The organism is Streptomyces sp. NPDC036984 (assembly GCF_055607665.1).
The window spans coordinates 169,375-280,528 of record NZ_JBVJRL010000008.1 but is presented as its reverse complement, the minus strand read 5'-3'; the positions used below and the strand labels follow the sequence as shown (position 1 = coordinate 280,528).

The window sequence follows — 111,154 nt, the reverse complement described above, 5'->3', positions numbered from 1 at the left end:
GCGGCGGTGGTCAGGCGGTGGGCGACCACCAGGGTCGTACGCCGGCCCGCCAGGCGGTCGGTGGCCTGGTTGACCTGAGCCTCGGTGGCCAGGTCCAGCGCGGCCGTGGCCTCGTCCAGGAGCAGGATGTCCGGGTCGACCAGTTCGGCGCGGGCCAGGGCGATCAGCTGGCGCTGACCCGCCGAGAGGTTGCGGCCGCGCTCGGCGACCTCGTGCAGATAGCCGCCCTCCAGCGTGGCGATCATCTCGTGCGCGCCGACCGCGCGGGCCGCCGCCTCCACCTCGGCGTCGGTGGCGTCCGGCCGGCCGTAGGCGATGGCGTCACGGATGGTGCCCGGGAAGAGGTACGCCTCCTGCGGCACGACCCCGAGCCGGTGCCGGTACGAGGTGAGGTCCAGGGCGCGCAGGTCCGTGCCGTCGACCGTGACCCGGCCGGCGGTCGGGTCGTAGAACCGGGCGACCAGCTTGACGAGGGTCGACTTGCCGGCGCCCGTCTCGCCGACGAAGGCGACCGTCTGCCCGGCCGGGATCGTCAGGTCGATGCCCGTGAGGGCCTCCTCGGCCTCGTCGGCGGACCCGTAGGCGAAGTGCACGTCCTCGAAGGCGATGTCCCCGCGCAGGGACAGCACCTCCAGGGGTTCGTCGGCGGACTTCGTGGACGTCGGCTCGCGCAGCAGCTCCTGGATGCGGCCCAGCGAGACCGTGGCCTGCTGGTAGCCGTCGAAGACCTGGGAGAGCTGCTGGACGGGCGCGAAGAACAGGTCGATGTAGAGCAGGTAGGCCACCAGCGCGCCGGTGGTGAGGGTGGCCGCCTCCACCCGGCCCGCGCCCGCGATCAGCACGGCCGCCGCGGCGACCGAGGACAGCAGCTGCACGAACGGGAAGTAGACGGATATCAGCCACTGGCCGCGGATCCGGGCGCGCCGGTAGCTGTCGCTGCGCTCGGCGAACCGCCGCCCGCCGTCCCGCTCCCGCCGGAAGGCCTGCACGATCCGCAGCCCGGCCACGGTCTCCTGGAGGTCGGCGTTCACCGACGACACCCGCTCGCGGGCGAGCTCGTACGCCTTCACGCTCGCCCGGCGGAAGAAGAAGGTGGCCACGATCAGCGGGGGCAGGGTGGCGAAGACGACCAGGGCGAGCTGCACGTCGAGGACCAGCAGGGCGGCCATGATGCCGAAGAAGGTGACCACCGAGACGAACGCCGTGACCAGGCCGGTCTGGAGGAAGGTGGACAGGGCGTCGACGTCCGTGGTCATCCGGGTCATGATCCGGCCGGTCAGCTCGCGCTCGTAGTAGTCCAGGCCGAGCCGCTGGAGCTGGGCGAAGATCTTCAGCCGCAGCGCGTACAGCACCCGCTCGCCGGTACGGCCGGTCATCCGGGTCTCGCCGATCTGCGCGGCCCACTGGACGACGACGGTCAGCAGGCCGAGCAGGGCCGCCGCCCAGACCGCGCCGAGCGCCATCCTGGACACGCCGGAGTCGATGCCGTGCCGGATCAGCACCGGCAGCAGCAGGCCGGCGCCCGCGTCCACGGCGACCAGCAGCAGGCTGACCAGCAGCGGGAGCCCGAAGCCGCGCAGCAGCCGGCGCAGGCCGTAGGAGTCCTCGGGGCGGACCGCCCGGCCCTCGTCGACGTCCGGGGTGTCGGTGGCCGGGGGCAGCGCCTCCACCTGGGCGAGGAGTTCCGGGGTGACCGGGGTGCCGGTCAGGGCTGTGTCCTCGGCGTTCTTGCGTGCGCGGTCGCCGGTCCACAGCCGGGGGGTCACGCCCCGCTCGGCGTCGAACTCGGCGTCCAGCTCGTCCCGGACGGAGGTGTCCTCACACGGCTCGGCCGGGCGGGCGTGGCCCGGGGAGACCCCGCCCAGCTCGTCCGGGTCGGTGAGCAGACGGCGGTAGAGGGCCGAGCGCCGCTGGAGCTCCTCGTGAGTGCCGACGTCGGCGAGCCGGCCGCCGTCCAGGACGGCGATGCGGTCGGCGAGGTTGAGGGTGGAGCGGCGGTGCGCGATGAGCAGGGTCGTACGGCCCTGCATGACCTGCTTCAGCGCCTCGTGGATCTCGTGCTCCACACGGGCGTCCACGGCCGAGGTGGCGTCGTCCAGGACCAGCAGGCGCGGGTCGGTCAACAGGGCGCGGGCGAGCGCGATGCGCTGGCGCTGGCCGCCGGAGAGGGTGAGGCCGTGCTCGCCGACCTTGGTGTCGTAGCCCTCGGGCAGCTCGGCGATGAAACGATCCGCCTGGGCGGCGCGGGCGGCGGCCTCGATCTCCTCCTGCGTGGCGTCCGGGCGGCCGTAGGCGATGTTGCTGCGGACGGTGTCGGAGAAGAGGAACGAATCCTCGGGGACCAGTCCGATCGCGGCCCGCAGCGAGTCGAGGGTCAGCTCGCGCACGTCGTGGCCGCCGACCAGGACGGCGCCGTGCGTGACGTCGTAGAAGCGCGGCAGGAGCAGGGAGAGGGTGGACTTGCCGGAGCCGGAGGAGCCGACGACGGCGAGGGTCTCGCCGGGCCGGATCTCGAAGCTGAGCCCGTCGAGGACCTGGGAGCCGCTGTCGTACGCGAAGGACACGTCGTCGAACTCGACGGTCGCGGGCGCGTCGGCGGGCAGCTCCTTGGTGCCGTCCCTCAGGGTCGGCTCGGTGTCGATCAGCTCCAGGACGCGCTCGGTGCCGGCGCGGGCCTGCTGGCCGACCGTGAGGACCACCGCGAGCATCCGGACCGGGCCGACCAGCTGGGCGAGGTAGGTGGAGAAGGCCACGAAGGTGCCGAGCGTGATGTGCCCGCGCACGGCGAGCCAGCCACCGACGGCCAGCATGGCGACCTGGCCGAGCGCCGGGACGGCCTGGAGCGCCGGGGTGTACCTGCTGTTGAGGCGGATCGTGCGCAGACGGCCCGCGAAGAGGCGGCGGCCGACCTGGCGCAGCTTGTCCGTCTCCTGGTCCTCCTGCCCGAAGCCCTTCACCACGCGGACGCCGCTCACCGCGCCGTCGACCACGCCGGCCACGGCGGCGGCCTGCGCCTGGGCGTACCAGGTGGCGGGGTGCAGCCTGCTGCGGCTGCGCTTGGCGATCCAGCCGAGGGCGGGCGCGACGGCCAGGGCGACCAGGGTCAGCGGCGGCGACAGCCACGCCATGATCCCCAGGGAGATCAGGAAGAGCAGGACGTTCCCGATGGTCATCGGGAGCATGAAGAGCAGGCCCTGGATCAGCTGGAGGTCGCTGGTGGCCCGGCCGACGACCTGCCCCGTGGACAGCTCGTCCTGGCGGCGGCCGTCCAGCCGGGTGATCGTGCCGTACATCGCGGTCCGCAGGTCGTGCTGGACGTCCAGGGCGAGCCGGCCGCCGTAGAAGCGGCGGATGTAGGTGAGGGCGTAGACGAGGAGGGCCGCGGCCATGAGGGCGCCGGCCCAGGGGGCCATGGACCGGGTGTGGCCGCCGATCACGTCGTCGATGATCACCTTGGTGATCAGCGGGACGACGGCCATGACGGCCATGCCGGCCAGGGAAGAGCCGAGGGCCAGGACCACGTCCTTCGGATACCGCCAGGCGTAGCTCGCCAGGCGTCGTGCCCATCCCCGTTGCGCTGCCACGCCGGTGCCCTCCTGTTTTCCGCCCTGCTCTACCGGAAGGCACCAACGCGTTCAGGGTGCGATTTCATCCCGCCGTAACACTCGCCGGGTGCGGTGGTTCGGCGGCCGCGGTGAGTGGTGGCCGGTCGCGCCCGCGCGGCGCAGCCGCACGTCGATACAGCCCCGCACCCCTTGGCCGGCCGCCCACGCGGAGTCAGACCCGTACCCGGAGGTCATGGAACCGGGTCGTCTGGGCGGGCTTCTGGTGGTCGTCGCTCACCAGGAGAATCTTCAGGCGGCCGGTGTGTGGTCACGCCCGGTGACCGTCATCCCCTCGATGTTGGCCGGCAGGGGGTTCGGCTGGGGCTGCTTGGCCGTGGCGTCCAGGGACGGGAAGCGGTCGATCGACACGGTGGACGGACAGGCGTTGCGCGCGGCGGTGGTGCCGGCGGGCCCGGCGGCGGTCAGGCAGGTGGCCGCCGCCGGGCAGGCGGTGAGGGTGGTGAGTACGGTTCTCGGGCGCATGGGCGTCACCGAAGAACCGGTCGGTGACGCCCGGGAGACCGTCTCGTGAAGCGTCAGCCCTGCGGCGGCACGGCCACGAACGCCTCGCGCGGCCGGCTGGTCGGGGCGTAGCGGGTGATGCCGGTGGTGGTCGGCACCAGGTCCTTGTGGATCGCCTTGGCGACGTTCTGGATGGTGGTCACGCCGTAGCTCATGGTGCTGTTGTCCTGCGTCAGCACGGTGATCATGTAGTCGTGGCCGGCGCCGTTGAAGGTGCCCAGGCTGTGCACGCGCCAGCCGTGCGTGGAGCGCTGGAGCCAGCCGTTCTTGACGTGCACGGCGACGGAGGAGGGCGCGCCGGCCGGGGTGCCCCAGCGCTGCGAGGAGACGACCTGGCCCATCAGCTTCAGGATGTAGGCGCGGGCGTTGTCGCTCAGCACGCTGTTCTTGGCGGTGATGAGCTTGAGGAGCTTCTGCTCGTCGGTGACGTTCTCCTGGGTCAGGCCCCAGTAGCCGTTCGCGCCCGGCACGGTCTTGGTCATGCCGGCGGCGGCCAGGAAGCCCTTGATCTTCGTCATGCCCAGCTGCTTCCACAGCTTGCTGGTCGCGTCGTTGTCGGACTGGGTGATCATGGCCTTGGCGAGCGACTGCTCGGTGCTCGTCAGGTAGCGGTTGTGCTTCTTCGCGTCCCACAGCAGCGTGGCGAGCACGGTGACCTTGACGGTGCTGGCCGAGTCGTAGGCGCTGGTGGCGCGCAGCGTGCAGGTCGTCTTGGTGCTGCGGTCGTACAGGCCGACGGCGACGGTGCCCTTGCGGTTCGCCAGGGCGGCCGTGATGTCCTTCTTCAGCTTGTCGGCCAGGCCCGCCTGGGCGGACGTGCAGGTGACGGCGGGCGTGGTCGCGGCGGCCGGCGTGGCGGCGGTGACGGTCGGTATGAGCACCGCGGCGCTGACGGCGGCCGCGAGCGCACCGGCCCGACTGAATGTCCGGTAAGTCATGGAAAGTTCCCCTTGAACGTCGTACGGGCGTCCCCCTGAACGCCGTTGCGCGCACCCGTGCGCTGCCCGACTGGACTCGCCAGGGCGGTCGAAAGTTGTACGCATGTTCGCAGGGCGGGAGTTCGGAGTCCGCAACCGGGGTATGTCCTTACCCGACTCTCACCGACCCACAGGTTCCGCCCAGGTGGACCACAGCGCGCGCCCATCGCCGGTCGGCACGGTGCACAGGTGACAACCGCCACCGAACCCCTCACCCACCCGGCGCCCCGCTGGTCCCTGCCGGCACTGCTCGCGATCATGCTGCTGGCGGCGGTGCTCTACGCGTGGAACCTCTCCGGGACCGGCCTCAACGGCTTCTACAGCGCCGCCGTGCTGAGCGGCACCGAGAGCTGGAAGGCCTGGTTCTTCGGCTCGCTGGACACGGGTAACTTCCTCACCGTCGACAAACCGCCTCTCGCCCTCATGGTCATGGGCCTGTCCTGCCGCGTCTTCGGCTTCGGCACCTGGCAGATGATGGCACCGATGATCGCGGCCGCGCTGGCGACGATCCGGATCCTGCACTCTTCCGTGAAGCGGGTGTGGGGGCACGCGGCCGCGGCGCTGGCCGCCCTGGTGCTGGCACTCACCCCCGTCACGGTCGCCATCAACCGGGACAACAACCCCGACACGCTGCTGGCCCTGCTGATGACCGGCGGCGCGGCGCTGGCCCTGCGCGCGGTGACGAACGGCCGGCTGCTGCCGCTGCTCGGCTCGGCGGTCTGCTTCGGCCTCGCCTTCAACACGAAGATGCTGCAAGGCTGGATCGCCCTGCCCACCGTCTTCGCGGTGTATCTGTACGCGGCCCGGCTGCCGTTTTCGAAGCGGGTCGTCAACCTCGGCCTGTCCGCGGTGGCGTTGGCGGTGTCGAGCTTCTGGTGGGCGGCGGCCGTCTCCCTGGTGCCCGCCCCCGAACGGCCGTACATCGGCGGCTCGACGGACGGCACCGTGGGGCGGCTGGACGGCCCTGCACTACCTCACCTTCGCGATGGCCGAGGGCACCATGCACCCGTACTACACGACCGCTCTCGCGCCGGGCATCGCCGCGCTGTGCGGCGGCGGTGGCGTGATGCTGTGGCGGGCCTTCCGTACGGACAAGCGGTGGGCCTGGGTGCTGCCGCTGGCCCTCGCCGGCACCGCGCTGTGGGCGATCGTGCTGCTGCGCCGGGCGTCCGGCTGGGACCCGTGGCTGTGGCCGGCCGTCGGTCTGGCCATGGCGGCGGCGATCGCGGGACTCCTGCTCTTCCGCACGGGCAACCGGGTACGGCTGCTGGCCGCGTCGGTGGCGGCGGCCGTGGCGGCGGCGGTGGCGGGGCCGGCGGCCTACGCCTGGTCGGTGCCGTCCGGTTCCGGCGGCGGCATGGGCGGCGGCCCCGGCGGCGGCGGTGACGGCGTCAGCTCGGCGGTGACGACCTGGGTGCAGAAGCACGGGACGGCGGTGAAGGAGAGCGTGTACAGCAAGAGCGCCACGTCGAAGGCCACTTCGCCCTCCTCCACCACCCAGTCGTCGACGATCTACCGCCTGGACCCGTCGGACGCGAGGTAGCCGGGGACGCTACTAGTCCCACTTCTTCCCTCACACCGGCGAAGGCGGGCTGCCTCCCGGGCGTGTCCCACGGGCCGGCCCACACCCTGGCGATGCCCGGCGCACCGCTGCTGCCGGGCATCCCGACTCCCTCTCTGGAGAGCCCATGAAGCAGCTCCGCTCCTGGACGCCGGCCGCCGCCCTCGCCCTGACCGCCGTACTCCTGCCCGCCCAGACCGCGTCGGCGCGGGTCGCCCAACCCGCCTGCCCCGACGGCTCCGTCTGCTTCTGGAGCGGCGAGGGCTTCGGCGGCTCCTCCTGGGAGTGGACGGCCCGCAGCGGCTACCGCGACCTGCCGCCGAGCCTCCACGACCACGTGGGCTCCTTCGTCGCCTCGACCCGCGCCTGCTTCATCAACTGGGGCCCGGTGGAGAAGCGGAACGTCTTCGACGGCGACTGGCGCTCCCGCTACCTCGGCGACTTCGGCGGGCGGATGGACGGGGTGGGGCCGGGCGGCTGCTGAACCGCCGGGGCGTTCGCCTGGTTCCGAAAACCGCACAGTGCGGACGGCGTTGGCTAGAGTGGCTGTGACGTGCGCTGTACTCCTGCGCGCCGCAGGGACACGGGCGCGAATGCGTCAGCACACGTCAGCGCGGTGAGGTCTGGCCCCGGGTGCCACCGGAGCCAGACCGCAGTGCATGCGCCGGGTGGGTCCGGCCGATCTGAGGCCGGTCGGACTCGCCTCGCCATTCGGCGAAGTCGTCCCCTTCGGCCCGAACCACAACCGCGTCGTCGCCCTACTTGGCGAACGCCTGCACACACACCGCGACAAGGGGGGCCACTGGCGTCAGGATCGCGACCGTGACCCGTACCCACCGGGGAAGCGGTTCCAGCTCGCGCTCTGTGGTGCCACGCCTTCTCCTTGCCATGCCCGTGCTCCTCTCGCCGTAGCGTCCCGCGCTGCGGGATCCGGCCCTGGCGGACCGGAGCACTGGACGGCGATCGAAGCACCAGCGGCACAAAGCATACTGGCCGCCCCCTGGCCAGGTCGGCACCTTCCAGCCATCAACTCACATGAAAGCGGGGTCACTTCTCGCCTGGCAGGCCTCGAACTCGTACTCCAGCACGTACGCGGACGAGTCCAGCACCATCTCGTTCAGCTCGACGGCCCGCCGCTCCGCGTCGAAGGCAGTACGCGCGATCAGGACCACCGGCACGCCCGACGGCAGCGCCAGCCGCTCGGCTTCGTCCTGGGCGGGCATCCGAGAGCGGATCTCCTCGCGGAAGCGGACCGGCCCGTGCCCGAGGTCCGCAAGCCTCGCGTACGTCCCGCCGGGACCCGTGTCCGGCTGCGTGATCGGTGAACCCGTGACGAGTTCGGCCGGCAGAGAGGACGTGGACAGCAGCACCGGCTTGCCCTCAAGGACGAAACGGCGGTGGCGAACGCAGACGGTCGCACCCTCGTCCAGCCCCATGACCGCCGCTAGGGCACGCACGGAGCCCGGCAGGCCGGCAGATCGGTGTGCGCATCACCCGGCACGAGGGGCGGCTTCGCGTCGAGGTCGCCGATGCCGGCTGCGCCCGGCCGCTACCGAGATCGGCGGCGGCCGACGACGAGCAGGGCCGCGGCCTCGCCATCATCAGCGCCCTCTCCACGCATTGGGGCTGCTGTCCCCGCCGACACGGCATCGGCAAGGCGGTCTGGGCCGAGTTGTCGCTTCCGCCCTCGATCAGCCCAGATGCGTAGGCGCGAACATCCGCAGTACCGCCGGGAGTACGACCACCGACGGGCCGGGGGCGGACAGTGCCTTGCGCAAGTCCTCCTCCAAGGTTTCCGGAGTCGTACGCACGCCCGGCACTCCGAAGGACTCCGCCAGGGCCACATAGTCCGGGCGGGTGAGTTCCGTCGCCGTCGCCTGGCCGAAGGCGTCCGTCATGTACTCGCGGAGGATGCCGTAGCCGCCGTCGTCGACGATCAGCCAGGTGACCGGGAGGTCGTACTGGCGGGCTGTGGCCAGTTCGGCGATCGAGTACAGGGCTCCGCCGTCGCCCGACACCGCCAGGACCGGGCGCGTCGGGTCCGCCGCCGCCGCGCCCAGGGCCGCCGGGAAGCCGTAGCCGAGGCCGCCCGCGCCCTGGGCCGAGTGCATGGTGTTGGGGCCCTGCGCGTCGAAGGCGGACCAGGCCCAGTAGGCCAGGATCGTCATGTCCCAGAAGGACGGGGAGTCGGCGGGCAGGGCGCGGCGGACCGACGCCAGCACGTCCTGCTCCAGGGTGAGTTCCTGGGCGGCTATGCGCTCGGACACGCGGGCCAGGAGGTCCCGTACCCGCTCGGCCGCGGAGTCGTCCGTGCGCTCCTCCGCCGTCTCCAGCAGCGCCTGGAGGGCCGGCCGGGCGTCCGCGTGGATGCCGAGGGCCGGGTGGTTGGACTCCAGTTTGCCGAGGTCCGCCTCGATCTGGATCACGCGGCCCCGGGGCTTGAACGTGTGGTAGTTGGAGGACAGTTCGCCGAGGCCCGAGCCGACCACCAGAAGGACGTCCGCGTCCTCCAGGAAGTCCGTGGTGTGCCGGTCCTCCAGCCAGGACTGGAGCGACAAGGGGTGGTTCCAGGGGAACGCGCCCTTGCCGCCGAAGGTCGTCACCACCGGTGCCCGGAGCTTCTCGGCCAGTTGGAGGAGCTTGCCCGACGCGTCCGCGCGGACGACCCCGCCGCCCGCGATGATCGCAGGACGGGCGGCGCGGGAGAGCAGGTCGGCCGCCACTGCCGTCAGTTCGGGGCGCGGCACCAACTCCTCAGGGGTCGCGTCCATCGCCGTCACCACCGGCAGGGCGGTCTCGGCGAGGAGTACGTCCTGCGGGATCTCCACCCACACCGGTCCGTGCGGGGCTGTCAGCGCCGACTTCCAGGCCGCCGCGAGGGCGGAGGGGATCTGGGACTGGGTGCGGACGGTGTGGACCGACTTCACCACCCCCCGGAACGAGGCCGCCTGGTCGGGCAGTTCGTGGAGGTAGCCGTGCCGGCCGCCGCCCAGGCCGGCCGTCGGGATCTGGCTGCTGATCGCCAGGACGGGGGCGGAGGCGGCTGCCGCCTCCTGGAGAGCCGCGAGCGACGTCAGGGCACCGGGGCCCGTCGAGAGCAGCAGCGGGGCCGCCTCGCCGGTGATCCGGCCGTACGCGTCCGCCGCGAAGCCCGCGTTGTTCTCCACCCGCAGCCCGATGTAGCGGAGGGAGGAGCGGCGCAGCGCGTCGAACATGCCGAGGGCATGCTGGCCGGGCAGGCCGAAGACGGTCGTCGCGCCCAGCCCGGCCAGGGTCTCCACGACCAGGTCTCCGCCGTTGCGCCCCGGGGGCGGGTTCAGCGCGGTCGAGATCTGTGCCGCCGTCGGGCGGAGTACCAGGTCGTGGTCGTGTGTCACTGCTCTCGGTCCCCTAAGGAGCGTCAGACGTTGCGGGCCGCCGCGATCTGGCGGCTCATGATCGTGGTCAGTTCGTACGCGGTGTGGGAGGCCGCGACCGAGGTGATCTCCGCGTGGTCGTACGCGGGAGCGACCTCGACGACGTCCGCCGACACCAGGTTGCAGGAAGCCAGCCCGCGCAGGATCTCCAGCAGCTCGCGGGAGGTCATGCCGCCCGCCTCCGGCGTGCCGGTGCCGGGCGCGTGGGCCGGGTCGAGGCAGTCGATGTCGATGGAGATGTACAGCGGGCGGTCGCCGATGCGCTGGCGCAGCTGGTCAGCCACCTCGTCGGCGCCGCGGCGGTAGATGTCGGCGGAGGTGACGATGCCGAAGCCCATCTTCTCGTCGTCGGTCAGGTCCTGCTTGCCGTACAGCGGGCCGCGGGTACCGACGTGGGAGAGCGCCTCGGTGTCGAGGATGCCCTCCTCCACCGCGCGGCGGAACGGGGTGCCGTGCGTGTACTCGGCGCCGAAGTAGGTGTCCCAGGTGTCCAGGTGGGCGTCGAAGTGGAGCAGGGCGACCGGGCCGTGCTTCTTCGCGACCGAGCGCAGCAGCGGGAGGGCGATGGTGTGGTCGCCGCCCAGGGTCATCAGGCGGGCGCCGGTGCCGAGCAGTTCGTCCGCCGCCGCCTCGATGGTGTCGACCGCCTCGTTGATGTTGAACGGGTTGACGGCGATGTCGCCGCCGTCCGCGACCTGGGCGAGGGCGAAGGGGGAGGCGTCCTGCGCCGGGTTGTACGGGCGCAGCAGCCGGGACGCCTCGCGGATGGCGTTGCCGCCGAAGCGGGCGCCCGGCCGGTACGAGACGCCGGAGTCGAACGGCACGCCCACGACGGCGACGTCGGCGGTGCCGACCTCGTCGAGGCGGGGCAGCCGGGCGAAGGTCGCGGGACCGGCGTACCGCGGGATGCGGGAGGAGTCGACGGGGCCGCGGGGCGTCTCGTTGCTGCTCATGATGAAATGCCTTCTTTCCTGCGCTTCATCGCGCATGTACTGCTTTCCATACGACTCTACTGGTGAGCCGGGACCGGTTCGGACGCGAGTTCGGGGGACTGTCCGGCGAGGCGCTCGCGCCAGGTGGCGAGGACGGTCTCGTCGGTGGGCCTGGTCGCCAGGGAGACGGCGACGTAGGCCACGAGGGAGGCCAGCAGGCCGTAGTAGACGGGCTCGTTGGCGAGGATGCCGTAGCCGGCCATCAAGCCGATCACGGCGAGGCCGCCGACGATCACGGAGGCGAGGGCGCCCTGCACGGTGCCGCGCTTCCACAGCAGCCCGCCGAGGATGGGCACGAGCAGGCCGCCGACGAGGAGGTTGTAGGCCACGGTCAGCGCCTCGACCACGTTGTTGAGCGCGATCGCGGTGCCGATCACCGCCAGGCCCATGACCAGGATGAAGGCGCGGTTGCCCTTGACCTCGTCGTGCTCCTCGCCGTCGCGTCGTACGACCCCGCGCAGCCGGGACCAGATGTCGTTGTTGGCGACCGTGGCGCAGGCGATCAGGGCGCCCGAGGAGGTGGACATCACGGCGGCCAGGGCGGCGGCCAGCACCAGTCCGCGCACGCCGACGGGGAGTTCCTCCTTGACGATGGTGGCGAAGGCGTCGTCGGGGCTGCCCAGCTTCGGGTAGATGACCTTGGCGGCCGTGCCGATCACCGCGCCGGCGAGGGCGTAGGCCAGGCAGTAGGTTCCGGCCACGGTGCCGCCCCACTTGGCGGTCCTGTCGCTGCGGGCGGTGAACACGCGCTGCCAGATGTCCTGGCCGATCAGCATGCCGAACGTGTAGATCAGGACGTAGGTGAAGATCGTCTCGCCACCGATGCCCAGCGGGTCGAAGTACTCGGTCGGCAGCTTCGCCTTCATCTCGGAGAAGCCGCCCGCCTTGACCACGGCGATGGGCAGGAGCAGGAGCAGCACGCCGATCGTCTTGACGACGAACTGGACCATGTCGGTCAGTGTGATGGACCACATGCCGCCGAGGGTCGAGTACGCGACGACGATCGAGCCGCCGAGGATGATCGCGGCCGTGCGGTTCATGTCGAACAGGACGTCGAAGATCGTGGCGTAGGCGATGGTGGACGTCACCGCGAGCATGAGGGTGTAGGCCCACATGACCACGCCGGAGATCACGCCCGCCCGGCCGCCGTAGCGCAGGTCGAGCATCTCGGAGACGGTGTAGACCTTCAGGCGGGCGATGCGGGCGGAGAAGAAGACCGAGAGGGCCAGCAGGCCGAGGCCGATGGTGAAGACCATCCAGGCGCCAGAGAGGCCGTACTGGTAGCCGAGGCCCACGCCGCCGATGGTGGAGGCGCCGCCGAGGACGATCGCCGCCATGGTGCCGGAGTACATGGCCGGGCCGAGGCGGCGGCCGGCGACCAGGAACTCGCTCTTGGACTTGGCCCGGCGCATGCCCCACCAGCCCATGGCCAGCATGCCGGCGAGATAGACGACGATCACTGTGTAGTCGACGGCCATGGGGGCCCTCCTTCGCGCACTGTCGGTGGCGTGTCGTGCAGAGACGTGGGGGTTCCTCCGGAGAGGGGTGACGGCAGCGGAATCGCGGGGACATCCGCCCGTACCCGCGGCTGCCGTTCCGTGTTGACACTAGGTGGCCGGAAAGCGACTGCGAAGAGTACGTTTCATCCATATGAAGTGGGCGGGATGGAGGAAACGCACACCATGCCGGAGACGATCACCCCAGCCGTCCCACCGACCCCACCGGTCCCGCTCTTGGCCCTGCTGGCCCGAGAGGACCTGGGGCTGCGGCAGATCGCGGGCCCCGCGGACTCGGGCGTCGTGATCCACTGGGCGCACACCTCGGAGATGGCCGACCCCTACCCGTACCTGCTGGGCGGGGAACTGCTGCTGACGGCCGGGGTGCACATCCCGGAGGCGGCCGGCTCGGGCACCTACTTCGACGACTACGTGTCGCGGATCGTGGCGGCGGGCGGAGCGGCCCTCGGCTTCGGCCTGGCGCCGGTGCACGACACGGTCCCGCGCGCCCTGGTCGCCGCCTGCGACAGCTACGGCCTGCCCCTGCTGGAGGTTCCGCCGCAGACCACGTTCTCCGGTGTGGCGCGCGCGGTGTGGCAGCTGATGGCGCAGGCCCGCCTGGCGGAGCTGCGCCGCGTCACGGAGGCCCAGCAGAGCCTCGCCGCCGCGGCCTCCCGGCCGGACCCGGTGCCGTCGGTCCTGCGCCAGCTGGCCCAGCGCCTGGGCGGGCACGCGGTCCTGCACGGCCCCGACGGCACCGAGATCGCGGCGGCGGGCCGCGAGCCGGCGGAGGGGGTGCGCGCGGCGCTGGCAGAGCTGACCGGGGTGGTCAGGCCGACGGCCCGGGCGGCGACGGACCCCGCACCGGTCGGCGGCGCCGGCGCACCGCCTCCCACCGCCCGGCCGCTGCCCACCTCCGCCACCGACACCCTCGGCCCCACCCACCTCGCCGTCTACGCCCTCGGCGCCGGCGCGGGCTTCGTGCTCGGCGTGGCCACGCCCCGCCGCGACCCCGGCGACCACACCATCGCCTCCGTCGCCGCCGTACTGCTGTCCCTGCTGACCGGTGAGCACCACAGCGGCACCGGCGCCGCCCGGTCCTCCGCCCTGGTCCGGCTGCTGCTGGGCGCCCCGCCCGAGGAGGTGGCCCCGCTGCTCGGCACCGGGCAGTGGCTCGTCGTGCACGCGCGGCCGGAGACCCAGGGTCCCGCCGGCTCCCGGCTCCGCTCGGGCGAAGGGGACCCCCATGACGCGGTCGCCGGCTCCGCCCTCGGCGCCGCCCTGGGCTCACCGCTGGTCGACGTCGCCCGTGACGTCGTACGGGTGCTGGTGCCGGCGGACCGGGACCCGGAGCCGCAGCCCGGCTGGACGCTCGGGGTGAGTGCCGCGGCCGGGCCCCGGGAGTGGCCGGCCGCCGACACCCAGGCGGCCCGCGCCCTCGCCCGGGCCCGCGCCACCCGCACCCCGCTGGTCCGCCACGCGGCCCGGCCGGCGCTGGCGGACCTGGTGCCGCGGGCGGACGCCGAAACCCACGCCCGTACGCTGCTCACCCCCCTCGCAGGGCAGGCCGCGCTCGCCGACACCCTGCGCACCTGGCTGTCCCTGCACGGCAGTTGGGACCGTACGGCGGTGGCGCTGGGCGTGCACCGCAACACCGTGCGGCAGCGGATCGCCCGCTGCGCCGCCCTGTTGGACGCCGACCTGGACGATCCGGACGTCCGCATGGAGCTGTGGTTCGCGCTGCGGCAGCACTGACGGCACGCGCGAGTGACCCCCGTCCCAGGAGGCGATATGCCGAAGACGCCCGCGGCACGCTGCCCCACAATGGGAGGCATGCCGATATCCGGGACACCCAGCCGCGCCCAGCTCCTCGACCACCTGGTGCGCACCCGTATCGCGGGGGACGTCGCCACACCCCGCGAGAACAACCTCTCCCACTACCGTCAGCTCGCCAACGGTGTCCGCAACTTCTGGTTCGGCTTGGAGCTGGGCGACCGCTGGACGGACGAACAGGACGTGCTGGCGGTCATGGCCGAGCGCGTGGGTGTCAACGACGACCCCGAGTACCGGTACGGGCAGGACACCATCGATCCCGAACTGACCGTGGACGCGCTGGACCGGATGGCGGCGCGGCTGCGCAAGGCGGCCGAGGGACGGCAGCGGGTGCTGTTCGCGACCGGCCATCCGGGCGGTCTGCTGGACGTGCACCGGGCCACCGCCGCCGCGCTGCGCGCCGCCGGCTGCGAGATCGTCGTCATCCCGGACGGTTTGCAGACGGACGAGGGCTATGTCATGCAGTTCGCGGACGTGGCCGTGCTGGAGCACGGGGCGACACTGTGGCACACCCACTCCGGGGAGCCGATGCGGGCCATTCTCACCGGACTTGAGCGGGCGGGGCGCCCGCTGCCGGACCTGGTGGTCGCCGACCACGGCTGGGCGGGATACGCCGGGCAGCACGGCATCGACTCCGTCGGATACGCCGACTCCAACGACCCGGCACTGTTCCTCGCCGAGGCCGAGGGCACCGTCCAGGTGGTCGTACCGCTCGACGACCATGTGGTCAGCCCGCGCTATTACGACCCCATGACGGCGTATCTGCTCGCCGAGGCGGGCCTGGCCTGACACCCCGCCAAAGACGAGGTGCGGCCCCGTGGACGGAGCCGCACGTCGTCACTTCGCGGTCGGCTCAGTGACCGCCGCCTCCACCGCCGTGGCCGCCTCCACCGCCGCCGTGGTCTCCGCCGTAACCGCCGTTGCCGTGGTCTCCGCCGTAACCGCCGTTGTCGTGGTCTCCGCCGTAACCGCCGTTGTCGTGGTCTCCGCCGTAACCGCCGTTGTCGTGGTCGCCGTAGCCGTAGTCGTCGTCATCGTCGTCCCACGAGTTGTGGTCGCCGTGACGCCCGTTGTCGTCATTTCCCCAGCTGCTGCTGTAGGAGCTGTGGTCGGTGTGGTCCGATGCCGAGGCGGTTCCGGCTGCGCCGATCGCGGCTCCGCCGGCCAGCAGCAGGCCGCTGGCGGACATCGCGACGAGACGCCTCGTGCGCTGTGATCGCATGGGAATACCTTCTATCTCCATCGTCTCCCACGACTCCCTACGGGGAGGCGCGAGGTGATGGCCATCGCCGCTCCGAATGAAAAAGAGAGAACGCGGCGCGGTCTTCAGATGACGCCGCAGCCAGTTGCAACCAAAACGGGGCCGGGCACCTCTCTCCGGGTCTGCCGGGCTACCGTCCACTGCGGCCTTCACTGATAGAGCCTAGTCCCACATGTGTCACACGTCACGTCGGCACCGGCGCCGCCTCGGCCGGTGACACGCACGCCGTCCGGGGCGGGGCCGTCACCGCGGGACGCGGACCACGCCCTCCTGGATGACCGTGATGGCGAGCTGCCCGTCCTGGGTGTAGATGCGGGCCTGGCCGAGGCCGCGGCCGCCGTGCGCGGTCGGCGACTCCTGGTCGTACAGCAGCCATTCGTCGGCCCGGAACGGCCGGTGGAACCACATCGCGTGGTCCAGCGAGGCGCCCACGACGTCCCCGACGGCCCAGCCGCCGCGACCGTGCGCGAGCAGCACGGAGTCGAGCAGGGTCATGTCGGAGACATAGGTGGCGAGGACGACGTGCAGCAGGGGTTCGTCAGAGGCGCAGTCCAGCTTGCCGTTGGTGCGGAACCACACCTGGGAGTGCGGTTCGCGCGGCTCGCCGTACTGCCCGTAGGGCGGCTCGTCCACGTACCTGAGGTCGATCGCCTCGCGCGCCTCCAGGAACCGCTCGACGACCTCGGGCGCGAGGTGGCCGTAGCCGCGCAGCCGCTCCTGGGAGGTGGGCAGGGTCGCCGGGTCGGGCGAGGCGGGCATGGGCGCCTGGTGCTCCAGGCCGTCCTCGTACGTCTGGAAGGACGCCGACAGGTGGAAGATCGGCTTGCCGTGCTGGACGGCGACCACCCGGCGCGTGGTGAAGGACCGGCCGTCGCGGATGCGGTCGACGGTGTAGACGATCGGCGCGCCCGGGTCCCCGGGGCGCAGGAAGTACGCGTGCAGGGAGTGGGCGGGCCGGTCCGCCGGGACCGTCCGCCCCGCGGCGACCAGCGCCTGCGCCGCCACCTGCCCGCCGAAGACGCGGGGGACGACGGCGGAGCGGGACTGGCCGCGGAAGATGTTCTCCTCGATCTGCTCGAGGTCGAGCAGATCGAGGAGATCCTGGAGTGCCTGGCTCATGGGTTGTAGTTGTACCGGCCAGTGATTGCGTCCGGTTACAAGGCCCTTACAGGCCCATGTCCTTGGCGATGATCGACTTCATGATCTCGCTGGTGCCGCCGTAGATGCGGTTGACCCGGTTGTCCGCGTACAGGCGGGCGATCGGGTACTCGTTCATGTAGCCGTAGCCGCCGTGCAACTGGAGGCAGCGGTCGATCACGCGGTGGGCGACCTCGGTGCAGAACAGCTTGGCGCTCGCGGCCTCGGCCGGGGTCAGCTCACCGGCGTCCAGGGCCTCCGTGGCGCGGTCGGCGACCGCCTCGGCGGCGTCCACCTCGGCCTGGCAGGCGGCCAGCTCGAACTTGGTGTTCTGGAAGTGCGCGACCGGCTTGCCGAAGACGTGCCGCTCCTGCACGTACTGCTTGGCGAACCGGACGGCGGCCTTGGCCTGGGCGTAGGCGCCGAAGGCGATGCCCCAGCGCTCGGAGGCCAGGTTGTGGCCGAGGTAGGAGAAGCCCTTGTTCTCCTCGCCGAGCAGGTCCTCGACCGGGACCTTGACGTCGACGAACGCCAGCTCGGCGGTGTCGGACGTCTTCAGGCCCAGCTTGTCCAGCTTGCGGCCGACGGAGTAGCCCTCGGACTTGGTGTCCACGGCGAACAGGGAGATGCCGTGCCGGCGGTCCTCGGCGGTGGGCGCGGCCGTACGGGCGCAGACGATCACCTTGTCGGCGTGCACACCGCCGGTGATGAAGGTCTTGGCGCCGTTGAGGACGTAGTGCGTGCCGTCCTCGGAGAGCTTGGCGGTGGTCTTCATGCCCGCGAGGTCGGAGCCGGTGCCCGGCTCGGTCATCGCGATGGCCCACATCTCCTCGCCGCTGACGAACTTCGGCAGGTAGCGCTTCTTCTGCTCGTCGGTGGCGAGCATCTTGAGGTAGGGCAGGGCGAGCAGGACGTGCACGCCGGAGCCGCCGAAGGTCACGCCGGCGCGGGCGGTCTCCTCGTAGATGACGGCCTCGAACTTGTGGGTGTCCAGACCGGCGCCGCCGAACTCCTCGGGCACGCTGATGCCGAAGACGCCCAGCTCGCCGAGCTTGTAGTAGAAGTCGCGCGGCGCCTGGCCGGCGGCGAACCACTCGTCGTACACCGGTACGACCTCGGCCTCGATGAAGGCGCGGAGGGTCTCCCGGAACGCCTCGTGATCCTCGTTGAACACCGTACGGCGCACGCCGCCACCTCCACGTACCTCGGCGCATGACTTCGGCATGTCTAAGCGCTTGCTCACTCAACCGTACCGGTGAGTACGGAATCCCGTCCAGGGGTGATCCGCCGTAACGCTCGTCACGCCGGGCCCTGCGCGCCGAGGCTCGCCGACCGCACGGGCGGCATCGCCGGCAGCGGCTAGTGCCCGCCGGCCGCCGCGAACGCCCCCCGCGCCATCCGGTGCAGCAGGGCCGCCGTCGTGCCGCGGCCGGGCAGCGTGCCGGCGCGGCCCAGGTGGGGGGTGGAGTTGAGCAGGCCGAAGACCGAGTGGACGGCCGAGCGGGCGGCCGGCTCGGTCAGGCCCGGATAGACCTCGCGGACCACCTCCACCCACAGCTCCAGGTACTGCCGCTGAAGCTGGCGCACCAGCTTGCGGTCGCTGTCGCGCAGGCGGTCCAGCTCGCGGTCGTGCAGGGTGATCAGGGGGCGGTCGTCCAGCGCGAAGTCGATGTGGCCCTCGATCAGCGAGTCCAGGACCTCCGAGGCGCCGGTCTGCCCGTCGGCCTCCGCCAGGCGGCGCTTGGCACCGGTCAGCAGCTGGCCGCTGATGCCGACCAGCAGCTCGGCGAGCATCGCGTCCTTGCCCGCGAAATGCCGGTACAGACCGGGACCGCTGATGCCGACCGCGGCACCTATCTCATCGACGCCGACACCGTGGAAACCCCGCTCGGCGAAGAGCCGGGCGGCCTCCTTCAGGATCTGCTCGCGCCGGGTGGGGGCGTCGGTTCTGGTGGCCATGCAGCCAATTCTAGACAGCGAGGTTAGCGGTCGTTAACCTGATGGAAATGGTTAACGCTCATTAACAGGTTCGATCACCGTGTGAGGGGACCGCAGGATGCACGAGGCACCGGAGCTTCAGAGCGCGGCCGATCCCGCGTCGGAGGGCTGGCGGGCCAATGACCAGGCCCATCGCGCGCTCGTGGCCGAGCTGCGCGCCAAGCTGGCCGCGGCGGCTCTCGGCGGCGGCGAGAAGGCACGCGCCCGGCACACCGCGCGCGGCAAGCTGCTGCCGAGGGACAGGGTGGACACCCTGCTCGACCCGGGCTCGCCCTTCCTGGAGCTGGCCCCGCTCGCGGCCGACGGGATGTACGAGGGACAGGCCCCGGCCGCCGGCGTGATCGCCGGGATCGGCCGGGTCGGCGGGCGCACATGCGTCATCGTCGCGAACGACGCCACGGTCAAGGGCGGCACGTACTACCCGATGACGGTGAAGAAGCACCTGCGCGCCCAGGAGGTGGCCCTGGACAACCGGCTGCCGTGCGTCTACCTGGTCGACTCCGGCGGGGCCTTCCTGCCGATGCAGGACGAGGTCTTCCCGGACCGGGACCACTTCGGGCGCATCTTCTACAACCAGGCGCGGATGTCCGGTGCCGGGATCCCGCAGATCGCGGCCGTCCTCGGCTCCTGCACGGCGGGCGGGGCGTACGTGCCCGCCATGAGCGACGAGGCGGTGATCGTGCGCAACCAGGGCACGATCTTCCTCGGCGGCCCGCCGCTGGTGAAGGCGGCCACCGGCGAGGTCGTCACCGCGGAGGAGCTGGGCGGCGGCGAGGTCCACTCCCGGATCTCCGGCGTCACCGACCACCTCGCCGAGGACGACGCGCACGCCCTGCGGATCGTCCGGAACATCGTGGCCACGCTGCCGCCCGGCCAGTCGCCGCCCTGGGAGGTGCAGCCGGCCGTCGAGCCGAAGGTGGACCCGTACGGGCTCTACGGAGCGGTCCCCGTCGATTCCCGTACCCCCTACGACGTACGCGAGGTCATCGCGCGCGTGGTCGACGGCTCCCGGTTCGCCGAGTTCAAGGCCGAGTTCGGGCAGACCCTGGTCACCGGCTTCGCCCGGATCCACGGCCACCCGGTCGGGATCGTCGCCAACAACGGCATCCTGTTCGCCGAGTCCGCCCAGAAGGGCGCCCACTTCATCGAGCTGTGCGACCAGCGCGGGATCCCGCTGGTGTTCCTCCAGAACATCTCCGGGTTCATGGTCGGCAAGGACTACGAGGCGGGCGGTATCGCCAAGCACGGCGCCAAGATGGTGACGGCGGTGGCCTGCACGCGCGTGCCGAAGCTGACCGTCGTCGTCGGCGGCTCGTACGGCGCCGGCAACTACTCGATGTGCGGCCGGGCCTACTCCCCCCGCTTTCTGTGGATGTGGCCCAACGCCAAGATCTCCGTCATGGGCGGCGAGCAGGCCGCCAGCGTCCTCGCCACGGTCAAGCGCGACCAGCTGGAGACGCGCGGGGAGCCCTGGTCCGCCGAGGACGAGGAGGCGTTCAAGACGCCGATCCGCGCCCAGTACGAGCGCCAGGGCAACGCCTACTACGCCACCGCCCGCCTCTGGGACGACGGCGTGATCGACCCGCTGGACACCCGTCAGGTACTCGCACTCGCCCTGACGGCCTGCGCCAACGCGCCTCTGGGAGAGCCCCAGTTCGGCGTCTTCCGGATGTGAGGAGGGGAACCGTGTTCGACACAGTGCTGGTGGCCAACCGGGGCGAGATCGCCGTACGCGTCATCCGTACGCTCCGCTCGCTGGGCGTGCGCTCGGTGGCGGTCTTCTCCGACGCCGACGCCGACGCGCGGCACGTCCGGGAGGCCGACACGGCGGTCCGGATCGGCCCGGCGCCGGCCGCCGAGAGCTATCTGTCGGTGGAGCGGCTGCTGGAAGCCGCCGCCCGCACCGGCGCGCAGGCCGTCCACCCCGGGTACGGCTTCCTCGCCGAGAACGCCGGCTTCGCGCGCGCGTGCGCGGAGGCGGGACTGGTCTTCATCGGCCCGTCGGCGGACGCGATCGCGCTCATGGGCGACAAGATCCGGGCCAAGGAGACCGTGCAGGCGGCCGGGGTTCCGGTGGTGCCGGGAGGCCGGGATCCCGACCTCGCCGAGGCGGCCCGCGCACTGGGCGCGCCCGTGCTGCTCAAGCCGTCCGCCGGCGGTGGCGGCAAGGGCATGCGGCTGGTGCGGGACATGACCGTGCTGGAGGAGGAGATCGCGGCCGCCCGCCGCGAGGCCCGCGCCTCCTTCGGTGACGACACCCTGCTGGTGGAGCGGTGGATCGACCGGCCCCGGCACATCGAGATCCAGGTGCTGGCCGACGGCCACGGGAACGTGGTCCACCTCGGCGAGCGCGAGTGCTCGCTCCAGCGGCGCCACCAGAAGATCATCGAGGAGGCGCCGAGCGTGCTCCTCGACGACAAGACCCGCGCGGCGATGGGCGAGGCGGCCGTCCAGGCGGCCCGCTCGTGCGGCTACCGGGGCGCGGGCACGGTGGAGTTCATCGTGCCGGGCGGGGATCCCTCCCAGTACTACTTCATGGAGATGAACACCCGTCTCCAGGTGGAGCACCCGGTCACCGAACTCGTCACCGGGCTCGACCTGGTGGAGTGGCAGCTGCGGGTGGCGGCCGGGGAACGGCTGGGCTTCACACAGGAGGACGTGACGCTCACCGGGCACGCGGTCGAGGCCCGGATCTGCGCCGAGGACCCCGCCCGCGGGTTCCTGCCCTCCGGCGGCACGGTCGTGCTGCTGAACGAACCGCAGGGCGACGGAGTCCGCACCGACTCGGGGCTCAGCGAGAGCACCGAGGTGGGCAGCCTGTACGACCCGATGCTGTCCAAGGTGATCGCCTACGGCCCCGACCGGCCGACCGCGCTGCGCAGGCTCCGGGCGGCGCTCGCGGAGACGGTCACGCTGGGCGTGCAGACCAACGCGGGCTTTCTGCGGCGGCTGCTGGCGCATCCGTCGGTCGTCCAGGGGGACCTGGACACCGGCCTGGTCGAGCGCGAGGTGGACGGGCTCCTGCCGGACGGAGTGCCGGCGGAGGTCTACGCGGCCGCGGCGCTGCTGCGGCAGGCCTCGCTCGCGCCCGCCGGCGGCGCCGGCTGGGCGAACCCGTTCGCCGCCGCCGACGGCTGGCGCCTGGGCGGTGCGCGGGCCTGGACGCCCCACCACCTGCGGGTGCCGGGGCACGAGCCGGTGACGGTGCGCGTGCGCAGCACGCCGGACGGCGCCACGGAGCTGCTGCTCCCCGGGGCGGAGCAGCCGCTTCGGGGGTCCGCGGGCGTACTGCCGCGGCCCGGCACCCCGGACCGGTTCACCTTCCTGCTGGACGGCGTCTGCCACACCTTCGCGGCCGGGCCGGACGGCACCTGGCTCGGCCGTGGCGGCGACGCCTGGCAGGTGCGCGACCACGACCCGGTGGCCGCGTCGCTGAACCGCGCGGCCCACGCGGGCGCCGACTCGCTGACCGCCCCGATGCCGGGCACGGTGACCGTCGTGAAGGTCGCCGTGGGCGACGAGGTGACCGCGGGACAGAGCCTGCTCGTGGTCGAGGCGATGAAGATGGAGCACGTCATCTCCGCCCCGCACGCCGGCACGGTCGCCGAGCTGGACGTGGCCCCGGGCACGACGGTCGCGATGGACCAGGTGCTCGCCGTGATCGCACCGCACGAGGAGGTGGCGCAGTGACCGTGAACGGTCTGCCCATGGTCGTACCGGCTTCCGGCCTGCCCGAGCGGGTGCGGATCCACGAGGTCGGCGCGCGCGACGGACTGCAGAACGAGAAGAGGACCGTACCGGCCGAGATCAAGGCGGAGTTCATCCGCCGGCTCGCCGACGCGGGCCTGACGACCATCGAGGCGACGAGCTTCGTGCACCCCAAGTGGGTGCCCCAACTGGCCGACGCCGAGCAGCTGTTCCCGATGGTCAGCGGCCTGCCGGGTGTCGCCCTCCCGGTGCTGGTGCCCAACCGGCGCGGCCTGGACCGGGCACTGGCCCTCGGCGCCGACCGGGTCGCCGTGTTCGCCAGCGCCACCGAGTCGTTCGCGAAGGCCAACCTCAACCGCACGCTGGACGAGTCGCTGGCCGTGTTCGAGCCGGTGGTGCGGCGCGCGAAGGACGACGGCGTGCACGTGCGCGGCTATGTGTCGATGTGCTTCGGCGACCCGTGGGAGGGCGCGGTGCCCCCGCACCAGGTGGCCCGCGTGTGCACGGCCCTGCGCGACATGGGCTGCGACGAGCTGAGCCTCGGCGACACGATCGGGGTGGCCACCCCCGGCCAGGTGCGCGAACTGCTCGGCCTGCTGAACGCGCAGGGCGTGCCGACGCACATGCTCGGCGTGCACTTCCACGACACCTACGGCCAGGCGCTCGCCAACACCCTGGCCGCCCTCCAGCACGGCGTCACCACCGTGGACGCCTCCGCGGGCGGCCTCGGCGGCTGCCCGTACGCCAAGTCCGCCACCGGCAACCTCGCCACCGAGGACCTCGTCTGGATGCTGCACGGCCTCGGCATCGAGACCGGGGTCGACCTCGGCCGTCTGACCGCCACCAGCGTGTGGATGGCCGCCCATCTGGACCGGCCCAGCCCGTCCCGTACCGTCCGCGCTCTCTCCCACAAGGACCAGTGATCAGCATGGACCACCGTCTCAGCCCCGAGCTGGAGGAACTCCGCCGTACGGTGGAGGAGTTCGCGCACGATGTCGTGGCGCCGAAGATCGGTGACTTCTACGAGCGGCACGAGTTCCCGTACGAGATCGTCCGCGAGATGGGCCGCATGGGCCTGTTCGGGCTGCCGTTCCCGGAGGAGTACGGCGGTATGGGCGGCGACTACCTGGCCCTCGGCATCGCCCTGGAGGAGCTGGCCCGGGTGGACTCCTCTGTGGCCATCACCCTGGAGGCGGGCGTCTCGCTGGGCGCCATGCCCCTGCACCTGTTCGGCACCGAGGAGCAGAAGCGCGAGTGGCTGCCCCGGCTGTGCTCCGGGGAGATGCTGGGTGCCTTCGGCCTGACCGAGCCGGACGGCGGCAGCGACGCCGGGGCGACCCGGACGACGGCCCGGCTGGACCCGGACACCGACGAGTGGGTGATCAACGGCACCAAGTGCTTCATCACCAACTCGGGCACGGACATCACGGGGTTGGTGACGGTCACCGCCGTCACCGGCCGCAAGCCGGACGGCAAGCCGCGGATCTCGGCGATCATCGTCCCGTCCGGCACCCCCGGCTTCACGGTGGCCGCGCCCTACTCGAAGGTCGGCTGGAACGCCTCGGACACCCGTGAGCTGTCCTTCGCCGACGTCCGCGTGCCGGCCGCCAATCTGCTCGGCGAGGAGGGCCGGGGCTACGCGCAGTTCCTGCGGATCCTGGACGAGGGCCGCATCGCCATCGCGGCGCTGGCGACGGGTCTGGCCCAGGGCTGTGTGGACGAATCGGTGAAGTACGCCAAGGAACGTCACGCCTTCGGCCGCCCGATCGGCGCCAACCAGGCCATCCAGTTCAAGATCGCCGACATGGAGATGAAGGCCCACACGGCCCGCCTGGCCTGGCGCGACGCCGCCTCGCGGCTCGTGGCCGGCGAACCGTTCAAGAAGGAGGCGGCCCTGGCCAAGCTCTACTCCTCCACGGTCGCCGTCGACAACGCCCGTGACGCCACGCAGATCCACGGCGGCTACGGTTTCATGAACGAGTACCCGGTGGCCCGCATGTGGCGCGACTCCAAGATCCTGGAGATCGGCGAGGGCACGAGCGAGGTCCAGCGCATGCTGATCGCGCGGGAGTTGGGCCTGGTGAGCTGAGGGTCACTTCCGCCGGGTGAAGCGGACGTCGGGGGTGTGTCGTCCACGACGGCGCACCCGATGGCCGGCAGTAGGGCCTGTTCTGAGTTGGGATCACGGGAGGGCTGGCAGGCTGCGCAACCAGAGATGGATCCGCGCAGGTGGAGCCCGGCGGCGTAGCTCTCGGGTGTCTTGTCGTAGCGGGTGGCCAGCCCCCGCCGCTCCTTGAACTTGTTGATGCCTCGCTCGACGGTGTTGCGATCTTTGTAGAGCGTGGCGTCGTGGCTGACCGGGCGGCCGCCGGAGTGTCCCTTCTTCTTGCGGTTGGCGGCCTGGTCGGCCTTCTCCGGGATCACCGCCTTGATGTTGCGTCTGCGCAGGTGGGCACGGTTGGCGCGGGAGGAGTAAGCCTTGTCGTCGGCCACTGCGTCCGGCCTGGTCCTGGGACGGCCGACCCGGCCGCGGACCTCGATCTTCTTGAGGACGGGGATGAAGCGCGGGCTGTCCGCGGCCTGACCGGGGGTGAGGATGATGGACGGCGGACGGCAGCGCCGCTCAACGGCGAGGTGGACCTTGCTGGTCAGCCCGCCCCGGGAGCGGCCCAGTTCGGCGGCCCGCAGCCGGGCCCTGCGGCGTCGGCGCACGGCCCGGCGCTGGTCCCGCTCGGGATCCTCCATGTCCGCGGACCCCTCTCCTACGGGGTCGTTTTGCCCCTTTGCAGCAGCCCCTTTTCCTCCGCCACGGCCTTCTCCAGATCCTCGAGGAGTTCCGGGTCGACCACCATGCCCGCCGCATGGTGATGCGCGCGGACAACCGTCGAGTCCACACCGGCCAGGTTGAGATCGACATCGTCGCGGGCCGCTGCCTCGGCGTTCATCGCGTCCATGAGGGTCTGGAAGACCGCGTCACGCGCCCACATCCGGAACCGGTCGTAGATCGTCGACCAGGAGCCGTAGCTGCCGGCACGTCCCGCCAGGGGCTGCCGGTACGGAACCGCCACATCACCGCGTTGAAATAGCTACGCAGGTCAGGGATCGGTCCGAACGCCCCCAGCGGCAGGTGCGGCTCGATCAACTCCCACTCGGCATCGGTCAGTTCACCACGAGTCACGCGACCGGTCTACCGCAGCCAGCACCCTCCTGGAGCGGGAATGTGCGGGGAACCGCGCGAGCGGCCACGGCGCGGGCGCACTCGTACGAACAAGGCGAACCCAGGCAGCTGGGCGGGAGGCCGGGCCTACTGGAGCATGCCCCAGATGAGTTCGGTGTCGGCGTCGGTCACACCGGTCGTGGTGACGCCGGACGACGTGCCGGGGAAGCGCAGCGAGCCGTTGATGGCGCCGACGTAGAGGTCGGCCTTGCCGTCGCGGTTGGTGTCGCGGAGGCGGACCGGCTCGCCGAAGCAGTCGTTCCATGCGACGTCGCCGGGGACGCCGGCGGTGTTGCGGGCGAGCCACTGGGAGTTGGTGCCGGTGATCCCGCTCGCGCTGCCGCGCAGGACGTGGACGCCGCCCTCGGTCGTCTCCTGGCTGATCTTCTCTCCGTAGACGCCGATCGCGAGGTCCTTGTAGCCGTCGCCGTTGATGTCGGCGGCCGAGACGGAGGAGCCGAACAGGTCGCCGGACTCTGGGGTGCCGGCGACGTCGGTGGTGGCCTGCGTGATACGGACGGCGGTGGCGGGGCCGGTGGAGGAGCCGTACCAGATGGACACCCGGCCCTGGTAGTTGTTGTACATCTGGCTGCCCGCCGCGAGGTCCCCGTAGCCGTCCTTGTTGAAGTCGGCGATCACCGCCTCGCTGGGGTCGCCGTAGTTCGTGACGAGGCGCAGGGTCTTGCCCGCGCTGAGCGGGGAGCCGCCCTTGATGAACCACGCGTCCGTGCCGAAGTTGTCGGGCTCGTCGGTGATTCCGATGATCACCAGATCGGTCTTGGAGTCCCCGTTCATGTTGCCCGAGACCAGGGACGTGGGCGCGAATCTCGTCGTCTTGTCGTGGCTGGTGACCGAGCCTGCCACACCGGTGCGCGTGATGCTGCGGTAGACGTAGGCCTTGCTCCCGCTGATCGCGGCCAGGTCCTTCTTGCCGTCCCCGTTGAAATCCCCGGCGGCGAGGTCGCGGCCGAAGCGGGCGTTCGACACCTTGGCGCCGGCGTTGGGGATCGCGGTGCCACCCGAGAGGCCGGTCGCGCTTCCCCACAGGATGACGACGCCGCCCTCGTCCGTGCGTCCGTCGACGTCCTCGCGCGACACCGACACGGCGAGGTCCCCGTATCCGTCGGCGTTGAAGTCGGCGGGCACCCGGACGTCGCCGAACTGGTCCTCCGTCTCGTCGGCGCCGGGGACACCGGGGCTGTCCTGGGTGATCAACTGGGTCTCGGTGCCGGGTCCGGAGGCGGTACCGAAGGTGATCCGGACGCCGCCGCCCTTGCTGTACTGCTCGTAGGTGTAGCTGGCGTAGTCGCGGTAGCCGTCGCCGTTGAAGTCGTCCGCGTACCTGGCCGCCGCCGCGCTGGCGGGAGGTGCCGTGAGGACGGGCGCGAGGGACGCCACGAGGAGTGCCGCGCAGGCTGCGGGGCGAATGCGCATGAAGTGTCTCCTGATGATTCTGTGCGACCACTCCTGTGCCGGTTGATTTCTCAGGGACCACAGAGACAGGAGCGGTTGATGATCAGGAGACAGTCGGACGGGGGAAAAGGTTGCAGGCGGATAGCTACGCAGGTCAGGGATCGGTCCGAACGCCCCCAGCGGCAGGTGCGGCTCGATCAACTCCACTAGGCATCGGTCGGATCACCACGAGTCACGCGACCGGTCTACCGCAGCCGGCACCCTCCTGGAGCGGGAATGACCGATCCCGTGATCTCAACTCAGAACACTCCCTGGCGGAGCGACGAGGGCTGCCGCTCAACGGGCGGTGCGCGGCGCGGTTTCGAACGTTCTCACAGGCGGGCCGTACCGCCCCGCCCTCTGGACATCAGCTGAGGTTAGGCTAACCTACCTTCGAACTTGTCCGGCGGGCGCTTCGCCCCGGTCGAAAGCAGTCGTACCCATGTCGCATGCCCGTGCCACCCACCTCACTCGCCGCGGACTGCTCGCCGTCGGCGGCGCCCTCGGACTCGGTGCCGCACTCGCCGCCTGCGGGGACGACAAGGGCAAAGACAGCACCGACCAGGCCGCGAAGAACGGCGCGTCCGGCCCCTGGTCCTTCAAGGACGACCGCGGCACGACCGTGAAGCTGGACAAGGTCCCCGCGAACATCGTCGCGTTCACCGGTGTCGGCGCCGCGCTCCACGACTACGGCATCCAGGTGAAGGGCGTCTTCGGCCCGACGAAGACCAGCGCCGGCAAGCCCGACGTCCAGGCCGGCGACATGGACATCAGCAAGGTGACGGTCCTCGGCAACGCCTGGGGCCAGTTCAACATCGAGAAGTACGCGAGTCTGGCCCCGGACGTGCTCATCACGACGCTGTTCGACGGCGCCGGCACCCTCTGGTACGTCCCCGAGGAGTCGAAGAAGAAGATCGCCCAGCTGGCCCCCAGCGTCGGCATCTCCGTCTACGACCGCCAGCTCACCCAGCCGCTCCAGCGCATGTGGGACCTCGCCGAGTCGCTCGGCGCGGACATGAAGGCCGCCAAGGTCACCGACGCCAAGAAGCGGTTCGAGGACGCCGCCGCCCGGCTGCGCGCCGCCGCGAAGGCCAAGCCCGACATCAAGGTGATGGCCGCCAGCGCGAGCGACCAGATCTTCTACGTCTCCGGCACCAACCTCTCCATCGACCTGGAGTACTTCAAGGCCCTCGGCGTGAACTTCGTGGAGCCGCCGGAGAGCGCCAAGGCCAAGAACGGCGGCGGCGGCTGGTACGAGTCGCTGAGCTGGGAGAACGTCGACAAGTACCAGGCCGACATCATCATGATGGACGACCGCAGCTCGACGATTCAGCCCGCCGACATCACCAAGGCGACCTGGAAGAAGCTGCCCGCGGTCAAGGCCGGCCAGGTCATCTCCCGCTCCCCCGAGCCGATCCTGTCGTACGACAAGTGCGTGCCGCTGCTCACGAACCTGGCCGAGGCTCTGGAGAAGGCCAAGAAGGTCGGCTGACCCCCGACGAAGCCCTCCGACAAAGCCCTGACCCCCCTCTCAGGAGCCACAGATGACGACGGCCGTAGCCGCCCCGTTCCGTTTCTTCTCTCTTCAGGTCGTACGGACGAGGCGGCTCGGCCCGTCTCTGGTCCGGGTCACCTTCGCCGGCCCCGATCTGCACGCCTTCCACTCGCACGGGCGTGACCAGTCCCTCTCGCTCTTCCTGCCGCAGCCGGGGCAGACGGAGCCCGTCGTACCGCTGGAGCTGGGCGACGGCTGGTGGCAGGGCTGGCGGGAACTCCCGGACGACGTACGGGCCGTGATGCGCTCGTACACCCTGCGTGCGCTGCGCCGCGATCCCGACGAGATCGACATCGACTTCGCCCTGCACGGCATCGACACCGGCGCGGCCACCCCCGCCGGTCCGGCCTCCCGCTGGGCCGCGCGGGCCGCCGCCGGCGACCGGGTCCTGCTGCTCGGTCCGGCCATCGCGGACAACCGCGCGATCCGCTTCCGTCCGCCCGAGAGCACCGGCCTCGTGGTCCTGTGCGGCGACGAGACCGCCGTACCGGCCGCGACCGCGATCCTCGAGTCCCTCCCGGCCGGCACCCGCGCCCGCGCCTGGCTGGAGGTGCCGCACGCCGGTGACATCCAGGACGTGCGCACCGAGGCGGACGCGGAGATCACGTGGCTCGTGCGGCACGCCGGGTCCCCCATGGCCGTCGACGCCGTACGGGCCGCCGAACTGCCGGAGGCCGAGCGGGCGTACGTGTGGCTCGCGGGCGAGTCCGGCCTGGTGAAGGCGTTGCGGCGGCACTTCGTCGGCGAGCGCGGGGTGGACCGGCGGCGCGTCACCTTCGTCGGCTACTGGCGGCAGGGCATGACGGAGGAACAGCTCCGGGCCGCGGAGTAACCCCTCGTCAGTGACCCCGGTCATGGGAGAGGCATGCCCCGCCTCCTCAAACTTAGGTTAGGCTAACCTAAGTTGATCCGATCCGATCCCGCACGGACCGTCCCCTCGGAGGACCCCCACATGCGCTCGCACCTGCTCAATGGCCTCACCGCGGAGCACTACCGCCGCTCCGTGACCGAAGGAGTCGAGCGGGTGGCGGCCAAACTCGCCACCACCGACCGTCCGTTCACCGGCGTCACCGTGGACGCCCTCTCCCCCCGTATCGACGCGATCGACCTCGACCGGCCGCTGGGCGACACCACCGCCGTCCTCGACGAACTGGAGGACGTCTACCTCCGGGACGCGGTCTACTTCCACCACCCCCGCTACCTCGCCCACCTCAACTGCCCGGTCGTCATCCCGGCGGTGCTCGGCGAGGCCGTGCTCTCGGCGGTCAACTCCTCGCTGGACACCTGGGACCAGTCGGCCGGCGGCACCCTCATCGAGCGCAAGCTCATCGACTGGACGACCGCCCGCATCGGCCTCGGCCCGGCCGCCGACGGCGTGTTCACCTCCGGCGGCACCCAGTCCAACCTCCAGGCGCTGCTGCTGGCCCGGGAGGAGGCGAAGACCGACTCCCTGGCGAAACTGCGCATCTTCGCCTCCGAGGTGAGCCACTTCAGCGTGAAGAAGTCCGCGAAACTGCTCGGCCTCGGCCCGGACGCCGTCGTCACCGTCCCCGTCGACCACGACAAGCGGATGCAGACGGTCGCGCTCGCCCACGAGCTGGAGCGCTGCACGGCGGACGGCCTGGTCCCCATGGCGGTCGTCGCCACCGCCGGCACCACCGACTTCGGCTCCATCGACCCGCTGCCGGAGATCGCCGGGCTGTGCGCCCAGTACGGCGTCTGGATGCACGTCGACGCGGCCTACGGCTGCGGGCTGCTCGCCTCCCTCAAGTACCGGGACCGCATCGACGGCATCGAGCGTGCCGACTCGGTCACCGTCGACTACCACAAGTCCTTCTTCCAGCCGGTCAGTTCCTCCGCCGTGCTGGTCCGGGACGCGGCCACCCTGCGGCACGCCACCTACCACGCGGAGTACCTCAACCCGCGCCGCATGGTGCAGGAACGCATTCCCAACCAGGTCGACAAGTCCCTCCAGACCACCCGCCGCTTCGATGCGCTCAAGCTGTGGCTGACCCTGCGCACGATGGGTGCCGACGGCATCGGGCAGCTCTTCGACGAGGTCTGCGACCTGGCCCAGGAGGGCTGGAAACTGCTCGCCGCCGACCCGCGCTACGACGTCGTCGTCGAACCCACCCTGTCCACCCTCGTCTTCCGCTACATCCCGGCGGCCGTCACCGACGGGGCCGAGATCGACCGCGCCAACCTGTACGCCCGCAAGGCCCTGTTCGCCTCCGGCGACGCCGTGGTCGCGGGCACCAAGGTCGGCGGCCGCCACTACCTGAAGTTCACCCTGCTCAACCCCGAGACACAGACGGCCGACATCGCCGCCGTCCTCGATCTGATCGCCGGCCACGCCGAGCAGTACCTGGGAGAGTCCCTTGACCGCGCGTCCTGAAGCCCGCCCCGCGACCTACGACTTCGTGGGGATCGGGCTCGGCCCCTTCAACCTCGGCCTCGCCTGCCTCACCGAGCCGATCGCCGAACTCGACGGCGTCTTCCTGGAGTCCAAGCCGGACTTCCAGTGGCACGCCGGGATGTTCCTGGACGGCGCCCACCTCCAGACCCCGTTCATGTCGGACCTGGTCACCCTGGCCGACCCCACCTCGCCGTACTCCTTCCTCAACTATCTGAAGGAGAAGGGCAGACTGTACTCGTTCTACATCCGCGAGAACTTCTACCCGCTGCGCGTGGAGTACGACGACTACTGCCGCTGGGCCGCGGGCAAGCTGAGCAGCGTCCGCTTCGGCACGACGGTCACCGAGGTGACGTACGAGGACGAGCTGTACGTCGTCCGCACCGAGGCCGGCGACACCTACCGGGCCCGGCACCTGGTCCTCGGCACCGGCACGGTCCCCTTCGTGCCGCAGGCGTGCCGGGGACTGGGCGGGGACTTCCTGCACAACTCCCAGTACATGCACCGCAAGGCGGAGCTCCAGAGGAAGAAGTCCCTCACGATCGTCGGCAGCGGACAGAGCGCGGCCGAGATCTACCACGAGCTGCTCGCTGAGATCGACGTCCACGGCTACCAGCTCAACTGGGTCACGCGGTCCCCGCGGTTCTTCCCGCTGGAGTACACCAAGCTGACCCTGGAGATGACCTCCCCGGACTACGTCGACTACTTCCGGGCGCTGCCCGAGGAGACCCGCTACCGGCTGGAGAAGCAGCAGAAGGGCCTGTTCAAGGGCATCAACTCGGACCTCATCGACTCGATCTTCGACCTGCTCTACCAGAAGAACGTCGTCAGCGGCGACCGTCCGGTGCCCACCCGGCTGCTCACCAACTCCACACTGCGCACGGCGGCGTACGAGGACGGCACGTACACCCTCGGCTTCCACCAGGACGAGCAGGACAAGGACTTCGAGATCCACACCGAGGGCCTGGTCCTGGCCACCGGCTACCACTACACGCCGCCGGCCTTCCTCGGCCCGATCCGCGGCCGCCTCCGCTTCGACGGCCACGGCCGCTTCGACGTCGCCCGCAACTACGCCATCGACATCACCGGCCGCGGCGTCTTCCTCCAGAACGCCGGCGTCCACACGCACAGCATCACCAGCCCCGACCTGGGCATGGGCGCGTACCGGAACGCGTACATCATCCGTGAGCTGCTCGGCACCGAGTACTACCCGGTCGAGAAGAGCATCGCCTTCCAGGAGTTCGCCGTATGACCTTCACCTTCCGTACCGTCGACCCGCTGACGGACGCCGAGCTGCTGCACTCCTGGGTCACCCACCCCAAGGCCGCCTTCTGGATGATGCAGGACGCGAAACTGGAGGACGTCGAGCGCGCCTACATGGAGATCACGGCCGACGAGCACCACCACGCGCTGCTCGGGCTGCGCGCCGGCCGGCCCGTCTTCCTCATGGAGAAGTACGACCCCGCGCACCGGGAGCTGGCCGGCATGTACGAGCCGCGGCCCGGGGACGTCGGCATGCACTTCCTGACCCCGGCCACGGACACCCCCGAACACGGGTTCACCAAGGCCGTCATCACCGCCGTCGTGGCCCACCTCTTCGAGGACCCGGCCGTGGAGCGCGTCGTCGTCGAACCGGACGTCCGCAACAAGGCCGTGCACGCCCTGAACGAGGCTGTTGGATTCGTGCCCGAACGAGAGATCGAGAAGCCGGAGAAGCGGGCCCTGCTGAGCTTCTGCACCCGCGAGCAGTTCGAGAAGGCGGTGGCCGCATGACCCTCACCGACTCCGTGGCCCATCTGTCCCCCGAGCGCTGGGCGACCGCCAACCGGCTGCTGCTGCGCAAAGCCCTCGCCGAGTTCGCGCACGAGCGCCTCATCACGCCCGAGGAGGACGGCGGCCGGTACGTCGTCCGCAGTGACGACGGGCTCACCTCCTACCGGTTCAGCGCCGTACGACGGGCCCTGGACCACTGGCAGATCGACCCCGACTCCATCACCCGGCACCGCGAGGGCGGCGAACTCCCACTGGCGGCCATGGACTTCTTCATCGAGCTGAAGGAGTCCCTGGGGCTGAGCGACGAGATCCTGCCGGTCTACCTGGAGGAGATCTCCTCCACCCTCTCGGGCACCTGCTACAAGCTCACCAAGCCCCGCGTCACCTCCGCGGAGCTGGCGGCGAGCGGCTTCCAGGCCATCGAGACCGGAATGACCGAGGGCCACCCCTGCTTCGTCGCGAACAACGGGCGGCTCGGCTTCGGCATCCACGAGTACCTGTCGTACGCACCGGAGACCGCGAGCCCCGTCCGGCTGGTGTGGCTGGCCGCGCACCGCTCGCGGGCCGCGTTCACGGCGGGCGTCGGGATCGAGTACGAGTCCTTCCTGCGCCAGGAGCTGGGCGAGCAGACGGTGGCACGGTTCCGCGCCGCCCTCACCGAGCAGGGCCTCGACCCGGCCGACTACCTCTTCATCCCGGTCCACCCCTGGCAGTGGCGGAACAAGCTCAGCGTCACCTTCGCCGCCGAGGTCGCGCGCAGACACCTGGTGTGCCTGGGCGAGGGCGACGACGAGTACCTGGCCCAGCAGTCGATCCGCACCTTCTTCAACACCAGCGACCCGCACAAGCACTATGTGAAGACCGCGCTGTCCGTCATCAACATGGGCTTCATGCGCGGTCTGTCGGCCGCCTACATGGAGGCGACCCCGGCCATCAACGACTGGCTTGCCCAGCTGATCGAGAGCGACCCGGTGCTGAAGTCGACCGGCCTCACGATCATCCGGGAGCGGGCCGCCGTCGGCTACCGGCACCTGGAGTACGAGCGGGCCACCGACCGCTACTCGCCGTACCGCAAGATGCTGGCCGCGCTGTGGCGGGAGAGCCCGGTGCCCTCGCTCCAGGGCGGCGAGACCCTCGCGACCATGGCCTCCCTGCTGCACGTGGACCACGAGGGCGCCTCCTTCGCCGGCGCGCTGATAGCCCGCTCGGGCCTGACGCCCACCGAGTGGCTGCGCGGCTATCTGCGGGCCTACTACACCCCGTTGCTGCACAGCTTCTACGCCTACGACCTGGTGTTCATGCCGCACGGCGAGAACGTGATCCTGGTGCTGGAGGACGGGGTGGTGCGGCGGGCGGTCTACAAGGACATCGCCGAGGAGATCGCCGTCATGGACCCGGACGCGGCCCTGCCGCCGGAGGTGCGGCGGATCCGGGTCGAGGTACCGGAGGACCAGAAGCTGCTGTCGATCTTCACGGACGTCTTCGACTGCTTCTTCCGCTTCCTCGCCGCCCACCTCGCCACCGAGGGCATCCTGGCGGAGGACGACTTCTGGCGTACGGTCGCCGAGGTCACCCGCGAGTACCAGGAGGCGGCCCCCGAACTGGCCGACAGGTTCCGCCAGTACGACATGTTCGCCCCCGAGTTCGCGCTGTCCTGCCTCAACCGGCTCCAGCTGCGCGACAACCGGCAGATGGTGGACCTCGCCGATCCGTCCGGCGCGCTCCAGCTGGTCGGGACCCTCAGGAACCCCATCGCCGGGTTCTGAACGGAAGACGGACGGGCACCCCGGAGTACGGTCCTCCGGGGTGCCCGTCGGCTTCGGGGGCGCCTCAGCGCGCCGGCCAGGGCACCTGCGGCGACCGGTAGTAGCGGATGCCGAGGGCGTCCCAGCGCGGGCCCTGCGCGGCCAGCCGGACCCGGTAGGCGGTCCAGCTGTGCGTGGCCGCCGGCGACCAGCCCAGCTCGGCCGCACCGGCGAGCCGCGGGAAGGCCAGGTAGTCGATGTCGGCGGACGTCTTCACGGTCTCCGTCCACAGGGGCGCCTCCACGCCCCTGACCGCCGAGGCGGGGACCCCGGCGAGATAGGTGCCCGGATTCCAGTCGTACGACCGCCTCACCTCCACCAGGCCCGCCCAGTCGGTGCCGAGCTTGGTGGCCCTCGTGTACTTCATGTCGAGGTAGACCCGGTCGGCCGGGGACAGGATCAGGCCCGTGCCGTTCCGGGCGGCCTGCGCGACCTGCGCCTTCTCGGCCGCGCTGGTGCCGTCCAGGCCCCAGTACTGGGCGAGGGCGCCCTTGGCCGGGTGCGCGCCGGTGAGCTGGTGCCAGCCGATGACCGTCTTGCCGTACTTCGCGACGACCGGCTGCACGCGGTCCATGAACCGCACATAGTCGGTGTGGCCGGTGGAGTGCGCCTCGTCGCCGCCGATGTGCAGATAGCGGCCCGGGGTGAGCGCGGCCAGCTCCCGGACGACGTCGTCCACGAAGTCGTAGGTGACCTGCTTGGGTACGCACAGCGAGCTGAAGCCGACCCGGGTGCCGGTGTACAGCGGGGGCGCCACGCCGTCGCAGTTGAGCGCGGCGTAGGAGGCGAGGGCGGCGTTGGTGTGGCCGGGCATGTCGATCTCGGGCACGACCTCCAGATAGCGGGAGGCCGCGTACCGGACGATCTCCCGGTAGTCCGCCTTGGTGTAGTGACCGCCCCGGCCGCCGCCGACCTGGGTGGAGCCGCCGTAGGAGGCCAGGCGCGGCCAGGAGTCGACCGCGATCCGCCAGCCCTGGTCGTCGCTGAGGTGCAGATGCAGCTCGTTGATCTTGTAGAGGGCCAACCGGTCGATGTGACGCTTCACCTGGGCGACCGTGAAGAAGTGCCGGGAGACGTCCAGCATGGCGCCCCGGTAGGCGTACCGGGGGCGGTCCTGCACGGTGCCGCCGGCGATCCGCCAGGGGCCGGGCTGGACGGTCGTCTTCTCGACGGCCGCCGGGAGCAGCTGACGCAGGGTCTGGACACCGCGGAAGAGCCCGGCCGGGGTGCTCGCGGTGAGGGTCACCCCGCCGGCGCCGCTGTGCAGCCGGTAACCCTCCGCTCCGAAGTCACCGCCGGCCAGACGCAGTTGGATGCCACCGGCACCCTGCTCGCCGACGGGCAGCGGGTAACCGGTGGCGGGGCGCAGCCGGCCGGCGAGGTAGGCGCCGATGCGGCGGACCTCGGCGGACCCGTCGACGCGGATGCCGGTGGCGCGGGTGATGCGGTACGGCGTCCCGCCCGGCGAGACCGAGGCCGGTGCCGGGATCACCCGGTCCAGCGGGGTCGGGGCGGCGGCGCGCGCCTCGGGGGCCGCGCCCAAGGTGACGACACCGGCCGCCGCGAGCAGCAGCAGTGAACCGAGGATGCGGGGGGTGCGGGGAGTCGTGCTGTGGTTCCGTCTCACATGCGCTCCCTTCGGATGTGGTCGACCGTCAGAGATGGTCGAGACCACTGTCCCGCAGATCGGGTGGAACAACCCCCGCCGCGGGAGGGCACGCCCCGCCTTCCGGGCGCGCCCGGGCCCGCCTACTTCGCCCTGCGGGACACCGTGAAGTGGTCGATGCGCTCACCGGTCTCGGCGATGCCCGACACCGTCAGCGTGGCCTGCCGTCCCTTCGGCGCGGGCGTGACGTCCACGCGCAGGAAGGAGTAGTCGAGGTAGCGCACCCGGGACCAGGCGACGGTCTCGTCGACCTTGCCGTCCTTGGTGTTGACGAACGAGGCCACGGAGTCGGTCTCGTGCTCGTGCCCCTCGTAGGAGTCCGGTGCGGAGAAGGCGTACAGGCCACGGCCGGCCGCGCCCGCGGTGACGTACACCACACCCTCGGTCTCCGGGTAGGCCGTGCCGCCGATCGGCAGCTTCTTGGCGACCTCGCCGCCCTTGATGACGTCGGTGCGCTCGTACTGGTGGTTGTGGCCGTTGATGACCAGGTCCACCGTGTACTTCTCGAACAGCGGCACCCACTCCCGGCGCACGCCCCCCTCCGAGGCGTGGGCGGTGGAGGTGCAGTAGGCGCAGTGGTGGAAGAAGACGACGATGAAGTCGACGTCCTTGGCGGCGCGGAACTTCTTCAGCCGGCCTTCCAGCCACTTGGTCTGGGTTCCACCGGATATGCCCAGGTTCGCCGGAATCTCGAAGGAGACATCGTTGGCGTCGAGCGAGATGACCGCCGTGTTGCCGTAGACGAAGGAGTAGACGCCCGGCAGGTTCTTCTTGTCCGGCCCGTTGTCGGGGAGGGTCCAGCGGGCTTCCTCGCCGCCGTAGCCGTTGGGTGAGTACCAGGCCTCCATGTCGTGGTTGCCGTAGGCCGGCATCCACGGGACCTGCTTGGCGACCGACTCGGTCTGGTGCAGGAACTGGTCCCAGGTGCGCGAGTCGAACCCGGTGTCGGTGGTCCTGCCCGCGCCGGACGGGTCGCCGTAGGCGATGTCCCCTGCGTGCAGGTGGAAGGCCGGGTTCTGGCCGAGGATCAGGGCGTTGTTGGCCAGGCCGTGGTAGCTGACGCCTTCGTCGCCGAAGGCGGTGAAGGTGAACGGCGCCTTGTGGGCCGGGGCGGTGGTGAAGGTGCCCAGGGTGCCCAGCAGGTGCGGCTGGGCCGGGTCGAAGCCCTGGTGGCCGACGCCGTAGTAGTAGGTCTTTCCGGGGCGCAGGTGGGTGAGCTCGGCGTGCAGGTAGTACTGGGTGCGGTCGCCGCTCGCGCCGACGCCGGCCGGGGTGTAGAGGGTGCGGACCTCGGCGTCGATCTTCCGGGAGAGGTCCCACGGGTGGGCGCCGATGCGGATGAACGGCTTCTTCACGGCGACCGGGACCTGCCAGGAGACGGTGATCTCGGTGCGCGGGTCGTTGCCCCAGGCCAGGTGGCGGCCGAAGGGGGCGACGAGGGAGCCGTCGACCTTCTCGACGGCGGGGGCCGTGCTCTGCGTCGGTACGGCGGCCTGGGCGGTGGCGCCGGGCACGAACACGCCGCCCGCGAGGGCGCCCAGCGTGACGGCGCCGCCCCTGATCATGGTGCGCCGCGAGAATCTGGCGCGCAGGTACTCGTGCTGCTCGGCCATGCTCATGCGCTGGGCCAGCTTCTCGGGTACGCCCATACGAGGAATGTCCATGGCGTCTGAAACTCGTCGGCCCGGGCAACGACGCGCAAGACGCAGGATGGACAGCTTGCGAACAGAGCGCCATAAGAACTTCAACGGCCGCTTGCCCGGAATCGGGCACGATTCTTGCGAAAGAGGCGCCGGTACTCCAGGATCTACCGGGTGCACGACGAACTTGTTGATCATCTGACGCGGTCCACGCCCCTCGGCCGGGGCGAGGCGCTGCGCGTGGTCCAGGACGTGCTCGCCTACTTCGACGAGACGACCCAGGAGTTCGTCCGTCGCCGCCACCGCGAACTCCAGACCCAGGGCCTGGTGAACGCGGAGATCTTCGAACGGATCGAGGCGGACCTGAAATACCGGGCGGTGGCGCCGCCGGAGCTGACGCTCAGGCAGCTGCGCCGCATGGTCTACGGCTGAGAACCAGCCGGACCGGACCAGCGACAGCCAAGGGATACCTCTATATATGTGCGGAATTGTCGGATACATCGGGAAGCGTGACGTCGCCCCCCTCCTCCTGGAGGGCCTCCAGCGCCTGGAGTACCGCGGCTACGACTCCGCGGGCATCGTCGTCACCTCCCCGAAGACGCCCGGCCTGAAGATGGTCAAGGCCAAGGGCCGGGTGCGCGACCTGGAGGCCAAGGTCCCGGCGCGCTTCAAGGGCACCACCGGTATCGCCCACACCCGCTGGGCCACCCACGGCGCCCCCTCCGACCTGAACGCCCACCCGCACATGTCGGCCGACCACAAGGTCGCCGTCGTCCACAACGGCATCATCGACAACGCCTCCGACCTGCGCCGCAAGCTGGAGGCGGACGGTGTCGAGTTCCTCTCCGAGACCGACACCGAGGTCCTCGTCCACCTGATCGCCCGTTCGCAGGCCGAGAAGCTGGAGGACAAGGTCCGCGAGACCCTGCGGGTGGTCGAGGGCACCTACGGCATCGCCGTGATGCACGCCGACTTCTCCGACCGCATCGTGGTGGCCCGCAACGGCTCCCCGGTCGTCCTCGGCATCGGCGAGAAGGAGATGTTCGTCGCCTCCGACATCGCCGCCCTGGTCGCCCACACCCGGCAGATAGTGACGCTGGACGACGGCGAGATGGCCACCCTCAAGGCCGACGACTTCCGGACGTACACCACCGAGGGCACCCGCACCTCGGCCGAGCCGACCACCGTGGAGTGGGAGGCGGCGTCGTACGACATGGGCGGCCACGACACCTACATGCACAAGGAGATCCACGAGCAGGCCGACGCCGTGGACCGCGTGCTGCGCGGCCGCATCGACGACCGGTTCTCCACCGTGCACCTCGGCGGCCTCAACCTGGACGCCCGCGAGGCCCGGCAGATCCGCCGCGTGAAGATCCTCGGCTGCGGCACCTCGTACCACGCGGGCATGATCGGCGCCCAGATGATCGAGGAGCTGGCCCGCATCCCCGCCGACGCCGAGCCGGCCTCCGAGTTCCGCTACCGCAACCCGGTGGTCGATCCCGACACCCTCTACATCGCGGTCTCCCAGTCCGGTGAGACGTACGACGTCCTGGCCGCCGTCCAGGAGCTGAAGCGCAAGGGCGCCCGGGTCCTCGGCGTGGTCAACGTGGTGGGCTCGGCTATCGCCCGCGAGGCGGACGGCGGCATCTACGTGCACGCCGGCCCCGAGGTGTGCGTGGTCTCCACCAAGTGCTTCACCAACACCACGGTCGCCTTCGCGCTCCTGGCCCTGCACCTGGGCCGCACCCGTGACCTCTCGGTCCGCGACGGCAAGCGGATCATCGAGGGCCTGCGCAAGCTGCCGGAGCAGATCACCGAGATCCTCAAGCAGGAGGAGGAGATCAAGCAGCTGGCCGAGAGCTACGCCGACGCCCGCTCGATGCTCTTCATCGGCCGCGTCCGGGGCTACCCCGTGGCCCGCGAGGCCTCCCTGAAGCTCAAGGAGGTCTCCTACATCCACGCCGAGGCCTACCCCGCCTCCGAGCTGAAGCACGGCCCGCTGGCCCTCATCGAGCCGGCCCTGCCGACGGTCGCGATCGTCCCCGACGACGACCTGCTGGAGAAGAACCGCGCGGCCCTGGAGGAGATCAAGGCCCGCGAGGGCAAGATCCTCGCCGTGGCCCACCAGCACCAGGAGAAGGCGGACCAGACGGTCATCGTCCCCAAGAACGAGGACGAACTGGACCCGATCCTGATGGGCATCCCGCTCCAGCTCCTGGCGTACCACACGGCGAAGGCCCTGGGCCGGGACATCGACAAGCCGAGGAACCTCGCGAAGTCCGTGACGGTGGAATAGGTCCCCAAAGGGGCGCGGAGCCGTACTCGACATGCGGCTCCGCCGCGTGGGCGCGAGCAACCACGACGGCCTCGCACAGACAGGACAACGGAACGGACCCCCACGCGTGCCACCGAACACGTGGGGGTCCTTCCCGTGCCGCTGAGTGTCAGCCGGCGGCCGTCACCCCCCGGCCCCGCGGCACGCCTTGGAAGGGCCGTCGGCCAGTGCACGACCGCGGCCGTCGCCGAGTACCACGCCACCGCCCCGGCGGCCACGGCCACCTAGGGGGTTTCGTGTGGATCAGGTCGGATCAGGCCGCGGCGCATGGTGCGGTGCATCGCAAGGCGGAGGATCACCCGCGTACTGGGCGTACTCGGGTGGGCCGACAACGCGGCGAGGTGCCGTGCCGGGCGTCGCGGACCCGGGCTGATCCAAACGAAGCCCCCTAGCCCCCACCTTCGCGAGAGCGGAACTGTGGGCGACGGCCGCGACGGCCGGCACCAGCATGGCCACCTACTACGCGCGAGCAGTTCACGTCCGCACAAAGGGAACTGACGAGGCGTGAGACGCCTACGGGATGACGATCACCGGCCGCTGCGCCCGCTTGGCGAGCCGTCCCGCGACGGAGCCGAAGATCCGGCCGACGATGCCGTGGGTGGAGCCGACCACGATCGCGTCGGCCTCGTACTCCTTGCCCACCTCTTCGAGCTCGTGGCAGATGTCCCCGCCCCGCTCGACCAGGATCCACGGCACCTCGGCCAGATAGTCCGCGCAGGCCAGCTCGAGCCCCAGGACCTCGGTGCGGTGGTCCGGCACATCGACGAAGACCGGCGGCTCGCAGCCGGCCCACACGGTGGTGGGCAGCCGGTTGGCGACATGGACGATGATCAGGCCGGAGTGGGAGCGGTGGGCCATGCCGATCGCGTAGGCGAGAGCACGCTCACTGGAGGTGGAGCCGTCGAAGCCGACGACGACTCCGTGCCGGAAGGCGGGATCGCAGGAAGGGCGTGACTCTTCCGCCGCCAGGGGATCGGCCGCCGTGGGATCGGCGACCGGCCGCTTGCGGTCCGCGGGTTCGAAGAATTCGTGACCGGCCATGACTGTCTCGGCGTTGTGATCCTTTATGGGTGGGACGACAGTGTGCGGCGGAGCTGTGTCCGGGAAACATCTTCCCAAGCCCATACCCCCAAGGGTACGGCGGCACGCCTCCCGAGCCCAGATCCCGCACACGCTCCGTGAGCGGCCCCCCGACGTCCGTAGGGGTTCACCGGAGCATGCACGAGCCGCGCCCGTAACGCAATGGTTGCTGCCCCGTACAGGCGGTTTGCACGGCGTTCACAGATGCGCGGCCGGTGACCGACGGGTCGAACGGACGTTGAACCGGGGTGAGCCACCTCCACAGGGAGTACGAGATGCCCGGACCCCGATCCAGCAGCGAGCCGCGTTCCGCGCCGGACACCGCGAGCGATGTGATCCGCTGGGCCGCCTTCAGCTGCGTGCTCGTACCCGTGGTCCTCGTCGGGTACGGCACCTCGCTGGCCGGCGCCGCGGGCGCCGCGCTGGGCCTCGCCGCCGTCACGGCCGTGTGCCGGGTGCTGCTGCGCCGCTCCGAGCGGTGCGCCGAGCGTTGCGCCGCGCAAAGAGGCGGACGTCACACCCGGGGGCAGACACCGGTCGACTGACCTGTTTCCGCGCCTCCGAGCGCTGCTTTTCAGCCAACTTCTGGATATCGACCAGGAGGGGTCCGAAGCACCCTCCAACCCCCGTTCCACCTGCACGGAAAGGGTCTACGGACCGCTGCGCACCCTACGCGGTTTGGCCACTGCGACAAGGCGCACTTCCCTGCACGCCTCACGAGTGCAACCCTTCGTGATCGAATGCTTCACGCCAAGTTGTCATGTCGACAATGTGCCGCGTGTGGAACTGGTCACCGCGCCATCGCGGGAGCCAGTAAATTCGATCTTGACTGTCTTACGGCGGGGGACTCGTGCAGGACCGAGGGGAAACGTGCAGGAGCGACACAACCGAGGAGCCGCGACCACCGAGGGGGGCTTAGCAGTATGAGCCACGACTCCACTGCCGCACAGGAGGCCGCAGCCCGGAAACTGTCCGGGCGACGGCGCAAGGAGATCGTCGCGGTGCTGCTGTTCAGCGGCGGCCCCATCTTTGAGAGTTCCATTCCGCTGTCGGTGTTCGGGATTGACCGCCAGGACGCCGGCGTGCCGCGCTACCGCCTGTTGGTGTGTGCCGGCGAGGAAGGCCCACTGCGGACCACAGGGGGCCTGGAACTCACCGCACCGCATGGGTTGGAGGCGATCTCCCGAGCCGGGACGGTCGTCGTACCGGCCTGGCGGTCGATCACTTCGCCGCCGCCGGAGGATGCACTCGACGCGCTGCGCCGGGCACATGAGGAAGGCGCCCGCATCGTCGGGCTGTGCACGGGCGCGTTCGTGCTCGCGGCGGCCGGCCTGCTGGACGGCCGCCCGGCGACCACTCACTGGATGTACGCACCGACGCTGGCCAAGCGCTATCCGTCGGTGCACGTCGATCCACGTGAGCTGTTCGTCGACGACGGCGACGTGCTGACCAGCGCGGGTACGGCGGCCGGCATCGATCTCTGTCTCCACATCGTGCGGACGGACCACGGCAACGAGGCGGCCGGCGCGCTCGCCCGGCGCCTGGTGGTCCCGCCACGCCGGTCGGGCGGCCAGGAGCGCTACCTCGACAGGTCTTTACCCGAGGAGATCGGCGCCGACCCGCTCGCCGAGGTCGTCGCCTGGGCGCTGGAACACCTCCACGAGCAGTTCGACGTGGAGACGCTGGCGGCACGCGCCTATATGAGCCGCCGTACGTTCGACCGCCGGTTCCGCTCGCTCACCGGGAGCGCTCCGCTGCAGTGGCTGATCACGCAGCGGGTGCTTCAGGCGCAGCGGCTGCTGGAGACGTCGGACTACTCCGTGGACGAGGTGGCCGGCCGCTGCGGGTTCCGCTCGCCGGTCGCGCTGCGCGGGCACTTCCGCCGCCAGCTCGGCTCGTCCCCCGCCGCCTACCGGGCCGCCTACCGGGCCCGTCGGCCGCAGGGCGACAGGCCGGGCGAGGCGGAGCCGCCGGTGCAGCAGCCCGGACAGCAGGGCGGGCCCGCGGGCCTGCCCGGCCCCGGAGGACCGGTCGGTCCGCCGCCCGCACTGCTGCACGAGCACCGGGACGGCGGGGTGCCGATGCAGAGCCGCCGGGCCGCGGCCGGCGCGGTGGGCCTGCTCCCGGGGCCGCGCAGCGGTAACTGAGCGGTAGCGCTACGGAGCAACAGAAGGGGGCGGAGCCGGACTCCGCCCCCTTCGCCGTGCCCGCGCACCGACAAGGTCGCCGCACGGTCGGTCCAGGCCGGTGCGGCTCGCCGTAAGGTGAGACACATGAACGATCGCATGGTGTGGATCGACTGCGAGATGACCGGCCTCTCGCTGTCCGACGACGCTCTCATCGAGGTGGCCGCCCTCGTCACCGACTCCGAGCTGAACGTACTCGGCGAGGGGGTGGACATCGTCATCCGCCCGCCGGCCCGGGCACTGGAGACGATGCCGGAGGTGGTCCGTCAGATGCACACCGCGTCCGGGCTGCTCGCCGAGCTGGAGGGCGGCACGACCCTGAAGGACGCCGAGGAGCAGGTCCTGGCGTATGTGAAGGAGCACGTGAAGGAGCCCGGCAAGGCGCCGCTGTGCGGCAACTCCGTCGGCACCGACCGCGGCTTCCTGCTGCGGGACATGCCCACCCTGGAGGACTACCTGCACTACCGGATCGTGGACGTGTCCTCGATCAAGGAGCTGGCCCGCCGCTGGTACCCGAGGGCGTACTTCAACAGCCCGGAGAAGAACGGCAACCACCGGGCCCTCGCCGACATCCGCGAGTCGATCGCCGAGCTGCGCTACTACCGCGAGGCCGTCTTCGTCCCGCAGCCCGGGCCGGACTCGGACACCGCGAAGGCGATCGCCGCCAAGCACGTCCTGCCCGCCCAGTAGCCGTCCGGCGGGGTCCGCTCGCCGCCCCTCGGGAGGGTTCGGGGGGCCCGCGCGAAAACCTGTGCGCGAGCACCCCTTCGGACCCTGTAGACTTCTTCTCGGCCGGTCGGGGAAACGACCAAGTGAACCGCCGGTCATGGTGGGTGTAGCTCAGCTGGTAGAGCACCTGGTTGTGGTCCAGGATGCCGCGGGTTCGAGTCCCGTCACTCACCCTGTGTGATCAGCCGGTGACCCCGTCGCACGACGGGGCACCGGCTGATTCGTTTTCGCCGGGCCGGAACCACCCCGCAGCGGGACCTCTTCCACGAGCACTGCCAGCAGGAACGCCAGCGCGCACACCCCGGCGGCCGCCAGGAAGATGTGCCGCGTGCCCGTGGCCACCGCCGCCCGGTACGCCTCCCCCGTCGCCGCGCCCGGCACGGCGCGGGTGAAGAGCGAGCCGAAGACCGCGACGCCCAGCGAACCGCCGAGGGTACGGAAGAGGTTCGTCGCCGCGGAGGCCGCACCCATGTCCCGCAGTTCGACACTGTTCTGGGCGATGGTCGTGGCCATCTGCACAGTGAAGCCCAGGCCGAGGCCGAGCAGCGCCATGGCGCAACCGGCCGTGAGCCGCGAGGTGCCCGTGTCCATCGTGGCCAGCAGCAGCGCGCCCGCCGTGAGCAGCAGGGTGCCCAGCACCGGGAACACCTTGTAGCGGCCGGTGCGGGACATCACCTTGCCCGCGAGGTTGGAGGTGAGGATCACCGGGATCATCATCGGCAGCAGGAGCAGGCCCGAGTCGGTGGCCGTGGCGCCCTGGACCGTCTGCTGGAAGAGGGGCAGGTAGAGCGCCGAGCCGAACATCACCACGCCGACCGCGGCCAGCAGGCCGACGCCGAGCGGGAAGTTGCGGTGCCCGGTGAAGACGCGGGGCGGCAGCAGGGGTTCGGGGGCGCGCCGCTCAACCCGCACGAACACGGCGGTGCCGAGGACGGCCGACGCCCACAGCAGCAGCACCTGCCAGGAGGTCCAGGCGTACGTCGTACCGGCCCAGGTCGCCGCCAGCACGGCCGCGCCGATGGCGACCGTCAGCACGGCGATGCCTGTCCAGTCGATGCGCGGCCGGGCCGTCCGGGGCTGCGCGGGCAGTCGCAGCAGCAGCTGGATCCAGACGAGGGCGACCAGGCCGAGGGGCAGATTGACGTAGAACGCCCAGCGCCAGCCGAGGTGTCCGGTGACGAAACCGCCGACCAGCGGACCGCCGACCACTCCGAGGGCCATCACGGTGGCGGTCATGCCCTGGTAGCGGCCGCGCTCGCGGGGCGGTACCAGGGTGCCGATCAGGGCGAAACCCCCGGCGGCGAGGCCGCCCGCGCCGATGCCCTGGAGGGCGCGGAACTCGATCAGCCGGTCCATCGAGTGGGCCGCGCCGGCGAGCACGGAGGCCAGCAGGAAGACGGCGATCGAGGCGAGGAAGACGGGCTTGCGGCCGTACAGGTCACCGAGCTTGCCCCAGACCGGAGTCGACACGGCGGTGGCCACCGTGTAGGCGGTGACGACCCAGGAGATGTGCTCCAGTCCGCCCAGGTCACGGACGATCGTCGGGGTCGCCGTACCGACGATGTTGTTGTCGAGCATGCCCAGCAGCATGGCGAGCATGACGCCGAGCAGCGTCCAGCGGACGTTCTTGGCAGGTATGGTCATGCGCCCCAGAAAAGCACACCGAGTCACTAAGTGCAACGAGTCAACTTTTTGGCTGCGGCAACTCAGCTGGGTAGGCTGCGGGACATGACAGAGACGATGGGCCGCCGCGAACGCAAGAAGGCCGCGACCCGCCAGGCACTGGCGGACGCGGCCCTGGAGCTGTTCCTGGAGCACGGCTTCGATCAGGTGAGCATCAGGGACATCGCCGAGGCCGCGGACGTCTCCACCACGACCCTCTTCAAGCACTTCCCGAGCAAGGAAGCGCTGCTCTTCGACATGGACGCCGACCTGGAGCAGGCGCTGGTCGCGGCGGTACGCGACCGGGCACCCGGCACCCCGCTCCTGAAGGCGCTGCGCACGCACATGCTGGGCGCCCGGGCCTTCAAGGCGGAGTACGCCGAGCAGATCGCGGCGTTCGAGCGGCTGGTCACCAGCACACCCGCGCTGGTCGAGTACCACCGGCGCATGTGGATGCGCCACGAGCGCGCCCTCGCCGAGGCGATCGCCGCCGACACCGGCGCCCCCGCCGACGACCCCACCTGCGCGGCCCTGGCCCACCTGACCCTGGAGGCCCGCGCCCTCGCCGGCACCTCCGCCCACCCGGAAACGGCCGTCAACGCGGCCTTCGACCTGCTGGAACGGGGCTGGGAGACGGTACGGACGGCCCGCGAGCGGGAGTCATAGGGCTTCCACGCCCCCGGACACGCACACGCGAGCGGCCCTCGCGCCCGGGCTCACGACGAAGCCCGCACCACCAGTTGGGTCGGCAGCACCGCCTGCCGCCGGTCCAGCCCCCGCGACACGGGCGGGCGGCGGTCGGAGATTTCCGTGAGGAGCAGGTCGATCATCGCGCGGCCCATCTCCTCGATGGGCTGGCGGACGCTGGTGAGCGGCGGGTCCATGTGGCGGGCGATGGCCGAGTCGTCGTAGCCGACCAGGGCGACGTCGTCGGGGATACGGCGGCCCGCCTCGCGCAGCACCTGCCGGGCGCCGGACGCCATCACGTCCGACCCGGCGAAGACCGCGTCCAGGTCGGGGTGGCGGGACAGCAGGGTCGTCATCGCCCGGCGGCCGCCCTCCTCGGTGAAGTCGCCGGGCTCGATGAGGAGGTCGTCCGCCGGGCGGCCCGCGTCACGCAGGGCGTCGCGGTAGCCGGCGACACGGCGCTCGGCGCCGTAGACGTCCAGCCGGCCGGTGATGTGCGCGATCCGGCGGCGGCCGCGGGCCAGCAGGTGCTCCACCGCCGAGCGGGCCCCGCCGTAGTTGTCCGAGTCCACCGAGGTGAGCGACTCGGCCGCCGAGCGCGGACCGCTGATCACGGCCGGGATCTCCAGCTGGGCCAGGAGATCGGGCAGCGGGTCGTCGGCGTGCACCGAGACCAGCAGCACGCCGTCGACGCGGTGGGCCGCCAGATACTGGGCGAGGCGCTGTCGCTCGCGGTCGCTGCCGGCGAAGATCAGCAGCAACTGCATCTCCGTGTCGGAGAGTTCGGCACCGACCCCGCGCAGCATGTCGGAGAAGTAGGGCTCGGCGAAGAACCGGGTCTCCGGCTCGGGAACGACCAGGGCGATGGCGTCGGTGCGGTTGGCCGCGAGGGCGCGGGCGGCGGTGTTCGGGACATAGCCGAGCTCGGCGACGGCCGCCTCGACCGCGGCGCGGGTGGCGTCACTGACCCGGGGCGAGCCGTTGATCACCCGGGAGACCGTGCCCCGCCCGACCCCGGCCCGAGCGGCGACCTCTTCGAGCGTGGGCCGCCCTCCGCTCCGGCCCCGCCCTCCGTGGCTTGCCATGGGCTCCGCCTTTCTCGCCGCGTCCTGCTTCTGGCTGGAATCTAACAGTCCTGGCCAGAGTGACGAGCGGTACCAGGGGCCCGCGAGGGCAGTTAACAGGCAGATAACTGAACGCGGTTCGCCCCGTCCGCTCCCTTGACACCCCGCCGGGAACCGACGACTCTTCAACACATCACCTGTGGGAGCGCTCCCACAGTACCTGACACCTACACATCCCGCACGTTCCCCGCCCGAGCCGCAGCGAGTACGAACGGGCCCGATTTCCATGCAGTTGGCCGGGGGGTCGGCACGTCAGGCAACAGGAGGACGCAATGCGCACGAGCATCCGCCGGTCCCAGCGGCTGATGGCCCTCGCGGCCGTCGCCGCGCTGACCACGGGGCTGCTGGCCGGCTGCGCCAACGACTCGGACGACGACTCGACGAACAACTCGGGCGGCGACGGCGGTGGCGGCAAGGGCAAGATCACGCTGACCATCGGAACCTTCGGCGTCTTCGGCTACAAGCAGGCCGGCCTCTACGACGAGTACATGAAGCTCCACAAGGACATCAACATCAAGGAGAACGTCACCACTCGTACCGACGTGTACTGGCCGAAGGTGCTCACCCGCCTCCAGGCCGGCTCCGGCACCGACGACATCCAGGCCATCGAGGTCGGCAACATCACCGAGGCCGTCCAGACCCAGGCGAACAAGTTCGTCGACCTCGGCAAGGAGGTCGACAAGTCCCAGTGGCTGGACTGGAAGCTCGCACAGGCCACCACCAAGGACGGCAGGACCATCGGCCTCGGCACCGACATCGGGCCGATGGCGATCTGCTACCGCAAGGACCTGTTCCAAAAGGCCGGGCTGGAGACGGACCGGAACAAGCTGGCCGCCCAGTGGAAGGGCGACTGGGCGAAGTACGTCGACCTGGGCAAGAAGTACATGAAGAAGGCGCCCGGCAACACCAAGTTCGTCGACTCCGCCTCCTCCGTCTACAACGCGGCCCTCGGCGGCGGCGACACCCGGTACTACGACAAGGACGGCAACGTCGTCTGGGACGAGTCCGACGGCGTGAAGCAGGCCTGGGACGCCGCGATGACGGTCGCCACCAGCGACATGTCGGCGAAGCTGAAGCAGTTCGACAAGCCGTGGGACCAGGGCTTCGCCAACGGCACCTTCGCCTCCGTGGCCTGCCCAGCCTGGATGATCGGCTACATCGAGCAGAAGTCCGGTGACGCCGGCAAGGGCAACTGGGACGTCGCGGCGGCCCCGACCGCGGCCAACTGGGGCGGCTCCTTCCTCGGCGTGCCGACGGCGGGCAAGCACCAGAAGGAAGCCATCGAGCTCGCGAAGTGGCTGACCGCGCCGGAGCAGCAGGCGAAGGTCTTCGCCAAGCAGGCCAGCTTCCCGTCGGCCCCGTCGGCGTACGCGAGCCTGACGCCGGCCGCGGACACGACGGCGTACTTCTCGAACGCGCCGATCACGCAGATCTTCTCCGACTCGGCGAAGACGATCCCGACGCAGTACTTCGGCATCAAGGACCAGCCGATCAACACCGCGCTCACCGACGTGGGCATCCTCCAGGTCGAGCAGAAGGGCAAGTCGCCCGAGCAGGGCTGGGACGCCGCGAAGAACGAGATCAAGGACGTGCTCGGCCAGTGAGCAGCTCCAAGCAGGCTCTCGCGCACACCGCGTCGAGCGCCGAGGCCGCGCCCGGCACCACGCCGGGCGCGGCCCGGGGCGCTCGCGGTCGCGGTGCGCCGGAGGGCGCCGACTCCTGGCGCAGCCGGCTGTACCGCTGGGACATGAAGGCGTCGCCGTACGCCTTCGTCGCCCCCTTCTTCCTTCTCTTCGGGGCCTTCTCCCTGGTCCCGCTGCTCTACACGGCCTGGTACTCGCTGCACCACGTGCAGCTGTCGGCCCTCGACCACCAGACCTGGGCGGGCCTGGACAACTACGAGAACCTGCTGTCCTCGGACTTCTTCTGGAACGCCCTGAAGAACACCCTCTCCATCGGCATCATCTCGACCGTGCCGCAGCTGCTGGCCGCGCTCGGGCTGGCGCATCTGCTCAACTACAAGCTGCGCGGCTCGACCATGTGGCGCGTGGTGATGCTGACGCCGTACGCCACCTCCGTGGCCGCCGCGACCCTGGTGTTCACGCTGCTGTACTCCTGGGACGGCGGCATGGTCAACTGGGTCCTGCACTTCTTCGGGGTCGACCCGGTCAACTGGCGGGAGTCCGACTGGGGTTCGCAGTTCGCGGTGTCGTCGATCGTGATCTGGCGGTGGACCGGGTACAACGCGCTGATCTATCTGGCCGCCATGCAGGCCATCCCGGCCGATCTGTACGAGTCGGCGGCGATCGACGGCGCCAACCGCTGGCAGCAGTTCCGGCACGTGACCATCCCGCAGCTGCGGCCGACCATCCTGTTCACGGTGGTCGTCTCCACCATCGGCGCGACCCAGCTCTTCGGTGAGCCGCTGCTGTTCGGCGGGGTCAGCGGGTCCAAGGGCGGCTCGGAGCACCAGTACCAGACGCTCGGCCTGTACATGTACGACCAGGGCTGGATCATCGGCAACCTCGGCAAGGCGTCCGCGATCGCCTGGTCGATGTTCCTGATCCTGCTGATCGTCGCCGCGGTCAATCTGCTGCTCACCCGACGGCTGAGGAAGTCCCAATGACCACCACTGAACTGACACTGCCCCGGAAGGACGCCGGGCGCCGGGGCCGGGGCCGGATGGGTGCGGGCAAGCAACTGCACGCGGGCCCGATGACGTACGTCGTGCTGGCCGTGTTCGCGCTGGTCTCGCTGGCGCCGCTGGTGTGGACGGCGATCGCGGCCTCCCGCACCGACCGGCGGCTGGCCGAGACCCCGCCGCCACTGTGGTTCGGCGGCAACCTGTTCAAGAACCTCGAGGCGGCCTGGGACGAGGCCGGGCTCGGCACCGCGATGGTCAACTCGGTGATCGTGGCGGGCACGATCACGGTGAGCACGGTGCTGTTCTCCACGCTGGCCGGCTTCGCCTTCGCCAAGCTGCGGTTCCGGTTCTCCAACCTGCTGTTGCTGCTCACCATCGGCACGATGATGATCCCGCCGCAGCTGGCCGTCGTACCGCTGTATCTGTGGATGTCGGACCTCGGCTGGTCGAACCAGCTCCAGACGGTCATCCTGCCGAGCCTGGTGACGGCGTTCGGTACGTTCTTCATGCGGCAGTACCTGGTGCAGGCGCTGCCGACCGAGCTGATCGAGGCGGCCCGGGTGGACGGGGCGAGCAGCCTGCGGATCGTCTGGCATGTGGTCTTCCCGGCGGCACGGCCCGCGATGGCGGTGCTGGGCCTGCTGACCTTCGTGTTCGCCTGGAACGACTTCCTGTGGCCGATCATCGCCCTGAACCAGCAGAACCCGACCGTGCAGGTGGCCCTGAACTCGCTCGGCACCGGGTATGTCCCGGACCAGGCGGTGATCATGGCGGGTGCGCTGCTCGGCACGCTGCCGCTGCTGATCGCCTTCCTGCTGTTCGGCAAGCAGATCGTGGGCGGGATCATGCAGGGCGCGATCAAGGGCTGATCCGCCCGTTGTGTCTTCCGGGGGCCGGGCCACCGCCGTTCCGGCCCCTCCTCCCCACTCATCCACCGGCTTCTGAGACCCTTCATGGGAGCGCTTCCATGCCTGACTCCGTTTCGTCGCTGACCTTTCCTCCCGCCTTCCTCTGGGGCGCCGCGACCTCGGCGTACCAGATCGAGGGGGCGGTGCGGGAGGACGGCCGCACCCCCTCGATCTGGGACACCTTCAGCCATACGCCGGGCAAGACGGCCGGCGGGGAGACCGGGGACATCGCGGTCGACCACTACCACCGCTACCGCGACGACGTGGCGCTGATGGCGGAGCTGGGCCTGAACGCGTACCGCTTCTCCGTCTCCTGGTCCCGGGTGCAGCCGACGGGCCGGGGGCCGGCGGTCCAGCGCGGCCTGGACTTCTACCGCCGCCTGGTGGACGAGCTGCTGGCCGCGGGCATCAAGCCGGCGATCACCCTCTACCACTGGGACCTGCCGCAGGAGCTGGAGGACGCGGGCGGCTGGCCGGAGCGGGACACCGCGTTCCGGTTCGCCGAGTACGCCCAGATCGTCGGCGAGGCGCTGGGCGACCGGGTGGAGCAGTGGATCACCCTCAACGAGCCCTGGTGCAGCGCCTTCCTGGGCTACGGCTCCGGGGTGCACGCCCCCGGCCGCACCGACCCGGCGGCCTCCCTGCGCGCCGCCCACCACCTCAACCTGGCCCACGGTCTGGCCGCTTCGGCGCTGCGGGCGGCCATGCCGGCCCGCAACCAGGTCGCGATCAGCCTCAACTCCTCGGTCGTACGGCCCTTCACCCGGGAACCGGCCGACCTGGACGCGGCCCGCCGGATCGACGACCTGGCCAACGGCGTCTTCCACGGCCCGATGCTGCACGGCGCGTACCCGTCGTCGCTGCTCGAGGCCACGCGCTCGGTGACCGACTGGTCGTATGTCCTCGACGGCGACCTGCGCACGATCAACGCCCCGCTGGACGCGCTCGGCCTCAACTACTACACCCCGGCCCTGGTCTCGGCCGCGTCCGGCGACGTCAACGGCCCCCGGGCGGACGGCCACGGGGCCAGCGACCACTCGCCGTGGCCGGGGGCCGACGACGTCCTGTTCCACCAGACCCCCGGCGATCGCACGGAGATGGGCTGGACGATCGACCCGACGGGCCTGTACGACCTGCTGATGCGCTACACCCGCGAGGCGCCCGGCCTGCCCCTCTACGTCACCGAGAACGGCGCGGCCTACGACGACAAGCCCGACCCCGACGGCCGCGTCCACGACCCCGAGCGCATCGCCTATCTGCGCGGCCACCTGGCGGAGGTGCGCCACGCCATCACCGACGGCGCCGATGTACGCGGCTACTACCTGTGGTCCCTGATGGACAACTTCGAGTGGGCGTACGGCTACGGCAAGCGGTTCGGCGCGGTGTACGTGGACTACGCGACGCTGGAGCGGACGCCGAAGACGAGCGCGCGCTGGTACGGGGAGACGGCGCGGACCGGGGTTCTGCCGCCGGTGGAGTCCGTCTCCTGAGGGGCCGGGCGCGGCCCGTCGTGGGGGCGGGCCGCGCCCTCGCCTCAGCAGGACGCGAGGGTGCCCGGGTCGTCGGCGAGGGCGGTGGCCGTGACCCAGCCGGTCTCGCCGGCGGCGAGCCGCAGCCGGACCCAGACGCCGCTCGTCCGGCCGTGGGCGGTGACCTGGTCGCCCTGCTGGGTGCAGACCGCCTGGTAGTCGAAGCCGGCCACGAGGCTGCCGACCCGCTCGCCGGTGGTGCTCGGCGCGGAGCGGACGGGCGCGTTCGCGTCGGCGTGCACGCCGGTGGTGTCGGTGGGGAGGGCGTCCGGGCTCTCGTCGGGCGAGACCTGCGGCGTGGCGGTGTCGGTCGGGGAGGGCGTGCCGTCGGTCGGCGAGGGACTCGGGGGGCCAGCGGGCCCGGAGACGTAGACCGTGGCCGCCTGCTCGGCGCTCGCGGTGATCTTGTCACCGGGTCCCGGCTGCCCGTCGGCGGCCGGGGGCAGCTGGACGGACCCCTCGGGCGCGGTGGGGATCACCACGCGGGTCACCGTGCCGTCGGATACGTCGGCCGGCTCGGTGGCGTACTGGACGGTGAGACAGACGGCGGACAGCCTGGCCACCGTGTCCGCGACGGAGTCGCCGGCCGACACCTTCGGCAGGGTGACCGGAACGCTCCCGCTGTCCGGGCAGGAGGAGGCCGAGGCGGTGGGGACCGGGGTGTTCTGCCGGGTGTCGGAGATCTTCAGTGTCCCGCCGGTCATCCGCCGGGTGAAGTCGGCCCGGAGAATTCCCTTCGCCGGGGCCAGCGGGATGCCGTCGAGCGCCGGTTCCACCTTGTGGCTGGTGTGGACCAGATAACCGGATTCGACCAGTCCCAGTTTTCGGTCGACGTACCGGATGACGGCGGTGAGATATCCCTTGGGGCTGATTTCGAACTGATGCTCAATGCCGGTGTTCACGCTGAACATGCCGATCGGTGTCACGAAGTTCTTGCCCGCGGAAACACTGATCTTTCCCGAGGAGTCGAGCGTGAAGGTCACCGGCACGAATTCCGGGGTGAAGGAGGCGGACGCATCCTGCTGTTCGCAGCCTGCCGCACCGATCAGGGCGCCTATGGATGTCCCCGCCAGCAGCAGGGCGGTCACACGCATGCGTATCGAGCCCATGACTCTCTCCCCCGATTCTCTGCCGGCGCACGACGGCTCGGGCAGCCTAGCGGCGCAATTCGCAGGTATGCCACAGAAATTGACCGGCTGGGACGGCAGGGGCGAATGAGGCGGGGCCCGGCGAATTCGATCCGCCGGGCCCGTTACGCGCGCGTCGGTACCTCGGGTGACTACTTGTACGCCCCGAAGGCCTTGGAGAACGCGAACCTGTCCTGGGTGATCGAGCTGCAGGTGGCGTCGGCGGTGGGCTTGGTGCCGCCGTCGCACTGCTTGTCGCGGGTCGCGGACCACATGGAGAGCCGGCCGAGGCCCTTGGACTGGGCGAAGTTCACCAGCTGGGTGGCGTCGTCGACCGTGAAGACCTCGGAGGAGACGTCGTTGACACCGATCATCGGGGTGACGGCGACGGCCTTCCAGGCGGCGGAGTCGGACAGCCCCAGCACGCTCCTGACCTGGGCCTGGGTGGCCGTCGCGGCCTGCTCGGCGTAGGTGCCCATGTCGCCGCTGTAGGAAGCGCCGTAGTCCATCGCCATGATGTTGACCGTGTTGATCCTCACGCCGTTGGACTTGGCGTCGGCGAGGAGGTTCACGCCGTCCTGGGTGAGGCCCTCGGGCATCACCGGGAGGGTGAAGGAGACGTCCAGGTTCGGGTGCCGGGCCTGGAGCTTGGCAATGGCCTGGGCGCGGCGGGTGTTGGCCGCGGTGTTCGGCAGCGCGCCGCCCTCGACGTCGAAGTCGACCTTGGTCAGCTTGAACGCGTCGATCGCCTTGCCGTAGGCCGCCGCCAGCGCGTCCGCGGAGGAGCACGTGGTGGCCAGCTCGGAGCCGGAGGCGCCGCCGAAGGAGACCCGGACGTCACCGCCCTTGGCACGCAGCGAGCCGATCTGCGCGGCCACGCCGTCGCCGGTGAGGTCGGTGACCCCGCCCCACTTCGGGGTGCAGCCGCCGCCGTCGGTGAGGAAGGCGAGGTTGTAGTTCTTCACGCCCGTCGCGTCGGCGGCGCCGAGGAGGTCGAAGGCCGGGTAGAGGGAGGTGTCGACGTAGGGGGCGAAGCCGGCGGAGGCGGTGGTGCCCGTTCCGGTGCCGGTGCCGCCGGTCTGGGACGGGGTGGGGGTGGGGGTGGGGGTGCCGGTCCTGGTGGGCGTGGGAGTGGTCGTCCTGGTGGAGGTCGGGGCCGGGGACTGCGGCTCCGTCGGGCGGCCGCTCGGCTCGGGGGTGGCGCCGCCGTCCGCGGAACACTGGACCTCGTCGACACGACAGCCCGTCGGGTCGCCGCTGCCGCTCACCACGAAGCCGACGGTCACCGACGCACCGGGGGCCAGGCCGTCGGTGTCCCACTTCGGCGGCTGCACGGTGACGTGCCGGCCGCTGACGCTCGACTCCCCGTTCCACAGGGAGCTGAGCCGGGCGCCCGCCGGGAGCTCGAACTCCAGGGTCCAGGTCTTCTCGGTCTGGCCGCTGTTGTTGGTCACGACGTACTGCGCGGTGTACCCGGTCGACCAGTCGCTGGTCCTGGTGTACGCCGCGTTCACGCCGGCCGCGTTGGCGGTGCCGGTGAGCAGGACCGCGCCGCCGCCGATCACGGCCGCGGCCAGCAGGCCGCCTATCGCCTTGTTCCTGCCACTGATCCTGCGCCGGTGCGTGCTCATGCGCGTGCCTGCCTTTGCTGCTCACTGGGGGTTCACAGGGGTTCGCGACCCTGTGGGATGCGGCAGCACGCTAGCGACCCGGAATCGGGCAAACGGCCTGTTAGGGGCGGCCGTCGCGGATCTTAGGGTGCCCTTAAGGAAGGGATCGGGGTCGGTTAAAGGTCGAGACCAATCGGCCCGGCCGACGACGGCTCACCGCGCCCCGGTGCCGTCGGCCCACCGGCTTCCGTCCGTCCAGCTGCAGCCAGATCCGCACCTCGGTGCCGCCCAGCACCGAGGCGCCGATGCGGACGTCACCGCCGGTGGACTCGGCGAGCCGGCGAACGATGTCGAGGCCGAGGCCGGTCGAGCCGGCGCTGCCCGAACCCCGGCCGCGGGCCATCGCCTCCTCGGGGTCGGGTATGCCGGGGCCCGCGTCGGAGACCAGCACGATCACCGCGTCGTCGGCGTTGTGCACGTCGACCGCGAAGGCGGTGCCCTCCGGGGTGTGCCGGAAGACGTTGCCGAGCAGGGCGTCGAGCCCGGCGGCCAGGTCGGCGCGGGCCACCGGTATGCGCACCGGCCGGTCGACGCCCGCCACCCGCCACTTGCGGCCCTCGTCCTCGGCGAGCGCGGACCAGAACTCCATGCGCTCGCGGACCACTTCGGCCGCGTCGCACCCGGCTCCGGGTCCGGCGGCGGCCGTCTGCGGCTTGGCCTCCCGGGCCGTACGGATGATGGTGTCGACCTCGCGCTCCAGCTGGGCGACGGCGGCCCGGGTCTGCTCGGCGGCCGCTCCGGCGCCGAGGGAGGCGGTGTTGAGGCGGAGGACCGTGAGCGGGGTGCGCAGCCGGTGCGAGAGGTCGGCGGCCAGCTCTCGTTCGTTGGCCAGCAGCTGGACCACCTGGTCGGCCATGGAGTTGAACGCGACCGCGGCGAGGCGGAGTTCGGTCGGTCCCTCCTCCGGCACCCGGGCGCCCAGCTTGCCCTCGCCCAGCTCGTGCGCGCCCTCGACGAGGCGCTGCGCGGGCCGGACCATGCGCACTCCGAGCCGGTCGGCGACGGCGACCGAGCCGACGATCAGGGCGAGGCCGACGGCCGCGAGCACGGCCCAGGCCGTGCCGACGCCGTTGGTCACCTCGGACTCGGGGACGAACACCTCGACCACCGCGATCGAGCCGGAGCCGAGGGCGACCGGCTGGAGCAGGGTGGAGCCGCCGGGCACCGCGGTGGTGGAGGCGCGGCCCAGTCTCCGCACGGCCTGGATGTCGCGGCCGGCGGCGCGCTGCCGGCCGAGGTCGAGTGCGGCCCGGCCGCCGTCGGCGGGCAGATGGACCGCCATCCCGGAGTCGGCGCCGGCCGAGGCCACCACCCGCTCCAGCTTGTTCCGGTCGGTGGTGATGGACAGCGCGGGGGCGACGGCGGCGGCCTCCCGCTCCGCGCCCGCGAAGGCGCGGTCGCGGGCCATCTCCTTGACGACCAGGCCGAGCGGTACGGCGAAGGCGACCACGACCATCGTGGTGACCGCCAGGCAGACCTTGACCAGGGCCCATCTCATCGCGGCTCCCCCTCCACCGGGGGTTCGAGCTTCACGCCGACACCCCGGAGCGTGTGCAGATAGCGCGGCCGGGCGGCCGTCTCCCCCAGCTTCCGGCGCAGCCAGGACAGATGGACGTCGATGGTCTGGTCGTCGCCGTAGGACTGCTGCCAGACCTCCGCGAGGAGTTCCTTGCGCGGGACGACGACGCCGGGCCGGCCGGCGAGGAAGGCGAGCAGGTCGAACTCGCGGCGGGTCAGATCGAGCCGCGTGCCGTCCAGTTCGGCCTGGCGGCGCAGCGGGTCGACGGTCAGCCCGCCGACGCGGAGCACGGACGAGGGCGGGGCCTCGGCGCCGCCGGACCGGGCCCGGCGCAGCACGGCCGCGATGCGGGCCGAGAGGTGTTCGACGGAGAACGGCTTGGTCAGATAGTCGTCCGCCCCGGCGTTCAGCAGCCGGACGATCTCCGTCTCGTCGTCCCGGGCGGTGGCGATGATCACGGGCACGTCGGTGATGCCGCGCAGCATCTTCAGAGCCTCGGAGCCGTCCAGGTCCGGCAGTCCGAGGTCCAGGATGACCACGTCGAAGCGGAAATGGGCGACCTCGCGCAGCGCCTCCAGTGCCGTACCGACGCTGCGCACCGTGTGTGCGGCCTCGGTCAGCTGCCGGATGAGCGCCGAGCGTACGAACTGGTCGTCCTCGACCACGAGCACACTTGCCATGCGCCGCACCGTACGCCATGCGGGCAACACCGGGCGGGGGCCTGTGGACAACTCCCTGTGGGCGACTCGGGGCAGGTGCGCACCGCGGTGTCCCTGGGGCAGGATGGCCCGCGATGCGCAGAGGACTCGTACACGTACTGGCGTGGCTGCTCGCGACGGGAGCGGCGGTCACGCTGTCGTGGTGGGGTGTGCACACGGTGATGGCCGGGACGGCGTACGACCCGCCGCGCGCCCTGCCGGTCACGGCGGCCGACGCGGAGGCCCGGGACGCGACGTCCGCGTCCCGGGCGCCCGCCGCCTCCGCCACCCCGTCACGCGAGCCGTCGGCCCGGCCGGCGCCGACGCCCGCGCGCACCCCCGCCCGCACCCGGAAACCCTCCCCCACCGCCACGGCCACCGGCCGGGTCAAGTCCTACGACACCGAAGGCGGCCGGGCGGTGTTCGACCTGGGCACCTCCGACGCGACCCTCGTCTCGGCGACGCCCGGGACCGGCTGGTCGATGCAGGTGTGGAAGACGGAGAGCTGGATCCGGGTGGAGTTCAGCCGGGGCGCGGACCGGGTGTCGGTGTTCTGCACCTGGCACGACGGGCCGCCGCGGGTGGAGGTGGGGACGTACTGACCCCACCGCAGGGCAGGGCCGTCAGGGCGCGCAGACGACGTAGACGGTGCCGCTGGCGGCCGCGCCGTTGGAGCGCTGCCGGATGTCGCCCTTCCAGCCGACCGGCTTGCCGGCCGAGTTCTTGATCGGCTCGGTGCGCGCGACGTACATGCTGTTCTGCCAGTCGACGCCGACACCGCCGCCGGTGGCCGCCCAGCCGGACGGACACGAGACGGTGGCGGAGCCGGTGGTGAAGTACTTGGACCTGACGACGGGGTTGGTGACCGCGGCGTCGGCCGACGACGACGTGAACGAGTTGAACGCGACCAGGACGAGAAGAACCGCGGCGACCGCGCCCAGGGCGTAGGCGGTCCGTCGGACAGCAGCGCTCATGACCGTTTCCTTCCGGTGTGTGGAACACCAGGTCAGCATCGGCCGGGGGGCGACACGCGGACGGTTCCTCGAATAGGCACAAGGTGCTCGAACGGGATCGCTCGCGACAGTTCGTGACTGCGGCGGCGACCGGTCCGGAGCCGGGGCGGGGCCTAGCGGAACACCGAGGGCGGCGGGGCCGGGGAGGCCACCGCGGCATCGTCCGTCACGGGCACCGCGCCGCCGGCGAAGTCGGTGAGCTGCCTGCCGTGTTCGACCCGCCCGGGATGCGCGTCGGAGGCGGCGCGGCGGGTGAGTTCGGCGAGCGGCAGCGGGAGGTCGGAGGCGACCAGGATCGCGTTGCCGAAGCGCTTGCCGCGCAGTACGGCCGCGTCGGCGATCAGCGCGAGTTCGCCGAACCGGGCGGCGGCGGTGGCGATCTGGCCGCGCAGATGCGCGAGCGGCGGGCCGTCGGCCAGGTTGGCCGCGTAGACGCCGGAGGGCTTCAGCGCCCGGCGGACCTCGTCCAGGAACTCGGTGGAGGTGAGATGGGCGGGGGTGCGGGCGCCACTGAAGACGTCGGCGACGACCAGGTCGGCCCAGCCGTCCGGCACCTTGGCCAGGCCCGCGCGGGCGTCCACCGCACGCACCCGGATCCGCGCGCCCGGATCCAACGGCAACTCGCGCCGGACCAGTTGCACCAGGCTCGCGTCCCGTTCCACGACCTGCTGGGTGGAGCGGGGCCGGGTCGCGGCGACGTACCGGGCGAGGGTGAACGCGCCGCCGCCGAGGTGGACGGCGTGCACGGGCTTGCCGGGCGGGGCGGCGAGGTCGATGACATGGCCGAGCCGGCGCTGGTACTCGAAGCACAGGTACGCGGGGTCGTCCAGGTCGACGTGCGACTGGGGCGCCCCGTCGATCAGCAGGGTCCAGGCCCGGGCACGGTCCGGGTCGGGCACGAGCTGCGCGACCCCGCCGTCGACCGGCTCCTCGACGGCTGCGACGGCGGCCGGCCTGCGCCGCGTGTTCCTGGACCTGCCCATCCGTCCATTCTCGCAGTTGCCGCGGACCAGCGCGTCAGCGGCAGCCGTCGGCGGCCTCGATCAGCCGGGCCGCCTCCCCCAGGGCCCGGCGCAGCACCACCGGGTCGGTGGCGAGGTCGGCCTCGCCGGGCGGCAGCAGCCAGTCGGAGCCCTCCACCGGCGGCTCGGGGTTCAGCCGCAGGCCGCGGCCGTGCGTCTCGGTGCAGGTGCTGCCCGGCACGTCCCAGCCGGCCGCCGTACCGGCCGGCACCAGGAAGCCGAGGGTGTCGCAGCCGTCGTCGTGCAGGACGGGCCCCACCGCGTCCGCGGCCTCCCGCCGCAGGATGTCGACCGCCTCCAGGCCCTGCCGGGCCGGCACCGTCACGAGGTCGCATCTCGCGTCACCGGCCGCGGGCGCGGACGACAGCGACGTACAAGGTTCGTTGCTCTGGCTGGTCTCCATGCCGGCCTCCACCACACAGCGCTGTTGCGGTCCATGGAGTCCAACGCGTCGGCGCGTCAACGGCTACGGCACAAGTGCGCCGCAAAGGATGGCACTTCATGGCAGATCGTGGATGAGATATCCGGTTTGTAGCCAAACACCGCGTGGCGGGACCTTCACAGCAGGTACGTTCATGCCCGCCGGAACCAGGGCGTCACACGGGCAACTCGTCCCGGAATCTCCCCGGTCCCGGCATGGTTCGACGGTTCGCACGAGAGGACCCGGCCATGGCGTCGTCAACCGTGACCTCGTCACAGCCCGACCGGCCACCCCGGCCGAACTCCGCCTTCCGGCAGCTGCGCGGCCGGCGCTCACCGGCCGAGTTCGCGGCGCTGGTGCGGCGGGCCGCGCGCGAGATCGGTGAGCGGGTGAGCTGTGACGCGCGCTACATCGGCCGGGTGGAGGCGGGCGAGATCCGCTGCCCCAACTACGCGTACGAACGGGTGTTCCTGCACATGTTTCCCGGCCGCACGCTCACCGACCTCGGCTTCGCACCCCGCGCGTCCGTCCGCGGACGCGCGGCGCGTACGGCCGTGGAGGCGCCCGACGGGCCCAGCCCCGGTGTGCTGCCCGGTGAGTCACCAGGGGCCGTCGAGCCGTATGACACGCAGGAACCACACGAACCTCCCCCACGTTCCCGACTGCGCGCGAACAGAGGGGACCCCCATGAGAAAGACCCCCTGAACCACGAGGAGAGCGACGTGCTGCGTCGCGCATTCATGACCGGCGGAGGCGCCACGGTGGCCGCCGCCACGCTGGCCCCGCTGGGGCTCACCACCGGCGCCGCGGCGGCGGAACGACCGCTGCGGCGCGCCGGAACCCCCGAGGCGGCCGCCCTGGAGGAGGCCGTCCGCCGTATCCGGCTGCTCGACGACCGGCACGGCGCGGACGGCCTCTACCGGCGCGCGGCGGCCCCGCTGCGCGCGGCCTACGCGCTGCTCGACGCCGGGGCGACCCGGCAGACCACGGCCGACCGGCTGCACACGGGCGCCGGTGAACTCGCCATCTCGGTCGGCTGGCTGGCCCACGACTCCGGCCGCTTCGACGACGCCCGCTCGCACTACGCGGAGGCGCTGGCCACCGCCCGCATGACCGGGGACCCGGGGCTGGAGGCGCACGCCTTCTGCAACACCGCGTTCCTGGCCCGGGACGCGGGCCGGCCCCGGGAGGCGGTGCGGGCCGCGCAGGCCGCGCAGCGCGCCGGCCGGCCGCTCGGCTCCGACCGGCTGATGTCCCTGCTCGCGCTGCGCGAGGCGGGTGGCTGGGCGGGGCTCGCCGACCGCACCGGCTGCGCGAAGGCGCTGGCTCGCGCGCACGCCCTCTTCGAGCGGGGCCACTCGGACGCCGACCCCGAGTGGATGAGCTTCTACGGAGAGGCCGAGCTGGAGGGACTCGAGGCCCAGTGCTGGTCCACGCTGGGTGACTGGCGGCGGGCGTCCCGGCACGCGCGGCGCGCGGCGCGGCTCCAGGACCCGCACTTCACCCGCAACATCGCGCTCTACACCGCCGAACTGGCCGACGACCTCGCCCGCGAGGGCCGTCCCGACGAGGCGGCGGAGGCCGGCTTGCGGGTCCTTGCGCTGCTGGACCAGGTCCAGTCGTCCCGCATCCAGACGATGCTGGCGGGGACGGCACGGGTGTTGCTGCCGCACCGGCGGGCGTCGGGGGTGTCGGAGTTCCTGGACCGGCATGCGTTGCTGCCCCGGCGGGTCTAGCCGGGACGGTTCGGGGTGGGGTGGTCTGCGCTCGTCGGTCTGCGGGCCGCGTGTGGCCGGTCGCGCCCATGCGGCGGAGCCGCATGTCGGCACAGCCCCGCGCCCCCGGGGAGCTGCCGCACCGTCGGCCTCTCAGCGGCACCCCGTCAAACGGTCAGGTGCCCCACGTCGTTCCAGCTCTCGATCGCCGGTTCACCGTAGGCCCAGCCGAGGACGGACAGGGACGTCGGGTTCAGGCGTATGCGGGCCGCGAAATCCAGCGGCAGGCCCAGCCAGCGCGCCCCGATGGACCGGAGAATGTGGCCGTGCGCGAAGACCAGGACGTCGCGGTCGGCCGACCGCGCCCACGCCACCACCTCGTCCGCGCGCGCGGTCACGTCGGCGATGGTCTCGCCCTCCGGCACGCCGTCCCGCCAGATCAGCCACCCGGGCCGCACGGCCTGGATCTCGGCCGGGGTCATCCCCTCGTACGCGCCGTAGTCCCACTCCATCAGCGTGTCCCACGCCGTGGCACGGTCGCCGAAGCCCGCGAGTTCGCAGGTCTCACGCGCGCGGGACAGCGGGCTGGTGCGCACCTCGGCGCCCGCCAGCCCGTCCAGCGGAGCGCGGTGCAGGCGCTCGCCGAGCAGCTTGGCCCCGCGCCGGCCCTCTTCCAGCAACGGCACGTCGGTCCTGCCGGTGTGCTTGCCGGACAGCGACCATGCCGTCTGTCCGTGCCGGGCCAGCAGGATGCGCGGTGCCATGAAGAGACCTCTCCGGGAGAGTGACGCCACCCCGACGCCACGGACAACACAGCCGACACAACCAACGCAACTGGGACAGCCCGTGGATGTGGTCTCTCCATCATCGCGCACCCGGTTCCCAGGCAACCGGGCGGGCGATCTCGGCGTCTTCGAGGGCTGAGCGCCCGCCGGGCGTGACAGGAGTGCCCGCAGGGGCGATGTGGGGACCCCGTAAAGTGGCACGGTCGCCCGCCGGGGCGCACCACACAGCAGAAGGGGGAGGGCGATCGGATGCCGCAGACCGAGACACCGGGCACCGAGGTGGCCCCGCGATCCCGGCTGCGCTGGTGGACCGAGTTGCCGTTGATCCTCCTGGTCTACGGCTGCTACTCGGCCGGCCGGCTCCTCGCGCGCGGTGACGTCACCAGCGCCGTGGACCACGGTCTGGCGATCCTGCGCATCGAGAAGGCCCTGCACCTCGACGCGGAACACCCGCTCAACCGGCTGTTCACGCGGGAGGCCTGGCTCGGGGTGCCGGCCGACTTCTGGTACGCCTCGCTGCACTACCTGGTCACGCCCGCCGTCCTGATCTGGCTGTTCCGCGCGCGTGCCCGGCACTACCGGGCGGCCCGCACCTGGCTGATGACGTCCACGTTCATGGGTCTGATCGGCTTCACCCTGCTGCCGACCTGCCCGCCCCGCCTGCTCTCCGCCGGCCACGGCTTCGTGGACACGATGGCGCAGTACAGCTCGTACGGCTGGTGGGGCGGCGAGGCCAGCGCCCCGCGCGGCATGGGCGGCATGACCAACCAGTACGCGGCGATGCCGAGCCTGCACGTGGGCTGGGCGTTGTGGTGCGGGGTCATGCTGTGGCGGCACGGCGGTACGCGCCCGGCGAAGGTCTTCGGTGTCGTCTACCCGCTGGTGACCGCGCTCGTGGTCATGGGCACCGCCAACCACTACTTCCTGGACGCGCTCGCGGGCGTGGTCGTGATGGGTGCCGGCTTCCTGCTGGCGCCGCGGGTGATGCGGGCCGTGGACCTGGGCCGGGCCCGGCTGTTCCGGCGCACCGCACCGGCCACGGGCGGCACGGGCTCCCCGATTGTCAGTGCCGGATGCCAGACTTCCGCGGGTGAGCGAATTCCACGGCAGCGCGAGCCGCAGCTCGACCCCGCGGCCGGACCGGACGCCTCCCCCAGCGACGCGGGAGAAGGGGCTCCGGCACCGGCTCGCTGAGCTGCGCGGTCCCGACGTACCGGCCAAGGCCCTGGACGCGCGCGCCCTCGCGGCGCTCGCCGCGAACCCGGGGTGCGCCCGGCGGGCGATCCTGGACGGCGCCGGAGTGGACAAGGCCCGGCTGGCGACCGCGCTGGGCGCGCCGTCCGGCTTCGGCCAGTCGCAGTTCGCACTGACCCGGGGCAACGCGTTCGAGGCGCGGGTCAAGGCGGACGGCGGCGCCGAGTTGCTGCGGCTGGTGCACGCCCGCCTCGACCCGGGCGCCGAACCGCCGGCCGGTGCGGCCGTACCCGACCTGACCGCGCACGGCCCCGAGGGGCGTACGACCCGTACGGCGCTGGCACTGCGCGAGGCCACGCGGGCCGGCGGCTGGACGCTGCTGGACCATCCGATGCTGGCCCTGGACGTGGCGGGCTCGCTCGCCTTCCTGGAGCCGGACGCGGTGGTGGTGCACCCGGACGGCAGCTGGTCGGTGGTGGAGATCAAGTCCTTCCCGATGGTGGACGGTTCCGCGGACCCGGCGAAGGTGGGCGCGGCGGCCCGGCAGGCGGCGGTGTACGTGCTCGCCCTGGAGGAGGTCGCCGCGCGGCTCGGCGCGGAGCCGGAGGGGCACCCGGCCGAGGCATCTCCCGGGCAGAGCGCCCCGGAGAGCGCTTCCGCCCCGCGCGTGCGTCACCGGGTGCTGCTGGTGTGCCCGAAGGACTTCTCCAACCTGCCCACGGGCTCCGCCGTGGACGTCCGCAAGCAGCGCGCGGTCACCGCACGCCAGCTCGCCCGGCTCACCCGTATCGAGGAGATCGCCGGCGCGCTGCCCGCGGGCGTGTGCTTCGCGCCCGACCGGCCCGCCGAGGAGCTGACGGCGGCGGTGGAGGCGGTGCCGGCGACGTACGCGCCGGAGTGCCTCTCCGCCTGCGAACTGGCCTTCCACTGCCGGGACCGGGCCCGCACGGACGGTGCCGTCACCCGCCTCGGTCGGCCCCTGCGGGCCGAACTGGGCGGCCTGGCCACGGTCGAGGAGGTCCTCGCGGCGGCCCGCGGCGAGACCGGCGACCCGGACGATCCGGCGGTGGCCGCCCTGCGGCGGGCGGCGGCCCTGCGCTCCGAGGCCCTGCGGGCGGCCGAGGAGGCCACGGCCCTGCACGCACAAGCCCGCCGAGCGGCGGACGGGAGCGCGGCCGTGCGCGCGAAGGTGCCGGCGGCGACCGGGGAGGCGGTTCCGTGTCCCTGATCACCACCCTCGCCCGGCTGGAAGCCGTCGGCAGTGGCCGGGCCCAGCCGGCCGCGACCGTCCGGCACCGGCATCTGTCCGAGCGCCCGCTGGTGTTCGTGCCGCTCACCACGGCCGGTGAGACCGGCGCCCCGCTCGGCGCGCTGGTCGGCACCGACCGGGACGCGCCCCGGCTGCTGGTCGTACCGCAGCCCCGCGACCGCGATCTGCGCTTCACGTTCCTCGCCGACCTGGCCGATGTCGTCCTGCCGTACATCGACGCGTACGCGCAGTGCGTGGAGGCGGCCGAGCGCACCGAGACCGACCCGGAGACCGGCAAGCGGGTCAAGGTCGAGGTGGAGCTGTGCGCGGACGCGCCCCAGCTGATCGTGCCGAGCCGCGCGGGTCTGGACTTCGTGCGGCTGCTGGGCCGCTCGATGCGGTTCCGGCGCACCGCCGAGCAGGACCCGGACGCGCCTCATCCGGCGCCGCCCCGGGTGCCGCTGCTGGGCCGCTGGCTGACCCACTACGGCGAGCGGGCCCGGGTCCCCGGCTCCTCGCTGCTGCTCGCCCTGACCGACGTGCTGTCCCGGCACTGGGCGACCGGCCAGTCCGGTCTGGAGGACGAGCATCTGGGCGCGCTGCTCGCCTGGATCGACCCTCCGGAGGACCTGACCGGTGCCGAGGCCGCACGCCGGGCCGAACTCGCCAGGGACGCCGACGGCCAGCTGCTGTGCCCGCCGGCCGGCCCCGCCACCGACCCGGCGTTCGACAACAAGCTGCTGGCCCCGGCGATCGAGCGCTATGACCGGGCGCGTACGGCCCTGGCCGCCGCCGAGGACCCGCTGGAGGCCGACGACCGGCTGGCCGCGCTCACCAGGGCCGAGCTGGAGATCCGCGAGCTGGTCGAGAGCCGTACCCGGCCCACCTGGGACGCGGTGTGGCGGGGCCTGGACCTGCTGCGGGTGCTGCCGGAGGGGGCGCATGTGGCGGAGCGCTGGACCCGGGACCGCTGGTCGTTCACCGGGCACCGGGACCGGGTGCTGGCCGGCGAGCCCCCGCAGCCGCGCCGGGACGACGCGGTGACGGCGGCGAACAAGCTGGCCACGCGCGAGCGTGAGCAGGCCCGTCTGGAGGCGCAGGAGGCGCTGGACGACCCGCTGGTGATGGCGGGCCGGCGGCTGGCCGGGGAGGCGTTCGCGGGCGAGGTGACCGACGTCGTGATGGCGTACAGCGAAGGCAGGCGGCCGAGCCCGCGCCCGCTGGTGACGGTCCGCACGGAGGACCGGCCGCATCTCGCCGAGCGGGCGAAGGTGTACCGCGCGCTGGACGGCAGGCCGCAGTCGGCGGAGTTCGCCGGGTACGACGGCGACGGCGGGCTGGTGCTGCGGATCCTGGACAAGATGGGCCGCGGCAAGGAGCCCGAGCCCGGGTCCGTGCCGGAGAAGGGCGACCGGATCTGCTGCACGCTCTTCGAGCACGAGCAGCGTGGCGGCGCGAAGCTGCCCGATCCGGAGGAGACCCCGTGGACGCACGGCGGGCCGCCGGGCGAGGCCGTGCCGGAGGCCCCCGACACCGTGACCGAGGAGGACATGCTGTGACGACCGTCGACTTCGATCCCGGAGCCGCGGCCGCCCGGGCCACCGACGCGATCCTCCACGACACGCTGCACGGCACCGAGCGGGGTGTGGTGGTGGACTCCCCGCCGGGCGCCGGCAAGTCGACCCTGGTGGTGCGCGCGGCCCTGGAGCTCGCCGGTGCCGGGCGCCCGCTGATGGTGGTGGCGCAGACGAACGCCCAGGTCGACGACCTGGTCCTGCGCCTCGCCGAGAAGAACCCGGACCTGCCCGTCGGACGCCTGCACAGCAGCGACACCGACGCCTACGACAAGGCGCTGGACGACCTGCCGCAGGTCCGTACGTCCGCGAAGGCGGCCGACCTGACCGGCCTGCCGGTGGTCCTGTCCACCGCCGCCAAGTGGGCGCACGTGAAGGTGGACGAGCCGTGGCGGCACGCGATCGTGGACGAGGCGTACCAGATGCGCTCGGACTCGCTGCTCGCCGTGGCCGGCCTGTTCGAGCGGGCGCTGTTCGTGGGCGACCCCGGCCAGCTGGATCCCTTCTCCATCGTCGGCAGCGAGCAGTGGGCGGGCCTCTCCTACGACCCCTCGGCCTCCGCCGTCACCACCCTCCTGGCCCACAACCCGGAGCTTCCCCAGCACCGCCTGCCGGTCTCCTGGCGTCTGCCGGCCTCCGCGGCCCCGCTGGTCTCGGACGCCTTCTACCCCTACACGCCGTTCCGCAGCGGCACCGACCACGGCGACCGCCGGCTCGCCTTCGCGGTCCCCTCCGACGGCTCCGGCCCGGACCGGGTGATCGACGAGGCCGCGGAGTCCGGCTGGGGCCTGCTGGAGCTGCCCGCCCGGCACACCCCGCGCACGGACCCGGAGGCGGTGCGGGCGGTGGCGACGGTGGTACGCCGCCTGCTGGACCGGGGAGGCGCGGCCACCTCGGAACGCTCGCCGGACCCGACGCCGCTGACCGCCGACCGCATCGCCGTCGGCACCGCCCACCGCGACCAGGCGGCCGCGGTCCGCTCGGCCCTGGCCGACCTCGGCGTGCCGGACGTCACCGTCGACACCGCGAACCGCCTCCAGGGCCGCGAGTACGACGTCACGGTCGTCCTGCACCCGCTCTCCGGCCGCCCCGACGCCACCGCCTTCCACCTGGAGACCGGCCGCCTGTGCGTCCTGGCCTCCCGGCACCGCCACGCGTGCATCGTCGTCTGCCGCGCCGGCGTGACCGGCCTCCTGGACGACTACCCCGCCACGGAACCCGTGCAGCTGGGCACCCTGGTGAAGTTCCCGGACGGCTGGGAGGCGAACCACGCGGTATTGGCCCACCTGGCCGAACACCGGGTCAGCTGGCGGCCGTGACCGAGCGGCAGCACCCGCCCCCGCCGGACGGAGCCCGGCACGCCGCCGGAGGCGGCCGACAGATACAGCCCGGACGGCTGGGAGGCGAACCACGCGGTATTGGCCCACCTGGCCGAACACCGGGTCAGCTGGCGGCCGTGACCGAGCGGCAGCGGGGCCCGCACCGGTGGCCGTGCGTGGTTCGGAGGGCCCCTTGCACGGGCGCGGGACAATGGACGGTGGTCCACCCAGAGGCGGTGGCGGCCAAGCTACGAGGAGGAGAGAAGACATGGCGGAGCCCACGCCGCGTCGTAACGAACCGCGGCTACGCCCCGCGCCCCTGATCTTCGAGCCCGCGGACGCGGCCGCCGATCCGGAGCACTTCTTCGACCTGGAGTCGATCGAGGATCCGCGGGCGCTGCTGACCCGGGCGACGGAGCTGACCCAGGCGTTCCGCGCGGCCGCCGACCGGGCCATGGAGTTCCAGGCCATCGCGGCGGCCCAGCTCGCCGACCCGCGCCGGTTCGACCGGCTGACCCCGGCGGACATCGCCGAGCGCGCGGAGTGGACCGAGGACTACGCCAGGAAGATGGTCGAGTTCGGACGGGATCTGCTGCGCGGGGAGGAGGACGCGCGCACGCCCGCCGACCCGCTGTAACCCGCGGGCGGCATATGCCAGGCGGGCAAGATACTCCTGCGCCACCGGCTCTGTCCCGGATTTCCGCAACTCAACAGAGCGAGCCGCTCACGGGCTGTACATGTAGGTGTCATGAGCAGCGCACCGAACGTCTCGCATGTCAGCACCGACGGACTCGCCTGGCTCGCCTCGACAGGAACGTATCCCCGCAGCACCCTGGCCCTGTGGGCGGAGCGCCTGGACGCCCCGCTGGTCCTGCCCTGTGGCACGGTCTTCGACGTGGTGAGTGCCCCGGCCGTGTTCGGGCGCCGCATGCTGGACCGACTGTGGGACGAGGGCCCGGGATCGGGGCCGGTCGCGGTGTTCCGGGGCCGGATGCTGCTGTTCGCCGCCCCCGGCACGGCTCAGCGCCTGCCCTCGCTGCTGGGCTGGGAGGAGTGGGGGTCCCAGCGGACGCGGGCGGTGCCGCCGCTGCTGTGCCACGGCACGGGCGACGCGGTGACCGTCCCGGCCCCGAACGGCGGTGACACCCCCGCCGCCTCCCGCTGGGTGGTCGCCCCGGACACCCGGCACCCCTGGCTGCCCGGCCCCGAGGTCCTGCTCTGGGCGTCCGTACGAGCCGCCCGGGCCGCCGTACGGATATCGATTTTTCCTCCCGCCGACCAGGATGCTAAGGTCTACGACGTCAGCAGGCGCCGCTAGCTCAGTTGGTTAGAGCAGCTGACTCTTAATCAGCGGGTCCGGGGTTCGAGTCCCTGGCGGCGCACGCGAAGCAAAACGGCGGGTCCGGTTCGAAAGAATCCGGCCCGCCGTTTTCGTATACAAGAACCCCCTCGGCCCGCCCCCTCAGCCCATGCCCCCCGGCGTGATCTTCACCGTCCAGGCCCCCGACGCCGTCCGGTCCTCCACCTCCACCTTCACGTCCTCGCCGGGCACGGTGAAGCTCTCCCCGAGGGCGACCGGGGCGTCGGCGAGGGGCGGGTAGACCGAGTTCTCCCAGCAGGCCTCGGCGTGCGGGTGGGCGTCCACGACCTGGACCGGGCCGCCGCCGGACTCGGCGCCGCCGCGTACCCGGTAGACCAGGACCCCCTGCCGGCAGGACGCGCGGTCGTTGCCGGCCGGGCCGCGCGCCTCGAAGGCCAGGACACTGTCCGGGCCGGTGCGCACGACGGCCAGCTTGGTGCCGTGGCCGAGACCGAAGGCGGGCGCGCCGCCCGTGCCCGGCATCGGGACATCCGGGCCGGCCTCCAGGGGTTCCAGGGTGAGGCGGGTCGGCGCGGCGCCGCGCACGCACACCACCTGGCGCCCGTCCAGCCAGCCCAGCTTCCACTTGTGCCAGGCGAGGAGGTCCGGCGCGAGCCCGAACTGGCTGCCCATCAGGTCCCAGTCGCCGACGTGGGTGTCCCAGTCGCCCTTGCCGTCGACCGGGCGGTGGTAGAGGTCGGGCAGGTCGAAGACATGGCCGGTCTCGTGCGCGAGAACGAGCCGGTCCGGCGGATGCCGCTCGAACACCGTGACGACCCGGCGGACGTCCGTGCCGTCCATGCGCAGGGGCGTGTCGAGGTTCACGACCTTGGTGGCGTCCGAGTCGACGCCGGGTGCGTCCGGGTCGGTGACGAAGTACACCACCGGGTAGCGCGAGAAGTCGACTTCTGGATCGGCCACGGCGAACGCGTCCCGCAGGTAGGCGGCCCGGTCCTCCGCGCTCCAGTCCCGCCTTATGGCGTACGCCGTCGACGGCCGGGGCATGCGCAGCCAGCGCTTGAGCGGATGCGGGCGCAGGGTGAACCGGCCGTAGGAGGCCTGCTCGTAGAAGCGGCTGGTGGCGGGGAAGTGGTCGGCGGTCAGTTCGGCGGGGGTGGTGCGTGGGACGGCGTCCGGGAAGGAGAGGAAGACCAGTACGGCGTCGAGCGCGCCGGCCGGGCGAGCGTAGGCGGGGTTCCAGGTGTCCACACCCTCCGAGTGGTGGGCCTCGGTGCGCTGGAGGGCGCAGGGGGCCGTCGAGAAGGGCTCGGCGACCGACGGGCCGGTGAGGATCGAGGTCGCGGCGAGCGCCGACATCGTGGTGCACACGGCGGCGGTGCTGCGCAGCTTGGGCACGGGCATGACCTCCGGATGCGGTTCGCGGGACCCGCACCCAGATTGCTGGTGTTTGATGCGTTTTGCCCTGTTTGCCTGCACCAGAAGGGTGAGCGCGCCCCCACCACACGCCGGCGCGCCCCGGCGCCCGACACCCCGAAACACTCACGGAACGTCACAACTGGTCGGCGGCCTGAAGAAGCTGTCCAGGTGCGGGCAGAAACGATCTGTCAGAACCTGTGTCCAGTCCGGGAGACTGGAGAGTGGCTGGAAGGGCCCGGGGCCAGCCTCTATGATCGGCACACTTTCCGGCACGGACAGAGATCGAGTGCACTGCGGGAGCGAGCGGTGAGCGGAACGTCCGAAGGGCCGACGCCCGCGGCAGACCTCGACCGGTCAGCCGTCACAGACAGTCACCACACCACCTACCACCGTGTCTTCGCGACCGCCCCGCTCGCCATGGCGGTCGTGGCCCCCGAGGGACTCGTCGTCAGCGCCAACGCCGCCCTCGGCGAACTGCTCGGCACCGATCCGGTGGCACTCACCGGGCGGGTCGCCGCCGACCTGGTGGACCTCGCCTCGGACGCCCGCAGTCGGCACGCCTACCGTGAGGTGCTGCGCGGCCGGCAGGCCCGCCTGCGCTGCACCCGCCGGCTCAAACACCTCGAGGGGCACTCGGTGTGGGTGCAGATCACCGTCGCCCCGCTGGCCGACGGCGAGCCCGGCGTCCTGCTCTCGGTCGCCGACGTCAGCGCCCGCCGTGAACTCCAGGCCCGGCTGCACCACTTGCAGATGCACGACCCGGTGACCCGGCTGCCCAACCGCACGCTGTTCTTCGAACGGCTGACGGCCGCGCTGGAGGCGGAGTCGTACGAGCAGAGCGGCACCGGCCGGATCGGCCTGTGCTATCTGGATCTGGACGGCTTCAAGGCCGTCAACGACACCCTCGGCCACCGCTTCGGCGACCGGCTCCTCGCGGCCGTGGCCGAACGCCTGAACCGGGTCGCCGACGAGACCGGGTACGCCCGCGCCGCGACGCCCCTGGTGGCCCGGCTGGGCGGCGACGAGTTCGCCCTGCTGGTGGAGGACTCCACCGGCACCGAACAGCTCGCCGACCTCGCCGAGTCCGCGCTGAAGGCCCTGGAGGAGCCCTTCGATCTGGCCGGGCAGCGGCTGTCGTTGACCGCGTCCATCGGTGTCGTCGAGCGGCACGCGGCGGGTACGACCGCGACCGGTCTGATGCAGGCCGCGGACACGACCCTGTACTGGGCGAAGGCCGACGGCAAGGCCCGCTGGACCCTGTTCGACCCCGAGCGCAACGCCCACCGGATGACCCGCCAGGCCCTGTCCTCCACCCTCCGGCCCGCCATCGAGCGCGGCGAGTTCGCCCTCGAATACCAGCCGTTGGTGGGCATGGAGGACGGCCGGCTCAGCGGGGTGGAGGCGTTGGTCCGCTGGAATCATCCTCAGTTCGGCACACTGACGCCGAATCGGTTCATCGGACTGGCCGAGGAGGACGGTTCGATCGTCCAGCTGGGTCGCTGGGCACTGAACACCGCCTGCCGGCAGGCCCGCCGCTGGCAGCTGGACCACCCCGGCGAACCGCCCATCTTCGTCAGCGTGAACGTGGCCGTACGGCAGGTGTGGGACTCCGACCTGGTGGCCGACGTGGCGGAGACCCTCGCCGAGACCGGGCTCGCCCCGCACCTGCTCCAGCTGGAGCTGACGGAGTCGGCGGTGATGGGTTCGGCGGGCCGTCCGCTCCAGGCGCTCCAGGCCCTCAGCGACATGGGCGTGCGCATCGCCATCGACGACTTCGGCACCGGCTACTCGAACCTCGCCTATCTGAGCCGCCTGCCGGTCTCCACGCTGAAGCTGGACGGCTCCTTCGTCCGGGGCTTCCAGTACGAGGAGGCCGCCAAGGGGACCGTGTCCAATCCGGCCGACGAGGTGATCGTGGAGGCGATGATCCAGCTCGCCCACCGGCTCGGTCTGACGGTCACCGCGGAGTGCGTGGAGACCTCGGCCCAGGCCACCCGGCTGCGCCGGATCGGCTGCGACACCGGACAGGGCTGGCTGTACTCCCGCCCGGTGCCGCCGGATCGTATCTCCGAGCTGCTGGGGGCGGACTCCTACGCGGTCGGCAACCCGTAGGCGTCCGCGATCAACTCATAGGAGCGCAGGCGCACTTCGCCGCGGTGCGCGTGCGAGGTGAGCATCAGCTCGTCGGCGCCGGTGCGCTTGTGCAGGTCGTCCAGGCCGGCGCGCACCTCGTCGGCGGTGCCGTGCACGATGTTGGCCGTCCAGGAGGTGATGAACTCCTCCTCCATCGCGCCGAGTTCCTGCCGGGCGGCTTCCTCCGGGTCGGGGAAGAGACCGGGGCGGCCGGTGCGCAGCCGGAGCATGTTCAGCCCCATCGCCCGGGTCTGCCGGCGGGCCTCCGCCTCGTCGTCCGTGGCGAGGGCGGAGACGCCGATGAGGGCGTACGGCTCGGCCAGGACCGCGGACGGGCGGAAGGTCTGCCGGTACAGGTCCAGGGCCGGGATGGTGTTCTGCGCGGAGAAGTGGTGCGCGAAGGCGAACGGCAGGCCGAGCAGGCCGGCCAGCCGGGCGCTGAAACCGGAGGAGCCGAGCAGCCAGACGGGCGGGCGATGCGTGGACTGCACCCCGCCGGGGGCGGTCCCCTGGACCGGTCCGGGGATCGCGTGGATCCGGCGGTAGGGGTGCCCGTCGGGGAAGTCGTCGTCGAGGAACCGGGTCAGCTCCGCCAGCTGCTGCGGGAAGTCGTCGGCGCCCTCGTTCAGGGTGTCGGTACGGCGCAGGGCAGCGGCCGTCGCGCCGTCCGTGCCCGGCGCCCGGCCGAGGCCCAGGTCGACGCGGCCCGGGGCCATCGCCTCCAGCGTGCCGAACTGCTCGGCGATCACCAGCGGGGCGTGGTTGGGCAGCATGACGCCGCCCGAGCCGAGCCGGATGCGGTCGGTGTGGGCGGCGAGGTGGGCGAGGATCACGGCGGGCGAGGAGGAGGCCACGCCGGGCATGGAGTGGTGCTCGGCGACCCAGTACCGGTGGAAGCCGCGGGCCTCCGTGAGCCGGGCGAGCGCGACGCTGGTGCGCAGGGCGTCGGTGGCGGTGCTGCCCGCGCCGACGGTCACGAGGTCCAGTACGGAGAGGGGGGCGGGGGCGGTGCCGTGCGTCGTGCCCCGGATCTCGTCTGCCTTGGCTGCGGACACGGTGTGGGCCTCCTGTTTCGAACGTGAGCTGTCCTCGGGCAGCTAACAGGAGGCTGTCCCCGTTTATTCCGCGGGCGCCCTCCCGGGCGGCCGCGCCGGGGCCCCGGAACCGGACCTGGGCCGGACCTGGGCTAGACCTGGACCAAGGGCTCCCTGGTGAACAAGGTCCCCAGCGACGGGGCGTTCACCCGGCGGTCCGCCAGCCTGAGCCCCTCCCAGACGGACACCTGGTTGGCGGTGAGCACCGGCTTGGACAGCGCCTTCTCCAGCAGCGACAGGTGCGCGGCGGTGTGCAGCGCCGTGTCCGGCAGCAGCACGGCCTGCGCGTCGGCGACGTCCGCCGCCCGCGCCAGCGTGAGCACGTCCTCCTCCCCCCAGGTGCCGACCTCCGCCGCCGTGACGATCCCCGACGACCGCATTCCGGCCACCTCAAGACCCCCGGCCCGCAGGAACTCCGCGAACAGCACGGCCACGTCCTCCGGGTAGGTCGCGCCGACGGCGACCCGGCTGATGCCGAGCTCCCGGGCCGCGTGCACGAAGGCGAAGGACGTCGAGGAGGCCGGCATCCCGGCCAGCCGGGCGAGGGTCCGCACCTGCTCCTGGGCACCCTCCCAGCCGTGCACGAAGCTGCCGCTGGTGCACGCCCACACCACCGTCTCGACGCCGGCCAGCCGCAGCCCCTCCATGCCCGCGGCGAGCCGCTCGGCGGAACCCATCTCGCGCAGCGCGTCCGCCCGGTGCGCGTCCTCGCCGATGTCGGTGTGGAACAGGTCCACCCGGATGTCGCTGCCCAGGAGCTGCTCGATGCGTGGATAGTCGTCCTCGGCGGAGTGGCCCGGGTAGAGGAATCCGAGTGCGGTCATGTCCAGCCTTCCTGCTGTTCTTCCGGCAGTACGGGCCATACGCGGGCGGCAGCGTCCAGCAGCGCCTGATAAGGCCCCACGGCCCGGGTACCCAGCCGGCGCAGCGCAGCCCACATCGTGACCTGGTTGGCTGACAGGACGGGCATCCGCAGCTCCGCCTCCAGCTGGGGGATCACGTCGTAGGTCGGCAGATTGGTGCAGGAGAGGAAGAGGGCGTCGGCGGAGCCCGGCCGGGCCGCGCGGCGCGCGATGGCCACGACGTCCCGGTAGGGCACCCGCCAGATGTGCCGGGTCAGCCCCATGTAGGCGCAGCCGGTCACGTCCGCGCCGGCCTGCGCCACGTACTCCTCCAGCGCCCGGGTCACGGACCCGGTGTACGGCGTGACCAGCGCGACCCGCCGCGCGCCCAGCTCCGCCAGCGCCTCCAGCAGCGCCCCGGAGGTGGTCAGCGACGGCAGCGCGCCGGCCGCGGTCATCGCCGCGCACATCGCCCGCTCCCCGGCGATCCCGCCGACGAAGCTGCCGGAGGCACAGGCGTAGGCGACGACCTCGGGGGAGACGGCGGTCAGCGCGCGGACGGCCTCGCCGAGCGTCTCGTGCTCGCTGACCAGCCGGGCCAGGTCCAGGCTGACCTCGACCGGCACGAACGGGGTCCGGGTCAGATGCAGTGAGACCTCGTCGGGCACCCAGCGCCACAGCTCGCGGTCCAAAGCGAAGTCGAAGGGGGCCACCACGCCCACGCCCCGCTGCGGGCGGGGGCCGCCGAGAAAGGAGTCCATGGCTGGCACCGGCCTCACGCTGGGAGACGAGTGGGCAACGCATCGAGAGTACGCCCGTGTTGACGAAGGTAGGTTCGGGTGCGAGCGTGGTCAATCCGCGCATGTCAGACGCCGGGAGCCGCCCCGCATGACGCCGACCGCCCCGACCCTTCTGGTCCTCGACGCCGACCCGCCGCCCCGGCTCGGCCGCCTCACCGGCCGCGCCCGGATCGTGCACACGGACGCCGCGCACCTCGCCGAGCGGCTGCCCGGCGCGGACGTGCTGCTGGTGTGGGACTTCACCTCGCACGCGGTGCGGGAGGCGTGGCCCGGGGACGGTCCCCGGCCGCGCTGGGTGCACACCGCGAGCGCCGGCGTGGACCATCTGATGTGCCCGGAACTGGCCGCGTCGGACACCGTGGTCACCAACGCGCGCGGGATCTTCGACCAGCCGATCGCCGAGTACGTCGCGGCCCTCGTGCTGGCGGTCGCCAAGGACCTGCCGCGCACCCTGGACCTCCAGCGGGAGCGGACCTGGCGGCACCGGGAGACCCGGCGGGTGGCGGGCACGCGCGCGTGCGTGGTCGGCTCGGGTCCGATCGGCCGGGCGATCGCCCGCACCCTGAAAGCCCTGGGCGTGACGCCGGCACTGGTCGGGCGGGTGCCGCGCACCGGCGTGCACGGGCCGGCCGACCTGGACCGGCTGATCTCCCGCGCGGACTGGGTGATCGCGGCGGCTCCGCTGACCGAGCAGACGTACCGCATGTTCGACACGCGCCGGTTCGGCGTGATGCAGCCCTCGGCGCTCTTCGTGAACGTCGGCCGCGGGCAGCTCGTCGACGAGGAGGCGCTCGCGCGGGCGCTGAGCCGGCGCTGGATCGCGGGCGCGGCCCTGGACGTGTTCGCCGCCGAACCGCTGCCCGCGGACAGTCCGCTGTGGGAGCTGCCGGGGCTGATCGTGTCCCCGCACATGAGCGGCGACACGGTCGGCTGGCGGGACGCGCTGGGTACCCAGTTCGTGGAGTTGTACGAGCGGTGGGCGGCGGGCAGATCTCTGCTGAACGTGGTCGACAAGGCGCGTGGCTACGTGCCCGGTCACTGAACCCCTGGGAGGGTGCATGCAGCTCACCGACCTGACCGCCGTCCAGCTGCTCGACGGATACCGCAAGGGCGAGTTCAGCCCGGTGGAAGTGACCGAGGAGGCGCTGGAGCGGGCGCGGCGGAGCCGGCCGGAGGTGAACGCGTTCGTGCGGCTCACCGAGGAGGACGCGCTCACCCGGGCCCGCGAGTCGGCGGCGCGCTGGCGGCGCGGTGAGCCGGCCGGGCTGGTCGACGGGGTACCGGTGACGGTCAAGGACATGCTGCTGCTGCGCGGCCATCCCACCCTGCGCGGTTCGAGGACCGTAGCGGAGCAGGGGACCTGGGACGAGGACGCGCCGTCCGTGGCCCGGCTGCGCGAGCACGGCGCGGTGTTCCTCGGCAAGACGACCACGCCCGAATACGGCTGGAAGGGCGTCACGGACTCCCCGCTGACCGGGATCACCCGCAACCCGTACGACCTCACGCGCACCGCGGGCGGCTCCAGCGGCGGCAGCGCGGCGGCCGTCGCGCTCGGCGCGGGCCCGCTGTCACTGGGCACGGACGGCGGCGGCAGCATCCGCATCCCGGCCGCGTTCTGCGGGGTCTTCGGGCTGAAGCCGACATACGGCAGGGTGCCGCTGCATCCGGCGAGCGCGTTCGGCACGCTGTCGCACGCCGGGCCGATGACCCGGGACGCGGCCGACGCGGCCCTGCTGCTCGACGTCATCGGCGGCCCCGACCCGCGCGACTGGTCCGCGCTGCCGCCCGCGCCGGGCTCCTTCACGGAGGTGCTGAGGGACGGGGTGCGGGGGCTACGGGTGGCGTACTCGCCGTCGCTCGGCGGGCAGGTGGCCGTCCAGCCGGGTGTCGCGGCGGCGGTCCGGCAGGCGGTGGCCGCCCTGGCGGACCTCGGCGCGTACGTGGAGGAGACCGACCCCGACTTCAGCGACCCGGTGGAGGCCTTCCACACCCTGTGGTTCAGCGGCGCGGCCCGGCTGACCCAGAACTTCTCGCCGAACCGCCGGCGGCTGCTGGACCCCGGGCTGCGGGAGATCTGCGCGCGGGGCGCCCGGATGAGCGCGCTGGAGTATCTGGCCGCGGTGGACGTCCGGATGAACCTCGGGCGCCGGATGGGCCGCTTCCACGAGCGGTACGACCTGCTGGTGACGCCGACGGTGCCGGTCACGGCGTTCGAGGCGGGCGAGGAGGTGCCGCGGGGGTCCGCTCACCGGCGCTGGACGGGGTGGACGCCGTTCACCTACCCCTTCAACCTGACCCAGCAGCCGGCGGCGAGCGTCCCCGTGGGGGTGGACGAGGCGGGTCTGCCGGTGGGGATGCAGATCGTCGCCGCGCGGCACCGGGACGATCTCGTGCTGCGGGCCGCGCACGCCCTGTTCGAAGCCGGGGTGGCGTCGGCACCGCCGGCCTCCACCATCGCGGCTTAGCGCCGGTGCGGCGGGAAGAGAAACCGGCGGCCCGGCGGCCTACGCCCGCCGGAAGGCCAGCGTCTCCCCCGCCGCCCCCGTCCGCCACAGGTCGTTGCACGCCTCGGCCATCCGGTCGAGGCCGTCGACGACCTGGCCCCAGACGATCCCCGGCACCCAGCCGACGTCGCCGTTGAGGAGCAGGTTGTTGCGCTCGTAGAACAGGGCCAGGTCGACCAGCGTGGCGCCGGGGCGGACCTCGCGGTCGTAGCCGTAGGACGGCGTGCCCAGTTCGGTGCCGGTGAAGGAGAAGTAACAGAGATCGCCGGGGATCGGGGTGACCGTCGGGTTCTCCAGTGGGGGTTCCGTGGAGGCGAAGGGCGGGAAGAGGGCGTAGATCTCGTTGCGCGCGTACTTCGCGTGGTAGACGTCGCCCGCGAGCGGCAGTGCCTCCCACACCGCCGCGCAGGTCAGGGGCGCCCGGTCGGTCAGCAGTCGTGCCGTGCAGTGCACATCCCGCCGCTCCAGCGAGACGGTGACGAATCGTTCGGCCATGAAAACCAGGGTGCATACCCCGCATCCGCTTGGGTAGCCGCGCCGCCATGGCTCCACCACTTGGCAACGACGTACACACAATCCGGTCGGAACACAGACACACGCGGCGCTCGGTGCTCGCGGGCCTCGCGGCGTTCGGCGCGCTGGGCGCGGCGGGCTGTACGCGGGTGGCGGCGGCGTCCGGCAAGGACGGCGGCGATCTGCTGGAACGGCTGCGCGCCCAGGGTGTCGTGCGGCTCGGGATCGCCGGGGAGATTCCCTTCGGGTACATCGACACGGACGGGAAGCTCACCGGGGAGGCGCCCGAGCTGGCGAAGGCCGTCTTCAAGCGGCTCGGGGTGGACCGGGTGCAGCCGGTGCCGACCGAGTTCGGCTCGCTGATCCCGGGGCTGAACTCGCAGCAGTTCGACGTCGTGGCCGCCGGGATGTACGTGAATCCCGAGCGCTGCCGGCAGGTGATCTTCGCGGATCCGGACTACCAGATGCTGGATTCGTTCATCGTCCGCAAGGGGAACCCGATGGGGTTGCACTCCTACAAGGACGTCGTCGCGAAGAAGGCGAAGTTCGCCACCGGCACGGGGTACGCCGAGATCCAGTACGCGGTGGAGGCCGGGTACGAGGAGAGCGACATTCTGATCGTCCCGGACCAGGTGGCCGGGCTGAACGCCGTGGAGGCCGGGCGCGTCGACGTGTTCGCCGGTACGGCGCTCACCACGCGGGAAGTGGTCAAGAAGTCCGCCAAGGCGGAGGCCACCGCGCCGTTCCGGCCTCTGGTCAAGGGCAAACCCCACGTCGACGGCGGCGCGTTCGCGTTCCGGCCGACCGAGACGCGGCTGCGGGACGCCTTCAACGCCGAGCTGCGCAAGCTGAAGAAGAGCGGGGAACTGCTCCGGATCCTCAGGCCCTTCGGCTTCACGGAGGCCGAGATGACGGACCTGACCGCGAAGGAGCTGTGCGGCGGATGACCTCAGGGCTCTGGGAACTGGTACTGAAAGGCGTCTGGACCACCGTCCAGCTGCTGGTGTTCAGCGCGCTGCTGGCCACGGCGGTCTCCTTCGCCGTCGGCATCGCGCGTACCCACCGGCTGTGGATCGTGCGCTTCCTGGCCGGCTTCTACACCGAGGTGTTCCGCGGCACCTCGGCGCTGGTGATGATCTTCTGGGTGTTCTTCGTGCTGCCGGTGGCCTTCGGCTGGCAGCTGGTGCCGATGTGGGCGGGCACGCTGGCACTCGGGCTGACGTACGGCGCGTACGGCACGGAGATCGTGCGCGGCGCGCTGAACGCGGTGGACCCGGCGCAGCGGGAGGGCGGGATCGCGCTCAGCTTCACCCCGGCGCAGCGCCTGAGGCTGATCCTGCTGCCGCAGGCGGTGCCGGAGATGATCCCGTCCTTCTGCAACCTGCTGGTCGAACTGCTCAAGGGCACCGCGCTGGTGTCGGTGATGGGCATGGGCGATCTGACGTTCAGCGCGAACCTGGTGCGGCTGGCCCTCCAGCAGAGCGCGGAGGTCTACACGTACGTGCTCCTGATCTACTTCGCGATCGCCTTCGTGCTGACGCGGCTGATGCGCGGCCTGGAGAAGCGGCTGAAGACCGGGGTCGGCAAGGATCCCGGGACGGAGCGGGCGGCGCGTGAGCTCAAGCGCGCCCAGACGACCGGCGTGGGCGCCGCGGGCGGCGCGGGCATGGGCGGAGGTGCCGCATGAAGTGGGACTGGGACGCCGTCGGCGCGTTCATGCCGGCCTTCTGGCACGGGCTGCTGGTCACGCTGCAGGCGCTGGCGCTCGGTTCGCTGCTGTCCTTCACCCTCGGTCTGGTGTGGGCGCTGCTGATGCGGGCGCCGGCCCGGTGGGTGCGCTGGCCGGTCGGGGTGGTCACGGAGTTCGTGCGCAACACCCCGCTGCTGGTCCAGCTGTTCTTCCTCTTCTATGTGCTGCCCGAGTGGGGCCTGACCTTCTCCGCGCTGGCCACCGGCGTCTTCGCGGTCGGCCTGCACTACTCGACCTACACCATGCAGGTCTACCGGGCCGGTATCGAGGCGGTGCCGGCCGGCCAGTGGGAGGCGGCGACGGCGCTGAACCTGCCCCGGCTGCGGACCTGGACCGCGGTGATCCTTCCGCAGGCGATCCGCCGGGTGGTGCCGGCCCTCGGCAACTACGTGATCGCCATGCTCAAGGACACGCCGATGCTGATGGTGATCACCGTGCCGGAGATGCTCGGGCGGGCCCGGCTCTTCTCCCAGCAGCACTTCCAGTTCACCGAGCCGCTCACCGTGATCGGTGTGGCCTTCATCCTCGTTTCCTACCTGGCCTCCCTTCTTCTGCGAGCACTGGAGCGACGCCTTGTCCGTTGAGACCAGCAAGCAGCCGGCCGCGACCGGCACTCTGCCGACCGAACTGATCCGAATGGAGGGCGTGACCAAGCGGTTCGGGGACAACACCGTCCTCGACGGCCTGAATCTGACCGTGGACACGGGCCGGCACGTCACCCTGATCGGCCCCTCCGGCTCCGGCAAGACCACGATCCTCCGGCTGCTGATGACCCTCGCCAAGCCGGACGAGGGCACGATCACCGTCGACGGGCAGCGGCTGTTCCCGGCGCCGGACAAGCAGGTCCGGGAGGTCCGCAAGAAGATCGGGATGGTGTTCCAGCAGTTCAACCTGTTCCCGAACATGTCGGTCCTGCGGAACCTCACCGAGGCGCCGGTCCGGGTGCTCGGGCTGTCGAAGGACGAGGCCGAGGCGCGGGCCCGGGAGCTGCTGGACCTGGTGGGCCTGGCGGACAAGTGCGACGCGCGGCCGACCCGGCTCTCCGGCGGGCAGCAGCAGCGGGTGGCGATCGCCCGGGCGCTGGCGATGCGGCCCCGGGTGCTGCTGCTGGACGAGGTGACCTCCGCGCTCGACCCGGAGCTGGTCGCGGGCGTGCTCGATCTGCTCAGGGACATCGCGCGCAGCACCGACATCACCATGCTGTGCGTGACCCACGAGATGGGTTTCGCCCGGGACATCTCCGACCAGGTGCTGATGTTCGACGCGGGCCGGGTCATCGAGGCGGGTCCGCCGGAGAAGATCTTCGGCGACCCGGAGCAGGAGCGCACCCGGGAATTCATCAGCGCGGTCCTGTGAACACGGGGGGGGTGAACGGGGGAAGACCCGAGGTCCGGTCACTGGGGCATTCCTCTGGCATATGCCAGAGGATCTCCGCCCCAGTTCGGAGCACGGGCGCGCGCGGCACAATCTCGCCAACCCCTCTCCCCGGCACCCCTTTGACGGCTATCGTGGAGACGATCCGCCGACCCGGAGCGCGGCCGAGGGGGGACCGACCGACATGAGGATCGAACCGACCGCCCCGTACCACTCCGCGCAGGACGCGCTGCGCGTGCTGGAGACCGTGGCCCGGCACTCCGCCGGCGTCACGGACACCCAGCTGGCCCGCCACACCGGCCTCGGCCCTGACCGGCTCACCGCCCTGCTGCGGATGCTGCGCCGCGAGGGCTATGTCGAGCAGATCACCGACGGGGCGTACGTCACCGGCGACACCCTGCGCCGGCTCACCTCGGCCCACGACCGGGAGCAGGCCCTGCACGACAAGCTCCAGCACATGCTGGACCGGCTGCGCGACTCGGTCGGCGCGGCCGTCTACCTGAGCCGGTACGTCGACGGTGAGGTCCGGGTCACCCAGTACGCCGCCGGGCCGACCACCCCGGCGGTCAACGAGTGGGTGGACTTCCGCTGCTCCGCGCACGCCACGGCCGTCGGCAAGAGCCTGCTGACCCAGCTGGACCACAACGCCCGCCGCGACCACCTGTCCCGGCACAAGATGGCCCGGCTCACCTCGCGCACCATCACCAGCGACAAGCTGCTGCTGTCCCGCCTGGAGTCCCAGCCGCCGACCGTGCCGGTCCTGGACCTCCAGGAGTACGCGATCGGCACGGTCTGCGCGGCCGTACCGATCACCGCGGGCGCGTCGGTGGGCTGCCTGGCGCTGTCGCTTCCCGTGGAGCACGCGCACCGGCTGAAGCGTGCGGCGGAGACGCTGAACCGGAGCGCCGCGCCGGTGCTGCTGTCCCTCGCGATCTAGGCGCCGCCCGGGGTGGTCACGAGCACCCCGGGAGACCAGGTAGTATTTTCTTCGTCGCCAGCCGCGGGAAGTGAAAACCGCGGTCGGCGGGAGTCATGCGCCGCTAGCTCAGTTGGTTAGAGCAGCTGACTCTTAATCAGCGGGTCCGGGGTTCGAGTCCCTGGCGGCGCACGAGATCGAAGGGTCCCTCGCGAAAGCGAGGGACCCTTCGGCGTCTTCCGGGGTCAGTGGCCGGTACCCGGACTCCCCCGGGGGCCGCCACCACACCGGATCCGCGCACAGACAGCCCTCCCGCCGCAGCCGGGCCCGCTCGATCTTGTTCGTCGCCGTCACCGGCATCCGCTCCATCACCCGCACGAACCGGGGCGCCATCTTCGTCCCCAGGTCGGGCTGGGCCCGCAGGAACGCCGCGAACCCCGCCGGGTCGAAGGTCCCGGCGACGGCCGCCATCACCTGGTCCCCGGTGACCGGGTCCGGCACCCCGTACACGGCGACGGCGTGCGCGCCCGCGTACCGGGCGAGGATGGTCTCGATCATCGCGGCGGCCAGGTTCTCCCCGTCGACCCTGATCCGGTCGTCGGTACGGCCCGCGAAGTACAGATAGCCGTCGGCGTCCCGGCAGAAGAGGTCGCCGGTCCAGTACGCGCCTCCCCGGCGCCGCTCGGCCTCGGCGGCCGGGTTGCGCCAGTACCCCTCGAAGGGGTTCGGCGCCCGGTTGACCAGCTCGCCTATCGCCTCCCGGCCGTTCAGCAGCCGCCCGGCGCCGTCGAAGACGGCCGGCGGGCACTCCCGCCCGGTGGCGGGGTCCAGCACCACCAGGCCGGGCCCGGCCGGACCCACCGCCCCCGCCGGGGTGCCGGGCGCCCACTGGATCGCCGCCCCGCCCTCGGAGGAGCCGTAGCCCTCCACCAGCCGCACCCCGAACCGCCGCTCGAAGGCCGCCGCGTCCACCGCGCCGGCCTCCGTGCCGAAGCCGAGCCGCAGCGGGTTGGCGCGGTCGTCGGGGCGCGGCTCGGTGGCGAGGAGGTACTGGACGGCCCGGCCGACGTAGGTGAAGTAGGTCGCGCGGTAGCGGCGGACGTCGGGCAGGAAACCGGAGGCCGAGAAGCGGCGGCGCAGTGCCACCCCGGCGCCGGCGGCCAGTGCGGGCGCCCAGTCGGCGATCACCGCGTTGCCGTGGAACATCGGCATGCAGACGTAGTGCACGTCGTCCGCGCGCACCCCGAACTGCCGGACCAGGGCCTGCCCGGCGGCCGCCAGCCGGCCCTGGGAGCAGATCGCCGCCTTGGGGGCGCCGGTGGAGCCGGAGGTGAAGTACAGCAGCAGCCGGTCGGCCGGCCTCGCCCGGGACGGGTCGGGCACGGCGTCGGCGTAGGGCGCGAGCAGGGCGGCGTACTCGGGGGTGTCCGTCACGAGGAGCCGCACCCCGGGCAGCTCCAGCCCGGCCAGCAGCGGCAGGTGGGCCCGTTCGGTGACCAGGAGCGGGCACTCGGTGTGCCCGATGTCCCGGGCCAGCTCGGGGCCGCGCCGGGTGGGGTTGATTCCGGCGACGGCCGCGCCGGCGAGCGCGGCGGCGCCGAGCCACAGTGGGAACTCCTCGGTGTTGTCGAGCAGCACCCCGATGTGCGGTACGGCGCCGGGTGGCAGCAGGTCGGTCAGCAGCGCGGCCCGGGCGGCGGCGCCCGCGGCCGTCTCGTGGTGCGTCAGCACCCGGTCCTCGCACCACAGCCCCGGCCGGTGGTCACCCCAGCGCGCCGCGACCAGTGCGGCGACCGTCGTGGTCTCCATGGCCGGGCAGGGTAACTGACGGAGCGTCAGATGAGGAGGGCTACGGCAGCAGACCGCCCGACTCGGCGAACATCATGTGGACCACGGCCATGAACCCGATGCAGAAGGCACCGGCCACGCCGAGGAAGGCCAGCCCGAAGCCGGTGCCGACGGCGAGGCTGCCGGGCGCCGGCGGCTTGGCGGTGGCCTGCTGGGGAAGCTCCGGCAGGTAGCGCACGGTCACGAAGTCGCCCTCCAGGACGGTCGCCGGGCCGTCCTCCTCCTCGAAGCGGACCGTGCGGCCGTCGCGGGTCGTGAACTCGTAGACGTGGTGCAGGGTCGTGCGCACGGACGTGTCCCCGCCGCCCCCGCTGGTCGTCGTGTACATCCGCAGGCAGCGCGCCTCGGCGGTCAGGCCGTGCGCCCACGTCCTGCTGATCCGCCGCGCACGGCGGACCAGCAGATACGCGGCGGAGACGAACGCCGCGAACATGAGGCCGGGCACGGCGTAGAAGAACAGTTCCATGAGGTCCCCCGTGGTCAGGTACGCCGTCCCCGCTCGGTCGGCGTGCGAGGAACGTACCCGGCACGCCGGGTGGCCCGCCTCAAGAGAAGCTCAGTATCAGAATCGAGACAGTGTGATCCACTCGTGCACGAGGAAGACCGCACAGGCCCCGAGAAGCACCAGCCAGACGACCGCGGCCGCCATGGCCTTGCCGGGCTCGGGCTCGGTGGCGGTGGCCTTTTCCGGCTCCTGCGGGGCGTAGTACACGCGGACCATGTCGCCGGCGCCCCTCTCGCTCGGACCGCCGGCCTCCTTGAAGCGCACGGCCCGGCCGTCCTGCGCCGTGAAGTCGTACTCGTGCCACTGCACCCGCCTGGCGACGTTGTTGACCACCTGTGCGGTGACCCAGGCACGCACGACCCGCGCCTGCGCGGTCAGCCCGCTCTCCCAGGCCGAGCGCCGCTGCCGGGTCCGGCGGACCAGAGCCACCGCGGTGAAGACCATGAACCCGAGCATGCCCGCCATGGATATGTTGAACAGGGCGTCCACAGGTACCCGTACCCCCGTATATCGGTGTTGAGGACTCACGTGCGCCGGGGCCGTCGACACGGCGCCGGCGCACGCGGACCTTACCCGAACGGGATCAGAAGGTGACGTCCGAGCAGGCGTAGAACGCGTTGCCCGTGTCGGCGATCGTCCACACCGCGAGGATGACGTGATGCCCGCTCAGGCCGGTGGGCAGCGTGCCGCTGTGGCTGAGCGTGGCCGGCGGGCGCTGGCCGTTGTAGGGCACCGTCAGGAACGGGGTGAGGTTGAGGTCCGAGCGGGCGAGGTTGTGGTTCTGGTTCCAGCCCGGCTTGGTGACGTAGTACTTGAAGTCCGTCGTGGCGTGCATGGCGGTGAACTGCCAGCGGAAGGTGTACGACTGGCCACCCGTCACCCTGGTGGTGGGCCAGGCCCCGCCGGACGGCGTCCTCGGCGAGCTGAGCTGTGAGAACTGGCCCAGGCCCGCGTTGCATATCTGGCCGTCGGCGGGTCCGCCGGCCGGGAAGCCCTTGGGGCCCTCGACACTCTGCGGCTCCCACTGGATCTGGCCGCAGTTGGCGACGGTGCCGTTCTGACAGAGCTTCTGCCTGCTGATGGGGAGGTCGGTGTAGCCGTGCCCGCTGGCACCGCCGGTGGAGAGCGCGAACGCTCCGGCGGTCACCGCGCCCAGCACGACCGCGGACAACTTGGTCTTCGTGCGCATGCTGCCGCTCCTGGGGAACGTGGGGAGTTCGGTGAGCTGTGCAGGTAGGTCTAGACCAAGTCTCAGGTTATTGCCGTTAGTTGAACATGTCCATACCAATCGAGGGTCCGCTGCCGGACCGGTCACACCGGCTCGCCGCGCCCCGAGCAGAACGCCACCGTGAGGTCCCGCACCAGCACCTTGCGCTCGTAGTCGTCCAGTTCGACCAGACCGCGCATGGTCAGCCGGGTCACCGTGTCCTCCACCGAGTCCACCACCGAGCTGAGCAGGGTGGCCCGCTGCCGGGCGTCCAGCGCGGCGATCCGGCGCCGGTGCACCGCGGCGGCCACCTCGGGGGCGTGCTCCACCCGGACCGGCTGCACGGAGAACACCTCCACGCCGACCGGCGCGGTCTCCGTCGCCACCAGCCGGGTCAGCGCGTCCCCGGCCGCCGTCGCCCCGCCCCGCACCCCGCCCGCCGCCTCCACCGGCACCCGGGCCAGCGCCGCCTCCACGCACTCGCGCAGGTACGTCTCGTGGTCCTCGACGCCGAGCAGGGCCCGCGCGGTGTCGCGCACCCGCCACACCACCAGCACGACCACCCGCAGCGCCAGCCCGTCGGGGTCCACCGCCGGCATCACCTCGCTGCGCCAGTGCCGCAGCCGCACGTCCACCCGGCGGCGCAGCACCAGCGGGTTCACCCACAGCAGCCCGGTGCGCCGGACCGTCCCGCGGTAGCGGCCGAACAGGCCGAGCACCCAGGCCCGCCCGGTCCGCCCCCGGGCCAGCCCGCCGAAGCCGACCACGCCGAGCATTCCGGCCCCGGCGTACGCGGCCCACTGCGCGACACCGAGGCCCGCACCCGCGTACGCCGGCAGCCGCAGCGCCTCCGCGGCGAGCGGCGGAAGCAGCCCCGCCCACCAGGTGGTGGCCAGGCAGCCGGTGAGCCCGCAGGCCCCGGTGAGCACCCCGGCCGCGCCCGGCAGCACCCGCGCCGGGCGTTCCGCCAGCTCCGGGTCGACCTCCGGCAGCGGCCGTCTGCGCACCGGCGCCGTGCGGTGCAGGCGGGGCTGCTCGCCGGTGCCCTGCCGGCGGGCCACCACGGCCGGCTTGAGCGGCACCCGCACCGGGTCGGGATCGTCCCGGAAGAGCAGGTGGACGGGGATCTCGGTGGTCCCCTCGTTGTGGATCAGACGGGTCGGCCGGATGCCGTGGCCCGCCGCACCGCCCTCCGGCTGCCCCTCGGATTCGGGCGGTGTGTGGGATGTGGTCGTACTCATGCGTGCTCCAGCCTCCGCGCCAGACGCGTCATGAACAGGGGGTGGGGGTGTACGGGGTGGTGCCGGGGCCGCCCCGGGCGGGCGGGCGCGGCTAGGCGAACAGGCGGCGCCAGGTCTCCGGGCCCGGATAGCCGTCCGCCGCGCCGCCCCGCCAGCCCTGGGTGCGCTGGAAAGCCTCCACGGCCCGCCGGTCCGCCTCGCCCCAGTGCGGACCCGGACCGAGGGCATAGAACCGGCCGAACCCTTTCTTCACCAGCTGAACACCGAGCCGGGTGACGTAGTCGTTGGTCGCGCCCGGCCGGAAGTACTGCCGGCCGGGGTAGCCGGGCACCCCGTGCGAGGCGGGTGCGGCGAGGCCGGCCGCCCCGGTCGTGATGTCCTTGCCCTTGCGGGTGACCAGCAGGTCCCAGGTGCGCGGCCCGGGCAGCCCGTCGGCCACGTCGCCCGTCCAGCCCTGGGCCCGCTGGAACGCCTGGGTGGCGCGCCGGTCCGCCTCGCCCCAGACCGGACCCGGGCCCTTGTCGTAGTACGCGCCCGCGCCCCTGGCGATCAGCATCTCGCCGAGCAGGGTGACGTACGTGTTGTCGGCGCCGGGCCCGAAGTAGGCGGCACCCGGGTAGCCGACCGCCGTCTTCACGGACGCCGCCGCCGCGGCGCCGGCCGCGCCCTTCGTCACGCCCTTGTAGCGGTAGGGGACGTACTTGTCGGTGTGGCTCCAGTAGGGATAGGGGGTGGTCTGGCGGCGGGTGCGCGGGGGCGTCTGCTCGTAGACCGTGTAGTAGGTGTGGGTGTAGTCGGTCCAGCCGCCGAAGATCACGACATGGGACCCTTTCTCCGGGTCGTCCGGGTTGTGGTAGAGCAGGATGTCACCGGGCTGGAGCTCCTCCTTGGTGATCTTCACTCCGAACTGGCCGAGGCTGCCCGTCCACTCGTTGCCCGGCAGGCCCCAGGCCATGGAGACATAGCCGGAGCAGTCCTGCCGGTAGCCGTCGGACCAGAAGGCGTACATGCTGTACGGCACCTGCGCGGCCACCCAGATCTTGGCCCGGTTGATGATGTCGGTCCGGGTGGTGGCGGGGATCGGGACGGTGGTGGAGCCCTCGGGCTTGCCCGCCGGGCCGTGCAGCGGGGCCTTGGCGCCCTGGGGGGTGTCGGGCTCGCCGTCGCCGGGCAGGGCCTGGCGGTGCGGGGAGTGGCCGGGGGTGAGGGCGGCAGCCTGGGGAACCGCGCCGAGGGCGGCGGAGGCGGCGGCCGCGACCACCACCGTGCGGGCCCTCCCGCGGCCGGGCGGCGGGCCGGGAGCCGGCCGCCCCCGGTGGACACAGCCGGGGCAGTCGCAGTCGCTCCCGGGGTCGATGTCCTCGAACACCGGAGCGATCATGCGATCTGCCTCACATTCGGGGGTGATTTGTCCGCGAGTGTGCACGTTGATCAGTTTCCCAACTGTGGTCAGACCGCGCATTTTGACGGTCCGAATGATGTACGCGTCCCCTCCTGGCGGCCGTCCGCCACCTCCCGGCGGTCAGAAGCACCCCTCCAGGTCAGGTAGAGTTTTCTTCGTCAGCAGGCGCCGCTAGCTCAGTTGGTTAGAGCAGCTGACTCTTAATCAGCGGGTCCGGGGTTCGAGTCCCTGGCGGCGCACCGACCGGAAAGCCCCTCGCGGAAGCGGGGGGCTTTTCGTATGCCCTCCGCCCGAATGGCCGGATACCCTCTGGCCATGGCAGCCCGGGACCTTCAGGAGCGGATCAAGAAGCTGATCGTGGACCAGCGGCTGCCCTCGGGCGCCCCGCTGCCCACCGAGCCCGAGCTGATGCGGCTCCTCGGGGCGAGCCGGAACTCGGTGCGGGAGGCGCTGAAGGCGCTCCAGGCGATGGGGATCGTGGAGATCCGGCACGGGTTCGGGACGTACGTCGGCTCGATGTCGTTCGCGCCGATGATCGAGGGGCTGGCCTTCCGCACCGTCGCCGGCCACTACCGCGGCGAGGACTCCCTGCTCCAGCTGCTGGAACTGCGCGAGGCCGTGGAGACCGGGCTGGTGTCGCGGCTGGCCGGGCGGCTGCCGGAGGCGGACCTCGTGGCACTGGAGGCGCTCGTGGAGCGCATGGAGCGGGAGGCCGCCGAGGGGGCCGGGCTCGCCGAGACCGACCGCGCCTTTCACGCCACCCTCTACCGGGGGCTGGACAACGTGCTGCTCGGCGAGGTGCTGGAGGCGTTCTGGGACGCCTTCCACCGGGTGCAGCAGGACCTGGTGGAGGTGGCGCAGGATCCGCGGGTCACCTGCCGCCAGCACCGGGAGATCCTGGACGCGGTGCGCTCCGGCGACTCGCTGCGGGCCGAGCGGGCCATAAGAGAGCACTTCGGCAACATCCGCACCCGGCTGTCCCCGGTGGCCGTGTCCAACGGGTGAACCGGCTCAGCGGACCGTCCCGGTGAGGTAGGCGGAGACCACCACGTTCGCCGTGTAGCTGCGGCTGGCCCGGTCGAAGGAGCCGCCGCAGGTGATCAGGCGGAGTTCGGCCCGGCCCGGTTCGCGGGCGCCGTAGGCCAGCCGGGCGTCGAAGCCCTCGCGGGGCAGGACGCGGACGTCGTCGACGGTGAACTCGGCGACCCTGCCGTCCGCACGCACCACCCGGACCCTCTCGCCGGGCTGGACGGTGCTGAGCTGGTAGAAGACGGCGGGCCGGGACTCGGTGTCGACGTGCCCCACCAGCAGGGCGGCCCCCGCCGCGCCGGGCTTGGGGCCGGCGCCGTACCAGCCGACCACGCCCGGCTGGTCGTAGGGCGGAGGATCGACGGCACCCTGGGCGTCCAGGCCGCGGGCCACCACCGGGGCCTGGACACCGAGCCGCGGGATGTCGACGCGCTGGGGCAGCGCGTCACCCAGGGGCTTCGCCGGGCGCGGCAGCAGGGCGGGGTCGGCGGGGTGGCCGAGGCTGAAGACGTCGCCCGTGGTGGGGCCGTCCGTGCTCGGCTGGACACCGGTGACCCCGCGCCCCCACAGCCACAGCCCGAACAGCAGCAGCGCCCAGGCCAGACCGGTCACGAGCCGCCCGCCGCCCGGGCCGCGCGCCTGGTCGTCGGACATGGCTCAGCGGGTGCCGCGGCTCCGGCGGGCGCGCAGCCCGACCGCGACCGCGGCGACCCCGGCGAGCGCCAGGCCGGTCACGGCCTGGACGGTGTCGGGGCCGGAGCCGCTGGTGGCCACCGTGGCGAAGTGCGCCGCGCCGCCGCCGCCCGCGGGGACCGGGGCGACGGGCGAGGCGGGGGCGGTGGACGGCCGGGTGGGCTCCGCCGGCCGGGCACCTCCCGCCGCCATGACGGTGATCCTGCCGGTGATCACTTGGTCGGCGCAGGTGATCTTCACGGTGTAGGCGCCCGGCTCCAGGGCGGAACGGACGCGGGTCTCGCCGGCCAGGATGCCCTGGGCGCCGGTCAGCCGGGCGTCGGCGACGAAGGCGGCCGAGGCGGCCGTGCCCTGCTCGCCGGCGCAGCCGCTGACCCGCAGGGTGACGTCGTCGCCCGGCGCCGGGGTGGCGGGGGTCAGGGTGACCGAGCCGCCGTCCGCCGCGTGGGCGGCCGGGGCGACCGCGGCGACGGCGAGGAGTGCGGTACAGAGAGTGAGGCGTAGTGAGCCCATCGTGAACCTCCAGTACCAGGAGACTCCCCCGCTCAGGGCGCTCCCGCATCCTCGGGAGGCGCCCCGCTGCTCCGAACGGGTGACACCGGGTTTCGGCCGGGCGGACCCCCGCGCTCAGACCAGGTCGACCAGGTCCGCGATGGAGTCGACGACCTCCGACGGGCGGAACGGGTAACGGTCGATGGAGTCGGGCTGGGTCACGCCGCTGAGCACCAGGAACGTGCGCATCCCGGCCTCCAGGCCCGCCAGCACGTCGGTGTCCATGCGGTCGCCGATCATCGCGGACGTCTCGGAGTGGGCGCCGATCGCATTCAGCCCGGCCCGCATCATCAGCGGGTTCGGCTTGCCGACGAAGTACGGCTTCTTGCCGGTCGCGGCGGTGATCAGGGCGGCGACCGAGCCGGTGGCGGGCAGGTCGCCCTCGATGGAGGGGCCGACGTTGTCGGGGTTGGTGGCGATGAACCGGGCACCGTTGTTGATCAGCCGGACGGCCTTGGTCAGGGCCTCGAAGGAGTAGGTGCGGGTCTCGCCCAGGATCACGAAGTCGGGGTCGTGGTCGGTGAGGATGTAGCCGATGTCGTGCAGTGCGGTGGTCAGGCCGGCCTCGCCGATGACGTAGGCGCTGCCGCCGGGCCGCTGGTCGTTCAGGAACTGGGCGGTGGCCAGGGCCGAGGTCCAGATGTTGTCCACCGGCACGTCCAGGCCCATGCGCCGCAGCCGGGCGTGCAGGTCGCGGGCGGTGTAGATGGAGTTGTTGGTGAGCACCAGGAAGGGTCGGCCGGACTCGCGCAGCTTCTTCAGGAAGGCCTCGGCGCCGGGGATCGGCACCCCCTCGTGGATCAGGACGCCGTCCATGTCGGTGAGCCAAGACTCGATGGGCTTGCGGTCTGCCATGTTGTGCGTCTCCTGGCGTACGTACGGTCGAGAAGCGGGGGCGCCGGAACCACGGCGTACCGACGCCCCCAGCCTAGTCAGGACCGGTGGATCCTGACCCTGTCGATCACCGGTTAACCGCTTGTCCGCCGGCAGTGGGTGCGGGGTCGGCTGCCGGTGGCGGGCTTCCAGTCCTCGACGTAGGACGTGAAGTTCTCGGCGCACGTAGGGCAGGGCGAAGGTGGCGAGCTTGCCGCCGGTGCCGGCCGGGAACCGGATGCCGAGGTGGGGCATGGTCTCGGACCGGGCGTAGTTCATCTGCACATCGCCGAGGAACATCCGCCCGGACGCGGGCCGGACGAACCCGGCGACCGCCCGCAGCGCAGCCCTGGTTCAGCCGCGGCCGGGGGCGCGCGGGTGCGGGACCGGACCCCGGTTCAGCGGCGGCCGCGGGCCAGCAGGAACGCGCCGGCGCCCACGCCGAGCAGGGCCGCGCCGGCCGCGAGCAGCCCGTGGGCGAGCCCCGGCCCGGTGCGGGCCAGCTCGCGCGCCCGCTCGCCGGCCTCCCGCGCCTCCTCGGCGAAGGGCAGGGTGGAGTCCGGGGTGGCGTCGTCGGCGGGGGCGGGGGTGGGAGCGGTGGCCGGTGCACTGCCGGACGGGGTCACCGTCACACCGCCGGCGTCCTGCCCGTCCTGCACCTGCTGCGCCTCCTCCTCTTGCTGCTCTTGCTCCTCTTGCTCCTCTTGCTGCTCTTGCTCCTCTTGCTCCTCTTGCTGCTCTTGCTCCTCTTGCTCCTCTTGCTCCTCTTGCTCCTCTTTCCCGCCGATCCCGAAGCGGTACGCGTCGGACTCCCCGACCCAGTCCCCGTCCTGGCCCCGCCGCTGTACGACGGCGGCGTTGGCGGTGACCTGGCCGGCCGCGGTGTCGGAGGTGAGCGCGAGCCGGACCCGGACGCTGACGGTCCCGCCGGCCGGCACGGTGAACCCGCCGAACCCGGTGCCGTCCAGCACTCCGACCAGCTCCTGCTCGTCGGTGCTCTCGAAGGCCACCGGCCGCATACGGGAGCCGTCGTAGAAGTCCAGCCGGGGCTGTGACGGGCGCAGCGCGCGCTGGTCGTCCACGAGGACCACGACCGGGTGGATGCCGGCACAGGCCCGGCCGGTGGTGTTGGTGAGGTCGATGTACCAGGTGCCGTATCCGCCGCCCGCCTCATAGGAGTCGGGCCCGCCGCGGATCCGGGTGGCCAGCGGGAAGGTCCCCGCGTCGGCGGCGACACAGGACGGGGCCGAGGCGGCGGCGTAGGCGGCTTCCGGCGACGCGGGGGCGCCGACGGGGACGACGACGGCGGCGGCGGCTGCGGCAAGGCAGAGTGACAGGGGCGTGCACAGTCGCATGAACACATGACCATGCCGGGCGGCCCTGGGGATCGGGCGGCACCACTCGGCGGGCGGGGCCGAAGTCCGCTCGATCGGCGGAGCCGGCACCGTTCACGCCCGGCAGGGTCACTTCCCCGCGCGCCTGATCGAGAACACCGGCGTGCCTGCGAGCGGATCCGGGGGATGTCCCCTGCTGCACGAACGTGGCGGAGGCTCCCCGCCGGCGCGGGCAAGCGACAGCACAGGGTTCCCCGGCACCACCATCACCCGTCCCCCCGCCCGAACAACGGCGCCAACAGCAACTGCGCAGCCCCCTCGGCCACCGCCCGCTCCCCTCGCGGAGCGACCCGCACCGGCACCGACCGCCCACGCACGCCCTCTTGTCGAGCCCGCGCGGCCAACACCTCCGCCACCCCTCGCACATACACCTCGGGCGCTCCGGCAACCGTCCGCCCGCCGAGCAGCACCACATCGATGTCCAGCAGCCCCACCAGATTCCCGGCCGCCACGCCCAGCACCCGCGCCGCCTCGGCCGCCTCCCCCCGCGCCACGGCCCCGAGGCACAGCGCCTCCACGCACCCCCGGTTCCCGCACTCGCACAGCGGCCCGTCCAGCCGGATCACCTGGTGTCCGAACTCCCCGGCCCCGGTCCGCGCCCCGCGGTGCACGCTGCCGCCGATCACGAGCCCGGCGCCGAGCCCCGTACCCAGATGCAGATAGGCGAAGGACGGGCCCGCCGCGTCCTTCGTACCCTCGACCGCCAGCCCCAGAGCGGCGGCGTTGGTGTCCTTGTCCACCACCACCGGCACCCCCAGCCGTTCCGCGAGTGCGTCCCGCAGCGGAAAGCCGTCCCACTCGGGGAACCCGGTGACCCGGTGCAGCACCCCCCGCGCATGATCCAGCGGCCCCGGAAGCGCCACCCCCACCCCCACCAGTGACCCGACCCCGGCGAGCCCGACCCCGGTCACACCACCGACCGCCCCCGACACACCCACCGCGCCACCGGACGCCTCACCGGCAGCCTCCCCACCCTCGGACGCCCCTACGGCCACCCCACCGACAGCCCCCGCCCCTCCGGCCACCCCACCGACAGCCCCCGCACCTCCGGCCACCCCACCGACAGCCCCCGCACCTCCGGCCGCCCCCTGGGCAGCCCCGGCGCCACCAGACACCCCACCGGCCACCCCACCGACCACCGCCGCCGCCACCGCACCCGCACCCGCACCCGCACCCGGCGCCGTCCCCCCGCCGTCCGCGCCCAGGCGCTCCCCCACCAGCCCCTCGACCACCCCGCACACCGCCCCCAGCACGGCCTCCGCCCCCGCCCCCAGGTCCAGTTCCGCGCGCCGCTCCCCCACCACGGCCCCGTCCAGATCCAGCAGCACCACCCGCAGCTCGTCGCGGTCCAGGTGGACCCCGACCGCATGTCCCGCCTCCGGGACCAGCCGCAGTACGGTCCGCGGCTTGCCGCCGGTCGACGCCCGCCGCCCGGCCTCCACCACGAACCCCGCCTCCCGCAGCCGCGCGGTGATCTTGCTGACGGCCTGCGGGGTCAGGCCGGTGCGCTCGGCCAGCTCCAGCCTGCTGATGCCCTCGGCCCCGGCGTCCCGCAGCAGCCCCAGCACCAGCGCGGTGTTGTGACTGCGCACCGCCCCCAGATTCGCACCCGCCGGTCCGCCGTTCCGCGTGGTCCTCGTCCTGTTCACGCCACCCATTCTGCCCCCCGCTTGCACTTTCGCAACAGCGTTGCCAAAGTGGAGGGCATGACTGCTACGCCCCTCCGCGTCGGCCTGATCGGCTACGGCCTCGCCGGCTCCGTCTTCCACGCCCCGCTGATCGCCGCGACCGAGGGCCTCGCCCTGGACACCGTGGTCACCTCCAGTCCGGAACGGCAGCAGCAGGCACGCACCGAGTTCCCGGACGTGGCGCTCGCCGCCGGCCCCGAGGAGGTGTTCGACCGCGCGGCCGAGCTCGACCTGATCGTCATCGCCTCCCCGAACAAGACGCACGTCCCGCTGGCCACGGCCGCCCTCGAGGCGGGCCTGCCGGTGGTCGTGGACAAGCCGGTCGCCGGCACCGCCGCCGAGGCCCGCGCGCTCGCCGCCCTCGCCGAGGAGCGCGGCCTGCTCCTGTCGGTCTTCCAGAACCGCCGCTGGGACAACGACTTCCTGACCCTTCGCCGGCTCCTGGCGGACGGTGCACTCGGCGACGCCTGGCGCTTCGAGTCCCGCTTCGAACGCTGGCGCCCCCAGCCCAAGGGCGGCTGGCGCGAGTCCGGCGACCCCGCAGAGATCGGAGGTCTGCTCTACGACCTCGGCAGCCATGTCGTCGACCAGGCCCTGGTCCTCTTCGGCCCGGCCACCGAGGTCTACGCCGAGACGGACATCCGCCGCCCCGGCGCCGAGACCGACGATGACACCTTCATCGCCCTCACCCACGCGAGCGGAGTCCGTTCCCACCTCTACGTCTCCGCCACGGCCGCCCAGCTCGGCCCCCGCTTCCGCGTGCTCGGCTCGCGCGCGGGCTACGTCAAGTACGGCCTGGACCCCCAGGAGGCGGCTCTGCGCGAGGGCAGCCGCCCCGGCACCTTCGCCGACTGGGGCGCCGAGGACCAGTCCCTGTGGGGCCGCCTCGGGTCCGGCGAGTCCCCGCTGACCGGCGGCGGCACCCCCGTACCGACCCTCCCCGGTGACTACCCCGCCTACTACGCGGCCGTCGCCGGCGCCCTGCGCGGCACCGGCCCCAACCCGGTGACCGCCCTGGAGGCGGCCGCCGCCCTCGACGTACTGGAAGCGGCCCGCAGGTCCGCCCGGGACAAGGTGACGGTGACCCTCTGATGCCCCAGATCACACCCAGGACCACCCCCGAGCTCACCCCGTCGGTCGAGGAGCTGGAGGCGCAGCAACGCCGCCTGGTCTTCCGGACGTTCACGTACGACGACGCCTGGGCGCTCGGCTCGCTGCTGGTCGAGCTGGCCCGGGAGCGGCAGGCCCCGGTCGCCATCGACATCCACCGCGCCGGACAGCAGCTCTTCCACGCGGCCCTGCCCGGATCCACCCCGGACAACGACGCCTGGATCGCCCGCAAGCGCCGGGTGGTGGAGCGCTACGGCGCCGCCTCCTACCTGGTCGGCGCCCGCTTCCGGGCCAAGGGCAGCACCTTCGAGGAGTCCTCCCGTCTGGACCCGGACGCGTACGCGGCGCACGGCGGCTCCTTCCCGATCACGGTCGAGGGCGTCGGTGTGATCGGCGCGGTGACCGTCTCCGGCCTGCCCCAGCTCCAGGACCACCGGTTCGTGGTGGAGGCGCTGGAGAAGTTCCTCGGCCGTTCGGCCGGCTGAGGGAACGGCGGGAATCATCCGGGACGGCCCTCCGGTTGGCAGTGGCGGAAGACGTGACGATCACGGCACCGCCCACCACCGGAGGGACCACACCCGATGACCACTTCGCTGAAGGAGTCCGTCGGCCGCTACGGCATCTGGAGCTTCGAGCTGCGCTCGGAGGACCCGGCCCGGCGCGGCGAACTGGAGGAGGCCGCAGCCGAGTTGGAGGAACTCGGGTACGGCGCCATCTGGCTGGGCGGCAACAGCACGGCGGACAACGCGGCCCCGCTCATCGGGGCGACGCGGCGCGTCACCGTCGGCACGAGCATCCAGAGCGTCTGGCAGCAGGACGCGGCCACGACGACGGCCGGCTTCGCCGAGCTGGAGGCGGCCCATCCCGGCCGCTTCGCGCTGGGCCTCGGGGTGAGCCACGGCCCGCTGGTGAAGGACTACAGCCGCCCGTACGCGGCGATGGTCGACTACCTCGACGCGCTGGACAAGGCGGGCGTTCCCGCCGGCCGCCGCGTGCTGGCCGCGCTGGGGCCCAGGATGCTGGGCCTGTCCGGCAACCGCGCGGCGGGCGCGATCCCCTACCTGGTCACGCCCGAGCACACCGTCCGGGCCCGCGAGATCCTGGGTGAACAGCCCCTGCTCGCGCCCGAGTTCAAGGTGGTCCTGGAGAGCGACCCGGCCCGCGCCCGGGAGACCGCCCGCGCCTACCTCGCCCGCTACCTGGAACTGCCCAACTACACCGGCAACTTCCTCCGCCTGGGCTTCACGGACGACGACGTCACGGACGGCGGCAGCGACCGCCTTGTCGACGCGGTCTTCGCCTGGGGCGACGAGGACCGGATCCGTGAACGCATCACGGCCTTCCACGAGGCGGGCGCGGACCACGTGGCCCTCCAGGTGGTGACGGCGAACACAGACGGCACCCTCCCGAGGGAGGAATGGCGCCGCCTGGCTCCATTGCTCGGGTGACCGGTCCCGCCCAAGGGGCGCGGGGCCGTGTTCGACGTGCGGCTCCGCGGCGCGGGCGCGAGCGGCCACGGCGGACCCGCAGCCGCCGGACGCGCGCGGCCCCCGCCCTCTCAGGCCCTGTCGTCAAGTTCCCGCCTGCCGCCCTCCGGGCGGACGACGGGAGTGTGAGGACGGGACCTAGGGGGCTTCGTTTGGATCAGCCCGGGTCCGCGACGCCCGGCATGGCACCTCGCCGCGTTGTCGGACCACCCGAGTACGCCCAGTACGCGGGTGATCCTCCGCCTTGCGATGCACCGCACCATGCGCCGCGGCCTGATCCGACCTGATCCAAACGAAACCCCCTAGGCGTCCTTGAGCTCCTGCCGCTGCCGGCCGAGCCCGGCGATCTCCAGCTCGACCACGTCCCCGGCCCGCAGATACGGCTTCGGCTCGGGCTGCCCCATGGCCACCCCCGCGGGCGTCCCGGTGTTGATGACGTCCCCGGGGTACAGCGTCATGAACCGGCTCAGGTACCGCACGACCTCCCCGACGGGGAAGATCTGCTGGGCCGTCGTGCCGTCCTGCTTCAGCTCCCCGTTCACCCACAGCCTCAGCGACAGATCCTGCGGGTCGGCGACCTCGTCGGCCGTCACCAGCCAGGGCCCCAGCGGGTTGAACGTCTCGCAGTTCTTGCCCTTGTCCCAGGTGCCGCCGCGCTCGATCTGGAACTCCCGCTCGGAGACGTCGTGCGCCACCGCGTAGCCGGCGACGTGCGCGAGGCCCTCCTCGGCCGAATCCAGGTAGCGGGCCGTGCGGCCGATGACGACCGCGAGCTCGACCTCCCAGTCGGTCTTGGCCGAGCCGCGCGGTACCAGCACCGTGTCGTGCGGCCCGACGACCGTGTCCGGCGCCTTGAGGAAGACGACGGGCTCGGGGGGCGGCTCGACGCCCGTCTCGCGGGCGTGGTCGTGGTAGTTGAGCCCGATGCACACGACCTTCCCGATGCGGCCGAGCGGGGGCCCGATCCTGAGGCCGGCCGGGTCCAGCGCGGGCAGCTCACCGGCCTCGGCCGCCGCCCGCACCCGGTCGAGCGCCGTGTCGTCGGCGAGGAGCGCACCGTCGATGTCGTCCACGAGGCCCGACAGGTCCCGCAGGGTCCCCTCGGCGTCGAGCAGTGCGGGGCGCTCGGCCCCGGCCGTACCGACTCGCAGCAGCTTCATGGTCACAATCTCCCTCGATCGCGGGGGCGCCCGGCCGATGGGTGCAGCCATCGGAGGACTGGCCGATCCTCCAATTCCGCCGTCCAGTCCGCAAGACCCTGTTCACGTACTGGACCGTAACCGGGGCCGCTCGGGGTAGGCGGCGGGCTCAGCGGGACAGCAGGGCCTGTTCCGCCGCGCTCCAGGCCGTACTGGTGACGATGTACAGCGCGGCGGCGAGCGGGACGACCGCCACGGTGACGAGCGTGAAGAAGGACAGGAAGGGTGCGACCCGGGTGACCGCGCCGAGCCCCGGCACCTCCGCACCGGCGACGGCCGGTGCCGGCTGCTCGGCCATGGTCCGCCTGGCGCGCCGGTAGTTGACGGCGGCCACGGCGGCGACGAGGACGAAGAGGCCGACGTAGACCAGCCCGGCCGGGCCGAATATCCCGCCGTCGGCGAGCGCGTCGGACCAGCGCCCGCCGAGCGGTGCCGCCAGCAGCCGGTGGCCGAGCAGGCCGTTGCCCTCCCCGTCGATCGTGGAGCTGGAGAACAGGTGGTAGAGGAGGAAGAAGGCGGGCAGCTGGAGCAGGCTGGGCAGGCAGCCGGAGAGCGGCGAGACCTTTTCCTCGGCGTGCAGTTCCAGCACCGCCTGCTGGAGCCGCTGCGGGTCCTCGGCGTGCTTGGCGCGCAGCTCGGCGACTCTCGGCTGAAGCGCGGCGCGGGCCCGCCTGCCGCGGGCGGCGGCCCGGGACAGCGGGTGGACGAGGAGCCGTACCAGCGCGGTGAACAGGACGATCGCGGCGGCCGCCGCGGAGGCGTGGAAGAGCGGGGTCAGCAGGTCGGCGAGCTGCTCGACCAGATCGGCGAAAACGGACATGGGTGAGCCCTCCGGGGGTCTCGTCGTGCCGGAAGCGAACGGAGAACGGCATGACGACCCGCGCGGGGTCACGCGCTGAGAGGTGCGAGGACGTGCCCTACGCGGCGGTCGCCGGACGGGTGTGTCCGGGTGCTCTGGGCCGCCGCCGGCCGGGCGCGTCGGGATCGCGCTGGGGCAGGAAGGCCGTACGGCGGGCCCGGTCGCGTATCGCCGTGCGGACGCGGGTGGGTGGCACGAGGGGCACGCTGCGCGCGGCCAGCAGGGTGCAGGCGGCGAGCATGGCGGCGGCGGTGGCGGTCGCGGCGAGGGCGACGGCGGTGGTGAGGCCGCCGGTGCCGAGGAGCGCGGCCTGGAGCAGCAGCAGCTGGGCCAGGACCAGCAGGAGGGCGAGGGAGCGCCCGGTGGCGACACGGCCGGTCATCAGCACTCCCCCCTTCGTATGACTGTCTGTCAGTGTGCCAGGTGCACCGGATCGGTCTCCAGGGGCTCCAGCAGCCGCTTGGGCCGCAGCAGCGCCCTGCTGACCGGATCCGCCGGCGCGGAGTCGAGTTCCGGCCCCGGCACCATGACAACGTCCGCGACCGGCACGAGAGTTCCGCAGGCGGTGCACATTCCGTACGGCTCGACGTCCCCGCCGCAGTCCGCGTGCCGGAACAGGCGCAGCCGATTGCCGTCGACGTGCTCGCGGCCCCACTGGGCGAGGGCGCGCAGCGCGGGCCACAGGGCGGCACCGCGCTCGGTGACGACGTACTCGTCCCGGGGCGGGGTCTCCTGGTACCGGCGCTTCTCGAGGATCCCCTCCTCGGTGAGCGTGCGGAGCCGGGCCGACAGGACGGCGCGCGGGATGCCGAGGTGGACGAGGAAGTCGTTGTAGCGCCGGACGCCGTAGATCGCGTCGCGGACGACGAGCAGCGTCCACCGCTCGCCGACGACCTCCAGCGCGCGGGCGATCGAGCACTCCTGCGTCGCGTAGTCCTTGCCCAGTGCCATGCCGTCCACTGTAACCATTGACCGCACATTGGTTCAGTGAACGAACCGACAGTGCTACGGTGGTCGCGACAGGTCAGTTCAATGACCGAACCGAATGCCGCACACCCCGGCGGACAGGACCGGGGCCCCGGAAGGACAGGACAGGCCATGACCCGGCTCGACTCCGCCACCACCCCCGCGGCGGCCGTACGCGGCGCCACCGCCCGGGACGCCCCCGTGCGACCCCGCGCCACCCTCGCCCTGACCAGCGCCGCCACCACCGTGGCCCTGATGATCTACACGGCCCCGATGGTCACGCTGCCGGACATCGCGGCCGCCCTGCACACCCCGCTCTCCGCCCAGGCGTGGCTGCTCAACGGCACCCCGCTCGGCCTCGCCGCCCTCCTCCTGGTGGCCGGCAGCCTCGCCGACGACCACGGCCGGCGCCGGATCTTCCTCGCCGGCACCCTCGGCCTCGGCCTCACCGCCGTGCTCGGCGCGTTCACCACGTCGACCTGGCAGTTCACCCTGGCCCGCATCGCCCAGGGCGCGGCCTGCGCGGCCCTGCTGGCCAGCAGCCTGGGCCTGATCGTGCACGCCTTCCCCAGCCCGCGCGGCCGGCTGCACGCCACCGGCGTGTGGGGCGCCTTCGTCAGCGGCGGTATCGCCGTGGGCCCGCTGCTCGCGGGCGCGCTGCCGGACTGGCGGGTGGGCTACGGCGTCCTGGGCGCCGCCGCCCTCGTCGTGGCCGCGCTCGGCACCCGGGCGCTCGCCGAGTCGCGCGCCCCGCGCGGCGGCCGGCCGGACGTGCTCGGCGCGCTCACCTTCGGCCTGGCCCTGGTGGCCCTGGTCGCGGCCCTGACCCTGGGCCGGGACGGCTGGCTGCGCGCCCCGGTCGGGCTGCTGCTCGCGGCGGCCGTCGTCCTGGTCGCCGTGTTCGTCGCGGTGGAGCACCGGACCGGCACCCCGATGATCGACCTCGGCCTGCTGCGCCGGCCCCGCTTCCTGGCCTCCTCCGCGGGCGGCCTGTTCACCGGCCTGGCCGTGATCGGCATCTTCAGCTTCCTGCCCGCGCTGCTCCAGCAGACGCTCCGGCTCTCCCCACTGGCCACCGCCTGGCTGTTCCTGCTCTGGTCCGGCCTGAGCTTCGCCGTCGCCCTCCAGGTCAAGCACCTGGCGCGCCGCGTCGCCCCGCGCGTCCAGCTCGCCCTCGGCTTCGGCCTGCACGCGATCGCGGTCGTCACCATGCTCGGCGCCCTCGGCTCCGGCTCCTGGACCCGCCTGCTGCCCGGCCTGATCGTCGGCGGCGTCGGCAGCGGCCTGCTCAACGGCGCGCTGCCGCTGCTCGCCGTGGAGTCGGTGCCGCCCGAGCGGGCCGCGATGGGCTCCGGCGCCCAGCAGACCTTCCGCTACATCGGCTCCTCCGCCGGCGTGGCCCTGACCATCGCCCTCGCCACCTCGGCCGGCGGCATGGCCGACGGCGCGGACACCGCCCTGCTGGTGTCGGCGGGGCTGGCGGCGGCGGGCGCGGTGAGCGTGCTGGCCCTGCGGGAGCGGGGAGCGCGCGGGTGACCCGGGCTCACCTCGGCCGCATCGACACCAGCCGACCCCACACCACCAGCCGGTACCGCGAGGTGAACTCGGGTGTGCAGGTGGTCAGGGTGAGGTAGTGGCCCGGCTCGTCGTACCCGTACCCGGGCCGCACGAGCGAGCGCGGGACGGGCCGCACCACCCCCGAGTCGGTGGCCGACGTGCGCGGCAGGATCCTGTCGACCTCGTACGTGTACGTCGCCGACCGCGTCTCCACCTCGATGTCGTCCCCCCGCCGCAGCCGGGGCAGGTACCGGAAAGGCTCGCCGTGCGTGTTCCGGTGCCCGGCGAGCGCGAAGTTCCCCGCCTGCCCCGGCTGTTGCGTCCCCGGGTAGTGGCCGGCGTATCCCTTGTTCAGGACGTCCGCCCTGCTCACCCCCTCGGCGACGGGGACGCGCAGACCCAGCCGGGGGATGGTGAGCACGGCGTACGCCTGGGACCGCCGGGGCAGGATCACGGGGGTGTTCGCGCGTTGCGGCGCGCGGGATGCGCCGGGGGCGGCCGGTGCCGCGGCGGAGGGCGTACCGGATGCGCCGGCACCGCCGGCGGTGCCGCTGCCGGGAGCCGTCGTACCGCTGCCGGGGGCCGTCGTGCCGCTGCCCCACTCCCGTTCCAGTGCCGCCACCTTCCGCTCGGCCCCGCGCCGGGCCTCGCGGTTGGTCCACCACAGCTGGTGCACGACCAGCAGCAGAAGGACCAGCCCGGCCGTCACGAGCACCTCGCCCCCGCTCCACAGCACCCGCCGGCGCCGGGCCCGCCGGCGCCGATCGCTGTGCCGTACGACCCGTACGACCCGTACGCCCGAAGCCGTCCGCATCCGCACCCCACCTCCGCCCAAGCCGCCCGCACGATAGGCGCGGCGCCCTCAACTGGCCAGAGGGAGCAGGGCAAGGACCTCACCGCCGGGCTTCCTCAACGGGTTTGAGAAAGGGGCGTCACAACTCTCGACAACCCCGTCCGCCACCCCCGATGCTTCCTGTTGGCATGCCGGGGGGACGAGTCGGCACCGCTCGGGGAGGCGGTGCCGGAGCCGCACGGAGAGGCAGCACAGCCATGATCCGACGCAGAACACTGCTGGCCGCCGCGGGCGGTGGCCTCCTCGGCAGCGCGCTGGCCACGGGCAGCGCCCGGGCCGACGCGACGATCGCCGTCGATCCCGGGGCCACCTACGGCACTTGGGAGGGCTGGGGGACGTCCCTGGCCTGGTGGGCGAACGTCTTCGGCACCCGGGACGACTTCGCCGACATCTTCTTCACGACCAAGAACACGACGTACAACGGCACGTCCCTGCCCGGCCTCGGCCTGAACATCGCCCGCTACAACCTGGGCGCGTGCAGCTGGAACAGCGTGAGCGGCGCGTCGATGGCCGTCTCCCCGAACGTCCCCGCCTTCAAGCAGATCGAGGGTTACTGGCAGGACTGGAGAGACGAGGACCCGGCCTCCGCGGCCTGGAAGTGGTCGGCGGACGCCGCCCAGCGGGCGATGCTGGTGAAGGCCACCCGACGCGGGGCGGTCTCCGAGCTGTTCGCCAACTCACCGATGTGGTGGATGTGCTCCAACCACAACCCGTCCGGCGCGGCCGACGGCGGCAACAACCTCCAGTCCTGGAACTACCGCCAGCACGCCTCCCACCTCGCCGCGGTCGCCCTGTACGCGAAGCAGAACTGGGGCGTGACCTTCGCGACCGTGGAGCCCTTCAACGAGCCGGCCTCGTCCTGGTGGACGGCGACCGGCACCCAGGAGGGCTGCCACATCGACGCGAGCGTGCAGGCGGCCGTACTGCCGTACCTGCGCAGCGAGTTGGACAAGCGCGGCCTGACGGCGACGAGGATCGCGGCGTCCGACGAGACGAGCTACGACCTCGCGCGCACCACCTGGAACTCCTTCTCCGCCACGACGAAGGGCTATGTCGACCGGGTCAACGTCCACGGTTACCAGGGTTCCGGCGGCCGCCGCGACCTGCTCTACACGGACGTGGTGACGACGGCCCGCAAGGCCCTGTGGAACTCGGAGACCGGCGACAGCGACGCCACCGGCCTGACCCTGGCGAGCAACCTCCTCTACGACTTCCGCTGGCTGCACCCCACGGCCTGGGTGTACTGGCAGGTGATGGACCCGAGCGCGGGCTGGGCGACGATCGCCTACGACCCGAGCACGCTCCAGCCGGGCGCGATCCAGACCAAGTACTACGTCCTGGCCCAGTTCACCCGCCACATCCGCCCCGGCATGACGATCCTGGACACCGGCGTGAGCTACGCGGCGGCGGCCCTGGACCGGACCGCGAAACGCCTGGTGATCGTGGCCGCGAACACGTCCTCCGCGGCCCAGACCCTGAGCTTCGACCTCTCCCGCTTCTCCGCCGTGACCGGCGGCTCGGGCGGCCTGGTCCCCCGTTGGAACACGGTCACGACGGGCGGCGGCGACCGCTACACGGCCCGCTCCGACATCCGCCTGAACGGCACGTCGGTGTCCGTGCCGTTCGCGGCCAAGTCGGTGCAGACGCTTCAGGTGGACGGCGTCAGCGTGTGACGCGCCGGATTCAGCCCAGCGGCAGGGAGTCCTGGTAGCCGTTCACCGGCCGGGGCACCTTCGTGACCGTACGGGCGTCCAGCGCGACCTGCGCGGAGCCGGTGCCCAGGGTCCCGCCCGGGTGCCAGGTCCCGGTGACCGTCACCCAGGTGTCGGCGGGCAGCGCGGGCCCGCCGTGGATCCGCACCTTCACCGACTGGGCGTCCGCCGCACAGCAGTTGAGGATGATCCGGGTGAGGTCCCAGCTGCCCTTGGTGCCATCGAGGGGCGTGACGAACCCGGTCATCCGGATGACGCGCCCCTCGATGGCCTGCCCGCGGTCCTGCCGCACCCGGCTGGTGAAGTCGGAGAGGGTCATCGGGACGGGCGAGGTGCGCGGCAGCGGGTCGAAGCCGCCGTCATGGGTGACGACCTTCGCCGGCTGCCGGGAGGCGGTGTAGGCGCCGAGGGCCGGTGGGGCGTAGAAGAGCAGGCTGAGCGCGGGCAGGAGGAGCAGCCAGGAGACGCGGGGGACGGCGGAGTGGTCGTGCGGGCCGTGCGGGTGCTCGTCTGCGCTGCCGTGAGAATGCTCGTCTTTTCCGTCGAGTCTTCCGTCGAGTTTTCTGTCGAGTTTTCTGTCGAGGAAGGCGGCGGCGAGCCCGAGCAGGAGCAGGACGGCGCCGGAGGCGATGAGCAGGGGCCGCATGCCCTCCTTGACGTACCGCAGGCAGAGGTCGGTGACGAGGGAGACGTACAGCAGCCCGAGCCCGCACAGGGCGAGCAGCCCTGCCTGGAGCGACCGTTTCACAGCAACACCCCTCCGATCAGCGCGCTGCACGCGACGGCGACGACGAGGGTGGCGGCGGAGAACCGTACCGCGAACGCCCGCCCGAAGGTCCCCGCCTGCAGCGCGATCAGCTTCAGATCGACCATGGGCCCCACCACCATGAACGCCAGCCGCGCCACCGGCGGGAACCCGGTCAGCGAGGCGGCGAGGAACGCGTCGGCCTCGGAGCACACCGCGAGCAGCACGGCGAGGCCGGCGAGGAAGAGCACCGACAGCCAGGGCGCCGCGGCGAAGGTGTCCAGCACGGAGCGCGGTACGACGACGTTGAAGGTCGCCGCCGCCATGGCGCCGAGCACCAGAAACCCGCCGGCGTGCAGAAAGTCGTGCTGGAAGCCGCGCCGGAACTCGTCGAGACGGCTGTGACCGTGCCGGTGCCCGGTGTGCCGTACGGCGGGCCGCAGCCACTCGGCCCGCCCGAACCGGAGCCACAGCCACCCCATGACGAGGGCGGTGGCGAGGGAGGCGAGCAGCCGGGCGAGCACCATGGCGGGGTTGCCCGGGAACGCGATCGCGGTGGCGGTGAGCACGACGGGATTGACGGCGGGCGCGGACAGCAGGAACGCGAAGGCGGCGGCCGGTGCCACCCCGCGCCCGATCAGACTGCTCGCGACCGGCACGGAGGCGCACTCGCACCCGGGCAGGACGACCCCCGCGACCCCTGCCACCGGTACGGCGAGCACGGGCCGCCTCGGCAGCAGGCGCTGGAACACCCGCTCCGGCACGAAGGCGTTGATCGCGCCGGACAGGGCCGTACCGAGCAGGAGGAAGGGCAGGGCCTGCACGGTGACGGCCAGGCACACGGTCCGCCAGGTCTGCACGGCCGGGGCGTCACCCCAGCGCCCGAGGAAGAAGAGGAGGGCACCGGGCAGAACGGCGGCGCCGACCAGCAGCAGGGGCCAGAACCGGGGAGGCGCGGCGCCGGCAGCATGGTCCCCGGCCCCGGCACCAGCCTCACGGCCCTCGACCCCGACGCCGACGCCGGCCTCATCGTCCTCGGCCCCGGCCCCGGCCCCGGCCTCGGCCTGGACTGGCTCACCCGTCTTCTGCATGCCGACTCCGCGTCTAGATGTCGGCACTGAAGATATCCAGATTTACGCACCGGAGGGCGGCCGGCCCATGCCCCGGCGCCCCTGCGCGCCTCACTTTTGTCACCGCCCGGCAGTACGGTGTCCCCCATGCGCCCCGACACGCCTGCCGAGAACGTCGACCACACCACCGAAGCGGCACGCCTGGAGCGGACCGCCGGCCTGTATCCCGAGGACGCCGAGGTCCTCCTCCTCCGCGCGGCGGCCCACCTGGAGCTGTCCGGCGACCGCCCCGCCGCGACGACCCTCTACGACCGCCTGCTCTCGTCCGCCGAGGGGCTGGACAACCCTGCCCTGGTCCGCGCCCTGAAGGCGTCGAACCTGTGGGAGTACGGCCATGAGGCGGAGGCACGGGCGATCATCGAGGGTGTCCGCACCACGGCCCCCCGGGACCCGGCCCCCTGGGTGATCGTGGCGGAGGCTCTGGAGTCCCACGACGAGTTGGAGGCGGCGGCGGAGACGTTCACGGAGGCCGCGCATCTGCTGCTGCCGGCGTCGGCGTCGGAGGAGCCCCCGCCCTCCACCCACCCCCTCCTCTACGGCCGCCACCGCGTGCGCCGCATGCTGGGACTGCCGCACGACGACTGGGACACCCTCGCGGACACCCTCCACACGTCCCCCATCACCCTGGACGAACTCCACGACCCGAAGCGGGTGTGGTCCCTGGGCTCGGACAACCCGGCCGAACTGGCGGCGGAGATCTCCCGCCTCCGAGCGGAACTGGGCGCCTACCGAGAGGCCCTCTCCCGCCCCTTCCCGGTGGCGGTGCTGCACTGGCCGGCCCCGGAACTCTCAGAGCTCCTCGCGGCGTACCCCGCCCTGTCCACGGAGTACCCCTCCCACGCCGAGCACCTGTCGACCATAGAGTCGTCCCTCCGGGAACTGGCCTCCTCCGGCACCCCCAACCTGGGCATCGTGACCGGCACAGTCCCGTCCTACGAGGCCTTCGCCGCCTCGGAGGGCACGTCCCCGACGGACACCACGCTCCTGCCCCAGTACGCCACGACCTTGGCCGCCCGGGGGCGAGCTGTGGCGTGGCCGCCAGGGCGGGGGGCGGGGTGTTGGTGTGGGGTGGGGGCAACGTACGCGGACTGTCATGGCGCGTGACGTCAGCGGGCTGCGCTTACAAAGGTGTCCGAAGACTCCCCGTGGAAAGCGCCAGAAGGCTCCTGGGCCTCATCCGCGGCACGTCGTCGCAACATGCAGGCGATCCGCAGCCAGGACACCAGGCCGGAGAGGCTGATCCGGCGCCTGGTTCACGCCCAGGGTCTGCGCTATCGCGTCGCCGCACGCCCCTTGCCGGACCTTCGCCGGACGGCAGATATGGTCTTCCGTACGGCGAAGGTTGCGGTATTCATCGACGGCTGCTACTGGCATGACTGCCCTGATCATTATGTCCCGCCGAGAACAAATTCCGGCTACTGGTCGGAGAAGGTGGTCCGCAACGTCGAGCGGGACCGGGACACCGACCAGCGCCTAGAACAAGCCGGTTGGCTCGTGCTCCGTTTCTGGGAGCACGAGCCGTCAGGCGCCTGCGCGGACAAGATCGCCGCGGCCGTTCGCCTTCGGCGGGCTGCCGACAAGAGGCCTGTCTGACACAGGAAAAGCCATCTGTTCCGGCTGCGGCACATACGAATCGCCACCCTCGGTGTCCAGTTCGTAGTCGTGGAGAAGCTCGTCACGATACTCGGGCCGGAGCACCGCGGCGATAGCGCGCCCCACCGCCTCTGCCACACGGGGCGGGAAAGCATTTCCTACCTGCCGGTACTGCGCTGTCTTCCTGCCCTGGAATTCCCAGTCCGCCGGGAAGCCCTGGATGATCGCGGCCTGCTCTACCGTCAGCATGGGGCCAGCCGGGCGGAAGAGGTCCCGCTCCGGATCACATTTTCCGGGCTCGTTTGCAACGCCCATCCCGTCTACGCCCAGGAGTTCCCCCGGCGCCCATCGCGTACTACGCCGTCGGTGCCAAGTCCGCCCGCCCGAAGAGGAGGGCGTAGCCCGGGGGGAGTTGGGTGAGGAGGCGGGTGGTCAGGGGCTCGCCGACTCGGTCCGACAGGACGCTCAGGACCGAGCTGACGTCCCAGCGGGCCGTCGCGGGGGTCGAGCCCTCGATGCGGGTTGCCACCGATTCGACGAACTCGCGTGCCGTCAGGGGGTGGGTCGCGGGGATCTGGGAGGCGATCACCCGGCCCGCCTCGTGGGGGAGCGCCCGAGCCAGGGCCACGCGTTCGTCGCCGGTGACGTGGCCGGCCAGGGCCGACAGGACGATGCGGGTGACTCGTTCCGCCTCCGCCCTCGTCGAGTACTGGCCCGCCTCGCGCACCCCCTCGGTCAGCTCCACCCAGTCGGCGTCCTCCGCTATCTCTCGGGTGGGCCGGCTCGGGGCGGGGATGGTGGTTCTCGGCTGCGGGGTCGTCACGGTCATCGTGGTGGCTCCTCCTCCGGGACACTTCGGGGCACCGGAAGCCCGGTTACCCCGTAATGCAGCTGGCATGAGCGGGAGTTCGGCCAAAGTGCGGCGGGTGGGTCGTGTGGTGCCGTCCGGCCGAGCACTACGGCGGCCTGTGCGAAGAGAGACCACCGCAGTGCCACGGCAGGGCCGGCTCGGCGCCATGGCCGGACCGGCGCAGTGCCACGGCAGGGCCCACGCGTCCCGGGTCCCGCTCGGGCCGCGGGACGCCGTCGCAGCGCCACGGCCGGACCGGCGCAGTGCCACGGCAGGGCCCACGCGTCCCGGGTCCCGCTCGGGCCGCGGGACGCGTGGGTGGGGGTCACCGTCAATCCTGCGGTGGCCTCGTCGGCTTCAGGCGTCGATCTGCTTCCGGTCGCCCGCCCCGCCGCTGATCTGGATGCGGCGCGGCTTGGCCTGTTCGGCCACCGGGATGCGCAGGGTCAGGACGCCGGCCTCGTACGAGGCGTCGATGCGGTCCGTGTCGAGCGTGTCGCCCAGGAACAGCTGGCGCGTGAAGGTGCCCGTGGGCCGTTCGGCGACCAGCATCTCCGCGTCCTCGGGAGCGGGACTCCGTCGCTCGGCGCGGATGTTGAGGACGTTGCGCTCGACGTCGAGTTCGATCGTCTCGGGGTCGATGCCGGGAAGGTCGAAGTGGACCAGGAAGTCGTCCCCGGAACGGTAGGCGTCCATCGGCATCACGGAGGGGCGGGTGGTGGCGCCCAGGAGCTGCTGCGTGAGCCGGTCGAAATCGCGGAACGGGTCGGTGCGCATGAGCATCACAGGTCACTCCTCTCCTCAGGGACTGGGGGTGCGATGCCCTACGGCTTCTTATATAACTCCCTGCCGAAAACTTGACAAGCCTGGACTCAGGTTCGTTCCCCCGCCCGGCTGCGCCTTAGCCTCGGACAGCGATATCCGGAAACCGGAAATACGAGGAGGCTCCATGGCCAGGGTTCCCAGCGCTGTCGTCGCCGCCACCGGACTCGTCGGTGGCTATGGCGTCGCCCGTTGGACGAAGAAGCGGCAGCTGGGCGGGGCCGTGCTGGCAGTGGCCGGGGCCGCCGCCGCTCAGCAGTGGCGCAGGCAGGCGGGCGGGAAGGCCGCCGGTGCGCTGACCGCCGCGTATGTCGCCGCGTTCGCCGGTTCCCACCCGCTCGCCAAGAAGGTCGGCGCCTGGCCGTCCGTCCTCGGCGTCACCGGCGCCGTCGCCCTCGCCTCCTGGGCCGTCGCCGACCGCAGGGCCTGACGACCGCGCCTCCTGGGCCGTCGCCGACCGCAAGGCCCAGGACCGCCCCCGGTCCGTCGCCGACCGCAAGGCCCAGGACCCCCCCCGGTCCGTCGCCGACCGCAGGGCCGACAGCTGCAACGCCTAGCCCCCTCTACGACACCCTCTCCCCCGCACGGAACGCCCTCCGATACGCCTGCGGGCTCGTCCCCGTCACCCTCCGGAAGCGTTCCCGGAACGCCGTCGGTGAGCCGAAACCCGTCTGTGCGGCGATGCGTTCCACGGGGTGCGCGGTGGTCTCCAGCAGATGCTGCGCCCGCCGCACCCGCGCCCGGTGCAGCCACTGGAGCGGTGTCGTACCGGTCTGCTCGCGGAAGCGGCGGTTGAGGGTGCGGGTACTCATGCCCGCCTTCGCCGCGATGTCGTCCAGCGTCAGATCGCGGTCGCAGTGGTCCTCCAGCCAGGTCAGCAGGGGCTCCAGGGTCGCGCCGGCCGGGGCCGGGGGCAGGGCGTGGACGATGAACTGGGCCTGCCCGCCCTCCCGTTCCAG

Annotated in this window: 99 protein-coding genes, 4 tRNA genes and 6 pseudogenes (2 of these 109 running past the window's edge); 54 read left to right on the top strand and 55 right to left on the bottom strand. The window is 72.1% G+C overall.

Annotated features, from left to right (window positions below; all coding sequences use genetic code 11):
- The 3 genes and pseudogenes from ACZ7DL_RS18095 to ACZ7DL_RS18085 form a co-directional block, all read right to left on the bottom strand.
- Positions 1 to 3,584: the 5' portion of an ABC transporter ATP-binding protein gene (locus ACZ7DL_RS18095; RefSeq protein WP_470775143.1), read on the bottom strand. It extends 154 nt beyond the left edge of the window; only the first 3,584 of its 3,738 coding nucleotides appear in the window; its start codon is at positions 3,582 to 3,584; the stop codon falls past the left edge of the window.
- A 193-nt stretch (positions 3,585 to 3,777) separates the two neighbouring features.
- A pseudogene (locus ACZ7DL_RS18090) lies at positions 3,778 to 3,956 on the bottom strand (esterase-like activity of phytase family protein); the annotation flags it as partial.
- Positions 3,957 to 4,141: 185 nt separating this feature from the next.
- Positions 4,142 to 5,065 carry a serine hydrolase gene (locus ACZ7DL_RS18085; protein WP_470775142.1) on the bottom strand — a complete coding sequence of 308 codons (924 nt, stop codon included), beginning with the start codon at positions 5,063 to 5,065 and terminating at the stop codon, positions 4,142 to 4,144.
- Positions 5,066 to 5,293: 228 nt separating this feature from the next.
- On the opposite strand from ACZ7DL_RS18085, the pseudogene ACZ7DL_RS18080 reads away from it, so the two are divergent.
- Both ACZ7DL_RS18080 and ACZ7DL_RS18075 read left to right on the top strand, forming a co-directional pair.
- Positions 5,294 to 6,488: pseudogene (locus ACZ7DL_RS18080) on the top strand (ArnT family glycosyltransferase); the annotation flags it as partial.
- A gap of 304 nt (positions 6,489 to 6,792) precedes the next feature.
- Positions 6,793 to 7,149: a peptidase inhibitor family I36 protein gene (locus tag ACZ7DL_RS18075; protein WP_470775141.1), complete on the top strand. Its 357-nt coding sequence runs from the start codon at positions 6,793 to 6,795 to the stop codon at positions 7,147 to 7,149.
- Between the two features lie 547 nt (positions 7,150 to 7,696).
- On the opposite strand, the pseudogene ACZ7DL_RS18070 reads toward ACZ7DL_RS18075, so the two are convergent.
- Positions 7,697 to 8,095: pseudogene (locus ACZ7DL_RS18070) on the bottom strand (UTRA domain-containing protein); the annotation flags it as partial.
- 53 nt (positions 8,096 to 8,148) lie between these two features.
- Between ACZ7DL_RS18070 and ACZ7DL_RS18065 the strand changes: the two are divergent.
- Entirely contained in the window at positions 8,149 to 8,373 is a 225-nt protein-coding gene (locus ACZ7DL_RS18065; protein WP_470775140.1) for an ATP-binding protein, read from the top strand.
- Here the strand turns inward: ACZ7DL_RS18065 and ACZ7DL_RS18060 are convergent.
- From ACZ7DL_RS18060 to ACZ7DL_RS18050, 3 genes are read right to left on the bottom strand one after another with little or no spacing between them, the layout of a single operon-like run.
- Positions 8,357 to 10,042 carry a thiamine pyrophosphate-binding protein gene (locus ACZ7DL_RS18060; protein WP_470775139.1) on the bottom strand — a complete coding sequence of 562 codons (1,686 nt, stop codon included), beginning with the start codon at positions 10,040 to 10,042 and terminating at the stop codon, positions 8,357 to 8,359. The genes ACZ7DL_RS18065 and ACZ7DL_RS18060 overlap by 17 nt on opposite strands.
- 23 nt (positions 10,043 to 10,065) lie before the next feature.
- The gene (gene speB, locus ACZ7DL_RS18055; protein ID WP_470775138.1) at positions 10,066 to 11,034 is read right to left on the bottom strand and encodes an agmatinase; all 969 of its coding nucleotides are present in this window, start codon (positions 11,032 to 11,034) and stop codon (positions 10,066 to 10,068) included.
- A 56-nt stretch (positions 11,035 to 11,090) separates the two neighbouring features.
- Positions 11,091 to 12,551 (bottom strand): sodium:solute symporter family protein, encoded by a 1,461-nt coding sequence (locus tag ACZ7DL_RS18050; protein WP_470775137.1) that lies wholly within the window; start codon positions 12,549 to 12,551, stop codon positions 11,091 to 11,093.
- 204 nt (positions 12,552 to 12,755) lie between these two features.
- Between ACZ7DL_RS18050 and ACZ7DL_RS18045 the strand changes: the two genes are divergently transcribed.
- Both ACZ7DL_RS18045 and ACZ7DL_RS18040 read left to right on the top strand, forming a co-directional pair.
- Positions 12,756 to 14,324 (top strand): PucR family transcriptional regulator, encoded by a 1,569-nt coding sequence (locus tag ACZ7DL_RS18045; RefSeq protein WP_470775136.1) that lies wholly within the window; start codon positions 12,756 to 12,758, stop codon positions 14,322 to 14,324.
- Between the two features lie 78 nt (positions 14,325 to 14,402).
- Positions 14,403 to 15,191, top strand: a complete 789-nt coding sequence (locus tag ACZ7DL_RS18040; RefSeq protein ID WP_470775135.1) for a phosphatase — start codon at positions 14,403 to 14,405, stop codon at positions 15,189 to 15,191.
- Between the two features lie 64 nt (positions 15,192 to 15,255).
- Here the strand turns inward: ACZ7DL_RS18040 and ACZ7DL_RS18035 are convergent, their stop codons facing one another.
- From ACZ7DL_RS18035 to ACZ7DL_RS18020, 4 genes are all read right to left on the bottom strand, one after another.
- The gene (locus ACZ7DL_RS18035; RefSeq protein WP_470775134.1) at positions 15,256 to 15,624 is read right to left on the bottom strand and encodes a hypothetical protein; all 369 of its coding nucleotides are present in this window, start codon (positions 15,622 to 15,624) and stop codon (positions 15,256 to 15,258) included.
- A gap of 282 nt (positions 15,625 to 15,906) precedes the next feature.
- Positions 15,907 to 16,782, bottom strand: a complete 876-nt coding sequence (locus ACZ7DL_RS18030; protein WP_470775133.1) for an acyl-CoA thioesterase — start codon at positions 16,780 to 16,782, stop codon at positions 15,907 to 15,909.
- A gap of 46 nt (positions 16,783 to 16,828) precedes the next feature.
- A complete protein-coding gene (locus ACZ7DL_RS18025; RefSeq protein ID WP_470775132.1) occupies positions 16,829 to 17,986 on the bottom strand; it encodes an acyl-CoA dehydrogenase family protein in 1,158 nt (385 codons plus the stop codon).
- 173 nt (positions 17,987 to 18,159) lie between these two features.
- Positions 18,160 to 18,759, bottom strand: a complete 600-nt coding sequence (locus ACZ7DL_RS18020) for an SACE_7040 family transcriptional regulator (RefSeq protein WP_470775131.1) — start codon at positions 18,757 to 18,759, stop codon at positions 18,160 to 18,162.
- 97 nt (positions 18,760 to 18,856) lie between these two features.
- On the opposite strand from ACZ7DL_RS18020, the gene ACZ7DL_RS18015 reads away from it, so the two are divergent.
- The 4 genes from ACZ7DL_RS18015 to ACZ7DL_RS18000 are packed head-to-tail and all read left to right on the top strand — an operon-like array spanning position 18,857 to position 24,595.
- Positions 18,857 to 20,473, top strand: a complete 1,617-nt coding sequence (locus ACZ7DL_RS18015) for a carboxyl transferase domain-containing protein (protein WP_470775130.1) — start codon at positions 18,857 to 18,859, stop codon at positions 20,471 to 20,473.
- Positions 20,474 to 20,484: 11 nt separating this feature from the next.
- Entirely contained in the window at positions 20,485 to 22,488 is a 2,004-nt protein-coding gene (locus ACZ7DL_RS18010) for an acetyl/propionyl/methylcrotonyl-CoA carboxylase subunit alpha (RefSeq protein WP_470775129.1), read from the top strand.
- Positions 22,489 to 22,505: 17 nt separating this feature from the next.
- A complete protein-coding gene (locus ACZ7DL_RS18005) occupies positions 22,506 to 23,429 on the top strand; it encodes a hydroxymethylglutaryl-CoA lyase (RefSeq protein WP_470775169.1) in 924 nt (307 codons plus the stop codon).
- A 5-nt stretch (positions 23,430 to 23,434) separates the two neighbouring features.
- Positions 23,435 to 24,595: an acyl-CoA dehydrogenase family protein gene (locus ACZ7DL_RS18000; protein WP_470775128.1), complete on the top strand. Its 1,161-nt coding sequence runs from the start codon at positions 23,435 to 23,437 to the stop codon at positions 24,593 to 24,595.
- 194 nt (positions 24,596 to 24,789) lie between these two features.
- Here the strand turns inward: ACZ7DL_RS18000 and ACZ7DL_RS17995 are convergent.
- The 4 genes and pseudogenes from ACZ7DL_RS17995 to ACZ7DL_RS17980 form a co-directional block, all read right to left on the bottom strand.
- Positions 24,790 to 25,251 (bottom strand): annotated as a pseudogene (locus ACZ7DL_RS17995) (transposase); the annotation flags it as partial.
- A gap of 57 nt (positions 25,252 to 25,308) precedes the next feature.
- A pseudogene (locus tag ACZ7DL_RS17990) lies at positions 25,309 to 25,400 on the bottom strand (IS5/IS1182 family transposase); the annotation flags it as partial.
- Between the two features lie 47 nt (positions 25,401 to 25,447).
- Complete coding sequence (locus tag ACZ7DL_RS17985) at positions 25,448 to 25,684, bottom strand: transposase (protein ID WP_470775127.1); 237 nt, start codon at positions 25,682 to 25,684, stop codon at positions 25,448 to 25,450.
- 126 nt (positions 25,685 to 25,810) lie between these two features.
- Positions 25,811 to 27,157, bottom strand: coding sequence for a VCBS repeat-containing protein (locus tag ACZ7DL_RS17980; RefSeq protein ID WP_470775126.1), 1,347 nt, complete (start codon positions 27,155 to 27,157; stop codon positions 25,811 to 25,813).
- Positions 27,158 to 27,617: 460 nt separating this feature from the next.
- On the opposite strand from ACZ7DL_RS17980, the gene ACZ7DL_RS17975 reads away from it, so the two are divergent.
- The 6 genes from ACZ7DL_RS17975 (at position 27,618) to ACZ7DL_RS17950 (ending at position 34,682) form a co-directional block, all read left to right on the top strand.
- Positions 27,618 to 28,667, top strand: coding sequence for an ABC transporter substrate-binding protein (locus ACZ7DL_RS17975; RefSeq protein ID WP_470775125.1), 1,050 nt, complete (start codon positions 27,618 to 27,620; stop codon positions 28,665 to 28,667).
- A gap of 52 nt (positions 28,668 to 28,719) precedes the next feature.
- On the top strand, positions 28,720 to 29,562 hold the full coding sequence (locus ACZ7DL_RS17970) for a siderophore-interacting protein (protein WP_470775124.1): 843 nt from the start codon (positions 28,720 to 28,722) through the stop codon (positions 29,560 to 29,562).
- Between the two features lie 120 nt (positions 29,563 to 29,682).
- Positions 29,683 to 31,125 (top strand): lysine decarboxylase DesA, encoded by a 1,443-nt coding sequence (gene desA / locus ACZ7DL_RS17965; RefSeq protein ID WP_470775123.1) that lies wholly within the window; start codon positions 29,683 to 29,685, stop codon positions 31,123 to 31,125.
- Complete coding sequence (locus ACZ7DL_RS17960; RefSeq protein ID WP_470775122.1) at positions 31,109 to 32,395, top strand: lysine N(6)-hydroxylase/L-ornithine N(5)-oxygenase family protein; 1,287 nt, start codon at positions 31,109 to 31,111, stop codon at positions 32,393 to 32,395. The genes desA and ACZ7DL_RS17960 overlap by 17 nt, the downstream gene beginning before the upstream one ends.
- Positions 32,392 to 32,916 carry a GNAT family N-acetyltransferase gene (locus ACZ7DL_RS17955; RefSeq protein ID WP_470775121.1) on the top strand — a complete coding sequence of 175 codons (525 nt, stop codon included), beginning with the start codon at positions 32,392 to 32,394 and terminating at the stop codon, positions 32,914 to 32,916. Before ACZ7DL_RS17960 ends, ACZ7DL_RS17955 begins: the two co-directional genes overlap by 4 nt.
- Complete coding sequence (locus tag ACZ7DL_RS17950; protein WP_470775120.1) at positions 32,913 to 34,682, top strand: IucA/IucC family protein; 1,770 nt, start codon at positions 32,913 to 32,915, stop codon at positions 34,680 to 34,682. Before ACZ7DL_RS17955 ends, ACZ7DL_RS17950 begins: the two co-directional genes overlap by 4 nt.
- Before the next feature lie 64 nt (positions 34,683 to 34,746).
- Here ACZ7DL_RS17950 and ACZ7DL_RS17945 read toward each other — a convergent pair whose 3' ends face one another.
- Positions 34,747 to 36,348, bottom strand: coding sequence for a beta-N-acetylhexosaminidase (locus ACZ7DL_RS17945; protein WP_470775119.1), 1,602 nt, complete (start codon positions 36,346 to 36,348; stop codon positions 34,747 to 34,749).
- Between the two features lie 122 nt (positions 36,349 to 36,470).
- Positions 36,471 to 38,036 carry a purple acid phosphatase family protein gene (locus ACZ7DL_RS17940; RefSeq protein ID WP_470775118.1) on the bottom strand — a complete coding sequence of 522 codons (1,566 nt, stop codon included), beginning with the start codon at positions 38,034 to 38,036 and terminating at the stop codon, positions 36,471 to 36,473.
- Positions 38,037 to 38,201: 165 nt separating this feature from the next.
- On the opposite strand from ACZ7DL_RS17940, the gene ACZ7DL_RS17935 reads away from it, so the two are divergent.
- On the top strand, positions 38,202 to 38,459 hold the full coding sequence (locus ACZ7DL_RS17935) for a hypothetical protein (protein ID WP_470775117.1): 258 nt from the start codon (positions 38,202 to 38,204) through the stop codon (positions 38,457 to 38,459).
- Positions 38,460 to 38,505: 46 nt separating this feature from the next.
- Positions 38,506 to 40,323: a glutamine--fructose-6-phosphate transaminase (isomerizing) gene (gene glmS / locus ACZ7DL_RS17930; RefSeq protein WP_470775116.1), complete on the top strand. Its 1,818-nt coding sequence runs from the start codon at positions 38,506 to 38,508 to the stop codon at positions 40,321 to 40,323.
- 552 nt (positions 40,324 to 40,875) lie between these two features.
- On the opposite strand, the gene ACZ7DL_RS17925 is transcribed toward glmS, so the two are convergent.
- Positions 40,876 to 41,403, bottom strand: a complete 528-nt coding sequence (locus ACZ7DL_RS17925; protein ID WP_360740538.1) for a universal stress protein — start codon at positions 41,401 to 41,403, stop codon at positions 40,876 to 40,878.
- 314 nt (positions 41,404 to 41,717) lie between these two features.
- On the opposite strand from ACZ7DL_RS17925, the gene ACZ7DL_RS17920 reads away from it, so the two are divergent.
- From ACZ7DL_RS17920 to ACZ7DL_RS17905, 4 genes are all read left to right on the top strand, one after another.
- The gene (locus ACZ7DL_RS17920; RefSeq protein ID WP_470775115.1) at positions 41,718 to 41,987 is read left to right on the top strand and encodes a hypothetical protein; all 270 of its coding nucleotides are present in this window, start codon (positions 41,718 to 41,720) and stop codon (positions 41,985 to 41,987) included.
- A gap of 378 nt (positions 41,988 to 42,365) precedes the next feature.
- Complete coding sequence (locus tag ACZ7DL_RS17915; RefSeq protein WP_470775114.1) at positions 42,366 to 43,589, top strand: helix-turn-helix domain-containing protein; 1,224 nt, start codon at positions 42,366 to 42,368, stop codon at positions 43,587 to 43,589.
- 126 nt (positions 43,590 to 43,715) lie between these two features.
- On the top strand, positions 43,716 to 44,318 hold the full coding sequence (gene orn, locus ACZ7DL_RS17910; RefSeq protein WP_470775113.1) for an oligoribonuclease: 603 nt from the start codon (positions 43,716 to 43,718) through the stop codon (positions 44,316 to 44,318).
- A 139-nt stretch (positions 44,319 to 44,457) separates the two neighbouring features.
- Positions 44,458 to 44,530, top strand: a tRNA-His gene (locus ACZ7DL_RS17905).
- Here ACZ7DL_RS17905 and ACZ7DL_RS17900 read toward each other — a convergent pair.
- Complete coding sequence (locus ACZ7DL_RS17900) at positions 44,526 to 46,001, bottom strand: MDR family MFS transporter (RefSeq protein ID WP_470775112.1); 1,476 nt, start codon at positions 45,999 to 46,001, stop codon at positions 44,526 to 44,528. The two genes, ACZ7DL_RS17905 and ACZ7DL_RS17900, sit on opposite strands and share 5 nt — an antisense overlap.
- A gap of 84 nt (positions 46,002 to 46,085) precedes the next feature.
- On the opposite strand from ACZ7DL_RS17900, the gene ACZ7DL_RS17895 reads away from it, so the two are divergent.
- On the top strand, positions 46,086 to 46,685 hold the full coding sequence (locus ACZ7DL_RS17895; RefSeq protein WP_470775111.1) for a TetR/AcrR family transcriptional regulator: 600 nt from the start codon (positions 46,086 to 46,088) through the stop codon (positions 46,683 to 46,685).
- Between the two features lie 50 nt (positions 46,686 to 46,735).
- On the opposite strand, the gene ACZ7DL_RS17890 is transcribed toward ACZ7DL_RS17895, so the two are convergent.
- Positions 46,736 to 47,791 (bottom strand): LacI family DNA-binding transcriptional regulator, encoded by a 1,056-nt coding sequence (locus ACZ7DL_RS17890; RefSeq protein WP_470775110.1) that lies wholly within the window; start codon positions 47,789 to 47,791, stop codon positions 46,736 to 46,738.
- Positions 47,792 to 48,102: 311 nt separating this feature from the next.
- Between ACZ7DL_RS17890 and ACZ7DL_RS17885 the strand changes: the two genes are divergently transcribed.
- The 4 genes from ACZ7DL_RS17885 (at position 48,103) to ACZ7DL_RS17870 (ending at position 52,872) form a co-directional block, all read left to right on the top strand.
- Entirely contained in the window at positions 48,103 to 49,434 is a 1,332-nt protein-coding gene (locus ACZ7DL_RS17885; protein ID WP_470775109.1) for an ABC transporter substrate-binding protein, read from the top strand.
- On the top strand, positions 49,431 to 50,456 hold the full coding sequence (locus tag ACZ7DL_RS17880; RefSeq protein ID WP_470775108.1) for a carbohydrate ABC transporter permease: 1,026 nt from the start codon (positions 49,431 to 49,433) through the stop codon (positions 50,454 to 50,456). The genes ACZ7DL_RS17885 and ACZ7DL_RS17880 overlap by 4 nt, the downstream gene beginning before the upstream one ends.
- Complete coding sequence (locus ACZ7DL_RS17875) at positions 50,453 to 51,343, top strand: carbohydrate ABC transporter permease (protein ID WP_470775107.1); 891 nt, start codon at positions 50,453 to 50,455, stop codon at positions 51,341 to 51,343. The genes ACZ7DL_RS17880 and ACZ7DL_RS17875 overlap by 4 nt, the downstream gene beginning before the upstream one ends.
- Positions 51,344 to 51,441: 98 nt before the next feature.
- Complete coding sequence (locus ACZ7DL_RS17870; RefSeq protein WP_470775106.1) at positions 51,442 to 52,872, top strand: GH1 family beta-glucosidase; 1,431 nt, start codon at positions 51,442 to 51,444, stop codon at positions 52,870 to 52,872.
- Positions 52,873 to 52,916: 44 nt separating this feature from the next.
- On the opposite strand, the gene ACZ7DL_RS17865 is transcribed toward ACZ7DL_RS17870, so the two are convergent.
- The 4 genes from ACZ7DL_RS17865 to ACZ7DL_RS17850 form a co-directional block, all read right to left on the bottom strand.
- On the bottom strand, positions 52,917 to 54,020 hold the full coding sequence (locus ACZ7DL_RS17865; RefSeq protein ID WP_470775105.1) for a hypothetical protein: 1,104 nt from the start codon (positions 54,018 to 54,020) through the stop codon (positions 52,917 to 52,919).
- Between the two features lie 170 nt (positions 54,021 to 54,190).
- Positions 54,191 to 55,669 (bottom strand): glycoside hydrolase family 18 protein, encoded by a 1,479-nt coding sequence (locus ACZ7DL_RS17860; protein ID WP_470775104.1) that lies wholly within the window; start codon positions 55,667 to 55,669, stop codon positions 54,191 to 54,193.
- Between the two features lie 133 nt (positions 55,670 to 55,802).
- Entirely contained in the window at positions 55,803 to 57,206 is a 1,404-nt protein-coding gene (locus ACZ7DL_RS17855; RefSeq protein WP_470775103.1) for a sensor histidine kinase, read from the bottom strand.
- Positions 57,203 to 57,907 carry a response regulator transcription factor gene (locus ACZ7DL_RS17850; RefSeq protein ID WP_470775102.1) on the bottom strand — a complete coding sequence of 235 codons (705 nt, stop codon included), beginning with the start codon at positions 57,905 to 57,907 and terminating at the stop codon, positions 57,203 to 57,205. The genes ACZ7DL_RS17855 and ACZ7DL_RS17850 overlap by 4 nt, the downstream gene beginning before the upstream one ends.
- A gap of 113 nt (positions 57,908 to 58,020) precedes the next feature.
- Here ACZ7DL_RS17850 and ACZ7DL_RS17845 point away from each other — a divergent pair, with 113 nt between their 5' ends.
- On the top strand, positions 58,021 to 58,527 hold the full coding sequence (locus ACZ7DL_RS17845) for a hypothetical protein (RefSeq protein ID WP_470775101.1): 507 nt from the start codon (positions 58,021 to 58,023) through the stop codon (positions 58,525 to 58,527).
- A gap of 21 nt (positions 58,528 to 58,548) precedes the next feature.
- Here the strand turns inward: ACZ7DL_RS17845 and ACZ7DL_RS17840 are convergent, their stop codons facing one another.
- From ACZ7DL_RS17840 to ACZ7DL_RS17830, 3 genes are all read right to left on the bottom strand, one after another.
- Positions 58,549 to 58,899, bottom strand: a complete 351-nt coding sequence (locus ACZ7DL_RS17840; RefSeq protein ID WP_470775100.1) for a hypothetical protein — start codon at positions 58,897 to 58,899, stop codon at positions 58,549 to 58,551.
- 152 nt (positions 58,900 to 59,051) lie between these two features.
- The gene (locus ACZ7DL_RS17835) at positions 59,052 to 59,921 is read right to left on the bottom strand and encodes a spermidine synthase (protein ID WP_470775099.1); all 870 of its coding nucleotides are present in this window, start codon (positions 59,919 to 59,921) and stop codon (positions 59,052 to 59,054) included.
- Positions 59,922 to 59,955: 34 nt separating this feature from the next.
- Positions 59,956 to 60,363: a hypothetical protein gene (locus ACZ7DL_RS17830; RefSeq protein ID WP_470775098.1), complete on the bottom strand. Its 408-nt coding sequence runs from the start codon at positions 60,361 to 60,363 to the stop codon at positions 59,956 to 59,958.
- Positions 60,364 to 60,629: 266 nt separating this feature from the next.
- Here ACZ7DL_RS17830 and ACZ7DL_RS17825 point away from each other — a divergent pair, with 266 nt between their 5' ends.
- The gene (locus ACZ7DL_RS17825; RefSeq protein WP_470775097.1) at positions 60,630 to 62,117 is read left to right on the top strand and encodes a hypothetical protein; all 1,488 of its coding nucleotides are present in this window, start codon (positions 60,630 to 60,632) and stop codon (positions 62,115 to 62,117) included.
- 146 nt (positions 62,118 to 62,263) lie between these two features.
- On the opposite strand, the gene ACZ7DL_RS17820 is transcribed toward ACZ7DL_RS17825, so the two are convergent.
- Complete coding sequence (locus tag ACZ7DL_RS17820; RefSeq protein WP_470775096.1) at positions 62,264 to 62,860, bottom strand: histidine phosphatase family protein; 597 nt, start codon at positions 62,858 to 62,860, stop codon at positions 62,264 to 62,266.
- 270 nt (positions 62,861 to 63,130) lie between these two features.
- On the opposite strand from ACZ7DL_RS17820, the gene ACZ7DL_RS17815 reads away from it, so the two are divergent.
- The 7 genes from ACZ7DL_RS17815 to ACZ7DL_RS17785 all read left to right on the top strand — a co-directional run bounded on the left by ACZ7DL_RS17815 (position 63,131) and on the right by ACZ7DL_RS17785 (position 69,599).
- Positions 63,131 to 64,075, top strand: coding sequence for a phosphatase PAP2 family protein (locus tag ACZ7DL_RS17815; RefSeq protein ID WP_470775095.1), 945 nt, complete (start codon positions 63,131 to 63,133; stop codon positions 64,073 to 64,075).
- Complete coding sequence (locus ACZ7DL_RS17810) at positions 63,972 to 65,303, top strand: hypothetical protein (protein WP_470775094.1); 1,332 nt, start codon at positions 63,972 to 63,974, stop codon at positions 65,301 to 65,303. The genes ACZ7DL_RS17815 and ACZ7DL_RS17810 overlap by 104 nt, the downstream gene beginning before the upstream one ends.
- Positions 65,294 to 66,883: a hypothetical protein gene (locus tag ACZ7DL_RS17805; RefSeq protein ID WP_470775093.1), complete on the top strand. Its 1,590-nt coding sequence runs from the start codon at positions 65,294 to 65,296 to the stop codon at positions 66,881 to 66,883. The genes ACZ7DL_RS17810 and ACZ7DL_RS17805 overlap by 10 nt, the downstream gene beginning before the upstream one ends.
- Positions 66,880 to 68,217, top strand: a complete 1,338-nt coding sequence (locus ACZ7DL_RS17800; RefSeq protein ID WP_470775092.1) for an AAA domain-containing protein — start codon at positions 66,880 to 66,882, stop codon at positions 68,215 to 68,217. Before ACZ7DL_RS17805 ends, ACZ7DL_RS17800 begins: the two co-directional genes overlap by 4 nt.
- A 268-nt stretch (positions 68,218 to 68,485) precedes the next feature.
- Complete coding sequence (locus tag ACZ7DL_RS17795; RefSeq protein ID WP_470775091.1) at positions 68,486 to 68,854, top strand: hypothetical protein; 369 nt, start codon at positions 68,486 to 68,488, stop codon at positions 68,852 to 68,854.
- Positions 68,855 to 68,965: 111 nt separating this feature from the next.
- Entirely contained in the window at positions 68,966 to 69,535 is a 570-nt protein-coding gene (locus tag ACZ7DL_RS17790; protein WP_470775090.1) for a hypothetical protein, read from the top strand.
- A tRNA-Lys gene (locus ACZ7DL_RS17785) sits at positions 69,526 to 69,599 on the top strand. Before ACZ7DL_RS17790 ends, ACZ7DL_RS17785 begins: the two co-directional genes overlap by 10 nt.
- Before the next feature lie 80 nt (positions 69,600 to 69,679).
- Here ACZ7DL_RS17785 and ACZ7DL_RS17780 read toward each other — a convergent pair.
- Entirely contained in the window at positions 69,680 to 70,939 is a 1,260-nt protein-coding gene (locus ACZ7DL_RS17780) for a M6 family metalloprotease domain-containing protein (protein ID WP_470775089.1), read from the bottom strand.
- Between the two features lie 321 nt (positions 70,940 to 71,260).
- On the opposite strand from ACZ7DL_RS17780, the gene ACZ7DL_RS17775 reads away from it, so the two are divergent.
- Positions 71,261 to 73,066, top strand: coding sequence for a putative bifunctional diguanylate cyclase/phosphodiesterase (locus ACZ7DL_RS17775; RefSeq protein ID WP_470775088.1), 1,806 nt, complete (start codon positions 71,261 to 71,263; stop codon positions 73,064 to 73,066).
- On the opposite strand, the gene ACZ7DL_RS17770 is transcribed toward ACZ7DL_RS17775, so the two are convergent.
- The 3 genes from ACZ7DL_RS17770 to ACZ7DL_RS17760 form a co-directional block, all read right to left on the bottom strand.
- Positions 73,045 to 74,142 carry an LLM class flavin-dependent oxidoreductase gene (locus ACZ7DL_RS17770; protein ID WP_470775087.1) on the bottom strand — a complete coding sequence of 366 codons (1,098 nt, stop codon included), beginning with the start codon at positions 74,140 to 74,142 and terminating at the stop codon, positions 73,045 to 73,047. The genes ACZ7DL_RS17775 and ACZ7DL_RS17770 overlap by 22 nt on opposite strands.
- Before the next feature lie 131 nt (positions 74,143 to 74,273).
- Positions 74,274 to 75,005 (bottom strand): maleate cis-trans isomerase family protein, encoded by a 732-nt coding sequence (locus ACZ7DL_RS17765; RefSeq protein WP_470775086.1) that lies wholly within the window; start codon positions 75,003 to 75,005, stop codon positions 74,274 to 74,276.
- Positions 75,002 to 75,784 (bottom strand): maleate cis-trans isomerase family protein, encoded by a 783-nt coding sequence (locus ACZ7DL_RS17760; protein WP_470775085.1) that lies wholly within the window; start codon positions 75,782 to 75,784, stop codon positions 75,002 to 75,004. Before ACZ7DL_RS17760 ends, ACZ7DL_RS17765 begins: the two co-directional genes overlap by 4 nt.
- A 127-nt stretch (positions 75,785 to 75,911) precedes the next feature.
- Here ACZ7DL_RS17760 and ACZ7DL_RS17755 point away from each other — a divergent pair, with 127 nt between their 5' ends.
- Together ACZ7DL_RS17755 and ACZ7DL_RS17750 are read left to right on the top strand one after the other, a co-directional pair.
- Complete coding sequence (locus tag ACZ7DL_RS17755) at positions 75,912 to 76,865, top strand: D-2-hydroxyacid dehydrogenase (protein ID WP_470775084.1); 954 nt, start codon at positions 75,912 to 75,914, stop codon at positions 76,863 to 76,865.
- A gap of 16 nt (positions 76,866 to 76,881) precedes the next feature.
- Positions 76,882 to 78,288, top strand: a complete 1,407-nt coding sequence (locus ACZ7DL_RS17750; RefSeq protein WP_470775083.1) for an amidase — start codon at positions 76,882 to 76,884, stop codon at positions 78,286 to 78,288.
- A gap of 39 nt (positions 78,289 to 78,327) precedes the next feature.
- Here ACZ7DL_RS17750 and ACZ7DL_RS17745 read toward each other — a convergent pair whose 3' ends face one another.
- Positions 78,328 to 78,822, bottom strand: coding sequence for a DUF3830 family protein (locus ACZ7DL_RS17745; RefSeq protein ID WP_470775082.1), 495 nt, complete (start codon positions 78,820 to 78,822; stop codon positions 78,328 to 78,330).
- A 47-nt stretch (positions 78,823 to 78,869) separates the two neighbouring features.
- Between ACZ7DL_RS17745 and ehuB the strand changes: the two genes are divergently transcribed.
- The 6 genes from ehuB (at position 78,870) to ACZ7DL_RS17715 (ending at position 83,072) form a co-directional block, all read left to right on the top strand.
- Complete coding sequence (gene ehuB / locus ACZ7DL_RS17740; RefSeq protein ID WP_470775081.1) at positions 78,870 to 79,787, top strand: ectoine/hydroxyectoine ABC transporter substrate-binding protein EhuB; 918 nt, start codon at positions 78,870 to 78,872, stop codon at positions 79,785 to 79,787.
- Positions 79,784 to 80,527, top strand: a complete 744-nt coding sequence (gene ehuC / locus ACZ7DL_RS17735; RefSeq protein WP_470775080.1) for an ectoine/hydroxyectoine ABC transporter permease subunit EhuC — start codon at positions 79,784 to 79,786, stop codon at positions 80,525 to 80,527. The genes ehuB and ehuC overlap by 4 nt, the downstream gene beginning before the upstream one ends.
- Entirely contained in the window at positions 80,524 to 81,174 is a 651-nt protein-coding gene (ehuD, locus tag ACZ7DL_RS17730) for an ectoine/hydroxyectoine ABC transporter permease subunit EhuD (RefSeq protein WP_470775079.1), read from the top strand. The genes ehuC and ehuD overlap by 4 nt, the downstream gene beginning before the upstream one ends.
- The gene (gene ehuA, locus ACZ7DL_RS17725) at positions 81,164 to 81,946 is read left to right on the top strand and encodes an ectoine/hydroxyectoine ABC transporter ATP-binding protein EhuA (protein ID WP_470775078.1); all 783 of its coding nucleotides are present in this window, start codon (positions 81,164 to 81,166) and stop codon (positions 81,944 to 81,946) included. The genes ehuD and ehuA overlap by 11 nt, the downstream gene beginning before the upstream one ends.
- Positions 81,947 to 82,148: 202 nt before the next feature.
- A complete protein-coding gene (locus tag ACZ7DL_RS17720; RefSeq protein ID WP_470775077.1) occupies positions 82,149 to 82,901 on the top strand; it encodes an IclR family transcriptional regulator in 753 nt (250 codons plus the stop codon).
- A gap of 97 nt (positions 82,902 to 82,998) precedes the next feature.
- A tRNA-Lys gene (locus ACZ7DL_RS17715) sits at positions 82,999 to 83,072 on the top strand.
- On the opposite strand, the pseudogene ACZ7DL_RS17710 reads toward ACZ7DL_RS17715, so the two are convergent.
- The 6 genes and pseudogenes from ACZ7DL_RS17710 to ACZ7DL_RS17685 all read right to left on the bottom strand — a co-directional run bounded on the left by ACZ7DL_RS17710 (position 83,038) and on the right by ACZ7DL_RS17685 (position 89,062).
- Positions 83,038 to 84,689 (bottom strand): annotated as a pseudogene (locus ACZ7DL_RS17710) (AMP-binding protein). The gene ACZ7DL_RS17715 and the pseudogene ACZ7DL_RS17710 overlap by 35 nt on opposite strands.
- A gap of 40 nt (positions 84,690 to 84,729) precedes the next feature.
- Entirely contained in the window at positions 84,730 to 85,194 is a 465-nt protein-coding gene (locus ACZ7DL_RS17705; RefSeq protein WP_470775076.1) for a DUF3592 domain-containing protein, read from the bottom strand.
- A gap of 96 nt (positions 85,195 to 85,290) precedes the next feature.
- Positions 85,291 to 85,722, bottom strand: coding sequence for a DUF3592 domain-containing protein (locus ACZ7DL_RS17700; RefSeq protein ID WP_470775075.1), 432 nt, complete (start codon positions 85,720 to 85,722; stop codon positions 85,291 to 85,293).
- Positions 85,723 to 85,816: 94 nt separating this feature from the next.
- Positions 85,817 to 86,422, bottom strand: coding sequence for a lytic polysaccharide monooxygenase auxiliary activity family 9 protein (locus tag ACZ7DL_RS17695; protein WP_470775074.1), 606 nt, complete (start codon positions 86,420 to 86,422; stop codon positions 85,817 to 85,819).
- Positions 86,423 to 86,544: 122 nt separating this feature from the next.
- Positions 86,545 to 87,681, bottom strand: a complete 1,137-nt coding sequence (locus tag ACZ7DL_RS17690; RefSeq protein ID WP_470775073.1) for an SPFH domain-containing protein — start codon at positions 87,679 to 87,681, stop codon at positions 86,545 to 86,547.
- A 91-nt stretch (positions 87,682 to 87,772) separates the two neighbouring features.
- Positions 87,773 to 89,062, bottom strand: a complete 1,290-nt coding sequence (locus tag ACZ7DL_RS17685) for a peptidoglycan-binding protein (RefSeq protein ID WP_470775072.1) — start codon at positions 89,060 to 89,062, stop codon at positions 87,773 to 87,775.
- Positions 89,063 to 89,248: 186 nt separating this feature from the next.
- On the opposite strand from ACZ7DL_RS17685, the gene ACZ7DL_RS17680 reads away from it, so the two are divergent.
- Together ACZ7DL_RS17680 and ACZ7DL_RS17675 are read left to right on the top strand one after the other, a co-directional pair.
- Positions 89,249 to 89,322 (top strand) — tRNA-Lys (locus ACZ7DL_RS17680).
- 76 nt (positions 89,323 to 89,398) lie between these two features.
- Positions 89,399 to 90,088 (top strand): FadR/GntR family transcriptional regulator, encoded by a 690-nt coding sequence (locus ACZ7DL_RS17675; protein ID WP_470775071.1) that lies wholly within the window; start codon positions 89,399 to 89,401, stop codon positions 90,086 to 90,088.
- A 6-nt stretch (positions 90,089 to 90,094) separates the two neighbouring features.
- Here ACZ7DL_RS17675 and ACZ7DL_RS17670 read toward each other — a convergent pair whose 3' ends face one another.
- The 5 genes from ACZ7DL_RS17670 to ACZ7DL_RS17650 all read right to left on the bottom strand — a co-directional run bounded on the left by ACZ7DL_RS17670 (position 90,095) and on the right by ACZ7DL_RS17650 (position 95,282).
- Positions 90,095 to 90,766: a class F sortase gene (locus tag ACZ7DL_RS17670; protein WP_470775070.1), complete on the bottom strand. Its 672-nt coding sequence runs from the start codon at positions 90,764 to 90,766 to the stop codon at positions 90,095 to 90,097.
- Positions 90,767 to 90,769: 3 nt separating this feature from the next.
- On the bottom strand, positions 90,770 to 91,318 hold the full coding sequence (locus ACZ7DL_RS17665) for a hypothetical protein (RefSeq protein WP_470775069.1): 549 nt from the start codon (positions 91,316 to 91,318) through the stop codon (positions 90,770 to 90,772).
- A 114-nt stretch (positions 91,319 to 91,432) separates the two neighbouring features.
- Positions 91,433 to 92,212, bottom strand: a complete 780-nt coding sequence (locus ACZ7DL_RS17660; RefSeq protein WP_470775068.1) for an HAD-IIA family hydrolase — start codon at positions 92,210 to 92,212, stop codon at positions 91,433 to 91,435.
- Between the two features lie 416 nt (positions 92,213 to 92,628).
- Positions 92,629 to 93,585, bottom strand: coding sequence for a hypothetical protein (locus tag ACZ7DL_RS17655; protein ID WP_470775067.1), 957 nt, complete (start codon positions 93,583 to 93,585; stop codon positions 92,629 to 92,631).
- A 245-nt stretch (positions 93,586 to 93,830) separates the two neighbouring features.
- Positions 93,831 to 95,282, bottom strand: coding sequence for an ROK family transcriptional regulator (locus ACZ7DL_RS17650; protein ID WP_470775066.1), 1,452 nt, complete (start codon positions 95,280 to 95,282; stop codon positions 93,831 to 93,833).
- 48 nt (positions 95,283 to 95,330) lie between these two features.
- Here ACZ7DL_RS17650 and ACZ7DL_RS17645 point away from each other — a divergent pair, with 48 nt between their 5' ends.
- The 3 genes from ACZ7DL_RS17645 to ACZ7DL_RS17635 all read left to right on the top strand — a co-directional run bounded on the left by ACZ7DL_RS17645 (position 95,331) and on the right by ACZ7DL_RS17635 (position 97,870).
- Positions 95,331 to 96,404: a Gfo/Idh/MocA family protein gene (locus ACZ7DL_RS17645; protein ID WP_470775065.1), complete on the top strand. Its 1,074-nt coding sequence runs from the start codon at positions 95,331 to 95,333 to the stop codon at positions 96,402 to 96,404.
- Positions 96,404 to 96,907, top strand: coding sequence for a heme-degrading domain-containing protein (locus ACZ7DL_RS17640; RefSeq protein WP_470775064.1), 504 nt, complete (start codon positions 96,404 to 96,406; stop codon positions 96,905 to 96,907). Before ACZ7DL_RS17645 ends, ACZ7DL_RS17640 begins: the two co-directional genes overlap by 1 nt.
- 96 nt (positions 96,908 to 97,003) lie before the next feature.
- Complete coding sequence (locus tag ACZ7DL_RS17635) at positions 97,004 to 97,870, top strand: LLM class F420-dependent oxidoreductase (protein ID WP_470775063.1); 867 nt, start codon at positions 97,004 to 97,006, stop codon at positions 97,868 to 97,870.
- A 341-nt stretch (positions 97,871 to 98,211) separates the two neighbouring features.
- Here the strand turns inward: ACZ7DL_RS17635 and ACZ7DL_RS17630 are convergent, their stop codons facing one another.
- The 4 genes from ACZ7DL_RS17630 to ACZ7DL_RS17615 form a co-directional block, all read right to left on the bottom strand.
- On the bottom strand, positions 98,212 to 99,069 hold the full coding sequence (locus tag ACZ7DL_RS17630) for a fumarylacetoacetate hydrolase family protein (protein ID WP_470775062.1): 858 nt from the start codon (positions 99,067 to 99,069) through the stop codon (positions 98,212 to 98,214).
- Between the two features lie 148 nt (positions 99,070 to 99,217).
- Positions 99,218 to 99,928 (bottom strand): YidC/Oxa1 family membrane protein insertase, encoded by a 711-nt coding sequence (locus tag ACZ7DL_RS17625; protein ID WP_470775061.1) that lies wholly within the window; start codon positions 99,926 to 99,928, stop codon positions 99,218 to 99,220.
- Between the two features lie 97 nt (positions 99,929 to 100,025).
- Positions 100,026 to 100,349: a DUF6412 domain-containing protein gene (locus ACZ7DL_RS17620; RefSeq protein WP_470775060.1), complete on the bottom strand. Its 324-nt coding sequence runs from the start codon at positions 100,347 to 100,349 to the stop codon at positions 100,026 to 100,028.
- A 29-nt stretch (positions 100,350 to 100,378) separates the two neighbouring features.
- Positions 100,379 to 100,927: a winged helix-turn-helix transcriptional regulator gene (locus tag ACZ7DL_RS17615; RefSeq protein ID WP_470775168.1), complete on the bottom strand. Its 549-nt coding sequence runs from the start codon at positions 100,925 to 100,927 to the stop codon at positions 100,379 to 100,381.
- Positions 100,928 to 101,065: 138 nt separating this feature from the next.
- Between ACZ7DL_RS17615 and ACZ7DL_RS17610 the strand changes: the two genes are divergently transcribed.
- A complete protein-coding gene (locus ACZ7DL_RS17610) occupies positions 101,066 to 102,469 on the top strand; it encodes an MFS transporter (protein ID WP_470775059.1) in 1,404 nt (467 codons plus the stop codon).
- A 7-nt stretch (positions 102,470 to 102,476) separates the two neighbouring features.
- Here the strand turns inward: ACZ7DL_RS17610 and ACZ7DL_RS17605 are convergent, their stop codons facing one another.
- Entirely contained in the window at positions 102,477 to 103,304 is an 828-nt protein-coding gene (locus ACZ7DL_RS17605) for a class E sortase (RefSeq protein ID WP_470775058.1), read from the bottom strand.
- Positions 103,305 to 103,540: 236 nt separating this feature from the next.
- Between ACZ7DL_RS17605 and ACZ7DL_RS17600 the strand changes: the two genes are divergently transcribed.
- Complete coding sequence (locus ACZ7DL_RS17600) at positions 103,541 to 105,016, top strand: glycoside hydrolase (protein WP_470775057.1); 1,476 nt, start codon at positions 103,541 to 103,543, stop codon at positions 105,014 to 105,016.
- A 10-nt stretch (positions 105,017 to 105,026) separates the two neighbouring features.
- On the opposite strand, the gene ACZ7DL_RS17595 is transcribed toward ACZ7DL_RS17600, so the two are convergent.
- Both ACZ7DL_RS17595 and ACZ7DL_RS17590 read right to left on the bottom strand, forming a co-directional pair.
- Positions 105,027 to 105,803: a TIGR03943 family putative permease subunit gene (locus ACZ7DL_RS17595; protein ID WP_470775056.1), complete on the bottom strand. Its 777-nt coding sequence runs from the start codon at positions 105,801 to 105,803 to the stop codon at positions 105,027 to 105,029.
- Positions 105,800 to 106,891 carry a permease gene (locus ACZ7DL_RS17590; protein ID WP_470775055.1) on the bottom strand — a complete coding sequence of 364 codons (1,092 nt, stop codon included), beginning with the start codon at positions 106,889 to 106,891 and terminating at the stop codon, positions 105,800 to 105,802. The genes ACZ7DL_RS17595 and ACZ7DL_RS17590 overlap by 4 nt, the downstream gene beginning before the upstream one ends.
- A 126-nt stretch (positions 106,892 to 107,017) precedes the next feature.
- On the opposite strand from ACZ7DL_RS17590, the gene ACZ7DL_RS17585 reads away from it, so the two are divergent.
- Both ACZ7DL_RS17585 and ACZ7DL_RS17580 read left to right on the top strand, forming a co-directional pair.
- The gene (locus ACZ7DL_RS17585) at positions 107,018 to 108,034 is read left to right on the top strand and encodes a tetratricopeptide repeat protein (RefSeq protein ID WP_470775054.1); all 1,017 of its coding nucleotides are present in this window, start codon (positions 107,018 to 107,020) and stop codon (positions 108,032 to 108,034) included.
- 24 nt (positions 108,035 to 108,058) lie between these two features.
- A complete protein-coding gene (locus ACZ7DL_RS17580; protein ID WP_470775053.1) occupies positions 108,059 to 108,523 on the top strand; it encodes a very short patch repair endonuclease in 465 nt (154 codons plus the stop codon).
- On the opposite strand, the gene ACZ7DL_RS17575 is transcribed toward ACZ7DL_RS17580, so the two are convergent.
- The 3 genes from ACZ7DL_RS17575 to ACZ7DL_RS17565 form a co-directional block, all read right to left on the bottom strand.
- Positions 108,452 to 108,772 carry a DNA cytosine methyltransferase gene (locus ACZ7DL_RS17575; protein ID WP_470775052.1) on the bottom strand — a complete coding sequence of 107 codons (321 nt, stop codon included), beginning with the start codon at positions 108,770 to 108,772 and terminating at the stop codon, positions 108,452 to 108,454. The two genes, ACZ7DL_RS17580 and ACZ7DL_RS17575, sit on opposite strands and share 72 nt — an antisense overlap.
- A gap of 106 nt (positions 108,773 to 108,878) precedes the next feature.
- Positions 108,879 to 109,352 (bottom strand): DUF2267 domain-containing protein, encoded by a 474-nt coding sequence (locus ACZ7DL_RS17570; RefSeq protein ID WP_470775051.1) that lies wholly within the window; start codon positions 109,350 to 109,352, stop codon positions 108,879 to 108,881.
- A 378-nt stretch (positions 109,353 to 109,730) separates the two neighbouring features.
- Positions 109,731 to 110,156, bottom strand: a complete 426-nt coding sequence (locus tag ACZ7DL_RS17565; RefSeq protein WP_470775050.1) for an Hsp20/alpha crystallin family protein — start codon at positions 110,154 to 110,156, stop codon at positions 109,731 to 109,733.
- A gap of 166 nt (positions 110,157 to 110,322) precedes the next feature.
- Here ACZ7DL_RS17565 and ACZ7DL_RS17560 point away from each other — a divergent pair, with 166 nt between their 5' ends.
- Positions 110,323 to 110,625, top strand: coding sequence for a hypothetical protein (locus tag ACZ7DL_RS17560; RefSeq protein WP_470775049.1), 303 nt, complete (start codon positions 110,323 to 110,325; stop codon positions 110,623 to 110,625).
- Between the two features lie 133 nt (positions 110,626 to 110,758).
- Here the strand turns inward: ACZ7DL_RS17560 and ACZ7DL_RS17555 are convergent, their stop codons facing one another.
- Positions 110,759 to 111,154, bottom strand: partial view of a GlxA family transcriptional regulator gene (locus ACZ7DL_RS17555; protein ID WP_470775048.1) — the 3' portion only. It continues 561 nt past the right edge of the window; the window shows 396 of its 957 coding nt (coding positions 562-957); its start codon lies beyond the right edge, outside the window — the gene reads right to left on this strand; it ends in the stop codon at positions 110,759 to 110,761.

Coding starts and splice junctions, on each gene's coding strand:
- ACZ7DL_RS18085 (WP_470775142.1), bottom strand. CDS start 5,065: ATGACTTACCGGACATTCAGTCGGGCCGGTGCGCTCGCGGCCGCCGTC.
- ACZ7DL_RS18075 (WP_470775141.1), top strand. CDS start 6,793: ATGAAGCAGCTCCGCTCCTGGACGCCGGCCGCCGCCCTCGCCCTGACC.
- speB (WP_470775138.1), bottom strand. CDS start 11,034: ATGAGCAGCAACGAGACGCCCCGCGGCCCCGTCGACTCCTCCCGCATC.
- ACZ7DL_RS18050 (WP_470775137.1), bottom strand. CDS start 12,551: ATGGCCGTCGACTACACAGTGATCGTCGTCTATCTCGCCGGCATGCTG.
- ACZ7DL_RS18045 (WP_470775136.1), top strand. CDS start 12,756: ATGCCGGAGACGATCACCCCAGCCGTCCCACCGACCCCACCGGTCCCG.
- ACZ7DL_RS18040 (WP_470775135.1), top strand. CDS start 14,403: ATGCCGATATCCGGGACACCCAGCCGCGCCCAGCTCCTCGACCACCTG.
- ACZ7DL_RS18035 (WP_470775134.1), bottom strand. CDS start 15,624: ATGCGATCACAGCGCACGAGGCGTCTCGTCGCGATGTCCGCCAGCGGC.
- ACZ7DL_RS18030 (WP_470775133.1), bottom strand. CDS start 16,782: ATGAGCCAGGCACTCCAGGATCTCCTCGATCTGCTCGACCTCGAGCAG.
- ACZ7DL_RS18020 (WP_470775131.1), bottom strand. CDS start 18,759: ATGGCCACCAGAACCGACGCCCCCACCCGGCGCGAGCAGATCCTGAAG.
- ACZ7DL_RS18015 (WP_470775130.1), top strand. CDS start 18,857: ATGCACGAGGCACCGGAGCTTCAGAGCGCGGCCGATCCCGCGTCGGAG.
- ACZ7DL_RS18005 (WP_470775169.1), top strand. CDS start 22,506: ATGGTCGTACCGGCTTCCGGCCTGCCCGAGCGGGTGCGGATCCACGAG.
- ACZ7DL_RS18000 (WP_470775128.1), top strand. CDS start 23,435: ATGGACCACCGTCTCAGCCCCGAGCTGGAGGAACTCCGCCGTACGGTG.
- ACZ7DL_RS17980 (WP_470775126.1), bottom strand. CDS start 27,157: ATGCGCATTCGCCCCGCAGCCTGCGCGGCACTCCTCGTGGCGTCCCTC.
- ACZ7DL_RS17975 (WP_470775125.1), top strand. CDS start 27,618: ATGTCGCATGCCCGTGCCACCCACCTCACTCGCCGCGGACTGCTCGCC.
- ACZ7DL_RS17970 (WP_470775124.1), top strand. CDS start 28,720: ATGACGACGGCCGTAGCCGCCCCGTTCCGTTTCTTCTCTCTTCAGGTC.
- desA (WP_470775123.1), top strand. CDS start 29,683: ATGCGCTCGCACCTGCTCAATGGCCTCACCGCGGAGCACTACCGCCGC.
- ACZ7DL_RS17955 (WP_470775121.1), top strand. CDS start 32,392: ATGACCTTCACCTTCCGTACCGTCGACCCGCTGACGGACGCCGAGCTG.
- ACZ7DL_RS17950 (WP_470775120.1), top strand. CDS start 32,913: ATGACCCTCACCGACTCCGTGGCCCATCTGTCCCCCGAGCGCTGGGCG.
- ACZ7DL_RS17940 (WP_470775118.1), bottom strand. CDS start 38,036: ATGGGCGTACCCGAGAAGCTGGCCCAGCGCATGAGCATGGCCGAGCAG.
- glmS (WP_470775116.1), top strand. CDS start 38,506: ATGTGCGGAATTGTCGGATACATCGGGAAGCGTGACGTCGCCCCCCTC.
- ACZ7DL_RS17925 (WP_360740538.1), bottom strand. CDS start 41,403: ATGGCCGGTCACGAATTCTTCGAACCCGCGGACCGCAAGCGGCCGGTC.
- ACZ7DL_RS17920 (WP_470775115.1), top strand. CDS start 41,718: ATGCCCGGACCCCGATCCAGCAGCGAGCCGCGTTCCGCGCCGGACACC.
- ACZ7DL_RS17915 (WP_470775114.1), top strand. CDS start 42,366: ATGAGCCACGACTCCACTGCCGCACAGGAGGCCGCAGCCCGGAAACTG.
- orn (WP_470775113.1), top strand. CDS start 43,716: ATGAACGATCGCATGGTGTGGATCGACTGCGAGATGACCGGCCTCTCG.
- ACZ7DL_RS17900 (WP_470775112.1), bottom strand. CDS start 46,001: ATGACCATACCTGCCAAGAACGTCCGCTGGACGCTGCTCGGCGTCATG.
- ACZ7DL_RS17895 (WP_470775111.1), top strand. CDS start 46,086: ATGACAGAGACGATGGGCCGCCGCGAACGCAAGAAGGCCGCGACCCGC.
- ACZ7DL_RS17890 (WP_470775110.1), bottom strand. CDS start 47,791: ATGGCAAGCCACGGAGGGCGGGGCCGGAGCGGAGGGCGGCCCACGCTC.
- ACZ7DL_RS17885 (WP_470775109.1), top strand. CDS start 48,103: ATGCGCACGAGCATCCGCCGGTCCCAGCGGCTGATGGCCCTCGCGGCC.
- ACZ7DL_RS17875 (WP_470775107.1), top strand. CDS start 50,453: ATGACCACCACTGAACTGACACTGCCCCGGAAGGACGCCGGGCGCCGG.
- ACZ7DL_RS17870 (WP_470775106.1), top strand. CDS start 51,442: ATGCCTGACTCCGTTTCGTCGCTGACCTTTCCTCCCGCCTTCCTCTGG.
- ACZ7DL_RS17865 (WP_470775105.1), bottom strand. CDS start 54,020: ATGGGCTCGATACGCATGCGTGTGACCGCCCTGCTGCTGGCGGGGACA.
- ACZ7DL_RS17860 (WP_470775104.1), bottom strand. CDS start 55,669: ATGAGCACGCACCGGCGCAGGATCAGTGGCAGGAACAAGGCGATAGGC.
- ACZ7DL_RS17855 (WP_470775103.1), bottom strand. CDS start 57,206: ATGAGATGGGCCCTGGTCAAGGTCTGCCTGGCGGTCACCACGATGGTC.
- ACZ7DL_RS17850 (WP_470775102.1), bottom strand. CDS start 57,907: ATGGCAAGTGTGCTCGTGGTCGAGGACGACCAGTTCGTACGCTCGGCG.
- ACZ7DL_RS17845 (WP_470775101.1), top strand. CDS start 58,021: ATGCGCAGAGGACTCGTACACGTACTGGCGTGGCTGCTCGCGACGGGA.
- ACZ7DL_RS17840 (WP_470775100.1), bottom strand. CDS start 58,899: ATGAGCGCTGCTGTCCGACGGACCGCCTACGCCCTGGGCGCGGTCGCC.
- ACZ7DL_RS17835 (WP_470775099.1), bottom strand. CDS start 59,921: ATGGGCAGGTCCAGGAACACGCGGCGCAGGCCGGCCGCCGTCGCAGCC.
- ACZ7DL_RS17830 (WP_470775098.1), bottom strand. CDS start 60,363: ATGGAGACCAGCCAGAGCAACGAACCTTGTACGTCGCTGTCGTCCGCG.
- ACZ7DL_RS17825 (WP_470775097.1), top strand. CDS start 60,630: ATGGCGTCGTCAACCGTGACCTCGTCACAGCCCGACCGGCCACCCCGG.
- ACZ7DL_RS17820 (WP_470775096.1), bottom strand. CDS start 62,860: ATGGCACCGCGCATCCTGCTGGCCCGGCACGGACAGACGGCATGGTCG.
- ACZ7DL_RS17815 (WP_470775095.1), top strand. CDS start 63,131: ATGCCGCAGACCGAGACACCGGGCACCGAGGTGGCCCCGCGATCCCGG.
- ACZ7DL_RS17795 (WP_470775091.1), top strand. CDS start 68,486: ATGGCGGAGCCCACGCCGCGTCGTAACGAACCGCGGCTACGCCCCGCG.
- ACZ7DL_RS17790 (WP_470775090.1), top strand. CDS start 68,966: ATGAGCAGCGCACCGAACGTCTCGCATGTCAGCACCGACGGACTCGCC.
- ACZ7DL_RS17780 (WP_470775089.1), bottom strand. CDS start 70,939: ATGCCCGTGCCCAAGCTGCGCAGCACCGCCGCCGTGTGCACCACGATG.
- ACZ7DL_RS17765 (WP_470775086.1), bottom strand. CDS start 75,005: ATGACCGCACTCGGATTCCTCTACCCGGGCCACTCCGCCGAGGACGAC.
- ACZ7DL_RS17760 (WP_470775085.1), bottom strand. CDS start 75,784: ATGGACTCCTTTCTCGGCGGCCCCCGCCCGCAGCGGGGCGTGGGCGTG.
- ACZ7DL_RS17755 (WP_470775084.1), top strand. CDS start 75,912: ATGACGCCGACCGCCCCGACCCTTCTGGTCCTCGACGCCGACCCGCCG.
- ACZ7DL_RS17750 (WP_470775083.1), top strand. CDS start 76,882: ATGCAGCTCACCGACCTGACCGCCGTCCAGCTGCTCGACGGATACCGC.
- ACZ7DL_RS17745 (WP_470775082.1), bottom strand. CDS start 78,822: ATGGCCGAACGATTCGTCACCGTCTCGCTGGAGCGGCGGGATGTGCAC.
- ehuB (WP_470775081.1), top strand. CDS start 78,870: ATGGCTCCACCACTTGGCAACGACGTACACACAATCCGGTCGGAACAC.
- ehuC (WP_470775080.1), top strand. CDS start 79,784: ATGACCTCAGGGCTCTGGGAACTGGTACTGAAAGGCGTCTGGACCACC.
- ehuD (WP_470775079.1), top strand. CDS start 80,524: ATGAAGTGGGACTGGGACGCCGTCGGCGCGTTCATGCCGGCCTTCTGG.
- ACZ7DL_RS17720 (WP_470775077.1), top strand. CDS start 82,149: ATGAGGATCGAACCGACCGCCCCGTACCACTCCGCGCAGGACGCGCTG.
- ACZ7DL_RS17705 (WP_470775076.1), bottom strand. CDS start 85,194: ATGGAACTGTTCTTCTACGCCGTGCCCGGCCTCATGTTCGCGGCGTTC.
- ACZ7DL_RS17695 (WP_470775074.1), bottom strand. CDS start 86,422: ATGCGCACGAAGACCAAGTTGTCCGCGGTCGTGCTGGGCGCGGTGACC.
- ACZ7DL_RS17690 (WP_470775073.1), bottom strand. CDS start 87,681: ATGAGTACGACCACATCCCACACACCGCCCGAATCCGAGGGGCAGCCG.
- ACZ7DL_RS17685 (WP_470775072.1), bottom strand. CDS start 89,062: ATGATCGCTCCGGTGTTCGAGGACATCGACCCCGGGAGCGACTGCGAC.
- ACZ7DL_RS17675 (WP_470775071.1), top strand. CDS start 89,399: ATGGCAGCCCGGGACCTTCAGGAGCGGATCAAGAAGCTGATCGTGGAC.
- ACZ7DL_RS17670 (WP_470775070.1), bottom strand. CDS start 90,766: ATGTCCGACGACCAGGCGCGCGGCCCGGGCGGCGGGCGGCTCGTGACC.
- ACZ7DL_RS17665 (WP_470775069.1), bottom strand. CDS start 91,318: ATGGGCTCACTACGCCTCACTCTCTGTACCGCACTCCTCGCCGTCGCC.
- ACZ7DL_RS17660 (WP_470775068.1), bottom strand. CDS start 92,212: ATGGCAGACCGCAAGCCCATCGAGTCTTGGCTCACCGACATGGACGGC.
- ACZ7DL_RS17655 (WP_470775067.1), bottom strand. CDS start 93,585: ATGCGACTGTGCACGCCCCTGTCACTCTGCCTTGCCGCAGCCGCCGCC.
- ACZ7DL_RS17650 (WP_470775066.1), bottom strand. CDS start 95,282: ATGGGTGGCGTGAACAGGACGAGGACCACGCGGAACGGCGGACCGGCG.
- ACZ7DL_RS17645 (WP_470775065.1), top strand. CDS start 95,331: ATGACTGCTACGCCCCTCCGCGTCGGCCTGATCGGCTACGGCCTCGCC.
- ACZ7DL_RS17640 (WP_470775064.1), top strand. CDS start 96,404: ATGCCCCAGATCACACCCAGGACCACCCCCGAGCTCACCCCGTCGGTC.
- ACZ7DL_RS17635 (WP_470775063.1), top strand. CDS start 97,004: ATGACCACTTCGCTGAAGGAGTCCGTCGGCCGCTACGGCATCTGGAGC.
- ACZ7DL_RS17630 (WP_470775062.1), bottom strand. CDS start 99,069: ATGAAGCTGCTGCGAGTCGGTACGGCCGGGGCCGAGCGCCCCGCACTG.
- ACZ7DL_RS17625 (WP_470775061.1), bottom strand. CDS start 99,928: ATGTCCGTTTTCGCCGATCTGGTCGAGCAGCTCGCCGACCTGCTGACC.
- ACZ7DL_RS17620 (WP_470775060.1), bottom strand. CDS start 100,349: ATGACCGGCCGTGTCGCCACCGGGCGCTCCCTCGCCCTCCTGCTGGTC.
- ACZ7DL_RS17610 (WP_470775059.1), top strand. CDS start 101,066: ATGACCCGGCTCGACTCCGCCACCACCCCCGCGGCGGCCGTACGCGGC.
- ACZ7DL_RS17605 (WP_470775058.1), bottom strand. CDS start 103,304: ATGCGGACGGCTTCGGGCGTACGGGTCGTACGGGTCGTACGGCACAGC.
- ACZ7DL_RS17600 (WP_470775057.1), top strand. CDS start 103,541: ATGATCCGACGCAGAACACTGCTGGCCGCCGCGGGCGGTGGCCTCCTC.
- ACZ7DL_RS17590 (WP_470775055.1), bottom strand. CDS start 106,891: ATGCAGAAGACGGGTGAGCCAGTCCAGGCCGAGGCCGGGGCCGGGGCC.
- ACZ7DL_RS17585 (WP_470775054.1), top strand. CDS start 107,018: ATGCGCCCCGACACGCCTGCCGAGAACGTCGACCACACCACCGAAGCG.
- ACZ7DL_RS17575 (WP_470775052.1), bottom strand. CDS start 108,772: ATGCTGACGGTAGAGCAGGCCGCGATCATCCAGGGCTTCCCGGCGGAC.
- ACZ7DL_RS17570 (WP_470775051.1), bottom strand. CDS start 109,352: ATGACCGTGACGACCCCGCAGCCGAGAACCACCATCCCCGCCCCGAGC.
- ACZ7DL_RS17565 (WP_470775050.1), bottom strand. CDS start 110,156: ATGCTCATGCGCACCGACCCGTTCCGCGATTTCGACCGGCTCACGCAG.
- ACZ7DL_RS17560 (WP_470775049.1), top strand. CDS start 110,323: ATGGCCAGGGTTCCCAGCGCTGTCGTCGCCGCCACCGGACTCGTCGGT.